Origin of the sequence: Paenibacillus typhae, from assembly GCF_900099765.1 — a bacterium.
Taxonomy (GTDB): domain Bacteria; phylum Bacillota; class Bacilli; order Paenibacillales; family Paenibacillaceae; genus Paenibacillus_AQ; species Paenibacillus_AQ typhae.
The window spans coordinates 1-115,343 of record NZ_FNDX01000008.1 but is presented as its reverse complement, the minus strand read 5'-3'; the positions used below and the strand labels follow the sequence as shown (position 1 = coordinate 115,343).

At 52.4% G+C, this 115,343-nt stretch carries 97 protein-coding genes, 2 pseudogenes and 1 riboswitch (1 of these 100 running past the window's edge); of the genes and pseudogenes, 9 read left to right on the top strand and 90 right to left on the bottom strand.

The genetic code is table 11. The features are described 5' to 3' along the window. The 72 genes and pseudogenes from fliS to BLR64_RS09355 form a co-directional block, all read right to left on the bottom strand. Positions 1 to 334, bottom strand: the 5' portion of a protein-coding gene (gene fliS, locus BLR64_RS09710) for a flagellar export chaperone FliS (RefSeq protein ID WP_341833377.1). The gene continues 59 nt to the left of window position 1, outside the view; 334 of the gene's 393 nt are visible here — the first part of the coding sequence; the start codon lies at positions 332 to 334; the stop codon falls past the left edge of the window. Between the two features lie 37 nt (positions 335 to 371). Beyond that, on the bottom strand, positions 372 to 1,850 hold the full coding sequence (gene fliD / locus BLR64_RS09705; RefSeq protein WP_090713920.1) for a flagellar filament capping protein FliD: 1,479 nt from the start codon (positions 1,848 to 1,850) through the stop codon (positions 372 to 374). A gap of 24 nt (positions 1,851 to 1,874) precedes the next feature. After that, a complete protein-coding gene (locus BLR64_RS09700; RefSeq protein WP_090713919.1) occupies positions 1,875 to 2,264 on the bottom strand; it encodes a flagellar protein FlaG in 390 nt (129 codons plus the stop codon). A gap of 153 nt (positions 2,265 to 2,417) precedes the next feature. Continuing rightward, positions 2,418 to 4,541 (bottom strand): flagellin N-terminal helical domain-containing protein, encoded by a 2,124-nt coding sequence (locus tag BLR64_RS30990; RefSeq protein WP_415841000.1) that lies wholly within the window; start codon positions 4,539 to 4,541, stop codon positions 2,418 to 2,420. 144 nt (positions 4,542 to 4,685) lie between these two features. Further along, a complete protein-coding gene (gene csrA, locus BLR64_RS09690) occupies positions 4,686 to 4,919 on the bottom strand; it encodes a carbon storage regulator CsrA (protein WP_090713917.1) in 234 nt (77 codons plus the stop codon). Positions 4,920 to 4,921: 2 nt separating this feature from the next. Beyond that, on the bottom strand, positions 4,922 to 5,368 hold the full coding sequence (fliW, locus tag BLR64_RS09685; protein ID WP_090713916.1) for a flagellar assembly protein FliW: 447 nt from the start codon (positions 5,366 to 5,368) through the stop codon (positions 4,922 to 4,924). Positions 5,369 to 5,452: 84 nt separating this feature from the next. Continuing rightward, positions 5,453 to 6,016 carry a DUF6470 family protein gene (locus BLR64_RS09680; protein ID WP_090713915.1) on the bottom strand — a complete coding sequence of 188 codons (564 nt, stop codon included), beginning with the start codon at positions 6,014 to 6,016 and terminating at the stop codon, positions 5,453 to 5,455. 14 nt (positions 6,017 to 6,030) lie between these two features. Then, on the bottom strand, positions 6,031 to 6,981 hold the full coding sequence (flgL, locus tag BLR64_RS09675; protein WP_090713914.1) for a flagellar hook-associated protein FlgL: 951 nt from the start codon (positions 6,979 to 6,981) through the stop codon (positions 6,031 to 6,033). Between the two features lie 19 nt (positions 6,982 to 7,000). Then, entirely contained in the window at positions 7,001 to 8,602 is a 1,602-nt protein-coding gene (gene flgK, locus BLR64_RS09670) for a flagellar hook-associated protein FlgK (protein ID WP_090713913.1), read from the bottom strand. 53 nt (positions 8,603 to 8,655) lie between these two features. Then, entirely contained in the window at positions 8,656 to 9,156 is a 501-nt protein-coding gene (locus tag BLR64_RS09665) for a flagellar protein FlgN (protein ID WP_090713912.1), read from the bottom strand. A gap of 12 nt (positions 9,157 to 9,168) precedes the next feature. Beyond that, on the bottom strand, positions 9,169 to 9,456 hold the full coding sequence (gene flgM, locus BLR64_RS09660) for a flagellar biosynthesis anti-sigma factor FlgM (protein WP_090713911.1): 288 nt from the start codon (positions 9,454 to 9,456) through the stop codon (positions 9,169 to 9,171). Between the two features lie 106 nt (positions 9,457 to 9,562). Continuing rightward, a complete protein-coding gene (locus tag BLR64_RS09655) occupies positions 9,563 to 9,979 on the bottom strand; it encodes a TIGR03826 family flagellar region protein (protein ID WP_090713910.1) in 417 nt (138 codons plus the stop codon). 204 nt (positions 9,980 to 10,183) lie between these two features. After that, entirely contained in the window at positions 10,184 to 11,053 is an 870-nt protein-coding gene (locus BLR64_RS09650; protein ID WP_090713909.1) for a ComF family protein, read from the bottom strand. Positions 11,054 to 11,055: 2 nt separating this feature from the next. Continuing rightward, on the bottom strand, positions 11,056 to 13,065 hold the full coding sequence (locus tag BLR64_RS09645; protein ID WP_090713908.1) for a helicase-related protein: 2,010 nt from the start codon (positions 13,063 to 13,065) through the stop codon (positions 11,056 to 11,058). Between the two features lie 191 nt (positions 13,066 to 13,256). Further along, positions 13,257 to 13,652: a glycosyltransferase family 2 protein gene (locus BLR64_RS09640; RefSeq protein WP_090713907.1), complete on the bottom strand. Its 396-nt coding sequence runs from the start codon at positions 13,650 to 13,652 to the stop codon at positions 13,257 to 13,259. 285 nt (positions 13,653 to 13,937) lie between these two features. Further along, positions 13,938 to 14,660 carry a response regulator transcription factor gene (locus tag BLR64_RS09635; protein ID WP_068728002.1) on the bottom strand — a complete coding sequence of 241 codons (723 nt, stop codon included), beginning with the start codon at positions 14,658 to 14,660 and terminating at the stop codon, positions 13,938 to 13,940. A 4-nt stretch (positions 14,661 to 14,664) separates the two neighbouring features. Further along, positions 14,665 to 15,822 carry a sensor histidine kinase gene (locus tag BLR64_RS09630; protein WP_068728003.1) on the bottom strand — a complete coding sequence of 386 codons (1,158 nt, stop codon included), beginning with the start codon at positions 15,820 to 15,822 and terminating at the stop codon, positions 14,665 to 14,667. A gap of 57 nt (positions 15,823 to 15,879) precedes the next feature. Next, positions 15,880 to 18,612, bottom strand: coding sequence for a stalk domain-containing protein (locus BLR64_RS09625; RefSeq protein ID WP_090713906.1), 2,733 nt, complete (start codon positions 18,610 to 18,612; stop codon positions 15,880 to 15,882). A 233-nt stretch (positions 18,613 to 18,845) separates the two neighbouring features. After that, positions 18,846 to 22,865 carry an Ig-like domain-containing protein gene (locus BLR64_RS09620; protein ID WP_090713905.1) on the bottom strand — a complete coding sequence of 1,340 codons (4,020 nt, stop codon included), beginning with the start codon at positions 22,863 to 22,865 and terminating at the stop codon, positions 18,846 to 18,848. 230 nt (positions 22,866 to 23,095) lie between these two features. Continuing rightward, on the bottom strand, positions 23,096 to 24,298 hold the full coding sequence (gene metK, locus BLR64_RS09615) for a methionine adenosyltransferase (protein WP_090713904.1): 1,203 nt from the start codon (positions 24,296 to 24,298) through the stop codon (positions 23,096 to 23,098). Between the two features lie 211 nt (positions 24,299 to 24,509). After that, positions 24,510 to 24,779, bottom strand: coding sequence for an alpha/beta-type small acid-soluble spore protein (locus BLR64_RS09610; RefSeq protein ID WP_068728006.1), 270 nt, complete (start codon positions 24,777 to 24,779; stop codon positions 24,510 to 24,512). Positions 24,780 to 24,940: 161 nt separating this feature from the next. Continuing rightward, positions 24,941 to 25,486: a hypothetical protein gene (locus BLR64_RS09605; RefSeq protein WP_090713903.1), complete on the bottom strand. Its 546-nt coding sequence runs from the start codon at positions 25,484 to 25,486 to the stop codon at positions 24,941 to 24,943. A 76-nt stretch (positions 25,487 to 25,562) separates the two neighbouring features. Next, entirely contained in the window at positions 25,563 to 28,382 is a 2,820-nt protein-coding gene (locus BLR64_RS09600; protein WP_090713902.1) for an Ig-like domain-containing domain, read from the bottom strand. A gap of 512 nt (positions 28,383 to 28,894) precedes the next feature. After that, positions 28,895 to 29,236, bottom strand: a complete 342-nt coding sequence (locus BLR64_RS09595; RefSeq protein WP_068728009.1) for a hypothetical protein — start codon at positions 29,234 to 29,236, stop codon at positions 28,895 to 28,897. Between the two features lie 194 nt (positions 29,237 to 29,430). Beyond that, a complete protein-coding gene (locus tag BLR64_RS09590) occupies positions 29,431 to 33,315 on the bottom strand; it encodes an S-layer homology domain-containing protein (protein WP_090713901.1) in 3,885 nt (1,294 codons plus the stop codon). A gap of 161 nt (positions 33,316 to 33,476) precedes the next feature. Beyond that, on the bottom strand, positions 33,477 to 34,604 hold the full coding sequence (locus tag BLR64_RS09585; RefSeq protein ID WP_090713900.1) for a glycosyltransferase family 4 protein: 1,128 nt from the start codon (positions 34,602 to 34,604) through the stop codon (positions 33,477 to 33,479). 116 nt (positions 34,605 to 34,720) lie between these two features. Continuing rightward, positions 34,721 to 35,482, bottom strand: a complete 762-nt coding sequence (locus BLR64_RS09580) for a WecB/TagA/CpsF family glycosyltransferase (protein WP_415840999.1) — start codon at positions 35,480 to 35,482, stop codon at positions 34,721 to 34,723. Beyond that, positions 35,483 to 36,622 carry a polysaccharide pyruvyl transferase CsaB gene (gene csaB, locus BLR64_RS09575; RefSeq protein WP_090713899.1) on the bottom strand — a complete coding sequence of 380 codons (1,140 nt, stop codon included), beginning with the start codon at positions 36,620 to 36,622 and terminating at the stop codon, positions 35,483 to 35,485. Beyond that, positions 36,595 to 38,634 carry a DUF5693 family protein gene (locus BLR64_RS09570; RefSeq protein ID WP_090713898.1) on the bottom strand — a complete coding sequence of 680 codons (2,040 nt, stop codon included), beginning with the start codon at positions 38,632 to 38,634 and terminating at the stop codon, positions 36,595 to 36,597. The genes csaB and BLR64_RS09570 overlap by 28 nt, the downstream gene beginning before the upstream one ends. Positions 38,635 to 38,739: 105 nt before the next feature. Then, complete coding sequence (locus BLR64_RS09565; protein WP_090713897.1) at positions 38,740 to 40,458, bottom strand: phospho-sugar mutase; 1,719 nt, start codon at positions 40,456 to 40,458, stop codon at positions 38,740 to 38,742. A 47-nt stretch (positions 40,459 to 40,505) separates the two neighbouring features. Beyond that, on the bottom strand, positions 40,506 to 40,928 hold the full coding sequence (gene fabZ / locus BLR64_RS09560) for a 3-hydroxyacyl-ACP dehydratase FabZ (protein WP_068728016.1): 423 nt from the start codon (positions 40,926 to 40,928) through the stop codon (positions 40,506 to 40,508). 357 nt (positions 40,929 to 41,285) lie between these two features. Next, positions 41,286 to 41,516 (bottom strand): DNA-directed RNA polymerase subunit beta, encoded by a 231-nt coding sequence (locus BLR64_RS09555; protein ID WP_090713896.1) that lies wholly within the window; start codon positions 41,514 to 41,516, stop codon positions 41,286 to 41,288. Positions 41,517 to 41,524: 8 nt separating this feature from the next. Next, a complete protein-coding gene (locus BLR64_RS09550) occupies positions 41,525 to 42,346 on the bottom strand; it encodes a flagellar hook-basal body protein (RefSeq protein ID WP_090713895.1) in 822 nt (273 codons plus the stop codon). Positions 42,347 to 42,469: 123 nt separating this feature from the next. Beyond that, positions 42,470 to 43,345 carry a flagellar hook-basal body protein gene (locus BLR64_RS09545; RefSeq protein ID WP_090713894.1) on the bottom strand — a complete coding sequence of 292 codons (876 nt, stop codon included), beginning with the start codon at positions 43,343 to 43,345 and terminating at the stop codon, positions 42,470 to 42,472. A gap of 48 nt (positions 43,346 to 43,393) precedes the next feature. Continuing rightward, positions 43,394 to 44,392 (bottom strand): rod shape-determining protein, encoded by a 999-nt coding sequence (gene mreB / locus BLR64_RS09540; RefSeq protein WP_167360634.1) that lies wholly within the window; start codon positions 44,390 to 44,392, stop codon positions 43,394 to 43,396. 184 nt (positions 44,393 to 44,576) lie between these two features. Further along, positions 44,577 to 44,864 (bottom strand): sporulation transcriptional regulator SpoIIID, encoded by a 288-nt coding sequence (gene spoIIID, locus BLR64_RS09535; RefSeq protein WP_038597396.1) that lies wholly within the window; start codon positions 44,862 to 44,864, stop codon positions 44,577 to 44,579. Between the two features lie 240 nt (positions 44,865 to 45,104). After that, positions 45,105 to 45,845: a stage II sporulation protein SpoIIQ gene (gene spoIIQ / locus BLR64_RS09530; protein WP_090713893.1), complete on the bottom strand. Its 741-nt coding sequence runs from the start codon at positions 45,843 to 45,845 to the stop codon at positions 45,105 to 45,107. Between the two features lie 60 nt (positions 45,846 to 45,905). Continuing rightward, positions 45,906 to 47,045, bottom strand: a complete 1,140-nt coding sequence (spoIID, locus tag BLR64_RS09525; RefSeq protein ID WP_090713892.1) for a stage II sporulation protein D — start codon at positions 47,043 to 47,045, stop codon at positions 45,906 to 45,908. 191 nt (positions 47,046 to 47,236) lie between these two features. Continuing rightward, positions 47,237 to 48,604 carry a UDP-N-acetylglucosamine 1-carboxyvinyltransferase gene (gene murA, locus BLR64_RS09520; RefSeq protein ID WP_090713891.1) on the bottom strand — a complete coding sequence of 456 codons (1,368 nt, stop codon included), beginning with the start codon at positions 48,602 to 48,604 and terminating at the stop codon, positions 47,237 to 47,239. Between the two features lie 198 nt (positions 48,605 to 48,802). Further along, the gene (locus BLR64_RS09515; RefSeq protein WP_198536636.1) at positions 48,803 to 49,060 is read right to left on the bottom strand and encodes a DUF1146 family protein; all 258 of its coding nucleotides are present in this window, start codon (positions 49,058 to 49,060) and stop codon (positions 48,803 to 48,805) included. 192 nt (positions 49,061 to 49,252) lie between these two features. Next, positions 49,253 to 49,669, bottom strand: coding sequence for a F0F1 ATP synthase subunit epsilon (locus BLR64_RS09510; RefSeq protein WP_068728024.1), 417 nt, complete (start codon positions 49,667 to 49,669; stop codon positions 49,253 to 49,255). A 102-nt stretch (positions 49,670 to 49,771) separates the two neighbouring features. Further along, positions 49,772 to 51,172, bottom strand: a complete 1,401-nt coding sequence (gene atpD / locus BLR64_RS09505) for a F0F1 ATP synthase subunit beta (RefSeq protein WP_068728025.1) — start codon at positions 51,170 to 51,172, stop codon at positions 49,772 to 49,774. Positions 51,173 to 51,259: 87 nt separating this feature from the next. Next, a complete protein-coding gene (atpG, locus tag BLR64_RS09500; RefSeq protein ID WP_090713890.1) occupies positions 51,260 to 52,126 on the bottom strand; it encodes an ATP synthase F1 subunit gamma in 867 nt (288 codons plus the stop codon). 237 nt (positions 52,127 to 52,363) lie between these two features. After that, entirely contained in the window at positions 52,364 to 53,875 is a 1,512-nt protein-coding gene (atpA, locus tag BLR64_RS09495; RefSeq protein ID WP_068728027.1) for a F0F1 ATP synthase subunit alpha, read from the bottom strand. A gap of 11 nt (positions 53,876 to 53,886) precedes the next feature. Beyond that, positions 53,887 to 54,438, bottom strand: coding sequence for a F0F1 ATP synthase subunit delta (locus tag BLR64_RS09490; protein WP_090713889.1), 552 nt, complete (start codon positions 54,436 to 54,438; stop codon positions 53,887 to 53,889). Continuing rightward, entirely contained in the window at positions 54,435 to 54,923 is a 489-nt protein-coding gene (gene atpF / locus BLR64_RS09485) for a F0F1 ATP synthase subunit B (RefSeq protein ID WP_068728029.1), read from the bottom strand. Before atpF ends, BLR64_RS09490 begins: the two co-directional genes overlap by 4 nt. Positions 54,924 to 55,020: 97 nt before the next feature. Further along, positions 55,021 to 55,233 carry a F0F1 ATP synthase subunit C gene (gene atpE / locus BLR64_RS09480; RefSeq protein WP_039877624.1) on the bottom strand — a complete coding sequence of 71 codons (213 nt, stop codon included), beginning with the start codon at positions 55,231 to 55,233 and terminating at the stop codon, positions 55,021 to 55,023. Positions 55,234 to 55,340: 107 nt separating this feature from the next. Next, positions 55,341 to 56,108, bottom strand: coding sequence for a F0F1 ATP synthase subunit A (gene atpB, locus BLR64_RS09475; protein WP_090713888.1), 768 nt, complete (start codon positions 56,106 to 56,108; stop codon positions 55,341 to 55,343). 26 nt (positions 56,109 to 56,134) lie between these two features. Further along, positions 56,135 to 56,512: an ATP synthase subunit I gene (locus BLR64_RS09470; protein ID WP_090713887.1), complete on the bottom strand. Its 378-nt coding sequence runs from the start codon at positions 56,510 to 56,512 to the stop codon at positions 56,135 to 56,137. Beyond that, a complete protein-coding gene (locus BLR64_RS09465; protein ID WP_090713886.1) occupies positions 56,505 to 56,738 on the bottom strand; it encodes an AtpZ/AtpI family protein in 234 nt (77 codons plus the stop codon). Before BLR64_RS09465 ends, BLR64_RS09470 begins: the two co-directional genes overlap by 8 nt. A 183-nt stretch (positions 56,739 to 56,921) precedes the next feature. Next, positions 56,922 to 58,058: a non-hydrolyzing UDP-N-acetylglucosamine 2-epimerase gene (wecB, locus tag BLR64_RS09460; RefSeq protein WP_068728040.1), complete on the bottom strand. Its 1,137-nt coding sequence runs from the start codon at positions 58,056 to 58,058 to the stop codon at positions 56,922 to 56,924. 88 nt (positions 58,059 to 58,146) lie between these two features. After that, the gene (gene upp, locus BLR64_RS09455; protein ID WP_039877631.1) at positions 58,147 to 58,776 is read right to left on the bottom strand and encodes a uracil phosphoribosyltransferase; all 630 of its coding nucleotides are present in this window, start codon (positions 58,774 to 58,776) and stop codon (positions 58,147 to 58,149) included. A gap of 440 nt (positions 58,777 to 59,216) precedes the next feature. Then, on the bottom strand, positions 59,217 to 60,467 hold the full coding sequence (locus tag BLR64_RS09450) for a serine hydroxymethyltransferase (RefSeq protein WP_090713885.1): 1,251 nt from the start codon (positions 60,465 to 60,467) through the stop codon (positions 59,217 to 59,219). Between the two features lie 97 nt (positions 60,468 to 60,564). After that, complete coding sequence (locus BLR64_RS09445; protein ID WP_090713884.1) at positions 60,565 to 61,218, bottom strand: TIGR01440 family protein; 654 nt, start codon at positions 61,216 to 61,218, stop codon at positions 60,565 to 60,567. Positions 61,219 to 61,291: 73 nt separating this feature from the next. Next, a riboswitch (ZMP/ZTP riboswitch) is annotated at positions 61,292 to 61,374 on the bottom strand. A 50-nt stretch (positions 61,375 to 61,424) separates the two neighbouring features. Beyond that, positions 61,425 to 62,012, bottom strand: a complete 588-nt coding sequence (locus BLR64_RS09440; protein WP_090713883.1) for a low molecular weight protein arginine phosphatase — start codon at positions 62,010 to 62,012, stop codon at positions 61,425 to 61,427. Between the two features lie 51 nt (positions 62,013 to 62,063). Then, positions 62,064 to 62,636, bottom strand: a complete 573-nt coding sequence (locus BLR64_RS09435; protein WP_090713882.1) for a manganese efflux pump MntP — start codon at positions 62,634 to 62,636, stop codon at positions 62,064 to 62,066. A gap of 149 nt (positions 62,637 to 62,785) precedes the next feature. Then, complete coding sequence (gene spoIIR, locus BLR64_RS09430) at positions 62,786 to 63,535, bottom strand: stage II sporulation protein R (RefSeq protein WP_090713881.1); 750 nt, start codon at positions 63,533 to 63,535, stop codon at positions 62,786 to 62,788. A gap of 85 nt (positions 63,536 to 63,620) precedes the next feature. Further along, positions 63,621 to 64,521: pseudogene (locus BLR64_RS09425) on the bottom strand (FtsW/RodA/SpoVE family cell cycle protein). A gap of 200 nt (positions 64,522 to 64,721) precedes the next feature. Then, positions 64,722 to 65,906 carry an FtsW/RodA/SpoVE family cell cycle protein gene (locus BLR64_RS09420; protein ID WP_090713880.1) on the bottom strand — a complete coding sequence of 395 codons (1,185 nt, stop codon included), beginning with the start codon at positions 65,904 to 65,906 and terminating at the stop codon, positions 64,722 to 64,724. 270 nt (positions 65,907 to 66,176) lie between these two features. Then, the gene (locus BLR64_RS09415) at positions 66,177 to 67,193 is read right to left on the bottom strand and encodes a N5-glutamine methyltransferase family protein (protein WP_090713879.1); all 1,017 of its coding nucleotides are present in this window, start codon (positions 67,191 to 67,193) and stop codon (positions 66,177 to 66,179) included. Between the two features lie 4 nt (positions 67,194 to 67,197). Continuing rightward, positions 67,198 to 68,265, bottom strand: coding sequence for a peptide chain release factor 1 (gene prfA / locus BLR64_RS09410; protein WP_090713984.1), 1,068 nt, complete (start codon positions 68,263 to 68,265; stop codon positions 67,198 to 67,200). 286 nt (positions 68,266 to 68,551) lie between these two features. Beyond that, complete coding sequence (ychF, locus tag BLR64_RS09405) at positions 68,552 to 69,652, bottom strand: redox-regulated ATPase YchF (protein ID WP_090713878.1); 1,101 nt, start codon at positions 69,650 to 69,652, stop codon at positions 68,552 to 68,554. A 914-nt stretch (positions 69,653 to 70,566) separates the two neighbouring features. After that, positions 70,567 to 71,037, bottom strand: a complete 471-nt coding sequence (locus tag BLR64_RS09400) for a GNAT family N-acetyltransferase (RefSeq protein WP_244157653.1) — start codon at positions 71,035 to 71,037, stop codon at positions 70,567 to 70,569. Between the two features lie 30 nt (positions 71,038 to 71,067). Beyond that, positions 71,068 to 72,195: a type 2 isopentenyl-diphosphate Delta-isomerase gene (gene fni, locus BLR64_RS09395; RefSeq protein WP_090713877.1), complete on the bottom strand. Its 1,128-nt coding sequence runs from the start codon at positions 72,193 to 72,195 to the stop codon at positions 71,068 to 71,070. Between the two features lie 132 nt (positions 72,196 to 72,327). Continuing rightward, on the bottom strand, positions 72,328 to 73,824 hold the full coding sequence (locus tag BLR64_RS09390; RefSeq protein WP_090713876.1) for a phytoene desaturase family protein: 1,497 nt from the start codon (positions 73,822 to 73,824) through the stop codon (positions 72,328 to 72,330). Then, positions 73,800 to 75,047, bottom strand: coding sequence for a glycosyltransferase family 2 protein (locus BLR64_RS09385; RefSeq protein ID WP_090713875.1), 1,248 nt, complete (start codon positions 75,045 to 75,047; stop codon positions 73,800 to 73,802). Before BLR64_RS09385 ends, BLR64_RS09390 begins: the two co-directional genes overlap by 25 nt. Next, positions 75,044 to 75,778 (bottom strand): lysophospholipid acyltransferase family protein, encoded by a 735-nt coding sequence (locus BLR64_RS09380; protein WP_090713874.1) that lies wholly within the window; start codon positions 75,776 to 75,778, stop codon positions 75,044 to 75,046. The genes BLR64_RS09385 and BLR64_RS09380 overlap by 4 nt, the downstream gene beginning before the upstream one ends. Beyond that, entirely contained in the window at positions 75,747 to 76,532 is a 786-nt protein-coding gene (locus BLR64_RS09375; protein ID WP_090713873.1) for a carotenoid biosynthesis protein, read from the bottom strand. The genes BLR64_RS09380 and BLR64_RS09375 overlap by 32 nt, the downstream gene beginning before the upstream one ends. After that, positions 76,533 to 77,411 carry a phytoene/squalene synthase family protein gene (locus tag BLR64_RS09370; protein WP_341833376.1) on the bottom strand — a complete coding sequence of 293 codons (879 nt, stop codon included), beginning with the start codon at positions 77,409 to 77,411 and terminating at the stop codon, positions 76,533 to 76,535. Beyond that, positions 77,411 to 78,907, bottom strand: a complete 1,497-nt coding sequence (locus BLR64_RS09365) for a phytoene desaturase family protein (protein ID WP_090713872.1) — start codon at positions 78,905 to 78,907, stop codon at positions 77,411 to 77,413. Before BLR64_RS09365 ends, BLR64_RS09370 begins: the two co-directional genes overlap by 1 nt. Continuing rightward, on the bottom strand, positions 78,904 to 80,451 hold the full coding sequence (locus BLR64_RS09360; protein ID WP_090713871.1) for a phytoene desaturase family protein: 1,548 nt from the start codon (positions 80,449 to 80,451) through the stop codon (positions 78,904 to 78,906). Before BLR64_RS09360 ends, BLR64_RS09365 begins: the two co-directional genes overlap by 4 nt. A gap of 270 nt (positions 80,452 to 80,721) precedes the next feature. Continuing rightward, the gene (locus BLR64_RS09355) at positions 80,722 to 81,639 is read right to left on the bottom strand and encodes a MerR family transcriptional regulator (protein WP_090713870.1); all 918 of its coding nucleotides are present in this window, start codon (positions 81,637 to 81,639) and stop codon (positions 80,722 to 80,724) included. 273 nt (positions 81,640 to 81,912) lie between these two features. Between BLR64_RS09355 and BLR64_RS09350 the strand changes: the two genes are divergently transcribed. Further along, complete coding sequence (locus BLR64_RS09350) at positions 81,913 to 83,439, top strand: phospholipase D family protein (RefSeq protein ID WP_090713869.1); 1,527 nt, start codon at positions 81,913 to 81,915, stop codon at positions 83,437 to 83,439. Between the two features lie 101 nt (positions 83,440 to 83,540). Here BLR64_RS09350 and cls read toward each other — a convergent pair whose 3' ends face one another. Further along, positions 83,541 to 85,049, bottom strand: a complete 1,509-nt coding sequence (cls, locus tag BLR64_RS09345) for a cardiolipin synthase (protein WP_090713868.1) — start codon at positions 85,047 to 85,049, stop codon at positions 83,541 to 83,543. A gap of 173 nt (positions 85,050 to 85,222) precedes the next feature. Here cls and BLR64_RS09340 point away from each other — a divergent pair, with 173 nt between their 5' ends. Then, entirely contained in the window at positions 85,223 to 86,155 is a 933-nt protein-coding gene (locus BLR64_RS09340) for a TetR/AcrR family transcriptional regulator (RefSeq protein WP_090713867.1), read from the top strand. A gap of 3 nt (positions 86,156 to 86,158) precedes the next feature. After that, positions 86,159 to 89,293, top strand: coding sequence for an efflux RND transporter permease subunit (locus tag BLR64_RS09335; protein ID WP_090713866.1), 3,135 nt, complete (start codon positions 86,159 to 86,161; stop codon positions 89,291 to 89,293). Between the two features lie 97 nt (positions 89,294 to 89,390). Here the strand turns inward: BLR64_RS09335 and BLR64_RS09330 are convergent, their stop codons facing one another. Continuing rightward, entirely contained in the window at positions 89,391 to 90,086 is a 696-nt protein-coding gene (locus BLR64_RS09330) for a TorD/DmsD family molecular chaperone (protein ID WP_090713865.1), read from the bottom strand. Positions 90,087 to 90,409: 323 nt separating this feature from the next. Here BLR64_RS09330 and moaA point away from each other — a divergent pair, with 323 nt between their 5' ends. Beyond that, positions 90,410 to 91,411, top strand: coding sequence for a GTP 3',8-cyclase MoaA (gene moaA / locus BLR64_RS09325; RefSeq protein WP_090713864.1), 1,002 nt, complete (start codon positions 90,410 to 90,412; stop codon positions 91,409 to 91,411). 125 nt (positions 91,412 to 91,536) lie between these two features. Here moaA and BLR64_RS09320 read toward each other — a convergent pair whose 3' ends face one another. Further along, entirely contained in the window at positions 91,537 to 92,154 is a 618-nt protein-coding gene (locus BLR64_RS09320) for a LysE/ArgO family amino acid transporter (RefSeq protein ID WP_090713863.1), read from the bottom strand. A gap of 360 nt (positions 92,155 to 92,514) precedes the next feature. Between BLR64_RS09320 and BLR64_RS09315 the strand changes: the two genes are divergently transcribed. Continuing rightward, a complete protein-coding gene (locus BLR64_RS09315; protein ID WP_244157658.1) occupies positions 92,515 to 93,921 on the top strand; it encodes an aminotransferase-like domain-containing protein in 1,407 nt (468 codons plus the stop codon). A gap of 124 nt (positions 93,922 to 94,045) precedes the next feature. Here BLR64_RS09315 and BLR64_RS09310 read toward each other — a convergent pair whose 3' ends face one another. The 4 genes from BLR64_RS09310 to mobA form a co-directional block, all read right to left on the bottom strand. Continuing rightward, the gene (locus BLR64_RS09310; RefSeq protein WP_090713861.1) at positions 94,046 to 95,110 is read right to left on the bottom strand and encodes a sensor histidine kinase; all 1,065 of its coding nucleotides are present in this window, start codon (positions 95,108 to 95,110) and stop codon (positions 94,046 to 94,048) included. After that, positions 95,111 to 95,788, bottom strand: a complete 678-nt coding sequence (locus BLR64_RS09305) for a response regulator transcription factor (protein ID WP_090713860.1) — start codon at positions 95,786 to 95,788, stop codon at positions 95,111 to 95,113. Continuing rightward, entirely contained in the window at positions 95,718 to 97,595 is a 1,878-nt protein-coding gene (locus tag BLR64_RS09300) for an ABC transporter ATP-binding protein (RefSeq protein WP_090713859.1), read from the bottom strand. The genes BLR64_RS09305 and BLR64_RS09300 overlap by 71 nt, the downstream gene beginning before the upstream one ends. Positions 97,596 to 97,691: 96 nt before the next feature. Further along, positions 97,692 to 98,330: a molybdenum cofactor guanylyltransferase gene (gene mobA / locus BLR64_RS09295; RefSeq protein ID WP_090713858.1), complete on the bottom strand. Its 639-nt coding sequence runs from the start codon at positions 98,328 to 98,330 to the stop codon at positions 97,692 to 97,694. 293 nt (positions 98,331 to 98,623) lie between these two features. On the opposite strand from mobA, the gene BLR64_RS09290 reads away from it, so the two are divergent. Together BLR64_RS09290 and BLR64_RS09285 are read left to right on the top strand one after the other, a co-directional pair. Further along, the gene (locus BLR64_RS09290) at positions 98,624 to 99,850 is read left to right on the top strand and encodes an MFS transporter (RefSeq protein ID WP_341833374.1); all 1,227 of its coding nucleotides are present in this window, start codon (positions 98,624 to 98,626) and stop codon (positions 99,848 to 99,850) included. Positions 99,851 to 100,032: 182 nt separating this feature from the next. Further along, on the top strand, positions 100,033 to 100,713 hold the full coding sequence (locus tag BLR64_RS09285; protein WP_090713856.1) for a hypothetical protein: 681 nt from the start codon (positions 100,033 to 100,035) through the stop codon (positions 100,711 to 100,713). 489 nt (positions 100,714 to 101,202) lie between these two features. On the opposite strand, the gene BLR64_RS09280 is transcribed toward BLR64_RS09285, so the two are convergent. Further along, positions 101,203 to 102,948: a glutamine--tRNA ligase/YqeY domain fusion protein gene (locus BLR64_RS09280; RefSeq protein ID WP_208607159.1), complete on the bottom strand. Its 1,746-nt coding sequence runs from the start codon at positions 102,946 to 102,948 to the stop codon at positions 101,203 to 101,205. 254 nt (positions 102,949 to 103,202) lie between these two features. Here BLR64_RS09280 and BLR64_RS09275 point away from each other — a divergent pair, with 254 nt between their 5' ends. Further along, a complete protein-coding gene (locus BLR64_RS09275) occupies positions 103,203 to 103,448 on the top strand; it encodes a DUF2164 domain-containing protein (RefSeq protein ID WP_090713854.1) in 246 nt (81 codons plus the stop codon). Positions 103,449 to 103,486: 38 nt separating this feature from the next. Continuing rightward, complete coding sequence (locus tag BLR64_RS09270; RefSeq protein ID WP_090713853.1) at positions 103,487 to 104,035, top strand: GNAT family N-acetyltransferase; 549 nt, start codon at positions 103,487 to 103,489, stop codon at positions 104,033 to 104,035. A 145-nt stretch (positions 104,036 to 104,180) separates the two neighbouring features. On the opposite strand, the gene BLR64_RS09265 is transcribed toward BLR64_RS09270, so the two are convergent. The 10 genes and pseudogenes from BLR64_RS09265 to BLR64_RS30540 form a co-directional block, all read right to left on the bottom strand. Next, on the bottom strand, positions 104,181 to 104,834 hold the full coding sequence (locus tag BLR64_RS09265) for an MOSC domain-containing protein (protein ID WP_415841002.1): 654 nt from the start codon (positions 104,832 to 104,834) through the stop codon (positions 104,181 to 104,183). Then, positions 104,800 to 105,330 (bottom strand): GNAT family N-acetyltransferase, encoded by a 531-nt coding sequence (locus BLR64_RS09260; protein WP_090713851.1) that lies wholly within the window; start codon positions 105,328 to 105,330, stop codon positions 104,800 to 104,802. Before BLR64_RS09260 ends, BLR64_RS09265 begins: the two co-directional genes overlap by 35 nt. A gap of 66 nt (positions 105,331 to 105,396) precedes the next feature. Next, positions 105,397 to 106,614 (bottom strand): MFS transporter, encoded by a 1,218-nt coding sequence (locus BLR64_RS09255; protein WP_090713850.1) that lies wholly within the window; start codon positions 106,612 to 106,614, stop codon positions 105,397 to 105,399. Between the two features lie 117 nt (positions 106,615 to 106,731). Continuing rightward, a complete protein-coding gene (locus BLR64_RS09250; RefSeq protein WP_090713849.1) occupies positions 106,732 to 108,828 on the bottom strand; it encodes a molybdopterin-containing oxidoreductase family protein in 2,097 nt (698 codons plus the stop codon). A 368-nt stretch (positions 108,829 to 109,196) separates the two neighbouring features. Next, positions 109,197 to 110,024, bottom strand: a complete 828-nt coding sequence (locus BLR64_RS09245; protein ID WP_090713848.1) for a formate/nitrite transporter family protein — start codon at positions 110,022 to 110,024, stop codon at positions 109,197 to 109,199. A gap of 270 nt (positions 110,025 to 110,294) precedes the next feature. Then, positions 110,295 to 111,659, bottom strand: a complete 1,365-nt coding sequence (locus BLR64_RS09240) for an FAD-dependent oxidoreductase (protein ID WP_090713847.1) — start codon at positions 111,657 to 111,659, stop codon at positions 110,295 to 110,297. A gap of 380 nt (positions 111,660 to 112,039) precedes the next feature. After that, entirely contained in the window at positions 112,040 to 113,674 is a 1,635-nt protein-coding gene (locus BLR64_RS09235) for a formate--tetrahydrofolate ligase (RefSeq protein WP_090713846.1), read from the bottom strand. Between the two features lie 212 nt (positions 113,675 to 113,886). Further along, a complete protein-coding gene (locus tag BLR64_RS09230) occupies positions 113,887 to 114,363 on the bottom strand; it encodes a glutathione peroxidase (RefSeq protein WP_090713845.1) in 477 nt (158 codons plus the stop codon). Positions 114,364 to 114,570: 207 nt separating this feature from the next. Continuing rightward, positions 114,571 to 114,909 carry a DUF3243 domain-containing protein gene (locus BLR64_RS09225; protein WP_090713844.1) on the bottom strand — a complete coding sequence of 113 codons (339 nt, stop codon included), beginning with the start codon at positions 114,907 to 114,909 and terminating at the stop codon, positions 114,571 to 114,573. A 214-nt stretch (positions 114,910 to 115,123) separates the two neighbouring features. Beyond that, a pseudogene (locus tag BLR64_RS30540) lies at positions 115,124 to 115,343 on the bottom strand (group II intron reverse transcriptase/maturase); the annotation flags it as partial.

Genomic DNA, 115,343 nt, shown 5'->3' with positions numbered 1-115,343 from the left:
GAAGCTCCATGAGATAGCCGATGGCTTCCTCTCCGGCTGTCTTGGATTTATTGATATTGGTTTCCGTAAATAAATGATCAATGTATTCATACATAGATTTTAATCCTGCAGAGACTTCATAAGAAGAGTCTAAGGTGTTGCTCAGCTCCTTGATGATAGCCCGGGCTTTACCTACATTTATACTTAACCCGCTGTAATCTGCGGTATCTATTCCTTCCAAAGCGGCTCGACCAAAACGAATGGCTCCATCGTACAGCATCAGCAGCAATTGTGAAGGGCTGGATGTAGATACAGCGGATTGACGGTACTTCTCGTAAGGAGATGTTATCATCATTGTTGGCTCACTCCTTTATCCTTTATCAGTTTTTTGGTTACGAGGTGAACAAACTGCCCAAGCTGGCAGACTGGCTGTTATATTGAGACATTGCAGTTTCCATCGCTGTAAACTTTTTATAATAATTATTTTCAATGTCAGTGAGTCTATCTGTCAGGTTAGCTATCCGTGTATTGAAGTCCTTTAATCGCTTTCCCATTGTACTCTCAGTTTTATAGGCGACTGTAAGGTCTGTTGAGTATTTAGAGGTCCCTGCTTTTAACACCAGTTTATCCAAGGTGCCATTGATTTCACTTGATATTTTATCAAACAATCCTCCTTGACTCGCAGTACCTTGGAAAATAGCAGCTGTTCCCTGAGGATTATTCTCAAAGGCCTGCTTTAATTTATCCTCATCCAGAATAAGCTTACCATTCTCATAATATAGTCCTGTTGTTACACCAACATTGCTTAGGGCTCCGAGCTGCTCCATAACTGCCGCACGCATGGATGAGATCGTTGACTTAAGTACATCATCATTCCTAAGCAACCCGCTTTTTGCTTTCTTTTCCCACAGTTCAATGTCATTTTCTTTCATCGCCTGTTTCTGCTCATCAGTAAGCGGAGTAAAGTCCTTATAGCGCTCCTCATTTACTTTAGTAGTTAAAGTATTGAGCAGATCATTATAATCCTGAATAAAGCTCTTAACCGTTTCAACAGCCTTAGAAGTATCTGTTTCTGTATTAATAGTGGCTGTGGTATTCTCGGCCAGAAGCGTTACATTGATACCGTTAATTTTGAAGGTATTGCTGGCGAAAGTCATTTTATCAGAACCATTTATCTTGACCTCGGCAGCCTGATAAGCTGGCTTACTTACTGTCCCGGAGCCAAATAACGACAAGAAGTTATCGCTTGTCCCCATTTCAACTTTACCTTTGTCACTGTAAGTCTTTGAGGCTATAGTTAACTTACCAGTTACTTCATCAAATTTTGCTGTAACATTCCCCTTCTCGGATTTATTGATTTTCGCCAATGCTTCATTTATGGTTAAGTTGGCATCAAGCTCAAGCGTGTCACCGTTCAGAGTGATCTTGTACTTACCATCCGCAGGAGCTGTAATGTTATTAGCTTTTTGAAAATCAGAGAGCTTTGAACCTGCAGTTAGCCTCGTGCTTGAGCCAGCTAAATTCATTCCTGCTGTTTCCACGGTAGCCGGTTTCGCAAGTTTAATAATTTCCATAGTCATTGGTATTCCGTTAGCATCAGATGTTGACTCAGCTTTTAGAGCAGACGTATTACCTGTAACAACAGCCTTCTGAGTAATCATAGAAGCAGAGTTGTCATATTTAGCCAATAGCTTATTATTACGAAAATCAACAAGTTTGCTGTTTATCTCCCTGTAGTTGTCTCTCTGCCATTCCAGAATCGTTTTATCCTGATTCAGCTTGGTTAGAGGCTGTCTTCTTGCATTCATCATTTCCTTCACAATACTCTCAACATCTAACCCTGAGGACATCCCGCTTACTCGAATCGCCATGCTTGTACTCCCTTCATTAAAAACTTATACTTTCTCGTCTACCAATATCCCGGCAATATGCATCATATTCGCTACAAGATCAAGCGTTTTTTCAGAGGGAATCTCTCTGATTAGCTCGCCAGTTTCCTTGTTTAGCACCTTCACCATAATTGCTTTGGTTTCTTTGTGAACACTAACTTCAAAGCTCTTCTCCGGGCCTTCCAAAGCCTTCAGCGCTTTATCCAAGGCTTTGATCACCTGCTCTTCTCCTGCTGAAAAGGCAACACCTTGACTTTCCAGCCGCTTCATCTGGCTACCGCTTCTAACCTGTTCAATTGAAGTGGTCTCCGACGACTTTTCCACTTGTGGAACTGAGTTTGAACTACGTCCACTGTTACCAAACTGACTATACGAATTTGAAGATTGAATCTCCATTAAGCAACCCCCCGGCGCGACTCATGTATAGTTTATATATCGGCACTTTTCATTTGCAAATTAATACAATAGTCAATATATATTTATTCCTTATGTATGGAATGAAATACAAAAAGGGCTCTGAATTGACCAGAGCCCTTTTTGCTATAAATCTTAACGAAGCAATTGCAGTACGCCTTGCGGCTGTTGGTTAGCTTGAGCAAGCATAGCTTGAGCAGCCTGAGCAAGGATGGAATTCTTAGTCTGGGACATCATTTCCTTAGCCATGTCTACATCGCGAACACGGGATTCAGCGGCAGTCAGGTTTTCGGAAGAAGTGCTCAGGTTGTTGATAGTGTGCTCCAGACGGTTCTGGTTAGCACCCAGTTTACTTCTTTCCTGGGAAACAATTTCAATTGCATTGTTGATTACGGTAATTGCACTGTTCGCAGCATCCTTATCAGCTACGTTGATGACATACTCTGAAGCAGAGCCGTTCTTAACAGTGCTAGTTCCGTAAGTTACGTCAGCTACTCCACCATTCTGCAGAGTAACAGTCTGACCTGCAGTTTGCGTAGAAGAAGTCAGTCCCAGAGCTTTAGAACGCATATCGCCGATTGCCAGCTTCAGGTTCTGGTCCTTGTTAGCACCGATGTGGAAGTTAACAGATGCATCTGCACCTGCAGCACCGACAGCAGCTGTAGTATTAAAGCCAAGATCAGCAGCCGCAGAACTTCCCGTTACCGTACCGAAGGCAATTTGGCTAGCTGCGCCTTCTTTACCACTGGTAACCTGGAAACGGACTCTGTCTGTATCTGCTACAGCCAACGCTTGAACATCTACTAATTCTCTCTTAACAGCTGTTGGGTTAGCAGTGTTCCATGCTTGAATCTGTGTATTAATACCAGTCTTCAATGCAGAAGCCAGCACGGTCTTGTCAGTATAGTCCCCAGCCGCAAGAGTTACATTATAAGTGTTACCATCAATATTTACTGACAAGGCATCGTTTTTATCAAGACCTGCCGTAAATGTTGCGTCAGTTAATCCAGCTAAACCAGCAGCAACACCTGTAAATGAAGTTACACCATTACCTTTACCAGCATTAGCAGCTGCGGTAGTGATTTGAATGCTGCTTGAAAGTGCAGAGTTGGCTGTAAAGTCAACATCTGTGGCTGCTCCACCAAAACCTGCAGCCGAAGCATTAAATTGTGTTTCAATTTGTGCAGCCAACAAATCAGGTGTATTGTAAGTACCGTTTGCCAATGTCAGATCAACCGCAATGTTAGTTGCTCCACCGTCTTTAGTGTAGTTAACTGTCATTTTATTGTTTGCAGCATTACCATTTTCAGTAACATCTGTGGCTGTACCAGTCAATAATTTACTTGCTGCGTTACCACCAGTGATCTCAATTTTACTGTCAGCACCTTTACCACCATCAGTAATAACAAGTTTTCCACCGGAAGCAGATACAGAGATAGCACCTGCTCCAGCATTACCTGCGAAATAAGTTCCTGAATCTGTACCAGTATTAACGTGTGCAGTGTTGAAGGCCGCTCTTAATTTAGTTTGCAGATCATTAGCCACATCCGCAGCAGTGGTCAAAGTATCATTAAGCGTTATGGTACGAACAGCATTACCAATCTTCACAGTTAACTCATTGCTGTCTCCATCCAAAGATGCAGCTAATGCATCATCGAATGTTACGCCACTTGTAAGTTTACCGGATGTTCCATCATGGATGGTAACAGCTGCTGTAACCGCAGCACCAGTAGCTGTTCCTGCAGTTGCCGCATTTCTTACTACGAACTTGTCATCACCAGTACCAATTTTGTCAAGAGATGCTGCATTCTTAACCGCTGCTACTGCTTCAGTCTTGTTCTTCGAACCGTTGATCAGGCTCTGTGTATTGAATTCAGTAGTGTTACCAATACGGTTGATTTCATCAGCCAATTGGTTCACTTCGTCCTGGATGCTCTTACGGTCGCTGTCAGTGTTCGTTCCGTTCGCAGATTGTACTGCAAGTTCACGTACACGTTGCAGGATGGAGTGGGTTTCGTTCAATGCGCCTTCAGCTGTCTGAATCATCGAGATCGCATCCGAGGAGTTACGGGAAGCTTGATCCAAACCGCGGATCTGACCGCGCATTTTTTCGGAAATTGCCAGACCTGCTGCATCGTCGCCTGCACGGTTAATACGAAGACCAGAAGACAGCTTTTCAATGTTCTTGCTTTGGTTAGCAGTGTTAGTGCTAAGTTGGCGGTGAGTATTCTGCGCCGTGATATTGTGATTGATAATCATTGTGTATTTCCTCCCTGAAATTGGTTTGTCCACATCCATGTGGTAAGCACTGCCGTTAAGGTCGGCCGCCCTGCCGATCAGTGCCTAATATATATATCGTCTTCCTGCTATTTTTGTTAATAGTTAATTTGCAAATTTTGAAATTTATTTTTGCGGACGCATGCGTTCAATTAACGCATTCAAATTCAGAGCATTTGTTGCCGTCGACTCTTTATTGGCTTCCTTGATAGACAGATACACTTCCTGCCTGAAAATATCCACATGTCTGGGGGCTGAAATTCCTACCTTTACGCTATCCCCTTCCACTGCCAATATTGTAATTTCAATATTGTCTTGTATGATTATCGATTCGCCTTTTTTGCGGGTTAATACGAGCATAATTATTCACCGCCTTTTTGAGCTTCGTCACGGACTTCTCTCCACAACCGCTGCCGGACCTGATATTGTGATTTCACTAGAACAATCTGTTTCCCGGTACGATTAAGAGGATTCAGAACAATAGGAGCCAGCAGATTAACCGTTGATTGCTCTAATTGCTCCCTGACCGTTACAATAGCGCGGACCAGAAAAGCATCCTTGATCTCCAGCTCTTCAGCATCCTTATCAGGGAATTCGAATTCATACTCCGGATAAAACAGAAAGGGATCGGTAAGCAGAAACGAAAGACTGTCTGTCTTAAGAGATTGCAGATATGAGAATTGCCCTCCCTCTACTTCAATAACCGCAAACTCTGTTTCTTCCTCAAAACCGGGAATTCCTTTTGAAAAAATATATATTTGTTCCTCGCTTATATCAAGTGTTCCCATAGTCGCTGTTTCTTTAATCATACTTCCCAGCACCTTTCCATTTATATTATCTAACAAAAAAAGCTATAGATGGTCACTATCAACCTATTCTATAGCCTTATTCTTTTACAATTGTACATCTAACTCCGGCGGGATAAAGCTTAGAGAAGGCTTCTGTCTAAGATACACCTCGACACTTGCAGGGCTGTAGCTGATTTCAGGCTTATTTTCCTTTGCCTCAATGTGCACCTCAGCCTTCCGGTATTCCATTTGCGGCGGAACTGGCTTGACCTCAATACGAACATTATCAACGGAGGCAGGCCCTCTTATCTCTGGAAAAGGAACCTTCTGCCAGTCTCCTCCATATACCTCTGCTATAGTGTTGCCTGGCTTATGAAAATTAGCCATACGTTCACCTTGCTCCATCCGCTTCGCAATCCCCTGCAGCCATAGCTGTTCAACGCCTGAATAAATGCGTTCACTCATCTCACGGTAGGTGCCGCCTGTATAGGCAGCACGAGCTGCAGACTGATCAATCGTCATTTCCGCTTCAAACTGCTGTATCTTTAATTCTCCCGGTGTAGTTGTAATTTGCAGGTCAGCCTTAGGTTGAGTAATCGAGAGTTTCCCTGCCGTAGTATCTAGACCAATCAGAGCAGGAGTCTGACGGATTTGTACTATAGACTGCATCAGCTAATTCCCCTTTATCTAATAAAGTCGACAAGGGTGGATTGAATGATTTTGGCACCTACTGACAACGAAGCGTTATAAACATTCTCTTGAATCTTGGATTGCATGAGCATTTCGGCGTAATCGCCGTCTTCCGTCTTGGATTGAAGATCGGTAAGGTTAACCTCCAGGTCACCCAGACGGTTCTCCATCAATTCTATACGGTTAACCTTTGCTCCGATATTAGCTTGTACAGCCAGCATTTTATTGATTCTATCGTCGAGATTGGAAAGCTCAGAAGAAATAGCTGCAGTGTCTCCGGAAGCAAGTGCAGCAGAAATCCGGTCAATGACGGCAAAAATATTGTCTTGATCCGGTTCTATTGTACCGTCCTCTTTAACTGTGGATGATCCAAAAACTTCATTCCCGGTAACATTAATAGGCAATTGCACACTGTCTCCAACCGAGTAATTTACAAGTCCATGATCTGTGGTGACAAGGGCTGCACCTGAAATATCAAGATTGCCATCCTCTCCGGTCGTAAAATCGAAGGGCTTAATATCATAATTTTGTCCATTAAAAATAAACTTTCCGTTGAATTGGCTGTTGCCTATATCAACCAGCTGTTCTTTAAGCTGCATTACTTCTTCATTAATACTGTTAAGTGCTTCCTGGGGATTAGAGCCGTTGGCCCCTTTAACGGATAATTCTCTCAAGCGCTGAACTACCTCTCCCGCCTGAGTCATTACAGTGTCATTAAACTCGAGCCAGGACAGGGCACTGGTCACATTCTCCTGATATTGCTCATTTGAAGACAGCTCTGCACGGTAACGAAGGGAATAGGTAATCCCTACCGGATCGTCAGACGGTTTATTGATCTTGCGGCCTGTTGCCAGCTGCAGCTGCGTATCATTCATCGTACGCGCATTACGGTTCAGGTTAAGGAGCAACTGTGAGTTCATCATATTGGAAGTAACTCTTAACATGCTTTAACTACTCCTTTCTTTATCTGCCTACAGTACCGGTAGAGTTAATTAATTTATCGAGCATTTCATCATAAGTGGTCATAAATCGTGCAGCGGCGCTATAAGCATGCTGGAACACCAGCATATTGGACATTTCTTCATCAAGAGACACCCCGCTGACGGATTGCCTGCGAGCATTCACTTGCTCTACAAGTGAATTGGAATTTTCAGTCTGGCGCGTAGCTTCCTGAGCCTGAACACCAAGCTGCCCGATCAATGTTTTGTAAAAAGCGCTTGGAGTCGTTGTAATTCCCGTTGTAGGTGAAGTGAATGATCCTAATTGCTGCGTGGACAGCAGTAGCGCTAGTGTATTATTTCCTTTAACGACCTTTTCAGAATCATCCTTACCACTGGTGCGCAGCGAAGTAGCGAGCAAATTAGTATCACTTGCAATCTCACTATTAAAGGTTATGTTACCCGCAGTAATTCCTGTATCGCTTCCGCTGGTTGTGAATAAAGGTTTACCGGGATTAAGTGTACCGTCCATTGTATACCCTAATTGATGCAGGCCGTTAAGACCGGCAACAGTTGTCTTAACATCGGAATTTAAGGTAGCCCCTCTAGGGAAAGAAGAACCGGCTGCTAGCATGGACACAGCCCCGTCAGCACCGGTTATGCTGACCTCATTAGTTAAAATGGTCCCTTCAGGAAGTACAGAACCCTTAGGCAGAGTAACCTGTACATCCCCTGTAGCAATCGTATTAGCAATATTATCGAGCTGGGATTTATAATCAGCCACATTGTTCTTACTGGATGAAATCATCCCGAATACTTCCCCGGATTTCAGATCTCCGGAGGCATAAGCGTTATTCAGCAACTCGCTGTTAACTGTTGCAGCAACGGTCCCGCCTTGAACCAGCAGTACGCCTCCAAGTGAAATATTATATCCGTTTTCGGCTTGTACAACGTTAATGTTGGCGATCTTGGATAATTTATCTGTCAGCAAATCACGCTGGTCTCGCAGATCATTGGCCTTATCTCCCATACTTTCGATCTTGAAAATAGATGAGTTAAGGTTAGCGATGGAAGAAATATAGCCCTGTATTTCGGTTCCTTTTACCGTGACACTTGAAGCCAGATCAGTATCCAGGTTATCCAGCTGCCTGCTCATATAATTAAGCGCATCTGTTAAGGATTGTGCTGTTTGTACGACTATTTTGCGTGCTGTACTGTCTTCCGGATTCTTGCTTAAATCAGACCATGATTTCCAAAAGTTATCTAATACTGTGCTTAAGCCGGTATCTGAAGGTTCGGCAAATATGGCTTCCAGCTTGTCCAACGTATCAGACTGAATCGACCAGCTGCCAAATGAAGAATTTTCACCACGAAACTGATCGTCAAGGAAGGTTTCACGGATCCGGTCAATAGATCCAAATTCTACACCTGTGCCAAGCTGCCCGGGAACTGTGGAATTGTTAAGCCCATAAGCTTCGATAGGGATGGAGGCCTTCATATTTACACGCTGACGTGTGTAGCCTTCTGTATTCGCATTTGCGATATTATGTCCGGTGGTGCTGAGTGCAGCGGTCTGGGTAAAAAGGCTCCGTCTTGCCGTCTCGATTGAATGAAATGTGGATGTCACTGCATATTCCTCCCTATGATTGCTCCGGCAAAACGGCCTGCAGCAGGATGAGCCTACCCGCGGGCGTCAAAAAGACCTGGCCGGGCATTGTTATAGCCCTTATCGGCCGGATGATGATATGTGAATTCCTGGTTCGGTCTTCCGACAAGCAAATCCAGGGAATAGTCTATAAAGGTAAGCGACTGCTCAATCAGCTTCTGATTCAGCTCGTTAGCCTGCTTCAAGCGCTGCAACGTGTCTGAAAGCTTCTGCTGGATCTGCTGCAGGCGCGATTTGTGATCGGGATCAAATACAAGACGGGACAGCTCGGTTATATTCAGGTTGAGATTAGAACGGATGCCTACTCCCTGCAAGAAGGCATGAGTAGCCTCTGAACGCTGCTCTTCAAGCTGCCCGATCAACTTCACTAGTTTAGACTCGCGGTTCATGATGTCAATGAGAACATCCACCTTGTTGTCCATAATCGTCTGCTTCTTGATAGCGGCCAAATCAAGCATCTGAAGATGCGTGTCATCCAGCCGCTCAAGGAGTTCAAGTAATTTCGTCAATGCCATGGATGAATTCACCTAATTCTCGGAGGATTGCTTAAAGTAGGGGGCGAGTGAGTCTGCGAGTTTGGCTGCGTCAACTTGGTAGGTACCTGCGGATACTTGCTGTTTCAGGCTCTCGATCTTGTTTGCACGTTCTGCATCAATCTTGCTGCTGTTCTGGGCTTTCAGAAGCTGGATGGCTTCATCAGATATTGAAACCTCGTCCTTACGTGAACTTTTCTTGATCTGCTCCTGGCGCTGTGCTTCCGCATTGCGCTGATACGGGTTAATGGGGTTAATTCGTCCGGTCTCGTTAATTTTCATAACTTCCACCTTCCTTTTAAAATAAAAAAACCGATAATCTTTACTAAGTTTATCGGCCTTAATTGAATCAATCTTTATAGCTGTAAACGTTTTTTCCAAGATTTTATTAATTACGGAACTTATCTACGGCTCGGTAAGTGGCTTTATTCGACTCTTTGTTATTCCTTGCACTCTCTGCTGCCGCGCTTTCTCTAGCTGCATTGTTAAGATCTTTGCTTAACCGTGCACGGCAGCTGTCACACATATGCCCCTCGCGGATAAGGGTGCCGCACACCTCACAGGGCAGCATCATATTTGGCGCATTTGCTATAGAAATCCGGCCTTCACGGATAAACCGGGTGATCTCTTTAATAGGAATTTCAGTAGCATCGGACAGCTCCTGAATATTGGTGCCACGATTCTTGCGCAAATATTCTGCGCAGATCACATATTGATTCTCAAGTTCTTTGATACAATGCTGGCAAAGCTCCATCACATTTTTGACATATAAGCGGCCGCATCTTGGACAATTATCTACATTCATTTTACCCGCGGCTCCTTCCCTTACATTTTGTGCAGTGCATAAATAACTTATGCTTAGATTACATGATTGAATAAACTTCGTCTAGCTTTAGTATCGGTTATAATGACGGAACTTGTAATGCCTGGCATCATAATAATCATTTCACAGGCAAAGCAATATTACCTTAGAGTCTTTTTTGGTAAGTACGCTCCAATCAAATTAAGATTAAGAACGGGCCCACGTCAGGCTATAAATCTCTGCATCTCTTCTATGACTTGCGCACATCAGCTGTACCGCTTCTGCACACGCACGAATGGTACTGCCTGTAGTGTAAATATCATCAATGATGAGAATCTGCAGCGGCCGGCCGGGAGCTTTTACTTGAGACAACCAGCTGTTGAATTGTGCTTTGACTGAATTATCAGAATTTGCGGCAAAAGCATACTTCATATCTGCGATGCGCTCTGCCCTGCTTTTAAAGCTCTGTTTGCCGGTATGGTGGGTACGGACAAGGAGCGGGAGCTGCGGAATCCTCCTGACTCTGGACAACACATCTGCCAGGCGCTCAGCCTGGTTAAAACCGCGCTCCATAAGGCGCGAATCCGAGACGGGTACAGGAACAAGCAGGTCGGCGTGCCACAGGCTGGCTGGATTGGCCCTCTTTTTTCGTAGGAAATGATGTTCAGGTAACTGCCGAGATTGGACCTGTGTGAAGTTTTGGGGATGGTCTATATAAGCTTTTAGCTGTATGTATGCACGATCCAGCATCAGACCCAGCAACGGTGCAAGCCGCTCATGCCCCCTATATTTATAGCGTCCCAGCAATTCACGCATGACCGGTGTATAGGCTACTGCACTCCGGTTGTAGAGAATAGGTGCGGATTGACCGCTCCGGTTGCAGTCCGGACAACCGGTGTGGCGGCCGCATTTCTGGCAGCGGGGCTGACGGATCCAGGGAATACCAGCCTCGCAGCCTGTGCAGATGCCTGGCAGTCCGGCTGACGGGCGGCCGTTTTTACTGCAGATCAGACAGCAGATCATTGCGGGAGCAAGCAAGGAGCGGATACCGTTTATCCAATCGTTTAAAGGATTCATCGTCATTTCCTCCCTTTCAGGTAACCCTGCCTGCGGGCAATGGCATTCATCGTACGGATCTGGGCAATCGCTTTGCGCTGGGAGCTCGTCCACCGCGGAGAGAGAAACAGCACCGTGCCTGCGGGGTCTTCCTGCGAACGTCCTGCCCTTCCCGCCATCTGCACGAGTGAAGCCTCATCGAACAGACTGCTGTCTGCATCCAATATATATACATCGCTGCGCGGAACCGTCACTCCCCGCTCCAGAATGGTTGTGGTAATCAGGATTCTAATCTCCCGTTCACGGAAGGCCGTTACTTTGCCGGCACGGAAAGGATCCTCGGAAGAGGTTCCCTCAATGCTGATTTCAGGATAAGTCCGGCGCAACACCCCCCGTATTGGCTCAATATGGGCAATGCGTGACACGAACAGAAACACCTGCGCTTCCCGTGCCAACGATCCGCGCAGTGCCTCTATAAATGCCCGGGGCAGCCGGCCCTTTTTGATACACAGATGTACCGGATTCATCGTCAAATGCTGCGGTACCGGCAACGGATGACCGTGAAAGCGCACCGGCACTTTTGCATGCGGCAGCCTGCCGAAGCTGGCCTGTCTTTGCAGCTGCCGCGGCGGCGTTGCTGACAAAAAGATAAAGGCTCCGTCCGGCTTGCAGGCTTGTCCGGCTGCAAAAGCCAGCATGGGATCGTTGTGATACGGAAACGCATCAAGCTCGTCGATAATGACCAGATCAAAGGCCTGATGGAACCGCATTAGCTGGTGCGTAGTTGCGATGGTAATCCGGCCCGGAATCCAGCGGTCCGGACTGCCGCCGTACAGCACGGCCAGCGTCTCAGCCGGGAAGGCCCGCGCCATCCGCGGGGCCAGCTCCAGCACGACGTCGCGCCGCGGCATCGCCACCAGTGCCCGCCCTCCGGCGGCGAGCACTGCATCCAGGAGCGGGAAGGTGATCTCCGTCTTCCCCGCTCCCGTCACCGCCCAGAGCAGGAACCGCTCTGGGCCCCGCCCGGCTGCGCGCCTCCCCCGCGCAGCCAGAAACCCCAGTGCAGCCCCGGCGGCCCCCGCCTGGGCTGCACTAAGCCCCCACCGGCGCGCTGCTGCGGTGGGGCTGGTCCCGGCCGCTGTGCACCGCACGGCCGGGGAGGCCGCGCTGCGGATCAGCAGCGCGCAGGACCGGCTGCGCCCGAGCGCGAGGCAGGCCTCGCAATAGGCGCAGCAGAGCAGGCCGCACGCCGCGCAGGGCGTGCGGCCCGTGGCCGCGCTGCCGCAGCGCAGGCAGCGCGCATCCGCGCGGCGGCGGACAGCGCCGCGCCAGAGCAGCGGCGGCAGGCGAAGCGCCGCCCGCACCGCCTTCCAGCGGATGCTGCCCGTTCCGCTGACATCCCCGCCTCCGCCGCTCGCGCTTTCATGGCCCACAGCGGCCTCCAGCTTGAGCCGCCCCTGCAGATGGGCAAGCTGGGCAGCAGCCCTCCAGCTGATTCCAGTTCCTTCAGCCTGCTCTTCCAGCAAAGCCTCCACTTCCGGCTGCAAAAGAGAGCGGCCGGACAGCAGTGCGGCAAGGCGGTCTGCGTTACGACTCAATTCCTGCATAAAACAAGGAGTATCAATCCGAAGCTCCTCTTCATCACTCGATCCGCCTGCATCACGCTCACTCCATCCGGCCCGGCCATCTCCCATATCCCGCACATCGAATAGCTCCCAAGCCCACTCCTCCATCCGCTGCCCCCGGGCTGTTTCCTCTGCCCGGATCTCCCTTTTAAGAATATCTATGATACAGGCCCGCCAATCTGCTGCTGTCCATTTCTGCATAGCATAGCTGTATTCCATCTTCTCCCTGAGCTTCACACCCCACCCGAGAGGCATTCCGGATGACAGCATCACAAGTCCATCCGACTTATTGCTATTCCAGCCGCACTCTTCCCTCCCGCTCCACCATAACCAGTCAACCGCAGGAAACACCGAGATCCATAGCTTCCACCGCCCTTCTGTTGCCGCTGCATAGACACTAACTCTCATAACATGCCGCCCCCTGCTTATAAAATAATCACCCTATCAGCGTAAATGCTGATCCTGATAAAGGTCCTGAATTACAGATCCCCATCTCCTGGCTTTTTTCTCGCTGCTATAGCTTTGGCAATCAGGTAAACACAAAAAAGCACACTCCCCCGAACTGGAGAGTGTGCTTCACCCGTTTCTTGCATATTGCATTAATATTCGCCGCGTATCGATTGCGATCCCCCGCTTCCCGGCATCCGCAGATCGATTACGGTCTGCCGTTCCTGCATACCCTGAAGCTGCATCAGCGGTACGAATTCAATTGCGGAGCCGCTCCGGGCCAGTCTGACTGCTACGGCTACCGTGCTGTCCCTGGATTCGTCATCCATCAGGGTTACCTGGTAGGCTTTGCCCGCCCGGAATGCCCGCCACGCAAGCATCCGGATATACCCTTCAATTACCGCCTCATGATTGCGGGTAATCAGAATATAATGAAGCCGCTTGCTGAACCGTCCGGCATGCCGGGTACGTTCCCGGTGTTTCAGGATATGAACGAGAGCTACTGCCAATCCATAAACAGCCGCAATCCATATTAACTGGGCTACCATGGAGATGCACCTCCTCTTATACCGACACTATATGCTGGTGCTTCGAGGTCGGTGACTGCCCATGGTCTCCGCGGCCTGAGAAACCCGTCTGCTCTAAATGCTATATATAGCGGACAGGGTCAGACTGCCTATTTCCGGATATTTATTTAAATCAGCATTTTGCAAAATTCGAATATAACTGCGACTGAACAATACGCTGACAGATGATAAAGCGCTCCCTGCCGTTATGTAATGTTGTTCCGGATCATTTGGATTCTCCAAAACGCTCAGTTAACGTTATGCCGGTTATAGGGTAACCCAGCCGTATTTAATCGAATTGATTACGGCTTGTGTACGGTCGTCAACTTCCATTTTCTGCAGGATGCTGCTGACATGGTTCTTGACGGTCTTTTCACTGATAAAGAGGTATTCTCCGATATTCTTGTTGCTCTTGCCTTCAGCCATCAGACGCAGCACCTCTGCCTCACGGCGGGTCAGCGGATTATTGTCGCCGGCAACGAACTTCACGCCCGCTTCCTTTACCGGAGTCTCAGCCATGGCACCTGTTTCGTTAAGGTATGTCATACGGCGCAGCTGGTTGATCAATTTGCCGGTAACTTTAGGATGAATGAACGCATGCCCTTCACATACGGAACGGATGGCATTGATCAGCGACTCCGCTTCCATGTCCTTCAGCAGATAGCCGTTGGCACCCTTGCGCAGTGTCTCGAATACATAACTCTCATCATCATGGATCGACAGAATGATAACCTTTACATCCGGGAACATTTCCCGGAGCTTCTGTGTAGCTTCTACACCATTTTCAACAGGCATGTTGATGTCCATCAGCACAATATCCGGTTTGTTGACGTTGCAGAACTCCAGTACCTGAATACCGTCACCGCATTCACCGATAACCTCGATGTCGTCCTCCATATTTAAAATCCGTTTAAGCCCTTCGCGAAACAACTGATGATCATCGGCCAAAAGTACTTTTATCGGCAATTTGCCAGAGCTTTGGTTCTCCATCACATTACTCCTTCCCCTTTTCCACATTTGTCGGAATATGAATTACGATTGTTGTTCCCTGATTCTCCGCTGACTCGATTTCCATCCTGCCTTCAAGCAGCTCTACACGCTCGCGCATGCCGACCAGTCCGAAGCTTTCCCGGCTGCCCTGCTCGCTCACCTTTTTTACATTGAAGCCCAGCCCGTTATCCTTTACAACAATCTTGATCAGCTGCGCCTGATAAGTGATTTCTACCAGAACGTAACTTGGATAAGCGTGCTTCGCAGCATTGGTTAGCCCTTCCTGCACAAGCCGGTAAACTGCAGCTTCCATAGCGGAAGAAAGCCGGTGCTCCTTGCCCCTTGTTTCGAAGGTGGTACGGATTTTGGTTTTTTCCTCAAAGTCATGCACATACTTGCGGAGGGTTGGGATCAACCCAAGGTCATCCAGCGCCATAGGACGCAGATTAAAAATAACCTTTCGCATTTCTTCCAGACTGTAGCGGACCTGTCCCTTTAAATCTATTATTTCGTCCTGCACCAGGCCAAATTCCTGCTTTACCAGCATTCTTTCTACAATTTCCGTCCTTAGGACTAGATTCGCCAGCATTTGAGCAGGGCCGTCATGAATTTCCCGGGCAATTCTTTTGCGTTCCTCTTCCTGGGCCAAAATAATTTTAAGCCCGATCAGCTGCCTGTTTTTTGCCGTTTCGACAATCCGCGTGACTTGTCCCATTTCTCCGGCCAGGTAATCGATAACCACGCTCATTTGCGAACCGATGGATTCTGCGCGTTCAACAGAATTTTCGACACTGCGGACCCGCAGCTGCAGCTCATCCCGCCTGCTCCGCAGATAGATCTCCCGTTCCCTTGTCATCATAAGCTCAAGCTGCAGCTCCGTCGCTTTTTCATAGGCAATCCGGATATCTTTCTCCGAATAACGGACAAAATCACGGCTGACCTCGGTCAGCCGGATCCGTGAACGGTGATACTGCAGCTCCAGCTTATCGACTTTTTGCAATGTTTCATCCGTTTCTTCCATAACCCTCTGCAGTTCTTTTGTGAGTGCAACAAGCTCGTCCCGGGCAACATGCATTATTTCAAATATCTGATACTTGCTGCTCTCCATCACGTCGATGGTATTCTTAATGACGCGATCTATCGCATCGGCCTGAAATTCCACGGATGCTTGCCCCATTTCTATCGGATCGTATTAAAGGCTTTCCTTTATACTAACATATCACGATTCGATAGTTACGGTCTTCGTTTTCTGTTCCCATTTTACGGTCAGTCCAAGCTGCTCCGAGACGAGTCTAAGCGGTACTAAAGTCCTGCCGTCTAGGATTAAAGGAGCTACTTCAGCACTTTGACGCTTCCCGTTCAGTATATATTCCTTTTTGCCGACAGTCAGGTCGAGTGCCTTCGCCCCCCGCAGCACCATGATTTTCTTGGTATTCTGATCCCAGGCTGCGCTGCCGCCGAAGACATCCACTACATATTTAATCGGAATATAAGTGGTGTTGTCCTTAACGATCGGTGCGACATCAATCGCTTTTTTGGTGCCGTTAACCGTCAGCGACTTTGAACCGATGACCATGGAGGCCGCTGCCTTTGGAAGCCCTGCTTCACTGGACAGGGACGGCATAACAAAGGAAATATTATCAAAAGCTACCGTACCGGTCTTGGCCCGTTCGTCCTGCCCTTCCTCTACATTGACTACATATACTCTTTTGAGCGTTGCCGGGAACTTGATGCCCGAGCCCGACAGGTCGATGTTCAGGCTCTTCCAGCCATTCCAGTCAATCACTTTAGCCAGATCAATGTATGCTGTTGTTCCCGCATTGTCAACAACCTCAGCCCGCAGCCAGTTAAGGCTCATATCGCCCATAACATCCAGTGACATCGAGGTTGCCGCGGCCGGAATGCTCTTGCCGCTGGTTCCGTTGAACTGGGCATAGGCATACATTTTTCCGCTGCCTGCCGTCATGTCATAGCTGAGTGACAGCACCTTGGAGCCCGCACGTTCAGCCGATTCGGCCACAACCGCTGCCGTTCCGGTGACACCCGCTGCATTTGTAGTGAAGGCAATCGGATAGCTTACATTTTCGAAATCTTCCCAGGCTGTGGCAGCTGCTGTAGACAGCACAACCGCTGTACTGAAGCCGTCATACCGGGCAATCGCATAGCCTGTAGTTACGCCCGCATTGACCGAATTAACCGTAAGCTTGCCGTTCTGAACACTCCCGTTAAAACCGACCATTTCCCATTTCAGTGCCGTTGCCGGCACAGTCAGGGACGCCCCGCTTTTGGAGACTGCTGTAACAGGGACCGATACGGTCGTGCCCGCTGTCAAAGGAGCCGTAGATGTCCCGATAGACAGGCTTGCCAGATCCTCCCCTCCCAGAACAGTTACCTTTGTTGAGGCACTGGCTGCTCCGCTGGTAGCGGTCAGTGTGGCCGTTCCGGCTTTGACCGCCGTTACTTCACCTGCACTGACAGTCGCGCTGCCGTTGCTCGATGTCCAGGCCGGGTTACCCGAGGCCACATCTATCGGATTATAGTAGGTATCATAGCCCTTTAATGTATAGCTGGCTTTTTGTCCTATCAGCAGCACCGGACTGCCGCTGATCTTGATTCCCTTTACCGCTCCCTGCGGAGCGGAGGTATATACTCCCAGTCCGTTGACAATGCTGCGCTGCTCTGTTCCGTACTCTGTGTTGAAGGTTAAAGTAGTCGCCGTTTCGGCCAGCGGGCGGTCCACCATAGTTGTAGAGCCCCCTCCATCGAGGTTCAATCCCTTCCAGACTCCAATATTGGTCATAAAGGATTGCAGCTCTGTCAGTGACATCCCGGTGCTGTTAGCGTTATCCTCTACCGCAATCAGATAGACGTAACGGCCGTCCTGGGAATATCCCAGCGCTGTCCTTGCCCGGTAGCCGCCGATACTGGAAGTCGAACGCGAGAAGGCCGCCGCCTTGCCGCCATTAACCAGAATGGTATGTCCGCCGATCATCATTTGCAGACTGGCCGGATCTACGGACTGCTGAGTCGTTTTGGATTTCAGCGAGTATACACTGCTAAGCTTTTGGCCTACCGCCAGGTGGGCCTTGACGAATTGTGCAGCCAGCCCGTGAGTCCGCAGGATATATGCACCCTCCGGAACGGCCATGGGCAGTGCCGCATCCAGAGAAATTTGCGTAATAACATCATTCTGCACCAGTACCTCAGTCGGTGTTGTCGAGCTGTTCTTTGGCCGGTCCAAAGCGGTCCAGGCATCAGTATATATATAAGCAGCATTGGCATGGCTGTACGTGGAACTGCCGCCTTCAGGGCTATAAGCCCCCTTGTTAATACCGGATAACGGGAACTGAGACCCGTCCTCGGCAGTAACAAGACCTTCAAACGTATATTCGTCTATGACCGGCTTGCGGTCCTTGGTTACTGCGAAGGCATACATTCCATCAAGCTGCGAAGGTGTCGATACCAGAACTCCGCCGGATACCTGCCCTCCGATCGGTGCCCCTTCACCGCCAGTATTGAAGTAATCCCCGTTAATAGCGGCTACTGCTCCCGTTTCCGCCGCCATACCGCCTGTACTCTGCCGGGTAGTCAGATTACCGCCCTTGCCGGTCATTACATCCAGGGATACATAAGGATTGTTCAAATCCACACGGATGACATCCGCCAGTCCGGTTGCGCTTTTGCCTGAACGCAGTGCGGTGTATTTATATTTCATCATCATCGCTCCAGAGGTAATGACCTCTTCACCCAGCTTCGTAACTGTAAAAGAACTGGCTGCCGCCTGGGCTACAGGTGCTGTGCTTGCTCCCAAACCCGGCAGACCCTCACTTCCAACCACCGGCATAATCCAAAGCACTCCGGCCAATGATGCTGCAATCCAGCGTTTTGCCGCCGGCTTTCCTGTTCCCCGTCCCGGCTTCTTGTCACTGTTCCCCATGAAAACTTCACTCATTTCAGTGTAACTCTCCCATCTCTTTTTATAATCGCAATCTTTCACTGTCAAGCGTCTATTATGAAGTCAAAAAACAGGCATCTACTTCCCCATTACTATTAAATAGACTGAAATTTTAACGAAAAGTTGCGAATATTGCTAGATTCCTCCCTTCTCACTGCTGTTACAGAAACTGTAGACCACATAAAAAAGCCCCGCTTACACGGGGCTTACATCTTATAAGCAAACTTATTTTAAAGATAACCGGCCATACCCAGCATCCGCTGCAGCATAACCGCAGCCTGAGCCCGGGTGGCATTGCCCTGAGGCTGAAATTCCGTTGTGGTCATCCCCAGGATAATCCCTTCCTGTACCGCTTTTGCCACAAATTCGGCAGCCGCGTTCTGTATTTTGTTTCTGTCCTTAAATGCGCTTAGTGCAGAGGCAGCCGTACCGCTCAGGGTAATCGGATGCTCTGTATACTCCATTGCACGGATGATCATGATGGCCAGCTGTTCACGGGTAATATTGTCATTCGGACGGAAGCTGCCGTCTGTATTCCCGGTAATAATTCCTGCCTTGGCTGCTGCGCCAATGTAATCACCGGTTTGGGTTGAAGACTGAATATCACTGAAGCGCTGTGCCGTTTCCCTGTCGCCCAGGAGCCCAAGCCCCCGGCTAAGCATAACAGCGAATTCAGCCCGTGTAACCTTTTGCTCGGGCTTGAACGTAGTGCCGTAACTGCTGTCGATAATATTTTTGGCGGCAAGCAATGCTACAGTCGACTTGGCCCAGTGCTTACTCATATCTGTAAAGCTGCGGATTGACAGGAAGGTTCCCACCACCTGATTTCCTGTTGTATTCGCCCGGATAACGGTATAGCTTCCTGCTGAACTGATCTTCGTCGGTAAATACGTGGCGTCATAATAGACTAGATCAAGTCTGGCTGCCGAGGTCTGGTCACTGTTTAGTGTAGCAGTCGTCCGTACCGTATATTCCCCTGGGGAACTTAGGACTGTACCATTAGAATAATTGCCGCTTACTACAGCGCTCATGCGGATATCCGTCAGACTGGTAATGGTTTGCAGCCCCTGGCTTCTTAGCTTTTGTTCAAATGGTGTATATGTGCCGGAAGGTACCTTTTCCAGCCGGATGACAAGTGATATTGTGCTGCTGTCTGCAATCAGAGCTGCAGCCAGACTGTTCATGTTCACATCATCCAGCGCCAGATTGTACAGAGTATCCCCGTACCGGATGCCGAAAGCTGATTTGCTGTTACGGTTGACTGCATCCAGCAGCGGCTTCAGCGGCACCGACACATAAGCGGCAAGCTCTGTCTGAGGTACTTCGAATACCAGGGATGGTGTACCCAGCTTGTACAGATACTCATAGCTTGCAGTCAGCCGGTCGGCTGCAAGCACATAACGTTTGACTACCTGGTTATACACAGAGCGGTCGTCTGCTGTTGTTGCGGAATCGCTTTTGAGCAGCGGATATTCCTTGCCGAATTCACTGGCAGCCAGAATGCCCAGATAGGACGGGCGGCTGGATGTGGATGCTGCCGTGCCGGTCATATTCTGTACAGCGAGAGCTGTAAACGACGCAAGCGCAGTTCCGCTGAGATCAAGAATGCTGCCTGCCCCGGTCATGTAAGACAGGTCAACAGTCTGGCCTGCTTTGACTACAGTAGATAAAACCAGCTTCAACGTCGATCCCGATACATTAAAGGATTGGACACCTACCATGCTGCCGTCGACTCTGACAGCGAACTGGCCGCTATACAGCGTCGAGCTGGCCTGCATGCTTTTACTGAAATTAACAGTCAGTTCATCCCCTGTTATTGTTGCTGAGCTAATATTCGGCACGTTGGTTGTTACACTGCTTCCGGAGACCGATACAGGCTGAAGATTAATGTAAGAGGCCCGGTTACCGTTCAGATCACTGATTCCGGCTGTTCCCGGAACATACGAAACGGTGGTATAGCTGCCTGTTGACAGGGCACTCGCTAAAGTAAGTGTTACCTGATTGCCGCTCACGGCTACGTTAGTCACATAGTTAGGGGTGCTCCCGACCAGTACCGAGTACTGGCTGACCAGCGGCAGACTGTTCGGGGAGAGACCCTCATTATAAGTCAGGATAATTTGCTTATCTGACCCCGAAGCACTCTGGTAGACAGGCGCCACCGTATCACTGGTATTCCGGACATAGAAATCACTGAAGCTGGCTATATTTTGCCCGTATTGATCCTGCAGCGGATAAGAGCCGGCATAATACGTTACCCGGACGCTCTGCACGCTGGATGCAACATTGTTTAAGCCGAGTGTTACGGATGAACCGCTGGAGCTCATTGCGTTAACGCCCAGTGAGGTGCCGTCCGCATACACATAGAACTGGTTGTAGCCCGCAGCTGAGGCTGTTCTAAGCTGATCATTAAAGTTCAGCACCAGTGTTTTGCCGGTGAGGATGCCATCCTTGGGTGTCGGAAGCACGGACTGGATGTTATTGGTCACCACACGTGCTGTAAAGGAGCCTGCTGCGTTTCCGCTTAAATCCTCTATCATTCTTATTCCCTGGATGTAAGATATTCTAATAACTTGACCTACGGCGACACCGGTGCTGAGTGTAACGTAGACACTGTCCCCCTGAATATACACACTATCAATGTTACGCTTCTCTTCATTAACAGTAACGGCAAAGCTGCCCAGCATCAAAGAGACGCCGGAGTTGAGTGCTTCATCATACTTCAGGCGGATGGTACGGTTGCTTTCAAGTGATGCAGAAGACAGTAGCGGGGCTGTCTTATCCAGAGCTACTGTTTTAAAGCTCCAGGCGTTTCGCCCATTAATGCCTTCGAACGGATTGTTGCTGCTATCAACAAATGCTCCTTGCGCAATATCAACATAATAGATGGTATCATTATCCAGTCCTGCAGAAGGCACAATAGTAAATTCCTTTAAGTCGGCACTTGGATTTACTGTCGTTGAAAGTTTAGTTCCATTACTCTTATATAGGGCTACTCCACTCGCCGAGGCTAAAGTGGTTGCCTGATTGAAAGCGATTTTAATCGGCTGATTGATCTGCACTGCTTCACTGCGGTCAGCCGGACTTAGCGAGGTTATTCCGAAACCTGTAAGCGAAGTAGTCGTGAATGTCCATGTGTAAGGCCCGGAAGCCGGGAACACATTGCCATCCTGATCATAAAATGCCCCCTGCGGAATAGTCACCGTATATTGGGTGTTGCTTAACAGCGGATTCGCCGCAGAGGCTGAGGCAACCTTAATAAACCGGGTTCCCCCTCCCGTTACCGAAGCAGAATTCACGTTAAAATATCTGGCATTCGCCGTATTACTTGGCGACACAGATATGACTCCCGCAGCCGGCATCATCGGCTGGTCAAACGTAAGCTGAATCTCCGTGGATACCGCTACAGCACCTGCCCCGTTTGATGGGGATACCGTTATCCCCGGCACAGCCGAGCCTTTTATCGAAAAGCTCCAAACGTTACCAGTAGTAATACCTGCAAACGACTTATTGTCATCGTCTTTTAGAGCGTACGGATCAATCAGTACATAGTAGCTGCTGCCGGCTGTAAGCCTACTTGTTAAGGTCAATGATACTGTTGTAGTTGAGGTTGCGCTATCATTATACAGATAGACATAAGGCTCACCCTCTTTGATTTTAAACTCCTGAACCACAGAATTGTCCGCTGAGGCAATCAGCCTGATTGATCCGCCGCCCCTCTGCAGCTTCTTGTTTAGCTTCAGGCTCAGCTGGGTGAGACTGCTGTCAACCCGCGAATAATTAGCCGGAGTGTATTCTGTTGCAGTTATAGCCGAATTAATAGATGGGGCAGTAGTAAACGTAGAAGTTGCCCCTAACGATTCTAGCCCCAAATTATCCTTGAACATGCCTTGTGGTACATTTACGGTATACGTCTTGTTATATTCAAGCGTCTTGCCTAGTTTGACCTGATACTCCGTAGAGCTGCTGATCAGACCTGAACTGCCCACCGGAATCGTTACATACGGCTCGCTCGTCCCTTGTGCTGTAACTGTGATGTTTCCGCTTTGCGGACTTACCAGCCTATCAAAGCTAAGCTTGATATTAGAGCTAACATTTACATTCATCTCTCCCTGCGCCGGAGAGATCCCCACGTTAAATTCATTTGCGGCATGTGCCGTCTGGCTGCCAATTCCTATAGCTGAATACCCGGTACTAAGCAGCAGGTTGCCAGCAAGGATGAGTGCTGTCCAGAGTGAAACTTTCCTTTTCATCCGCTAAAAGACTCCTTTCAAGCCATACTTTCTCGTCAGTATACATATCCTTATATTTCGGCTTCCAGGCTTCCAAAGTTTAGAAGGCATCTGCTTTTACCGCCGCTGCAGCCTCTTTCGGCTCATCAATAGCGCAAAAAAGCCCGCAGCCAGAAGTCTTCTGTAATAGAAGTTCTGTCTGTGGGCTTGTCTATTTTGAAAAAAGTAGTGCTTTCTTGTCTTATGATAATCTAGACTCCGGCTTTGGCTTTCAGCATCTCCGCTTTATCGACACGTTCCCATGGAAGATCCACATCAGTACGGCCGAAATGTCCGTAAGCTGCAGTCTGTCTGTAGATCGGCTTGCGCAGATCCAGCATGGAGATAATGCCGGCAGGACGAAGATCGAAGCTGCTGCTGATCAGCTCAGCCAGCTTCTCTTCACTGATTTTGCCTGTTCCGTATGTATCCACATTAATCGAGACAGGATTAGCTACACCGATTGCATAAGCCAGTTGAATCTCACACTTGTCCGCAAGTCCGGCAGCCACCAGATTCTTGGCTACATAACGTGCAGCGTAAGCGGCTGAGCGGTCAACTTTGGTAGGATCCTTGCCGGAGAATGCGCCTCCGCCATGACGGGCATAACCGCCATAAGTATCTACAATAATCTTGCGTCCGGTTAAACCGGCATCCCCTTGAGGACCGCCAATAACGAAACGTCCTGTAGGGTTGATAAAGTACTTTGTATTCTCATCCAGCAGTTCAGCAGGAACTACCGGCAGAATAACATGCTCTTTAATATCTGCCTGAATCTGCTCAAGCGTAATTTCCTCAGCATGCTGAGTTGACACTACAACGGTATCAACACGTACTGGCTTTTCATCCTGGTACTCGACGGTAACCTGTGTTTTGCCGTCCGGACGCAAATACTCCAAAGTGCCGTCTTTGCGGACTTCGGATAACCGGCGGGCAATCCGGTGTGACAATGCAATCGGCAGCGGCATAAGCTCAGGTGTTTCATTTGTTGCAAATCCAAACATCAGACCCTGGTCTCCGGCACCGATATTTGCAGTTTCCTCAGCAACCTGTGCAGGATCGCGATTTTCAAGTGCAGCATTAACACCTTGTGCTATATCGGCAGACTGCTCATTAAGGGAGCTCAGTACCGCGCAGGTATTATAGTCAAAACCGAATTTTGCCCGGGTATAGCCGATCTCTTTAATGGTATTACGGACGATGGACGGAATATCGACATATTCCGATTTGGTGCTGATCTCGCCGATGACCAGTACAAGGCCGGTGGCCACAGCCACTTCGCAGGCTACACGGGCATTTGGATCATTAGCCAAAAAAGCATCCAGAACCGCATCAGAGATCTGATCGCAGATTTTGTCCGGATGCCCTTCCGTTACAGACTCGGAAGTAAATAAATGACGCCCTTTAATAGACATGTACATCAACCTCCCATATTGTTAGTCTGACACTGTATAAGGGGGCTCCTTAACACATAACAGGTCAAATAAATGGTAATAATATCATAATAAATTGCTGCCCGTTCAAAAAATGAACCTTTTCCCATATGGAAAAGGTTTATGGCTTTCCTCAAAAGTCATATTATCTTATTTGCCGGAAGGTGTCAATTAAAGGCAAGTTTCGCTATGATCAGAAAAGAGACTGCTCAGCCTGCTTCACAAGCCTCTTTGTAATTTCTCCGCCTACAGATCCGTTATCTCTGGAAGTCAGATGACCCAGATATGGAGTCCGACCTACCCCGCCCGATCCTCCTAGCGCCCCCAGCTCAGAAGCAAATTCAGTATCTGCTCCTCCGCCATAGGAATGACCATATAACCCGAATTCTGCTGCAATTTCATATTGCATTTGTTTCAGCATCGCCCGGCTTTCCGGTACTACTGTGCGATTAGTACGTGCCATGATACAGCACCTCCTGAATGATTGTTTAGAATTACAGGAAGTATTGTGTACCTGAACCATAGCTTTAAATCGGGTTAATGTTTGTCAGGTGTGGGAAAGAGTTCCGTGGTATAAAATTCATTCTGCCGGGCATTCTTATATATAAGTAAGAACACAAATAGTTATTTCAAAGTATACAGTCCGCGAACCATAACGACCAGTCCCAGCGTCTGGCCCTCTTGAACAGATATCCCCCGGCCATCACGCGGGAAAGATAATAAATGGTTGGAAGGTGCGGCAGTTCCGTTAAGAAGATCTGCACCAGCTGTCAGATCAGCAACCCCATTGCTGTCCTGCGAATAGATAACGGCTTTACCGGCGCGTACAATAAATTCAGCACCAGCTCCGGCAATCAAAGTCTGGCCCGGTTTAACGTCAACGATTTTTACAGCCTCTCCACTCTGAACTGGAGCGGTTGTTGCAACCGGTGCGGCCGTAGCTGCAGGGGTCGCCGTAGACGCGGGTGGTTGAGTTGCTGTTGTGCCACCGCCTTGAAGAGCTTTTTGAATCTGCTGGTCAACATAGCTTTTGGTGACCACCGGATCATCAGCCGTTCCTGGCTGGGAACCAACACCTGCACCGTCAGCTGTAACATTGAGCAGCGAACCAGCCCACAGGCTGCCTGCCAGCACCCCGGTTGCTAAGGATATTTTCCATACCGTTTTCATTAGCGTCCTCCTTTTGTATATATAAAAAAAGAATAGCCTCCGAAGAGGCTATTCTGTGCTTCGTTGGAGAAGCGAATTACTTAGCTACAGTTACAGTAACGCTGTTGTCGATAGCGTTGGAAGATCCGTCAGTGATGCCGGATGCGTCAGCAATCTTCACAGTGATGTTACCAACGTATGCAGCACTCAGATCCAGGTCACCAGCGGCAGCGGAAGTGTAAGCAATGATTTCTCCTGCTTGAACACCTGCAGTACCGTTAGTTTCGAAGTACAGTACATCAGCACCGTTGTAAGTGCCTTTCAGAGCGGAAACGCTCAGGAAGTACTTGCTACCGGAACCGGAAGCTACTGTTACAGCACCCTTAGCTTCAACACCGTTGATTGTAACAACGAAGTTGGAACCTACAGGAGCACTTACGGATTCACTGAAGTTAACAATCAGCTTCTTGGAATCGTCAACAGATACAGTAGCGGATGCCAGCTTAGGAGCAATACCATCAACCAGAGCTACGCCTTGAGTAAGCTTAGGTGTAATAGTGTTACCTACGGAATCCTGGATACCAGTGATCAGGAAGTCATAACCCTTAGAAGCAGAGATACCGCTTGTTGGGATGTAAACCTTAACTACCAGGTCAGCACTAGCAGTACCGCTGTAGTTAGTTGTTACATAAGAACCAGCTGGCAGAGCTTTTGCATCCAGAGAGTAGTTATTGATGTTTGTTACAGTAGAGAGGTTCAGACCGTTAGCATCTTGAATTGTGTAAGTGATAACTTGGTCAGATCCTTCTTTTGTAGTTGGAGCCGGGTTGCTCTTGAACACAGGCTGGCTGGAATCAGTAGTTGTGCTGGCTGTAAGAGCTACACCCTGTACAACTGCTGCATTAGCGTTCTTTTGAGCCGACAAGTCTTGAACCAGACCAGCTGGCAGACGCAGTGTGTAGTTACCAGTAGCAAATCCAGTTACATTCTTGAATGTAACAGTACCATCAGTGTTCGAGTAAGTTGCGGAAGATACAGATACTGGAGTGGATACACCAGTTGCATCGTTAATCAGTTGGAACTGAGTTCCCACAACATTAACTTTTTCGGAGAACTTAACAACCAGACCAGTCGAACCATAAGTAACACTTGCTACAGTAGGAGCTACAGTGTCCTTAGTGAAAGTAACGGCTTGAGTCGAAGTTGCAGTTGTTACGTTGCCCAGAAGGTCTCTGATACCAGCAGCTACAGTAACAGTTCCGTTGAATACGCCGTTAGTCCAAACTGGAGGAGCAACAGTAGTCAGAGTAAATGTTTTGCTGTCGCTTCCAGCACTTGGAAGCAGAGTGCCTTGGCTAACACCACTGGAGTTCAACAGTGTGAACACACCATTCAGGGAGTTCAAGTCAACAGCTTTGCTGAACACAACGCTGATTGTGTTTTCACCAGATACAGAGAAGCTAGTGATAGTAGGCAGTTCAACATCAGCTACAACCGTTACAGTTGTCTTAGTTGGGTTTGGAGAAATGTAATTACCTGCGAAATCCTTAACGTTCAGGAATGAAACGTCATAAGTCTTTCCAGTAACTAGAGTTGTCGAAGTAGTCAGGATTACCTCATTCAGAGCAGATCCTTTTTCAGCCTTCGCAGAAACGCCATCTACATAAGCTGTAATAACGCCAGCAGGCTCGGAAACAACCGGCTCGCTGAATTTCACAACAACTTTATTAGTAGTTGCTTTAGCTGTAGAAGTTACAGAAGTAATTGCAGGTGCAGTAGTATCAGCAACAGTGATCAGCTGAGTATAAGGAGTCAATTCAACGCCAGCGTCAGTCTTCACAGACTTAGTTACAGTAACTGTATACTGGCCCTTGAAGTATTCGCTGCCTGCTGGAGTCAATGTCAATTCAGTTTTGTCGGAAGACAATACTGCATTGGCAGTGTTGATGCTTACTGGTTCAGCACCAGTCAGGGTAGTAACAGCGATATTGTTATCAACCAGGGACTTATCAGATGCGATTACAGTGTCAGCATCGATAGCGCGGTTGAATTTGATAACCAGCTGCTTAGCGTTAGGTGTAGTAACGGATACAACCTTAGGAGCTGCAAGTGTTACCTTAGCAGTGTAGTCATGACCATTGTTCTTGAAGTTGATTGTAGTTTCAACGCCTTGAACCAGAGCAGTAGTCAGAGTTACAGTTGTAGTAGTTTTGTCAGAGAAAGTAACGAATACGCTAGTTGGGCTCAGCGCTTCAGCGGATGCTACAGTTGGAACAGCAGTCAAGTTGTCAACTGCATAAGCTGCTTCTACTACCAAAGAGCGAGTAGCGTTAGCTTTGAAGTTGGTGCCTTGAGCAACCAGACCAGCGTTGATAACTGCTTGAGCATAGCCTTTAGCCCATGCGGATGCGGAGTTATCAGTTGTAGCTGGAGTTTCCAGTTTCAGAGCGCGGAACAATACAGCCGCAACTTCTTCTACTGTTACTTTACCGTTGTAGTCGAAGATACCTTTAACAGTATCTTTACCTTGCATCAGGTTAGCTGCAGTAACAGCTTCGATGTAAGGAACTGCCCAGTTAGTAGCTGTGTAGCCTTTGTCTTTGTAAGACAGCTTACCAGTTACTTCAGTAAGACCGAACAGTTTAGTAACGATCTTAGCGAATTCAGCGCGAGTCAGATCTTTTTCAAGATGAGCTTGACCGTCCGGGTAGCCGTTCAGGATACCTTTAGCTGCCAAAGCGTCGAATTTAGCTTGTGGAGTTGTTGCAGTTTCACCAAATGCTACAGAGGCAAACATCGAGAATGCCATTGCTGTAGATAATGCTACGGATAAAATTTTCTTCATAACCTTTTTTTCTCCTCCTTGGACATTCATGAACTGAGAATTTTCTTTAGTTGGGTAGCTCATGTCACTCATTAGCCGATGCACCCCCTTTCCCGAGTTGAGCATATTAAGTATAAATAATGTCTGTGACGGGTATCACAGAAACTTGTAAACAGGTTTAAGGCAGACTAATACTAGATTCCTAATTCTACCTAAGTATTATACAATGTGCCTCAAGTCGCGTAAAGTTAATTTTTCCATACGGCATTACCTGAACCCTTCAGGATGCTGGGCAAATGCGTGGTGTAATTGACTCTACATCTTAAACGCAGAAGTTTTAAAAAAGTTGCGCTTGGTTCAAAAGTTTTTTAAAAAAATTATGTGTGGTGCTCCCCGACCCGTTAAAAGATACTTTTGTATCTTCTACTAACTATTGTTAATCTTGGGGAGCTACGGGAATTAGTATAGCATAGCGCCTTTCACAACGTCATTAAGCAATATTTGTTAAGTAAATAAACATAATTACCCTTTTTTAAACCCATATACTGGCGGACTGGCCAACAAAAAAAGCGCCTCACGCGGCGCTTTCCTTCTATAAACATATCCTAACGGATCTTCATGGATAGCTGGATCAATTCCTGGCGCTTTTCGGGGCTGGAATTTACATTCTCGTACATTGCATCAATTGCAGAGCGGTTCTCACGATAGGCCTTCTCATGTTTGATTGTTGTATGGGACCATTCAATCAAAGCATTCTCCGCGATAACAAGATCATTGTATGCATCATGGAATCCGGTAGCCTGAACAAGCTCTTCCATTACTTCCTGTGTAATCTCCTGCAGTGCGCGCTTTGCGGCAATTTCCTTCTCCAAAACTTTAGCTCTATTCTCAAACAGATTCTTTGCTTTCGTGTAATCCAGTTGCGCTTTAGATAAAATCGGTTTCATCGATGGCTTTCACCTTTCAGAAAAAAATTATTTTCTAAGTTATTGTAACGTAAAACAGTGCAGATTACAAAGTTAATGTCGGCGGTATGTAAATTCCTTCAAACAGGTGGTCTTGCATTCATTAATTAAAGTATAACCTCTTCTGCATAAAATAACCGGGCCGCGAACAGTTGTCGCAGCCCGGCGGTACTGAATTAATTGAAGGTTTTAGGGAAGATGCTGGTGCTCTTCTGCAATAGAGCCACGGCAATTTTGCCGGCTTCTGCTCTGGTTAGCTTGCCCTTTGGATTAAAATTGTATACCGGCTTGGTCTGACCGGTGACAGTAACGGCACTACCCTCCATAATCTTCGCCTTCGATACGGCTTCGATCGCCGGGCGGGAGTAGAAATCCATGCTGGCTGAGTCGACAAACGATTTGTTAAGGCTGGCCAGCAGCTTGGCATCATTGGCTGACATCTTAAGTTTAAGCGCCCGGGCAATCATTACCGCCGCCTGCTCTCTGGTGAGCGCCTGGTCCGGACCAAAGAATCCGTCGCTCAGTCCCGTGATGATCCCCGCTCTTGCCGCAGTCTCTATACTCTTGAAATTCCAGGTTGTAGATACTGCTTCCGGCACGATATCGAAGAAGGTCTGCTTGTTGGTATCATAATCAAGCGGAATATTCAGACCGGTTACCAGCAGTGTAGCGAATTCACCGCGGGTTGTTGTATCATCGGCCCCGAAAGCATCGGCGCGCAGGTTGGTCATAATTCCTTTGGAATAAAGGCCGTTCAGAATATTTCTTGCCCACGGGTGATTAGTAATATCCGTAAACCCGCGGCGCAGCTTCATAACAGTGTAGTAGCCGAACTCATCAAAAGGAACGGTTACGGTATGATTCTTGGTGTCGACCTCCCCGCCGATGTTCTCCCATTTGCCCGCGTCCGTGTAACGGAACACTGTAACGGTTGAACCGACCTCATCCACAACGTTTGGACTGAAGCTGAGCGTCAGCTCCCCGCGCTGGGAAGGTATGATTTTGCGGGACTGGCTGATCTGTGTGAAATTACCCTCGATGGAATATGGGGCAACCCCGTTAGATGCAGGTACATAACTGCTGCTTCCCTTGGTGCCTACCTCACCCAGACCACCGCTCAGCCAGTAAATATCCGATACTCTGGAAAAGTTACTGTTGGTCGCTGATGAGGTGAACCGGAGAACCAGCTCCTGCAGAATGACGAGCTGCTTCTGAACACCTACAAATCTTTCATCAACCGGGCTGACATTAATAATGTTGCCGTAATCGTTGGTACGCTCTACAACCCCGTCATTAGGGTCGGCAATCCCGAACAGCAGCTTGGTGTCAGGATAATACTTCGCTGCTCCTGAGCTGGTAAAGCCCTTCATCAAGGTTCCTTTAGGGAAATTCAGCTCTAATTGCTTGTTGAAGACACTATACTTTGTTGCTACCTTCTCAGCCATGTACTGCGTATCAATCTGCACCGCACTGGCGTAATAAACGGTTACTGTATCATTAAGGGTTGAATCCTTACGTACAATCTGAATCTTAATCGTTGTCGCCTTATCCGGCTTGAGCCCGACATAGTCGTAGGTAAAACGGTTCGCCAGGTCAGGACGCGGTACAGCTTCATATTTATCAATCATAACCTTAGTTGCGCCCTCAGCTTCAATATCAAACCGTATGAAGTTTTTGTTTACAACAATCTGGTTTCCGACAGTGGCTACCGGAGCCAGGATACGGTAAGGCAGCACTTCACGGACAATTTCAATTCTTTGCGTCGTTCTTGCGCCGGTCTTATTGATCAGCTCCAGTGTGTAAACATGGCTTCCTGGAGCATCGAACTTCAGATCCCGAATCCGCAGCAGGAAGTCCTTGGTTGTTCCAACATAATCATAGATTACTGAACCGTAGGTTCCCGGTGATGTATGATCATCCTTGCTGTTTTCTTTGAGCATAGTGGTATTGCCGACAGAAGTGAAGACCAGATCAGAGCCCCTGTAAAGATTAAGAGTTGTAGCTCCTCCGCCTTGTAGAACGAGATCGTAATTATCCCTGGTAGTTACATACTTGCCGTCCGTATAGGTAATCTCAGCCGGTAGAGCCAGAATTGCATTGCGCTTGGCATCATTAGTACGGGAATCCGTATCGAATGTCGGACGGTTCGTTACCAGTACCGGATGAAACTGCGTCAGATTAGATACGTTTGTATCAATAATATAGATACGCAGTTCTTTGGTAATTACACGCTGGTTGCCGGAGGAGTCCATGGAAATCCCCGTAAACATCAGTGTATTTTCCCCATATACCAGCGGACCGGCCTGATCGATCTTCAGAGTGACTTTGAATTTCGGCGCCTGCATGGTGACATTGAACTGCGGAGTTGCTGGTAGCACATCCCACGAATTGCTGTCCCTGCCGTTAATCTGGAACTGGGCTCCGGAGATATTTTCAAACCCGATATATTCTCCCTCTACAGTAATGCTTGAGGTTGAATTGGAGTTATACTCGATTGTCTGGCCGTCCTGTAAATTGCTGACATAGATATAGTTCTTCGATACATAAGAGATATTTACATTGTACACCGAATTGGATGTGCCATACTTAAACTGAACCTTCTGCTGGCCGTTCGAGAATCCGGTAATTCTGTATACCTCCTGGGTCCCGTCAGTATTCAGCCCGGTTGCAGCAATTTTGGTAAGCTCTAGGCCTTTGGTACTCAACGGAAGATACATCGCGCTTAAAGCGCCGGTGGGCGTAACATTCGTCTCAACCAGGATGTAGAAATTATCTTTTTCCATCTGTTGTCCGTTCAGCGGAAGCTTGGACACATCGGCAATACTTTTGCCTGTTGCATAATCCGGAAGGTAGTAGATATTATTGATTACCGTCTCTCCGGGAACATAATAGTATGATTTTAAAAGGGATGCAGTATAACTTCCGAATGTTACGGTCAGCGTAAAGTCATTGCTGCCGGTAGCAATAGGAACATCCTCTGAGGTTGAAAACTTCACCAGCTTGTATGCCGGCGTAATACCGTCAGGTCCAGGAATGGTCTGCTCCTGAGTCGTTGTGATGGTTCGGATGGCAACTTCACTAGTTGTACCTGCGTTAATGACTAGCTTACCTGCACCTGAATTCCCACCAAAAGCGGAAGCATTGTAAGGAAGCAGCACTTCCCCTGACAAGCCGGCGGTAAATGTATTTGCTACCGAAAGTGTCGGTGTATTGTTTATCAGAGAGTACTTGCTGCCCGCATGAACCAGATCCAGAGCAGCGTACGGCTGATCTGTATCAAAAAAGTATACATTGCGGTCGATGGTAATTTTGTCGGAGGCATTCTGAACAATAATCTGCAGTGAGCTTAGCCCCGGCTGCAGCGTCAGGGCCGGAGTGAAAAAGGTTCCATCCTCCAGCAGGGAGGTCTGAAGCGCTGTTCCCCCGTTTAGTGACACAGTTACCTTCGTAGCGTTGGCTACTTTACCTTGCAGCGTAATTGAAGATACAGGAACCACCACCTGTGTGCCTTCATTCAGGTTAAGAGCAGCCGGTCCGCCCAGTACCTGGAGCGATGTCACATAAGGTACTCTGTCATACAGGACATAAAAGGACTCGGAACGCGTCAGATTCCCCTGAAGTCCGGAGAAGGTGATTTTGTTAAAGCCGGAATACAAGGTTACTCCGCTTGTTGTAAAGCGGTTGCCCGGACTGTTGGCATCGGTGGTCACAGTCCCTGTGGTCAGACGCGTGGAATCTGTTACCCATCTGCCTAAGCTGTCCTGCGACAGCTGCTCCACAACAACCTTCATTGTGGTAGAAGTGACCTGTGAGTAAACACCGGTTATGTTAAGTGTGGAATTGCTCGTCAGATAAACTTTGTCACGGGTAATGGCATTTGCCGATCCTGTAACAGCACTTGGATCCAGTACTACCGTGGAGCGCAATGTCTGATCATCGGGAGTAAAATAAGTTGTGACTGCAGTCGCCGCAGCCGCCTGAGGCATATATTTGCCCGGGAACATAGAAACGATCAGAGCCGCAAGCAGCACCCAGACAAAGGGTCTCTTAAAGCGTTGCATGTGTATATCTCTCCTTTGAGTTAAAGTTCTCTTCGTGACCTTCACTTTTTTCTTTATCGGTTATTTCCGGCTATCTTGTTAGGGAGAACAGCAAAAAACTCATCCTTAAAAAGGATGAGTTTTGTTAATTTAACAATAAAAGTCTGAATAAGAGCGGTAAACTAAGACTTCGAACTGCGCTCCGGTGCAAGCTTGAGGCGCATTCTCAGGAATAAATCAATCAGCGGACGTTTGGTTTTGCTGATAACGCCGGTAATTTCCGCACCGATCTGCAGGAAGAACAGCATCACACAGATTACTACAAAAGTAACCCAGTTGGCCTCATACAGGGAAGCAGAAGTTTGGATGACAGCCAGTACACCAAAGAAAGCGGCGATCCCGTAAATAATCAGCACCGTCTGGCGGTGGCTGAATCCGAGCTCGCGCAGGCAGTGATGCAGATGCCCTTTGTCCGGTGCAAAGATTGGCTTCTTCTGCAGCTTGCGGCGTACGATTGCAAAGAATGTATCCGATAAAGGAACCCCGATAATGAGGAGCGGTGTAATAAACGAAACGACAGCGATCTGCTTGAATCCGAGCAATGCCAGCAGTGCCAGACAGAACCCGAGGAACAGTGAGCCTGTATCACCCATAAAGATTTTGGCGGGATGAAAGTTGAAGAACAAAAACCCTAAAATACTGCCAAGCAGCAGCAGGCACAGAAGCGCAACCATTGTATTACCCATCAGGAAGGCCATAACCGCAATTGTGGCAATCGCTATACCTGATACTCCGGCAGCCAGCCCGTCCAGACCGTCAATCAGGTTAACCGCATTGGTTACGCCGACAATCCAGAAAATCGTCAGCGGTACGGCAATCCAGCTCTCCAGTGAGGAATACGTATTATTAAATGGAATGTTTACGAAATCAACAGTAATGCCAAAACCGAAAACGACGATGCATGCTGCAGCAATCTGGCCCAGCAGCTTCACTTTGGCTGAAAGCTCGAAACGGTCATCAAGTCCGCCGATCAGGACAATCAGTCCACCCCCGCACAGCAGCGCTTTGATGAAATGTGTCTCCCGCGAAGTGAAATCGTATGGAATAATCGGCAATACGGCAAGCAGGCCTAACACAAACGCCAGGAAAATACCAAGACCGCCGAGGCGGGGCATAATTCTCGTATGCACCTTTCGGGCATTCGGCACATCTGTGGCACCAATCTTAATAGCGAATCTCTTCACTAGCGGTGTCAGGAGAAGTGCAAGTCCCATGCACACAATAAATCCGGCGATGTATATGATTAACATTTGAAAAGTCGACCCCCATTTCTCTACCGCATTGAATTATACGCTGAACTAAAAGCAAATTCCAATTCCGTTTTTAGGCTGTTGTTCGGATATTCCCGGTAAATTGGCTCGTTTTTTCAGGCTTTTGTCACTTTATCTTTCTCACGCAGCACTTTTACTGCAAATTTCGGCAGCGCAAGCATTCTTTTGTATCGTGTCGGTTCTTTCAGAAGACGATATAGCCATTCGGCCCGCAGTTTCTGGAACGCAACAGGTGCCCGTTTGCTCTTACCGGAGATCACATCAAAGCTTCCGCCTACTCCCATCATTACAGGAATATTCAGCTGCGATTTGTACTTGGCGATCCACGGCTCCTGGCTGTCCGCCCCTCTGGCGACAAACAGCAGGTCAGGCTGGACCTTCACAATATCTGCCACAACAGCTTCGTCTGCTTCCGGACCAAAGTAACCGTCACGGTAGCCGGCAATTACGATACGCGGATATTGAGATTGTAACCTGGAGACGGTCGCCCGAATCACTTCAGGAGTAGAACCCAGGAGATATACTTTCCAGTTATAGCTTTCGCCTTGACGCAGTAATTCATGTAAAAGGTCGAATCCCGCTACACGCTCAGCCACCGGCTCCTTGCAATACTCTGCAGCCCACACTACGCCAGTCCCGTCAGGGACCACCAGTTCTGCCGATTTCATTATTTCCATGTAGGAAGGGTTTTCCAGTGCAGCCATAACCATAATGGGATTGGCAGTAATGACCTGGTGCGGCTCACGTTTACGCACTGCATCGGTCAAATAAGAGACTGTAGCCTGCATATCGACTTTGGAAACACGTATACCAAAAATCGGTACAGTAGGCAAAATACTATCTGCTTTCACGTTCACTCATCCTTTACGGCGTAAATATTCTACAATCCAGCGGGCCGGTGCTTCAGCTTCTAGGGCCAGTGAGGCGATCACCGGTTCCCGCTCCTGCTTCCAGGCTTCCCCCTGCTCAAGAAGCAGAAGAGTTTCCGCGGCAACCTTGTCTGCCTCCAATGTACCCGTCGATCCGACAGGTTTGGAGCGGATCCGCTCCAGAAAGTGGTCAATCTTCGGATCATACGAGACACCCATCAGCGGCACCCGTCTGCCGGCGGCATAAATCAGGCTGTGCAGGCGCATGCCGATCAGCACATCGCACTCTGCAACCTCGCGCAGCATCTGCTGCGGATGCAGCGCATCTTCACGTATACTGACCCTTCCTCCTAATGCAGCAGCCTCTTTCTCCAGCTTCTGCATGACATAACGCGAGGCTTCATTGTCAATAGGATGGTGAAAAGGCAGAAACCGCAGGTCAAAGGGCGTTTGAGCACAGGCCTTCAGCAGCCCTTCAGCGATTGCATTCAGCTCATGCCGTGACTCCTCCCAGAAACGGACGGAAATTCCCACAGTCTTCGGCCCGGAGGCTGTATCAGCAGAGGATACGCCCGTAGACTCCGCTATTTGCTCAAGCTCAAGCCCCATTACAGGATCGGGCACAACCTGGATGTTATTTGGGCTCAGCCCCATGCTCTCCAGCAGGCTGCGGGACTGTTCGTCCCTCACGGACACATAGGTACTTTTACGGAATACTGACTTAATCAGCGGGTGGAACAGCTTGCGGTTAACCGGACCGATCCCCTGGGCATAAATAAAGGTCGGCTTGCCCAACCATTGGGCAAGCTTCAGGATCCCCAGATAATACGGTATGGTCTTAGAACTGGTTACATCCTGCAGCAGGCTCCCGCCTCCGCTGATCAATCCGGCGCTTTCAGCGATGGCCTGCCGCACCTCGCCCAGCTTCATCCGGTGGACAGACTTAACACCGTAGGTCGAGGTTGTCCATTCCGGGTCTATAGATAATACAACAGGTTCAACCGTTATCCCGGCGGCTTGTGACTGTTTCCGCAACGCATTCAGAATCGATTGCAGAACAGCCTCGTCTCCGCTGTTGCGGAAGCCGTAGTAGCCGGAAATTACAATTTTTTGAGCAGAGGCGACCATCGTTTCCAACACCTTTCCGCGATCTGCCAGACTGCTACGGCAATCAGGCCAATAATAAGCCCAAGTCCTAATCCAAGGAGTCCGCGGATCAATGAGATCAGCACCGGAGTATGGATATGGGCAAAGGTATCCACCATTGACAGCTGGCCGATGACCGCAACAATCATAATAAAGGCGGCGTTGCGGTATTTATAGGCCATAAAGGCGCCCAATATAAACAGCGGATGGGCCAGCAGGAACTCCTTATTGCGCGGCCGCACGCCAACTGTATTCTCCAGGAAAGTACGGAAAGTCATTTCAATGGAGCTGACGCTGCCGCTGTTGCCCGTTCGGCTTAAATAGTACATGCCCAGCACACCGAGAACACCGGCGGCGATGACCATGGCCAGGGTAACCGGTGTACGCAGAAGCTTGCCGGTCTTGTTAAAGGCAAACTCTCCGCGGTATAAGAGTATATACAAGGCAGTCAGTCCAATAGGTGCCAGGTGCAGCAGACTGACGCCGCGGAACTGGTTAAGTACCAGACTGTAAGTAACATTGTTAAGCAGGGCAATAACAAACGGCACAGCACTCAGCGAGATAAGTGCAGTCTTGATATAGAGCACAAGGCTATGCGCCAGCCGGCGTCCGGGACTCATAACTGCATAAGTCAGTTTGTTAATCCGCAGCGGCGGCCCCTGCTCGTTGATCTTGCGGACAGCCAGCACAGTCGCAACTGTCGGTGCACTAATTGCAACTGCAAGCGCCAGTGCCTGCTCAAACAGCTGCGGCTTCAGCAGCAACAGACCTGCACTGCCGGCCAGTCCAAGAATCCAGGCGGCCAGGGTAAGCCACGGAATGAAGTAAGACACAAGCAGGGCTACCATGGATACTGCGCCGATAACAGCCCCCAGCTTGAAGTAGCGCTGGTAGGAGGAATCAACGACGTCAAAGGCTTCAGCCTGACCAAGTGTAAATCCGTTATCTTCAATCTTCTGCACGGCTCCGTCAGGGCCGCTTAGGCTGGTCACCAGGTTGTCCAGGGTATCTTTAATCTGAGCTGTAGTAGTATCCCGTGAAGGGATGGTATTGAGATACAGCATGCGGATGTTGCGGTCCTTGGTGGCCAGGGCAAACCTGTCGGCAATGACTTCCGGAGACAGCCCGGAATCGCCTTCGCTAAGCGAATACAGGCGCGCCACATTATAATCAAGCAGATAAGCCAGCTTGCCGAATCCCTTTTGCTGGGCCTTGATATTCTCGATGGCCGCTATCCCCATCCCGCGTTCCTTAAGGAGATCAGCAAAAGCGGTAAGGCTGCCGGTATCGGCATCATCCGTGAAGCCTTTAACCGATTCCCCTTCGAACAGTATGCGTTTGACACCAAGCTCCTGATAGCGGTCCAGCAGCTTTGTAACGGTTTCTTCATTATAGGCAAGAGAGTCCACCAGACGCGGAACAATGCTGAAGCCCTTCTCATGCAGCATCTCCAGATTGAACGGGTCAGGCTGGAGCGGCTTCAGGGTAGCATCTTCCAGCGGGGTTTTGATAATCAGCCCCTGCTGCCCGCGGAAGCTCCAATTTTCAGTGTCAATGCCAAGCACTTGAAAAGCATCCTGAATCAACGGTGCGAGCACCGAACTATTCTCCGTGCTCGTAAAGAGGACGTATGTATAGTTCTCATTCTCGGGAATTACAGTATCAGTAAGGTTGGCAATATCAGTTGCCCCCCACATCATCAGGCGGCGGGCCTTGCGGTAATCCTCCAGCGTGCTCTCGTAGATGGCCATGCTTTGAACGCCGGCTTCCTTGAGGCGGTCAAGCTGCTGGGCAATGTAATCCTTAGGGTTCACACGGTAGCTGGCTACCTCCACCAGATCACGGTAATCAAATACAAACTCAACTGTCTTGGAAGATTTCTCGGTCTGCATACGGTCATAGACAACCGGGAGAGCAGACAGAACACCGATTACTACGAGAATCCATAACCACTTACGTGAAGTAATATTCCATTGTTGCCATTTCTGGTGCACCAAAAGTACCTCCTCTTTCACTTCCTAACTCAAGCAGAAACGGATGTCTGTCCTGTCAGGAGCAGTATCCGTTTCTGTGAGAAAGCTTCATATCATGCAGGATTATTATTTCCCGTCGACGCGGGCCATAACCTGCTCTGTAAGGGCAGCCACCTTGTCTTTTGCATTCTGCAGCGATTCTCCGCGAACCGCAAAGTATACTTTAATCTTCGGCTCTGTGCCGGATGGGCGCAGACAGAACCACGAACCGTCGGACAACAGATACTTGAGCACATTTTCCTTAGGCAGCCCGTTAAGGCCAAGTGAATAGTCGAGCACCTCGGTAACGGAAGCTCCAGCGATTTCCTGCGGAGGATTACTGCGCCAGTCACTCATGATCCCCTGGATCTGGGCTACCCCGTCCTTGCCCTTGAGCGTGCGTGATTCCAGGCTTTCCAGGAAGTAGCCGAACTGTTCATACAGCTCCTGAAGTACATCATACAGCGTCTTGCCCTGCGCTTTATAATAAGCACCTGCTTCGGCAATCAGCATGGAGGCAAGCACGGCATCCTTGTCGCGGGCATAGTTGCCGGCCAGATATCCGTAGCTTTCCTCATATCCGAACAGATAGGTATATTCACCGGACTGCTCGAACTGGGTCATTTTCTCCCCGATATATTTGAAGCCGGTCAATGTATTGAAGACGGTGGCACCGTAATACGAGGCTACCGCCGCTCCCATCTCACTGGTAACGATAGTTTTGACTACAGCACCGTTGCTAGGCAGCTTGCCTTGTTCCTGCAGACGGCTCAGGTAATAATGGATCATCAGCGCTCCGGACTGGTTGCCGGACAGTACTACAAAATTGCCCTCATTATCACGGACGACGGCTCCCATGCGGTCCGCATCCGGGTCCGTTCCGATCAGCAGGTCTGCATTAAGCTCTTCGCCCAGCTTGATCGCCAGCGTGAAGGCTTCGCGCTCTTCGGGGTTCGGTGACTTCACAGTAGAGAATTCGGAATCCGGCTGTTCCTGCTGGGGTACGACATGTACCTCAGTGAAGCCGATTTTCTTCAAAACGCTGCGGACCGGCAGGTTGCCTGTCCCGTGCAGCGGGGTATATACGATCTTGAAATCACGGCCGAGTGTTGAAGTAATCTCCTCACGGGCAACGCTGACGGCTGCCACTGTATCTGTGAAGGCCTCATCCTCTTTCTCTCCCAGCCAGTGCAGCAGGCCTTGGCTCTCCGCTTCTTCACGGGAAAGACGTTTAACACCATTGAAGGAATCAACCTCCAATATGTAGGAAATTACCTTTTCCGCTTCATCCGGTACAAGCTGTCCGCCATCGGCATTGTACACCTTGTAGCCGTTATATTCCGGAGGGTTATGGCTCGCAGTAATAACTACGCCTCCTGAAGCCTTTAAATGACGTACAGTAAAGCTCAGCTGCGGCGTAGAGCGCAGGGAAGGGAACAAATGCGCCTCAATCCCGTTACCCGCCAGAACAAGTGCTGCCTCCAGCGTGAATTCCGGTGAGAACCGGCGTGAATCGTGAGCGATTACGACGGATGGCCGGCCTTCGCCCTTATGATTCTCAAGAATATAGTTGGCGAAGCCTTGAGTGGCCCGGCCCACGGTATAACGGTTCATGCGGTTGCTGCCGGCGCCGATTACTCCGCGGAGACCGCCTGTACCGAATTCCAGATCTCTGTAAAAGCGTTCTTCCAGCTCCTGCAGATCATCCGCCAGAAGGTTCAGCTCTTGTTTGGTGTTCTCGTCAACAGAAGGGTCCTGCAGCCAGCGGCTTAATGTTTCTGCGGCTTTCGGGCTTAATTGAGTCATATGAATCTCTCCTTCTCCATCTATAATTTAGGGTAGTATAACTGGGATTAGCTGAGCGCGAACATAATTTCGCCGGAAGCCACAACCTTGCCGTCCACCTTGGCGGTGGCCTGGCCTTTTCCGATGCTGCCTTTAAGTCTGGTGATTTCTACCTCGAGGGTAAGCGTGTCCCCCGGTACAACCTGGCCCCGGAAGCGGAAGCCGTCCAGCCCTGCCAGAAAACCGATTTTCCCGCGGTTGGCTTCAACCCCGAGAATAGCTACAGCACCAACCTGAGCCAGCGCTTCAGTAATCAGCACACCCGGCATAACCGGATAACCCGGGAAATGGCCTGCAAAAAACGGCTCATTTACCGTTACGTTCTTGATGCCTACAGCCCGTTTGCCCATTTCAATTTCGATAATTTTGTCCACCAGCAGAAATGGGGGCCGGTGGGGGATTATTTCCTGGATTTCATTGATATTCAGCATTTAAGCAATGCTCCTTTCGGATTTAACCGCGTCATTGGGCAGTCCTCCGGCAGGCTGCAGCTGTAATCTTGCCGAACCCTGCATAAAGTTGGACCGCTCCGGTAAAAACTATAATTATCCTTCACCACCTGCAGCAGTGGAGGTTAAGATAAGGGGCTTTCTCCGCCGCACGCGGCAGCATGACGGAGAGGGCCCTTTTTGGATTGCGGAAGGTTTAGATCCGCAGTCTCCGCAAAGCTTCTGACAGCTTCCCTGTTAAGAGTCCGCTTGTCCCTTAGTCCCCACTCATTATACATTTTCCAGTATAAAAAAGAAAACTCCCCTGTACAACAAGGGAGTTTCAAAACAACGTATAAATTAAGGTGCAAAGACCAGATCATAGACATGCTTCCAAGTGCTCCACTGGAGTACATCGCTGAGTTCCCGTTTACCGATAATGACATATCCTGCAACCAGCCCGCCGGCAAGCGCAGCGATCAGCAGGAGAGGAATCAGAAACCACTGGATAAGGGTCCATTTGGATACGCCGGGCCGTTTGACCGGCTGCTGCTTGTCCTCTTCAGGCTTTGGTTTGTTCTGAGCACTCATTCCTTCACCTACCCGCGCATATTATTGGCCAGGCCAAGCATCTGGTCACTGGAGGAAAGCGCACGGGCAGCCAGCTGGTAAGTGCGCTGAAGCTGCATAAGCTCCGTCATTTCCTTGCTTAAATCCACATTGGACTGCTCCAGATAACCGGATCGCACGCCGAATGACGTCTCTTCACCAGGCTGCCGCTGGAGAAAGGCCTGTCCTTCCGTTACACCATCAGGAAGCACATAAAAATTACCGTCTACAGCCTGCAAAGCCGTCTTGCTGAGCGGCTCAACAATCATTATTGTGCCCGCTAACTGCACAGGTTCATTCTCGCCGGTTTTGGTGAGTACCCGGCCCTTCTCATCTATTGCCGCACTGACATTTGCCGGGACCCTGAGCGGGTTGCCCTCTGTGTTCAGCACCGGATTGCCTGTACTGTCCACCAGCATCATCTGCTGGGCATCCGCCGGATCAGGAGTGAAATGGAAATTCCCTTGACGCGTATACGCCGTGTCCCCGTTAACCTGTACGCCGAACAGCCCGTTTCCCTGCAGTGCGAGATCTGTAGGGTTGCCTGTCTCCTGAAGCGGCCCTTCCTCCCAATTGCTGGTTACCGTGGATACACGTACCCCGAACCCGATATTGAAGCCGAGCGGCATACTGCGGCCAGGCTGTTCATATTCCTTGGACTGCTGCTGGACACGGGTCAGGACATCTTCAAATGACCCTTCCTTGCTCTTGTATCCATTCGTATTCATGTTCGCGATATTGTCCGCAATAATATCCAGGCGCTGCTGAAGACTGGACATAGAGACGCCCGCACCGATCGTCGAATTGTTCACAGGTTATTCCCTCCCACAATAACCCCGCAAAGTGAAGCTTTACATAGAAGCTGAATCAGGTACTTTGCGGGGACCCCGAATATATACTGATATGTTCAAAAAGCCAGTACGCTTGCCTACGGCCTATACTCTGCCCACTTCATTAACAGCCTTCTGCAGGCTGGTGTCATAGAACTGGATTACCTTCTGATTGGCCTCATAGGCCCGGTAAGCGGCATTCATATCAACAGTTACCTGGGTAGCATCAACATTGGAGCCTTCAATATAGCCCTGGCGCAGCAGGAGATTGTCCCCGTCTTCCGCAAAACGGATCTCTGCCGCATCTGCATTATCAGCGTGAAAAACACCATTGCCGTCACGAACAAGCTCCTGCGGTCTTGTAACGATGCTGATGCCGACTTTTGCTCCGGAAGGAAGGCCGGTAGCCGGGTCCAGCAGGTTGCCCTGCCCGTCCACTGCAAGATTATCCATAGGCTCTGTCAGCACAAGCGGATTGCCTGCCGCATCCAGCACCCGGAACCCTCCGGAGCTGAGCACTTCCCCTGATGCATTAACAGTAAAGCTGCCGTTTCTTGTATATAAGTTATTCCCTTCATTATCCTGTACGGTAAAAAAAGCCTGCGGCTTGTAAGTAACCTCGCCGTCCTCGCTCACGTGCTTGCCTGATCCGTCGAACAGCATGTCCGCTCCGGTTGCCGGATCCGGAAGCCGCAAATCATCAGACAGCGCAAAATCAAACGGCTTGCCGCTTTCAATCAAATCGCCCTGCAAGTATTGGGAAACGGCCTGCTCAGCGAATACCCCCGTGTTGAGGCGGCCGACCTGCTTCGCTGTACCGCCGCTCATCGCCGAGATTAATACATCGGGAAAGGCATGGGTTACCGTATTAACCTGCTTGTACCCCGTAGTATTTAAGTTGGCAATGTTCTGCGTCGCCGTATCATGTCTGCGCTGCTGTGTCACCATACCGGCAGCGGCCGTATACAATCCTCTGATCATGCGGGCAATTCCCCTTCCTCAATCTCTGTTATCCCTTATATCGGCAAGCTAGAATTTTTTCTTAACGGCTTTGTCCAAATTATCCAGCAGGATTCCGGTCCCCTTTACCACACAGTGCATCGGATCCTCGGCTACCCAAACCGGAACATGCAGCTCTTCAGAGAGCAGCTCGTCCAGCCCGTTTAGCAGCGCGCCGCCGCCGGTAAGAACCACACCACGGTCAATAACATCTGCCGAAAGCTCCGGCGGTGTACGCTCCAGCACCGATTTGGCTGCCGCCACAATCATGGAGACCGGATCCCACAGCGCTTCTTTTACCTCTCCTGAGGTAATAGTAAGCGTCTGGGGAAGTCCGCTGACCATATCCCGGCCTCTGATATCCATCTCGGCCTTCATGCCGCCTGGCCGGACCGAACCGATAGAAACCTTAATATCTTCAGCAGTACGTTCGCCGATGAGCAGCTTATACTTCTGTTTGATATATTTTAAAATGGCCTCGTCGAATTTATCCCCTGCCACTTTAATGGAGGAGGCGGTAACGATGTCGTTCATAGACAGGACTGCTACATCCGTCGTTCCGCCGCCAATATCGACGACCATATTTCCGCTTGGCTGATAAATATCCATGCCTGCACCGATTGCTGCGGCTTTGGGCTCTTCCTCCAGATACACATCCCTCGCTCCGCTCCGCTCGGCAGCTTCCCGGATTGATTTCTGTTCAACTGAGGTAATATTTGTGGGGGCACAGATCAATATGCGGGGCTTGGAGTACCAGGTACGTCCGCCCACACGGTCGATGAAATATTTCAGCATCATTTCCGTAATGGCAAAGTCAGCAATAACACCATCCCTGAGCGGACGGATCGTTGTAATATTGCCCGGTGTGCGCCCGACCATCCGGCGTGCCTGTTCACCTACCGCAAGGACCCGCTTCGTATCACTTTCAAGTGTGACCACGGAGGGTTCATCCAGAACGACTCCCCTCCCTTTAACATGAATGAGCACATTGGCAGTGCCGAGATCGATTCCGATATCCTTGCTAAGCATAATGAAAGAGCCCCCAAAGTGTTATTTTAGATGAGAATAGTTAGTTGTAGAACGTGAACTTAATAATGTTAAAAGCGCTTCATTATTAAGTTCATCTTATACAGTACCAAATTTAAAAATACCATACTTTAGGGGAAGTATACAATGCACTAAACCTGAATTATTCCTTAAAAAGCTGAAAAAATCATGGCTTTGCGGCTACGGCAACCTCGCGTTTCTTGCCTGTCGTTTTTTTGTACTTGATCTTAGTGGCTTCTCCCCCCCGCAGATGCCGGATCGACTTATGATATTCGAGAATGTGCTTTACCTGATCGGCCAGATCCGGATTGATCTCCGGCAGCCGTTCGGTTAAATCTTTATGCACCGTGCTCTTTGAAACGCCAAATTCCTTGGCTATGGTCCGGACCGTATGCCTGGTTTCCACGATGCAGCGTCCGATTTTAATCGTCCGTTCCTTGATGTAATCGTGCACGCTCCCGCCTCCCAACTGTGGATAGTTTGGTACATTATATGAGGGGCGGGCCTATATATTCGCGCTTTCAGGACGTGACAAGCCTATGAAAGCCCATTTTCTTTCCGGGACAACCGTTTGACCTGATGATTTTTAAAAATAGGACTAAAGTTGTACTTCTAATAATAAGCTTTAAAGTTACTTCCCCTGACGCAAACGCAAAAAAACAGGGAGCTTACGCCCCCTGTCTCCTGAAGATCTTTAGCGCTGAGCCAGCAGATCGGACGGGTTAACAACTTTGCCGTCCTCGTACACTTCGAAATGTACATGATTGCCGAGATCCTTCTCGATCTCACTGCGTCCCGCCGTTGCCACCGTATCCCCTTGCTTCACTTCATCGCCCTGCTTCACTTTTACATCGCCAAGGCTCTGATACACGGTCTTCAGATTGCCCGGATGGGTAATCTCAACGACTTTACCGAATACAGCAACCTCTTCAACCCGGGTTACTTCACCGCTGAGTGCAGCTTTGACATCAAAGGTTTTGTTGTCTTCACGGGCGAGATCAATGCCGATATTCGGCACGAAGGTATCATTGTACTGCACCATAGCCGCCACATGATTTTCTTCTGTACCGTTCTCATCGTAGAACGGCTTAACGACCTGCACTTCACTTGGACTGGCTACCGGCCAGGCCAGGCTTTCTGCCGACGCGACAACCTCGAGCGCTTCCGGATCTGCCGGTGTGCCGGCTTCATTGCCGGAACCGCTGACGTCCTGGGACACTACAGCGGCGGTGTCAGGATTAAGCGGCTTTTGGCCGGCATCCTGATAGAACCACACCAAAGTTAGGATAAGAGCCGCTGCCGCCGTGTAGACTGCCGGGAATACCCAGCGTTTGGATAATGCTTTGTTCCATGAAGAAGGCTTGGCACCTGAATCTCCCTGCTTGTTTTTGAGAGATTCATCATGGGTTTGCTTGTTTTTGTCTTGTTCATTCATAGTTTATCACCTCAGTAACCAGTGTTACCGGGCGGTTCGCTTTTATACGTATCTTTTAAGTTATTTTTTCAGAAGAGTTGAGACTTGGGTAAACTGGACTCCGCTATAGTAGTGTTTGAGAATCTGGGTAGCTGTGCTCCCTTCCTTCGCCATCCCGTTTGCCCCCCACTGGCTCATGCCGACTCCATGCCCGTTGCCGTAGGTGGTAATCAGCACTTCACTGCCCTGCCGCTTCCAGGTGAACTGGCTGGAGCGCAGTCCCAGCTTCTCGCGGACCTCGCGGCCGGTGAAAACCGTTCCGCCAATGGATATTTCCTTAACCCTATGACCGGCTGTCAGCGACAGCACAACTGCCGGCAGTGCTGAGGAGGACGAGGATACGGGCTTCATTTTGCCTGAAGCAGCAAGAGCCTGTGAAGCAGGCAGTGCAGCAGCGTCCAGTCCAAGCTTGCTCAGCAGCTCGGAGGTGCTGAAGCTGACCGACACGGCCAGGTTCGGTGTAATCTCAAGCTCCCAGGGACTTGAGACGCTGCGCAGATAAGGAACGGCCACATTCCAGTAGTCTTCCGAATTTTCGGTATAGCCTCCGCTGGAGGCAAAGAAGGACGCCGTGATCGGCTGCCCTTTATAGGTCATGATCACCCCGCGCGTCTCAAGGACCGCGCGGCGCAGTTTGGCCAGCTCGGCGCTCTTGCCGCCGTGCTCCCAATCCCGTTCCAGCACCGCCTGCGAGATGTAAGCCTGGTGGCTTACTGTATCGCTGACATCGGCCTCCGGAACGGGAACCCCGCTGTGGTCGCCGGCCAGCAGGCGGCGAACAATAAAGGTGCGGGCGGCCACGGCCTGCGCTTTGAGCGCTTCGAGCTCAAAGTCTGCCGGCATCTCGGCCGCCAGCACGCCGCTGACGTAGTCCTCCAGCGGCAGGGTCTCTATTTGTCCGCTCTGCGACAAATAGACGGTCACTTCCGGCTGCGGCGCCTCCGCAGCAGCCGCTGCCGGCGAGGCCGTGGCCTGCGGCACGGCCTCCGGGGCTGGCTCATGTCCTCCGCGCAGCGGGACAAGAGCCAGCGGCAGCAGCAGCCCCGCGAGCAGCGGGGCTGCCAGCCAGGCGGCGGGGGCGAGCCGCCTGATCTTGGGAGCGCGCGGCTGCGCAGCGCGCCGGAACTTCATTCTGCGTTTCAGGTAGCGGAACTCTCTCATCTCTTCTATGGCTCCTTCCGTAGGCACTGGTGATTCTTATAGATATGAATTTACGGAGGCTGCTAGAACGCTAGAGCATTAATTTTGAGAGTAAGAGAATCTGAAGGTTCCCTGGCACATACCACACCCAAAAAACGCAAAAAAGACTGCCCGCCTAAGCGGAGCAGTCTTCAACATTCAAAGTAGGATAATTATACCCAGGTCGGCTGAACCTGGAAGCGCGGCTTCAGCTCTTCACCTTTGGAAGCTTCAGGCTTAACGGCTTCTTCTTTTGCGGCAGGCGCCGGAGCAGCTGATTCCTGCATGGAAATCCGCCAGATGTCCGCACCAAGCCCAGACAGCTTCTCAGCCAGATTTACATACCCGCGGTCAATGTGATGGGTTCCGCTGACCTCTGTAGTGCCTTCGGCAACAAGACCTGCCAAAATAAGCGCAGCTCCTGCACGCAGATCCGTAGCGCATACCTTGGCGCCCACAAGCTGGGCATTGCCGGTTACGATAGCGGAACGGCCTTCAATCTTAATTTCGGCATTCATGTTATGGAATTCATCCACATGCATGAAGCGGTTCTCAAATACCGTCTCGGTAACGACAGAGGTGCCTTCCGAGCGGAGCAGCAATGCCATCATCTGCGACTGCATATCGGTCGGGAAGCCCGGATACGGCAGAGTCTTCAGATCTACCGCCTTCAGAGGCTTGTCGCTGATGACACGGATGCCGTTCTCGTCAGGAAGAATGGTTACGCCCATTTCCTCCATCTTGGCGATTACAGGCCCGAGATGATCGGCAATAGCGCCTTCGACATAGACATCACCGCCGGTAATCGCTGCAGCCGCCATATAGGTGCCTGCTTCAATCCGGTCAGGAATGACATGATGTCTAACGCCATGCAGGCGCTCAACGCCTTCAATACGGATTACTCCTGTTCCAGCACCGCGGACAATCCCGCCCATGCCGTTAATATAGTTGGCCAGATCGACAATCTCCGGCTCCTTCGCGGCATTCTCAATTACAGTTACACCTTCGGCGAGTGCCGCGGCCATGATTATATTCTCAGTTGCCCCTACGCTGGCCACATCCAGATAGACCTTGGCTCCGCGCAGACGGCCGTTAGATTTGGCTTCAATGTATCCCTGGCCCAGACTGATCTCTGCACCCAGTGCTTCAAAGCCCTTGAGATGCTGGTCAATCGGCCTTGTTCCAATGGCGCAGCCCCCCGGCAGTGAAATACGGGTATGCCCCATACGGGACAACAGCGGGCCCATGACTAGGAAGGATGCACGCATTTTGCGCACCCATTCATAAGGCGCTTCACAGGAGGATATGCTTCTGGCATCTACCTCGATGATATCGTTCTGGTATGTAACGCCCGCACCCAGAGATTCCAGCACTTTGCTGATCGTCATTACATCGTCAAGCGGAGGAGCGTCCACAATAACGCTGACTCCTTCTTCTGCCAATAGAGAGGCGGCTATGATCGGTAGTACGGAATTTTTTGCGCCGCTAACTTTCACGCTCCCGGTCAATCTGTTGCCACCGCGGACGATAAATTTGCTCATTTCGGTTTCCCTCCGCGTCCATTATTTCTGAAATTAATTTTGAAGGTAAGATGCATCTGTTAAAATATCGGATATTCCGTCAGTGCGCCCGATGTGCGGGCACGTTCCTTAAACATCAGTGTTGACATAATAAAACCTTATTATTCGACACCATTCTTGCCACCAGGCCTATGACAGATATAACCAAACCACCTGCCATTAAAACATGTTGCGGATCTGCCCGCTCCAGCCCAGGTAATCCAGCAGAAAGCCGGCCACGAAGTGGCCAAGGACGATTGCCAGCAGCAAATGCAGCAGTCGGCCCTGCGGGCTCTTGGGATATCTTATGACCAGATCGAGCTTAAGGTTCTGAAGTGCCCACCAAGATAAGACTACACAGAGCAAAGAAACGATCATGGATACCAGACCGCTGGTACCGACCGCACTGGACAAATCTTCAACCAATATTTGATCCATGGAAAACCTCCGTGTAAGTTACTTGGAAATCGACTCTTATATCATACTTGCGCAGGTCAAAAGAATCCAGTACTTTTACAAACTTTTAAACATTACATGCCCAGATAGCTTGGATTGTTACGAGATTTTCATAATATTTGCCACTTATCCTCATAAAAAAACGGCCAAGCCATAGGCTTGACCGCGGTTTGATTACTGTTGTCCTTTTCCGGTGGACACCTTGATCCGTGTAACGGCGCGCTGAAGCGCCAGCTCCGCACGACGGTGATCAATTTCATCCTGTTTGCTGCGTGACTGAAGACGGCGCTGAGCCCGTTCCTTAGCCGCTTCGGCGCGTTCAACATCAATATCGGTAGGCAGCTCGGCACTTTCGGCCAGAACCGTTACTTTGTCTTTATGCACTTCCACGAACCCGCCATGAACAGCGATAGTGGTCGTAAGACCCTCCGATTTCACAGTGAGCGGAGCAACCTGAAGTGGTGTCACCAGCGGAATATGTCCCGGCAAAATGCCCAGCTCCCCGTCGACTCCGCGTACAGTCAGGCTGGTAACCTGCTTGGAGTAAACAAGGCGCTCCGGTGTGACAATTTCAAGCAGAAAGGTATTCACTTTCATTCCTCCTAAAAGCTTAACTTCGTTAAGCTCGCATCGAAAGCATAGGCTTTAGCTTTACGAAGTGAAGTTCGCTATCGAAAGCCAGATCTTGACTGATTACAGGGATTTCGCTTTTTCGACCGCTTCTTCAATCGTACCTACAAAGAGGAAAGCTGCTTCCGGAAGATCATCGTGCTTGCCATCCAGAATTTCCTTGAAGCTGCGTACAGTTTCCTTGATTGGAACGTATTTGCCCTTGAATCCGGTGAATTGCTCTGCTACGTGGAAAGGCTGGGACAGGAAGCGTTCAACTTTACGGGCACGTGCCACAATAACCTTGTCTTCCTCACTCAGCTCATCCATACCCAGGATCGCAATGATATCCTGAAGCTCTGTATAACGCTGCAGCAGCTGCTTAACGCCCTGTGCCACGTTGTAGTGCTCTTCCCCGACAATCTCCGGAGCAAGGATACGCGAGCTGGATGCCAGCGGATCTACCGCAGGGAAAATCCCTTTCTCGGAAATCTTGCGCTCAAGGTTGGTCGTTGCATCCAGATGGGCAAACGCCGTCGCCGGAGCAGGGTCAGTATAGTCATCCGCCGGTACGTAGATCGCCTGGATCGAGGTAACGGAGCCTTTTTTGGTGGAAGTGATGCGCTCCTGCAGCTGACCCATTTCTGTAGCCAGTGTAGGCTGGTAACCTACCGCGGAAGGCATACGGCCGAGCAGGGCCGATACTTCGGAACCCGCCTGGGTGAAGCGGAATATATTATCGATAAAGAGCAGCGTGTCGCGGCCTTCCACATCACGGAAATACTCCGCCATGGTCAGACCGGTCAGAGCTACACGAAGACGTGCGCCCGGCGGCTCATTCATTTGTCCGAACACCATTGCGGTTTTCTTGATAACGCCCGAATCCGTCATTTCATGATACAGGTCATTACCTTCACGGGTACGTTCACCAACACCTGCAAATACGGAGATACCGCCGTGCTCCTGTGCAATGTTGTTGATCAGTTCCTGAATCGTTACGGTTTTACCAACGCCGGCACCGCCGAACAGGCCGATTTTACCGCCCTTGGCGTAAGGAGCCAGCAGGTCGATAACCTTGATTCCTGTTTCCAGGATTTCTGCCTGTGTGGACAGTTCATCAAAGGTCGGAGCCAGACGGTGAATCGGGTTACGCTCTGCTGCTACAATTTCAGCACCGTTATCAATAGGGTTACCCAGTACGTTGAACACGCGGCCCAGTGTAGCTGCACCAACCGGAACGGAGATTGGACCGCCCTGGTCAAGGGCTTCAATTCCGCGGACAAGTCCGTCAGTGGATGACATAGCAATACAACGAACCAGATTATCACCCAGGTGATTGGATACCTCAAGGGTCAAATCAATGGCACGGCCGTTTTCCAAGCTGGTTACAATCTTGATAGCGTTGAAAATCTCGGGCAGCTGGCCGCGTTCAAATTCAATATCGACAACCGGACCCATAATGCTTACAACGCGTCCTTTGTTCATCTTATTATTTCCCTCCTCGAAAGCTGTTGCATTGAGAAGAAACGGAGAATACCTTCACCTGCGGCGTAGGCCCCCGTTTCCTGATCTTTAAGACTGCGCGTTCGCTCCGGCCACAATCTCGGTAATTTCCTGAGTGATTGCCGCCTGACGGGCACGGTTATAAGTAAGTCTAAGTTCGCCGATCATCTTCGACGCGTTCTTCGTTGCACTGCCCATCGCTGTCATTTTCGCCCCCAGCTCACTGGCCTTGCCGTCCAGAACGGCGCTGTAAATCAGCGTTTCTGCGTATTTCGGAAGCAATACTCCGAGCACGCCTTCAGGAGAAGGCTCATATTCGTAGTTTGCGCTTGCTTCATGGTGTCCTCCGCTTACCGCATCCATCGGCAGCAGCCGGTCAACAGTAGGAACCTGGCTAATCGCATTGACGAACCGGTTATAACAGATGTACAGCTCGTCGTAGACACCCGTTTCAAACTGCTGCACTGCAGAATAAGCAATCGACTTGATGTCAGAGAACTTAGGCGAATCTGACATTTCGGTTACTTCCTCCACAATCGGATATTCGCGGCGGCGCAAGAAGTCACGGCCTTTGCGGCCGATTACGAACAGGGCGTACTCATCCTTGGATTTATGCTTTTCTGCCAGCAGCATGGTCAGCTTACGCAGAATATTGGCATTGTACCCGCCGGCGAGTCCTCTGTCGGAGGTAACGATGAGATAGGCGGTCTTTTTCACCGGACGGCTTACCAGCATCGGATGGGTCACATCCTGGGTGGCAGCGGCAATGTTCGTTACAACCTCTTTCAGCTTCTCCGAGTACGGACGGGCAGCCTCTGCCTTCTCCTGCGCCTTGCGCAGCTTCGAAGCGGCTACCATCTCCATCGCCTTGGTGATCTGTCTGGTGTTTTGAACGCTTTTGATTTGACGTTTAATATCACGCATGCTTCTTGCCATGATTTTCACCACCTTAAAGCTTTGACGGAGTCAAAGCTATCTTCGTAAGCATCTACTAAGCTTTGACGAAGTCAAAGCTATCTTCGTAAGCATCTACTAAGCTTTGACGAAGTCAAAGCTATCTTCGTAAGCATTATCCAAGCTTTGATGAAGCCAAAGCCATCTTCATAAGAGCCTGCCTGAGCCCGGCTCACACCGGGCCTCCGGTTCAGACTGTCATTCTATGTGTATTAACGATTAACTGGTCGCAAAGCCTCTTTTGAATTTGTCGATAGCTTCTTTGAGGGCAGCCTCGTTATCTGCAGTCAGGTCCTTGGTATCCGTGATGGATTGAACGATTGCAGCACCGTTGGTATCCACAAAGGCCAGGAATTCCTTCTCGAAGCGTCTAACGTCTTTGACCGGAATGTCATCAAGGTGGCCTTTGACTGCTGTATACAAGCTGATAACCTGATGTTCTACAGACAGCGGCTGGTTAACGCCCTGTTTGAGAATTTCCATCATCCGGGCACCGCGGTTCAGACGGGCCTGCGTAGATTTATCGAGATCGGAGCCGAACTGGGAGAACGCCTGAAGCTCACGGTATTGGGCCAGATCCAGACGGAGCGAGCCGGCAACCTTCTTCATCGCTTTGATCTGCGCCGAGCCGCCTACACGGGATACGGAGATACCGACGTTGATCGCCGGACGCTGACCGGAGTAGAACAGGTCGGATTCAAGGAAGATTTGGCCGTCTGTAATCGAGATTACGTTCGTAGGAATGTAAGCTGATACGTCGGAAGCCTGTGTTTCGATGAACGGAAGGGCGGTTAATGAACCTCCTCCAAGCTCATCGCTCAGCTTCGCTGCACGCTCAAGCAGACGGGAGTGCAGGTAGAATACGTCACCAGGGAACGCCTCGCGGCCCGGTGGACGGCGGAGCAGCAGGGACAATTCGCGGTAAGCGGAAGCCTGCTTCGAAAGGTCATCATAGATAACCAGAACGTGCTCGCCTTTGTACATGAAGTATTCACCCATCGCACAGCCTGCGTACGGAGCAATATACAGGAGCGGGGAAGGCTCGGAAGCCGATGCCGTTACTACGATTGTATATTCCAGTGCACCGTGGCGGCGGAGGGTTTCCACAACCTGAGCAACTGTAGATTGCTTCTGGCCAATGGCAACGTAAATACATTTCATGCCATTGCCCTTTTGGTTGATGATAGCATCAATGGCAATTGCCGTTTTACCAGTCTGACGGTCACCGATAATCAGCTCGCGCTGTCCGCGGCCGATCGGCACCATCGCGTCGATGGCTTTAAGACCTGTCTGCATAGGCTCATGAACCGATTTACGGTCGATAACGCCAGGTGCATTGCTTTCAACCGGGCGGAATTCTGTAGTTGCAATCGGGCCTTTGCCGTCAAGCGGCTGACCCAGCGGATTCACTACGCGGCCCAGAAGGGCTTCGCCTACAGGTACCTGCATAATTTGTCCGGTACGTTTAACTTGGTCGCCTTCGCGAATTTCCTTGTACTCACCCAGGATAACAACACCGACGTTGCTTTCTTCCAGGTTGAGCGCCATGCCCACTACTCCGTTGGAGAACTCCAGCAGTTCTCCTGCCATCGCGTTTTCCAGACCGTAGACACGGGCGATACCGTCGCCGACTTGAATGACGGTGCCGATTTCGGCCACTTCAATATCGGCTTTATATTGCTCAATTTGACTTTTGATCAAACTGCTGATCTCTTCAGGTCTAATGCTCAATATCCTCACCCCTATCTTCTATGCTTATCATTAAAAGATTTTTCAAGACGTGCAAGCTTGCCAGACAGGCTGCCATCATACAGCGTATCGCCGATAACGACCTTCAATCCGCCCAGAAGGCTCTTGTCAACGAGATTCGTAACCCGGATCTTGCGGTTCGTAAGCTGACTGAACTCCTGAGCCACATGCTCCTGTTCTTCCTGGCTCAGCGCATATGTGGAGTATACCGTTGCATCACCGATACCCAGGGCTTCACCTTCTATTTTCACGTACGCTTCCAGCAGATCAGCAAAAATATCGGTTCTGCCCCGCTCCACCAATAGTTCAACCGTGTTCAGTACCGCTTCGGAGAGCTTGCCTTCAAGTGCGGTGCGCAGCACCTTCAGCTTATCGGACTGGGAGATGCGCGGCGCAAGAATGAACCGTTTCACATCTTCATCGGAATGAAGCACTGTTACCAGTGTCTTAAGCTGCTCTTCCACTTCAAGCGTATTACCCTTCTCCACCGCGGCACTGTACAGGGCTTTGGCGTAACGTTTGGCAACTACCGCACTGCCGCTCATGATCGGCCTCCTACCTCTTTGAGGTACTGGTCAACGAGCTGCTCCTGTTCGCCGTCAGCCTTAACTTCTTTCTCAAGCAGCTTGGATGCGATACGGACGGAAGCAGATCCGAGCTCGCTGCGCAGCGCTTCCACTGCCTTGTTCTTTTCGTTTGCAATATCGCGGACAGCCTCGTCTTTGAGACGGGCAGCTTCAACTTTAGCCTGGTCGATCAGCTTGTCAGCCTGGTTGAGGCTGGTAGCCTGCGATTGCTGAATAATCTGTTTGGCCTCTTCGCGCGCCTTTTGCAAAGCCTGCTTCTGCTCTTCCACGTAAGCGACCGCCTGCTCCCTGGTCTTAGCTGCTTCATCCATCTGCTGCAGCACTAGCTCACGGCGTTTTTCCATAATTCCGAACAGTTTGCTGAAAGCATATTTACTGAGCAGGATATACAGGATTACAAATGCGACAATTGAAAATACTATGTTGGTCCATACTATAGTCACTGTGGTCACTCCTTTCCGTTACCGCGGTGTGCGGATATATACAAAAGTAAGGCGCGGATGGCACCAGCCCTCCCCGCCAAACCGTAGGAACGGTTTATTAAGAAAACATGATCAAGAATGCAATAACCGTTGCCGCCAAAGGAATAACTTCGACGATACCTACACCGATAAACATAGTAGTCTGCAGTGCGTTACGTGCTTCCGGCTGACGGGCGATAGATTCTACCGTTCTGCTGACGATCATACCGTTACCAAGACCTGCGCCGAGTGCGCCCAAACCAACCGCGATTGCTGCTGCCAAAAATTCCATTGAAAATATCCTCCTTTAATTTCGGTTCATTTTTTGTGTGTTTTAATGATATTGAAATCTCCCGCGAAACCCGCATGACAATTGCCGCGCTGCCTCACGGCAGTTCATTAATGCGCTTCTTCTTCGTGAATCGTCATCTGTGCGATGTACACCATCGTCAGTATCGTGAAAATGAATGCCTGGAGCGCCCCGACGAAAATACTGAAGCCCTGCCAGACTGCAAGGAACGGTATACTTAAGATTCCCAGCTTCAGAATTACAGTGATCAGAACCTCACCTGCAAAGATATTCGCGAACAAACGAATAGCCAGTGCAACCGGCTTAGCCAGGTTTTCGATGATGTTGAGCGGCAGGAAAATCGGAAACGGCTCAATATAGTGCTTGAAATAATGCTTGCCGTTCTGCTTGATGCCCAGGAAGTTCATCAGTACGAAAACGATAATCGCAAGACCGGCTGTAATGTTGATATCCGCTGTCGGTGACTTATACCAGAGCAGCTCCACATGCTCGCCGTGTGTCAGGTTTTTGGTCGCATCAATGACGTGTCCAAAAATGTACACCGGCTCATGGGCCTCAGTGATAAAGGAAAAAGGCAGACCAAGGAGATTGGAGACAAAGATAAACAGTATCAGCGTCAATCCCAATGATATGTAAGGCTTGCCCTTCTTCAGGTCCATTGCACTGCTGATAACCCCTTGTACGAATTCAACTACCCACTCCATAAAATTCTGAAGTCTGGACGGGTTATCGACAGACAAATTGCGGACAGACAGCATCACCAGAACGAAAACAATAACGGAACTGATTAGCAGTGTCAGTACGGCAGATAAATCAATTGGTATGCTGCCAAGATAGATTATTGGCATTTCATGCATGGTATCATCCCCCTTTCCCTTTAATCTTAAAGCTTGTTCTTAACACTCAGATAAATCCCTACCGGAATAGAGAGAAGCTGGGGAATAAAGATTCCAGCAATGGTAGCCTCCAGCGAGAAATGCTCAATCTTGACCGAGAACATGGTCACCAGAATGGCAAAGCTGATCCGCGTGACAAACCCGAGACTGAAAGCCTTCCCCTCATTATTCGCAACCGATTCGGCTACCCGCCGCACTTTTACGGCAAGATAACGGAAGTTCACAATACCCGCAACCAAACCGAGTGTCATCCCTAGTGTGACTGCACGGGTTTCATGATGAAGAGCATATCCCATCAGCAATCCTGCCATGAGTACAAATGTGACCCTTGTTACGGCATTGATCATGGGAGTCATATTATCCATTTTGCTCCCCCAGAAATTTTTTGATTAACAGGGCGACATTGATAATTCCCAGAGCCATACCGGAAATCGCACCGACCGCAACCCAGATTTCCGAGCCGCCGATCAGGCGTTGGAGCCACCTTGCTGCAAAAATACCTATAATAATGTAAGCGGCAAGCAAAGTACCTGCACTTGCAATCACCAGAGCGGTTTTTCCCAGCCCTGCTTCACGCTTCGGCTCTTTCATAGGCTACAATCCCAACTAATTTTACTGAATATCCAGACTCTTTGTCAATTCAATGAAAATTGTCCAAAAGTGCATGAAAACATGAAAATAATCACAGCATTTTTATTCAAAACCATACAAACCGTACAGTTTCACTGTATGCTGTATTTTCAATGCCGCATATCAGGTTTTGTAGCGTAAAATTTAATTTGTGAACGTTTTATGAAATTCTTCAGGACGATCGGCATTTACACCAAAATGGTGCTTAATCGCATTGACAATTCTTTCAGAAGCTTTGCCGTCTCCGTACGGGTTGGCGGCCCGGCTCATCGACTGGTACAGTGCCTGATCAGTCAGCAGAGCATGTGTCCGTTGATACACCTTCTCCTCGTCCGTTCCCACAAGCTCCAAAGTTCCGGCCTCGATCCCTTCCGGGCGCTCGGTCGTATCACGCAGCACAAGCACAGGAACCCCAAAGGAGGGAGCTTCCTCCTGCAGGCCGCCGGAATCGGTCAAAATCAGGTGGGTATGCGGATAAAAATTGTGCAGGTCAACGACATCCAGCGGATCGATCAGCTTGATTCTCGGATGTCCGCCCAGGATCTCATGCGCCGGCTCCTTGACTGCAGGGCTCGGATGCACAGGATAAACTATAGCTACATCTTCAAACTCATCAGCGATTCTTTTAACAGCACGGAAAATATGACGGTGCGGTTCGCCTTGAGACTCCCTGCGGTGCGCCGTCATCAGAATTAATCTTTTTCCCGCCGCAAAATCCAGCACCGGATGCCGGTAGTCCGGCTGTACGGTATATTGAAACACATCGGTCACGGTATTGCCTGTGATATAGATACTTGACTCCTTTTTGTTCTCGTGTCTCAAATTCCCTGCCGACCAGTCGGTCGGGGCAAAGTGCAGATCTGCCAAAACCCCTGTCAGCTGGCGGTTCATTTCCTCCGGGTATGGAGACAGCTTATTCCAGGTCCGGAGTCCCGCCTCTACATGTCCAACCTGAATCTGCTGGAGGAAGGAAGCATAACTCGCCAGGAAGGTTGTCAGTGTATCACCATGGACAAGCACCAGATCAGGCTTCGCTTCACGCAGGACAGGCTCAAGCCCTTCCAGTACACGGATGGAGATTTCATTCAGTGTCTGCCGGTCCTTCATAACGTCCAGGTCATAATCAGGAACGATTTTAAACACTTCCAGTACCTGATCCAGCAGCTCACGGTGCTGCGCGGTTACGCATACAACTGATTCGATATGTTCAGGATGCTTGTTCAGCTCAAGCACGAGCGGCGCCATTTTGATTGCTTCCGGACGTACTCCGAAGATTGTCATTACCTTTATTTTCTTGGACACTTTCCCACCCCTTTCTTCTATATAGATAGCTGTTTGCAGAGCTACCCTTTTAATACTCTGTTACTTCCTATTTGGTTCCGTATAAACGGTCTCCGGCATCCCCGAGCCCAGGTACAATGTATCCGTGATCATTAAGGTGATCATCAAGTGCTGCTACATAGATATCCACATCCGGATGGGCAGCCTGTACCGCCGCAACACCTTCAGGAGCTGCGATCAGGTTCATCATCTTGATCTGGGTGCAGCCGCGGTTCTTCAGCGAGGTGATCGCCGCAATGGCAGAGCCGCCTGTAGCCAGCATCGGATCGATTACAATGAGTTCACGTTCCTGCACATCTGTAGGAAGCTTGATATAATATTCAACCGGCTGGAGCGTTTCCGGGTCACGGAAGAGGCCTACATGGCCCACCTTAGCTGCAGGCAGCAGTTTGAGGACTCCCTCGGTCATCCCGAGACCGGCGCGGAGAATCGGAATCAGCCCGAGCATTCTGCCCGAAATAACCTTGCTCTCTGTCTCTGCTACCGGTGTCTGTACGGTGATTGTCTCCAGCGGGATATCCCGTGTAATTTCATAGGCCATAAGCGTAGCCACTTCATCTACATGCTCTCTGAATTCTTTTGTGTTGGTCCGCACATCACGGATAAATGTCAGTTTGTGCTGAATCAAAGGATGATCGCATATCACCAATTTTCCCATTTCTGTCCCTCCGGTAAATGTAAGTCTTGTCAGCCGCAGAAAGCGCTTTTGCCGCTTCGGTGGCTAAATCCTGTCTATTATATCATCACCGGAGGTGTATTTCACCTCCGAAGGGAAAGTAGCTGCATAAAACTGCCGCCCTTCAAACAAGGGTCTGCAGGCAGTTTTGAGCCCAACCCGTAATCTCTCAGGTTATAAATCGAGCCTTAGTGTATGCTAATTCACATTTTTAATACCTTTCACATTTCTTTCACTGTTTTTAATGAAAATTCCATGAACTTTCATGGATATTTCATGAAATCTATCGACAATTTCCGATTTTTAATTGTGAACATTATGCAACGTTAAGATCCGGCATAGAAAAAGCCCCCGCTAAGACCTTCGGAAAACAGTCCTTGCAGGGGCATGGCTCCACTCTATACAAATGAAACGGGCAGATATTAGTACTGCAAACCAGGATAGATCGGGAATTTTTCAGTAAGCTCGGCGACCTCGCGGGCCGCTTCACTCAGCACCGTTTCGTCCTTAGGATTCTTCAGCACATTCGCGATCACACGGCCGATAACGGTCATCGCCTGCTCGTCCATTCCACGGGAAGTAACTGCAGGCGTACCGATCCGGATACCGCTTGTAACAAACGGGCTGGTCGGGTCAAACGGAATCGCATTTTTATTTACAGTGATGCCGATAGAATCAAGCACCTTCTCAGCATCCTTACCTGTGATGTTCAGATTACGGGTATCCAGCAGCATCAGGTGATTGTCCGTACCGCCGGAAACGATATTAACCCCTTCACCGATCAGCGTTTCTGCAAGCACCTTGGCATTTTTCACTACATTCTCGGCATAGGTCTTAAATGACGGCTGCAGCGCTTCACCGAAGGATACGGCTTTGGAAGCAATAACGTGCATCAGCGGTCCGCCCTGGGAGCCAGGGAATACGGCTTTATCAATTGCAGCAGCCCAAGGCTGTCTGCACAGAATCATCCCTCCGCGCGGTCCGCGCAGCGTTTTGTGGGTTGTCGTTGTAACAAAATGGGCATGCGGTACCGGGCTCGGGTGCAATCCGGCAGCGACGAGGCCGGCAATATGAGCCATATCGACCATAAACAGTGCGCCGACATCATTTGCAATGGAGCCGAGTGCTTCAAAATCAATGGTCCGCGGATAGGCGCTTGCCCCGGCAACGATCAGCTTTGGACGGTGCTTGAAGGCGGCCTTGCGCACTTCATCATAATCAATCAGGAAGGTATCTTCCTGTACACCATAAGCTACGAAGTTATAAAGCAAACCGGAGGCATTCACCGGACTTCCGTGCGTCAGGTGGCCGCCATGGGCAAGATTCATTCCGAGTACAGTATCCCCGGGATTAAGTGCAGCCAGATAGACCGCCATATTCGCCTGGGCACCGGAATGCGGCTGAACATTGGCATGATCGGCGCCGAACAGCTGCTTGGCACGGTCACGGGCAAGGTTCTCAACAATGTCTACATCCTCACAGCCGCCATAATAGCGTTTGCCCGGATAACCTTCGGCATATTTGTTCGTAAGCACAGAACCCATTGCTTCCATTACAGCTTCACTGACGATATTCTCCGATGCGATAAGCTCAATGTTGGCACGCTGACGGCTCAGCTCCAGTCCCATTGCTTCCAGTACTGCCGGGTCACTCTTGCGCAATTGTTCCATGATAATTTACTTCCTCCCTGAGTGGAATATATACTTGCTTATCCTTTAAAACTCATGCCCGCTGATGTACGACACTGCAAATCTTCAATCCCGCTAATCCTTAATCACACTGCGGGGAACCGCTGGTCTCCTGCGTGCGGTAGACCGCACGTTCACCGCCGATCAGCGGCGGTCTGCTGAAGGCGGCATTCACTCTGGCTGAACCGATATAGCGCAGGCTTGGCCGGAAGGGCACGGCCACCCGGCGCAGATGCATGCCGATCAGCGTCTCGCCGATGTCAATCCCGGCATGGGCCTCGACCGTCTCTGCCAAAACCGGATCAGCCATCGAGCCATAGGCTGCTGCGGCCATAGAGCCGCCGGCCCCCGGAATCGGCACAGCCGAAACCTCCCTGAGCCCTAAGGCTTCCAGCAGGGAACGTTCCATGACCAGAGAGCGGTTGAGATGTTCACAGCACTGATAAACCGTGTGAAAGCCCCGCTCATCTGCTATCCGGCGTATTCCCTGAAGCAGCTGCTGTGCCACTTCCAGGGCACCGCCTGTGCCGATCCGCACACCGGCAACCTCACTGGTGCTGGCTCCGACAACAAGGATTTTTCCGGGTCCCAGCTTACCGGCTTCCGCCAGCTCGCCCACTATAGCAGCTGTAGCTGCTGCAAGCGAAAGTTCCGCACCCGCCGAAACCTCCGTCTGCCCCGATATAATGCGGGCTGCGCGTTCTTCAGGCGAGCCCTGCTTCATGACCTCATCCATTGCTTAAGCCTCCCTCAAGCATTACTTACTGATTTAAACAAAAAAGAGCAGTCCGCAGGTGGCTGCGGATGTGCTCTTTTGCCCAGGCGACCGGCCGTTTATTCCAGTGCTCCATCGTGGTTTCATCCACACTTGTCGCCAGTCACACCGGAACCGGGTAATATTTATTACATCTTAAAGGATAGCCTCCGAAAAATCAACCATCTTTACAAACGGCGTAAGGACTCTAATTTGTCGAGCAGACTGTAGAGCGCAGTGCGGATCTCGGCAGCTGTAAGCTCGTAATCCTCCCGCGAGCCCCCAAACGGGTCAGAGATATCGAAGCTCGGTATCCGCTGCCGGATTTCAATAATCCGCTGCAGGTCCGCCTGCTTGGGCTCCCGGCCCAGTGCGATGTCGAGCTCTGCCCCGGCATACAGGCTGTCCAGCTCACTGATATCGCCGTTTACAGACTCCTCGTTATATACATATTCCTTGAGTGTATGGGTTTTGGATACTGCCTCCGGAAAATACTGCAGCAGATGGCGTTTGTGCCCGCCGGTCAGCGTCAGCACCAGATCCGCCCAGTTCACGGCCTCCCTGCTAAGCTGGGTAGAGCTCATAGGCTCATTAATGCCTTCTTCACGCAGAATCGCTGCGGCATGTCTGGATACGGAAGTGCCGGAAATGGCGGAAACGCCTGCAGACCGCACTGCAAGCTCGATGCCCCGCTCCTTTGCAAGCTTCCGCAAAAGCCCCTCAGCCATAGGACTGCGGCAGGTATTGCCGGTGCAGACGAATAAAATGTGCAGCATGCTTTCCACCTCCATGAAAGAATCATTTAATAATCTGATGCCGTTATTGTATCAGAAGATGAACAGCAAGCCAAACCCCAAAAGGATCGCCCCGCCAAGCGCCTCCCCGTAATCGCCCAGTCCCCGGCTCACCCGCCTGCCCAGCAGCAGGCCGGTAATGGCCATGAAGCCGCCGCAGGCTCCGAAGGCCAGCACGGTTAGTATGATGCTGTCCACGAACATGCCCAGGGATACACCTACGGAAAAGGAATCAATGCTCACACTCAGCGAGATAATCAGCATCCCCCAGAACGTACGGTGATCCATCGGGCGGCTGGTGCTTTCCTCTTTGCGGAAAGTGTTCCAGACCATATGCCCGCCCAGCAGAATCAGCAGCCCGCCGGCTGCATAAGTCGTTACTTGTCCCAGTAAATGGCCTACGTAACTGCCGGTGAATAAGCCCAGCAACGGCATCAGCACATGAAAAAACGCGATCAGCAGGCTGAGCTGCAGCACATGCAGCAGGCGGATGCCCTTCATCCCGATTCCTACACCAAGCGAAAAGGCATCCATACCCAGTGCAATTGCCATAATGGCAATCGTTACAATCTGGCCCCAGCCAGGATAAACCCCTGCCATGCCCATACCCCCAAAAGTCTGAATGTCTTGTACAACAACGATATGCGTGCATTAGGACAATCATGACTTCCAAAGAAAGCTTATTGCAGCAAAAAGCGGCTCCGTCAGGACAGAGCCGCCCCGGTATGTCTATAACCCGGCATATATTGCGGAGATCAAGCCCATAACCCGCTGATCCAGCTCCAAAGATTCTTCAGCATATCCCATAGGAAGAAGCGCACCTCGGGAGCTTCCGCTTCTCCGCCGTCTGAAGATCCCGCCGCAGTATTGTTAACTGCATTATTATCATTGTTATCCGCACTTTTATTATTAACACTTGTCTTCGCACCGGCAGCCGAAGCAACTTCCGTTCCTTTGGCTGCAGCGTCGCCGCTCCCCGCATCGATGAAGCAAAGCGGCGGAAACAGCACACACCACCAGTTTTGTCCTTTACCTGCTCCAAGCGTAATGCGCACTGCTTCATATTCACCGGCCGGATATACCGTTCCGCCATACAGTTTGGTCGGGAATGGCACAACGCCAAGCTCGACCTTGAAATCATAATCAATCTCCCGCTGCAGCAGTTCCCGGGCGACCAGCTTATTCAGCTCCGGCAGATGGCTTTTGATCAAGGAGCGGGCCTGTTCCAGGCTCTGCGGGTCCTCCAGTCCGGATACCCACTGGTTCATCTGCTCTACCACAGCATCGCGGATCTGGCGTTTGACCAGCTGGTCTCCGGCTCCGTCAGAATTAGCGAGAATGCGCAGACGGATCGATTCCTGCGGAATCACAGACTCCGCTACTGCCGCATCGCTTTTTTGCCCTTCCCAGACCATCATCAGCACCATCAGAAAAGAAAATAAAATGGCAGTATGCTTAAAAGTAACCCGTAAGGCTTCCTGTCTCTCCGGCGAAAATAATTTCATCTTCAGCAGCCCCTCTCCCTGAACCTCTTATACCCCCAGTATGTCCGGAAATGAGAGACTGCAAACCTATTAATCTATCAAAAGTTTATCGGCTGCTCAAAAATACATTTGCAGGCGCAGGCAGATCCTCCTCCACATCCTGCCCGTATAAGTGTACGCTCATGGCAATGCCCATACTCGCCATATTGATCAGAATGGAGGTACCGCCAAAGCTGATGAACGGCAGAGTAATGCCTGTCAGCGGCATCAGCCCGATATAGGCACCGATGTTCTCGAGAATCTGGTACAGCAGCATCGCAATTATGCCGATAATCAGAAAAGGCCCTGCCTTATCCTTGCATTCCAGCGCAAACAGAATCATCCGGTGAATCAGGACAAAAAACAGCAGAAGCAGTATTGCTGCACCAATAAATCCGAATTCCTCGGCGATCTGCGCAAAGATGGCATCAGAGTACAGCACCGGTATTTTGCCTGACTGGACAGAGCTCCCTTTCAGGTACCCTTCTCCGCTAAGCCCGCCGGACCCTATGGCTATCCGCGCATTGCGCGTCTGATAGCTGTCATCACTGCAGGGGGACAACATCCCGCCGGAACCGGAGCTGGCTTCTAGCGAGGCGGACCAGCAGGGAAGATAGTGCTAAAATCAGAATCAGCTTAAAAAGCTCAGCCGGCTGGAAGCTGAAGCTGCCCACCTGCAGCCAGGCTCTGGCACCAAACTTCACGGTTCCGAACAGGCTGACCAGCACCAGAATGATAATCCCCAGGATGTAAATATACAGCGCATATTTGACCAGCAGGCGGTAATCAAATAAGGACAGTCCAATAAATACAACAAAGCCCGCCCCATAATACTGGAGCATCTGGATATGCATCCCCTTATCATCTCCGCCGTGGGTAACGCTGTATATCGACAAAATACTGATCCCCATCAGCATAAGCAGCACAATCACGGTAATCCCGTCTATTCTTTTAAATCTCTGCAGCATCAGTCAGACTCCTATCCGTACAGGAAGTCGGCGCATTCCACAATTTCCAGCATAGGAATTTACAGGGAATCACCTATACTCCCATATTAATGCAAGCCGCTGCACGAATACAAATCTCCGTTTTCCGAAATAAAATATAAAAAAGGACTGCCGGGGCCTCATTTCCTGAGCTCCGGCAGTCCTTCATATCCGATATGCAGTTAACCCTGTTTCGCAGCAGCAGGGTAAGCGGCAGGAGCGGGCAGATCCTCCTCCACTTCACGGCCGTGCAGGCGTACACTCATGATCAGGCCAATGCTGGCCATATTGATCATCAGTGAGGTCCCGCCGAAGCTGACGAAAGGCAGCGTAATCCCGGTTAGCGGCATTAGCCCGATGAATGCACCGATATTTTCAAATATCTGATACAAAATCATGGCTACAACCCCGACGATCAGAAAAGGTCCGGCGCGGTCCTTGGACTCCAGGGCGATCAATATCATCCGGTGAATTAGTATAAAATACAGCAGCAGCAGCACCGCAGAGCCGACAAAGCCGAACTCCTCGGCAATCTGCACGAAGATAGAGTCGGAATACGTATAAGGCACGCGGTCGGTCTGCACCGAGCTGCCGTTCATATAGCCCTCTCCGCTCATGCCGCCTGAAGCGATGGCCAGCTTTGCATTTTTGGTGTGGTAGCTGGCTTTGGCCGTTGCCTTTTCAGGGACGAGCCAAGGGTCGAACCGTTCAACCCAGTGCGAGCGGCCGATATCGGTCATGAACGCTTTGAACTGGTCATGATAATGGATATAGCTCATTATTCCGGCAACCGCAGCACCCGCTACAATCAGAACCCCGATCAGCGCATGCGAGAATTTGATATTTCCGATCCACAGCAGTCCGGCAAGAATCACAATATAGGACAAGGCATTACCAAGGTCATTCTGGCTGATGACAATCAGGAACGGCAGCAGCGTAAGCAGCCCGAGCGGAACGACATCCTTCCAGAACAGCAGCTTGTTCTTATTTTTGCGGAACAGCACCGCTGCTAGGAACAGGATTAGGATCAGCTTAAACAGCTCTGCCGGCTGGAGGCTGAGGCCTCCGATCTTCAGCCAGCCCTGGGCCCCGTTCTGGGTCTTCCCGATAAAGCTGACCAATACCAGAATCCCGATTCCTGTTATATAAATATAAAGCGCATATTTCACGATCAGCCGGTAATCGATAAAAGTCAGACCCAGAAAAGCAATCAGGCCCAGTATATAGAACTTGATCATCTTCAGATGGCTTCCGTCCAGGCCATCCCTTCCATGGGTTACACTATATATAGAGAAAATGCTGATAACCATCAGCAGAACCAGAATAAATACAATGACACCATCAATCTTCTTAATCTTCTGAAGCATATTCTGTCTCCTTACTCGTTACTTCAGCTTCCACTTCAACAGCTGCTGTAGAAGTCCGTTCATTCTATTGTAAAGGAAGGGGCAGCAAAAATACAATTTCACCGCCGGCTGTTCGTCTAACAGCGGTGCGGTGAAAGATCGGGAGTTACATGACGTAAAGCGCGGCCCACAGCGGGGCGCTTAGGGCGCGATGCCGGCTCGAAGCGGGAATGCCAGCACGCGGCGGGGCCGCACACGTCCAGCCTTGTGGGCGGCGCGACGGAGAGACACTTAGCGCGCGATGCCCAGCACGTGGCGGGGAATGCCGGCGAGATCGTCGATGGTGACGATCTCGTTCCAGTGGCCCGCCGCGCGCAGCAGCGCGGCCACCTCGCCGGCCTGTCCCTGGCCGAGCTCAAAGCCGACCAGGCGCGGGGCTGCCGGCAGCAGCGGCAGCTGCTCCATCATGCGGCGGTACGGGTCGAGCCCGTCATCGCCGCCGTCCAGTGCAGTGCGCGGCTCATGGTCGCGCACCTCGCGCTGCAGCCCGGCGATGTCACCGCCGGGGATGTAAGGCGGGTTGGAGACGAGAATATCCGTCTCCATCCCCGCAAACGGCTCGAGCAGATCGCCGAGCCGCAGGTCAACGGCCGCGCCATGCCGGGAGGCATTGCGCGCGGCCACGGCCAATGCGCCGGGCGAGATGTCGCCGGCGCAGACCCGCCACGCCGGCGCTTCCGCCGCCAGCGTGACGGAGATGGCTCCGCTGCCGGCGCCGATATCGACGGCGGCCAGCGGCCGCGGCTGGTACGCACCAGCCGCATCGCCCTCCCGGCGGGCGGAGGCTATGCCGCCAGCCATTTCAGCCGCCGCAGGTTCGCCCGCAGCGTGCATACCGGTCCGCGCCTCTCCGCCCGGCGCATACACCAGCCCGTCCGGCCACAGCTCCGCGCCGTACTTCAGGATGGCCTCGACGAGCAGCTCCGTCTCCGGCCGCGGAATCAGCACGTCCGGCGTTACCTCGAACACCCGGCCGTAGAACTCCTGCTCGCCGGTAATATACTGCACCGGCTCTCCTGCCGCCCGGCGGCTGACCGCCGTTTCCCAGGCTTCTCTCAGCTCCGCCGGGAAAGGGTCAGCCAGGGCCATATAATAAGCGGCTCCGCTTACGCCGAGCACATGCTCCAGCAGCAGCTGGCTGCTGCGCTGCGGCTCGTTGCACCCGCTTTTGTCCAAAAAAGAAGAAGCCTCCGCAAAGGCTTCCCGGATGCTTTGCACATGAGGCATGACATATAAGCCGTGTTTCAAAGCATTATTCTCCTTTTTCCATCAGTTCCGCCTGCTCGGCAATCGACAGCGCGGAAATAATCTCGGTAATATCCCCGTTCATAACCTGGTCAAGACGGTGCAGGGTAAGGCCGATGCGGTGATCGGTCACCCGGCTCTGCGGGAAGTTGTACGTGCGGATACGCTCACTGCGGTCACCGGTACCGACCTTGCTCTTGCGCTCGCCGGCATACTTCGCTTCCTCTTCCTGCCGCTTGATATCAGAGATACGGGCACGCAGCACCTGCAGCGCCTTCTCCTTATTGGAGTTCTGCGATTTGCCGTCCTGACAGGTAGCTACGATACCGGTAGGAATGTGGGTTACGCGAACTGCCGATTTGGTCGTATTAACGGACTGTCCGCCCGCTCCGCTGGAGCAGAACGTATCGACGCGGATATCTTTATCGTGAATTTCAATTTCGAATTCTTCCGCTTCCGGCATCACCGCTACCGTTGAAGTAGAGGTATGAATCCGTCCGCCGGATTCTGTGGTCGGAATGCGCTGCACACGGTGTGCGCCGCTCTCGTATTTCATCTTGCTGTACGCACCACGGCCGTTAATCAGGAAAATAACTTCCTTAAAGCCGCCGAGGTCATTCGTATTTACATCCATCAGCTCAACGCGCCAGCCTTGGGCATCGGCATAACGGGTGTACATCCGGTACAGGTCGGAGGCGAACAATGCCGCTTCGTCCCCGCCGGCTGCACCGCGGATTTCGACGATGACGTTCTTGTCATCATTCGGGTCCTTGGGCAGCAGCAGGATGCGGATCTTCTCCTCCAGCTCGGTCTGGCGCGAGGACAGGTCCTCGATCTCCATTTTGACCATTTCCTTCATTTCATCATCAAGCTTCTCGGCCTGCATCATCTTGGCTGCCTCAAGCTCTTCCATTACATTTTTATATTCAGCATAGGCCTCGAAGGCAGGCTGCAGATCGGATTGTTCTTTGGAATAGTCCCTCAGTTTCTTACTGTCGCTTGCAACATCCGGGTCACAAAGCAGTTCACTGAGTTTCTCATAGCGGTCCGCCAATGATTGCAATCGGTCCAACAACAAGGGAATTCACCTCTCCTGATTCAATATATTTCACTTAAAATGCTTAAAATTGTGAGTTACATTATAAATAGATATACGACTTTATATTATAGCATCGTTCCTGCCAGTTGGCTACAGTCGAGCGTACATAGCGGCCTATCTTTGCAAATAAATTCCGGCCAATCTCTAGTATGCAGAACCTTTTGTAATATTATTCCGCCCGTCCTGCAAAAAGAAGCCATCCGGCAGCGGGTACCCGCCACAGAATGGCCTCTCTATCCTGACGCACTATTGCGCCTTTGGTTTATACGTTGAAACGGAAATGCATGACATCGCCGTCCTGAACCAGATATTCCTTACCTTCCAGACGGAGCTGTCCGCGTTCCTTGGCACCGTTCATTGATCCGGCAGCCAGGAGGTCAGCGTAGGCTACAACCTCGGCACGGATAAAGCCGCGTTCGAAGTCGGAGTGGATAACACCGGCAGCGCCCGGTGCCTTGGTTCCCTTGCGGATGGTCCAGGCACGCACTTCCTGCACGCCTGCAGTGAAGTAAGTGTACAGGCCAAGCAGCTTGTAAGCCGCTTTGATCAGGCGGTTCAGACCGGATTCCTGCAGTCCCAGCTCTTCCAGGAACATCTCTTTATCTTCGCCTTCGAGCTCAGCGATCTCTGCCTCAACCTTGGCGCTGATCGGCACCACTTCCGCATTCTCGGCAGCTGCGAACTCGCGTACCTGCTTAACATACGGATTCTCTTCGGCCGTTGCTACTTCATCCTCGCCCACGTTAGCCGCATACAATACCGGCTTCAGGGTCAGCAGGTGCAGGTCACGCACGATCAGGCGCTCGTCATCAGACAGCTCTATGCTGCGCGCAGGCTTGTCTTCGTACAGGGCCTCTTTTACACGCTCGAGCACTTCAACCTCCTGGGCATATTTCTTGTCGCCGCCCTTGATGTTTTTGCGGGAACGCTCAATGCGCTTCTCCACGCTTTCAAGGTCAGCCAGAATCAGCTCAAGGTTAATCGTCTGGATGTCGCTGATCGGATTTACTTTACCGTCCACATGCGTTACATTCTCGTCCACAAAGCAGCGCACCACATGAACGATCGCATCCACTTCACGGATGTGGGCGAGGAACTTGTTGCCCAGCCCTTCGCCCTTGCTCGCACCGCGCACGAGTCCGGCAATATCAACAAATTCAAAGGCAGTCGGAACCGTCTTGTTCGGCTGCACCAGCTCAGTCAGCTTATCCAGACGCTCGTCCGGCACTTCCACAACACCCACGTTCGGGTCAATGGTGCAAAAAGGATAGTTGGCGGATTCCGCACCCGCTTGTGTAATTGCGTTAAACAATGTGGATTTACCAACGTTTGGCAATCCGACAATACCAGCTTTCAAAGCCATTTATATGACAACTCCTATTTTCGGTTGTATTGATCCACCGCATAATTACCGACTTGTGATCTAAACCATTATATATTAGAACAAAACCGCCAGCAACAGCGGATGTCCGGGGGGTGTGTCAGAAAAAAGGCGGAGACCCCCGCGGTCTGCCAGGCCGCTTCTTTGGCATGTGTACGCAGTAAGGTGCGATTTTTCCAGCCTCAGCTGCTCTTTAATGTGGAAACCAGGCATAAGTACATGATTCCACCTGCTTGTAGCCTGCACATAGCCTGTCCATAACCCTGCTTGTAATTCTAACGGACTCAGCTGCGCTTATCCCTGCCAAAATCCGTCCTGAAGCACGCTAACGGACTCCAGCGCTTTTATTTACAGCATTTTGACTTGTTATAGGCGGTTTGTGAGTAATTAAGTGCAATACGGTCCGTTAAGCGGACCAGACAGTGCTTCAACTTAAAAATAAGAGCGGTACAGTCCGTCAGCGCATCCGGCCCCTCTGCACCATCCAATGCACCATGCAGTGCAGCCACAGCCACGCAGGACAGTAACTCAATAGGGAAATCCAATCATACAGCTTATCTAGTAACCCAACCGATTAATCCAATCGTCAGCTCATCTATGAACCTTATTCGGGTGATTTTCCGATCCTCCGGTACGCGGCGTTTGGTCCATTAGAGCTGTTACTTTTTTCTACCGCAACCTTTCGAAAGCTTATCCATTTGCCGGGATAACAAAAAAGACCCCTATGGAGTCTTTCCGCCGGAAGAATATTCGCCATCTTTCTGGGCTGTCGGCCCGGCTTGCTACCGGCTTTGTTGCCGATCCTTATTACAGGTTTATGCCTTATTCTATGCCGCAGTTTAATCAAGCTTACTTCTTCTACATGGCTGCATGGTGCAAGCCCAATTCCCGCTCCGCTACAGCTTTTTGGACATCGTAATATCCGTAATCCCGTAGCCCAGCTTCTGATACAGCTTAAAAGCACGGTCATTGTCACCGAAAACATGCAGGCCGATCCGTGTTACACCCATGGAGCGCGCCTCCTCATCCAGCAGCGTCAGCGCCATGCTCCCATATCCCTTTTGCTGATAAGGCTCGAAGATATAGAAATCATAAATAAAGGCTTCCTTGTCCTGCCGGCCCTGAGCCACATTGAACCAGATATAGCCGGCCTGGGTATTGCCGGTGTCTTCCACAATAGAATATAAAAAGGCTCCTTCAGTATGAAGTCCCTTCGGCAGATAACGGTTCATCTCGTCCCGGGACAGCTGCATTGCCGTGTCCTGCTCCCAGGCACCGATTCTTACTTTGTCCTCCGCATAATCGCGGGTCGACTGCTTCAGAAAAAATTGAAAGGTCGGTTCGTCCATCCGTACCAGCTTGATCATTTGTTAAGCACTTCCTTTGTACTTCATTCATTATTGCCGCTTGAGCAGGCGCGGCGTTCCCCGCAGCGCAGACAGGTCGGCAGCGCCGATGCCGAACATGGCAATCCGCAGCTCCAGCTCCACCTGGGCCAGAGCCCGGTCGAGCGCCTCCTCGGATTCCACCGCAGGCCCGAGCAGGCTGCGGCCGAAGCCGGCCAGGTCGGCCCCCAGTGCGAGCGCCTTGGCGGCATCGACGCCATGCTTCAGGCCCCCGCTGCCGATCAGCGCACCGTGCGGAGCCGCCGCCCGTACTCCGCGGATGCATTCGGCCGTCGGAATGCCCCAGTCGGCGAAGGCTTCCGCCGCCGCCCGCCGCACAGGGTCGGTGCTGCGGAATTTCTCCACCTGGCTCCAGGAGGTGCCGCCTGCACCCGCCACGTCGATGAAGGCCGCTCCGGCATTATACAGCCTGAGCGCCGTTTCGCCGTCTATGCCCCAGCCGACCTCCTTGATGCCGACCGGTACCGGCAGCGCCCGGCAGACCTTCTCGATCGCGCCAAGCAGGGAGCCGAAGCCGGTGTTGCCTTCCGGCTGAAATACCTCCTGCAGCCCGTTCAGATGCAGTACAAGCCAGTCCGCCCCGGCGATTTCTACAGCCCGCCGGCACTCCTCCACGCCGAAGCCGTAGGACAGCTGCACGGCACCTATATTGGCGATGACCGGAATGCCAGGCGCCCGCTCACGCACCCGGAAGGTCTCGGCCAGCTCCGCACGCTCCACCGCCGCCCGCACCGAGCCCACACCAAGCGCCCAGCCCCGGCGCCCGGCCACTTCAGCCAGTCTGCTATTAATTGCGCCGGTCGCCTTGCTGCCGCCGGTCATGGAGCTGATCAGCAGCGGGGTCTGCAGCTCACGCCCCAGAAAAACCGTACGCAGTGAAATGTCGTCGAAATTCAGCTCAGGCAGCGCATTGTGCAGGAACCTGTATTCCTCCAGACCGGTCGTAACTCCGCTGCCGCCCACATCCTCATTCAGACAGAGGCGTACATGCTCAAGCTTGCGCTCCCCTGTTGTGGAGGAAGGCAGCAGGGACTTATCCCCGGAACTGCCAGGCAGCAGCGTGTCCCCGTCCGCCGTGGCTGTGAAGGTTGGTGTAGTCTTTTGCGGCAATTGTTCCATGCTGTCCCCTCCCTTTCTTCTGATCTGCAAATCTAAAACCGTAAAATGCCGGACCGGCCGGCATCTCTTTAGCCAAGAGCACGCTTCATTATAGCATCGCTGCCCTGCAAATGACAGGAAGACAGGCTGCGCCTAGCCTTCTCCTGCGATATGCTCGCCTACAAGCCGCCCTGACAGGGATACAACCGGTGTCCCTCCGCCGGGATGGGTTGTTCCGCCCACATACCACAGTCCCTGAACCTCCCGGGAGCGGTTCCCCGGGCGGAAGAAGGTCTGGCGGACGGAATTCGAGGAAATGCCGTAAATGGCTCCCCGGTGGGCAAGGGTATCCGTTGCGAGATTTTGCGGAGTATACCGCTGAAGCACCTCCGCCTGTTCGAGTCCCCCGATTCCGAAGCTTTTGAGCATATCCGTGATCCGCCGCCCGTATATCTCCGTCTCTCTGGCCCAGTCGCAGCCGCTGTTCAGATATGGGGCGTTAGCCAGAATAAACAGATTGCTGCCGTCAACCGGGGCCATGCCGGGCTCAGAGTAACCGGAGTAGCAAACGTACAATGTAGGATTTTGCGGAGGGCGTCTTTTGTCAAAAATGTCTCTGAACTCAGGCTCATACTGCTCCGGAAAAAATACCGTGTGATGCAGCAGCTGCTCATATTTCCGCCTCACACCGGCAAGGGTCACCAGACCTGACAGCGAGGGTTCATAGCGCTCGATCGTTCGGTCACTCATCGTCCGGCGGGAGGCTTCCGGCAGCAGCATGCGGTTGACGCTGAGCACGTCGCCCCCGGCAATGACAGTCTGTGCAGGGTAAAAGCCCCGTGAAGTCTCCACGCCTTCGGCCTTTCCTCCCGCTACGGCGATACCTGTAACCTCGGTTCCGGTAACGATCTCCACTCCCAGCCTCCGGGCCAGCGCCACCAGCCCTTCCACGAGCTTGTATGTACCGCCTTTTACACCGTATACGCCAAGTTTGGCCTCCACATGACCGAGCATCGCGAAGATTGCCGGAGACTGGTAGGGAGAGGATCCGACATAAGTGGCGTAACGTCCCAGCATAGCAAGAGTATTCGGATGCCTGAAATATCGCTCCAGCATTGACTGCAGGGTGAGAAACGGCCGGACACGCAGCAGATCCCGCACCAATGCCGGAGACAGCTTATCTTTCCAGGAGAGCAGGAGCCGGTTCAGGAACTGCTTCTCGCTCAGCCGGTACAATAGTTCAGCTTCATCCATAAACTCATCGTAGCGCCCGGCGTCATGAGGAGAGTAGGCGGCAATCTGTTCACGCATATACGCTTTATCCCTGGATAAATCAACCATATGTCCATCTGCAAAAATATTACGTGTCCTCGGCTCCAGCTCATACAGCTCAACATAGTCCTCCATCTGCGCGCCGGCAAGCTCATAGAGCGAGCGGAAGACATGCGGCATCGTGATAGTGCTGGGTCCCCTGTCAAAGGTGTACCCTTGCTCCGTTATCCGCTGCAGCTTGCCGCCGGGCTGATCCTGCCGCTCCAGCACTGTCACTTTCCAGCCTTTTGCCGCCAGCGTGACTGCACAGGACAGACTGCCGAAGCCGGCGCCGATTATAACCGCCTGCTTGTTCAACGGTACCGCCTCCCTTTCCATTCATAGCCCTGGCCGGACACACTGCCGCGCCAGGATGCGGCTCCAATGGCAATCAGGCTTACAATACTGGCCGGCAGCAGCAGGCAGAACCAGAAGGGCTGCCTGCCTGCCCTGTCTGCTGTTCTTTTTACTGCAGCTCCTCCGGCTATGGCGGCTGCCGCCCAGAGCAGGGCGACCTTGTCTCCGGTAATTACAGCCCAAAGCGCAGCGATAACCGGAAATACGTACAGAAGCGCATAGAACAGAAGTACACCCAAGAGCAGCACCGGCTTGCGCCCGAGGCCAGCGTAAATATTTTTGCGGTAGCCCTTCCAGACCTCCCGGGCATTGTGATACATCCTCATTTCTGTATACCCTGTAATGTCTGCCAGGGTTACCGGCTCGCCGGAAAGCTTGACCGCTCTGGCCAGCGCCATATCATCCACCAGCTGGTCCCGGATGCCGCTATGCCCGCCGCAGCGCTGATAGCTGTCCCGGTGAATCAGCATGAACCCGCCGTGGGCGGCCACAAACCGCGGGTCTCTTGAACGGCGGACAAGCGGAACCGGCAGATGGCAGATGATGGTGAACACCATCAGCGGAACAACCAGGCGCTCCAGCCAGGAGCCGGTCAGCTGACGCGGGAAGCCGGTAATCAGGCCGCTCCCCTGCTTCTCCGCTGACGCCAGCGCCGCAGCCAGCGCCTGCGGCTGCAGCCGGATGTCTGCATCGAGGAACAGCAGCCACTCTCCGCCCGATGCCTCTGCCAGCTGGGCGCAGGCATGGCATTTGCCTGCCCAGCCCTCCGGCAGCCCGGCTCCTGCAAGCACCCGCGTCCGTGCGCCCCCCGCAGCTGCGGCAAGCTCTGCTGTGCCGTCCGTTGAACGGTCATCCAGCACGATGATTTCAATTTGGCTTCCAGCGGTACTGCAGGCAAGCACGGAGGTCAGGCAGGCGGTGATATTCGCCGCCTCATCACGCGCCGGGATCAGCACAGACAGAGAAGGCGCCTGTGTGCCCGCTACCTCTGCCGGTTTATTCCTGTACTGTACATCAGCCGAACCTGCCGCTCCCTTACTGCGCTGTGCACCCGTTATACTTGCCTTATCCCTTATATTCAGTGTCCCTGCTGGTTCCTTAATGTGCTGCTGTCCACCGAGCACCGGAAGCCGTGAAGCATTCCACAAAGCAAATGCCAGCTGCAGCAGAATTATAACAGCTATTCCTTGCAATACGGCAATCATCGGCTTCCCCTCCGCCAGGCATCATATCGTTCATGAACCGAACCTCCGGTCTTGATCAGCGGTGTGAAGCAGGCCGGCATATGCCCCTTATGATCAAAAATCAGCTGCCGGTGACTATCCAGCTGTTCCTCCAGACAGGAGGCCAGCAGGGCTGAAATGCTGCTCCTGTCCATCTCCTTCCACGGCTGCATCAGGGGTTCACCTGCCAGGAGCGTTGCCTCCGGCTTAGGATGGAAGAACAGTCCATGATACAGCGTCACGGGTACAACAGCCGTATCCGGACACAGGCGGAGCACGACAGCTGCCCCTTCCTTGAGCTGCAGCGGACGGCGCTCAAGCGGCAGAAGCTCCCCCTCGGGATACATCCACACGCTGCCGCCTTCGCCAAGCATCCTGGCTGTATAACGCAGCGAGGCACGGACATCCGCCGGCTCATCCCGGTTGATAGAATAAGCACCCAAACGGCGGAAAAACTGAAATTTGCGCAGCTGCCCTTCCTCCATCATGAAATACTGCCTGCGGCGGGTCAGCCTTCTTGCGGCGTGATAGGCCAACAGACCGTCCCACCAGGAGCTGTGGTTCATAATGTACAGTACGGGCCTGCTCTCCGCTGAAGCCGGCTGCAGGTCACCTGATATTCCGACAAAGCGGAAATGCCTGCGCAGCAGATAGAAGGTATTATAGCGGCTGAACAGCGCATCAAAGCTTGGGGATTTGGCCGCTTCCAGCATAGCGCAGGCTCCCTTCTGCCAGAACTGCCCCGATACCGGCGATAATCACGCACAGGGGAAGCCCCTCACGCAGGCCGACAAGACCGAACATAATGATTACAGCCTGATAGAGCCGGGTTCCGCGCCGGACTGCCCTGCCGGATAAGCGGACAGCCGGAATGAAGAGTGACAGCAGCGACCCGGCAATCAGCCAGCCGATGAAGTTGCTCACGGGCACTCCATAGAAGCCGCCTCCGTCCCCCCAGGTCCAGAAGCCCCGCGCATGGGCCACAGGATCAAGGACCAGATCCAGCAAAACAGTCCAGAAGCCGACCTGCACCGCCCGCAGCAGCATAAGCCGCCAGCCGGACTGGCCGAAGTCCCGGCATAGCAGGACAGCATTACAGACAACAGCAATCCAGGCAAAGCCCAGGGTCGCAGGCACACCGTAGAGCAGCGGACCAAGGATATCAGAATATCCGTAGCTGCCGAACAGATGCCCGGTATGAACGCCGAACCATTCCACAGCCATCCCGCCCGTCCAGATAAGCGCAGCTGAGATGAGGAGACGGAGCGGACGGAGCTGCTGTGAATAAATGACTGACTGGTCGGCCACAAAAGGGCGCTCAAATCCCTTAACAATCACTTCAGCTGCATAAACAGCATAAAAGACCAGGAACAGGCCATTTGAAAACTGCAGCCCTTGCGGAACACTGAAAAAAATCAGCAGCAGTGCCCCAATAGCGTACCAGACCCAGAAAACAGTCCTGACCATCTATAATACCGCCGCTTTACCGGGTCTGCCGCCCAGTCTTGAAGCATAGCGCGCAGCTGTGCGGCCCAGCATCCGCAGCTTGACCTCATCGCTGACATACGCCCTGTTGCGGAAAACATCATATCCCGCTTCAGCTACCGAATCGAGGATTGCCGCGTAAAATGCCGCCGCCAGCTCCACAGCCAGACCGCTCTCGGGCGGATAAGTCTCCACATGGGCGAGCCCCTTCTCGAACCAGCCCAGTGCCTCACGGCGGAGCTCTTCAATGACATTGATAAAGCGCTGATTGACTACCCCCGACTCCAGCTCCTCCTGGCTGTACCCGTGCTTCCGCATAAGCTCAAGCGGCACATAGCGCCGTCCCCTCCGCAGGTCCTCGCCTACATCGCGGATGATATTGACAATCTGCATGCCGATTCCCAGGGAAATGCCGGCATTCTGCACATCCTCATCCGAATCCTCTCGCAGAACCGGGAGCAGCATCTCGCCGACGGTGCCGGCTACCAGGTAGCAGTAGCTTTCCAGCTCTTCCATGGTCTCATAATGGGTGAACGTCAGATCTCCGAGCTGACCCTGCATCTGCAGCAGGAACGGTTCATGCGTAAGCTTCGGGAAGCTGGCGAACAGCCAGCGCAGCGCCGGCCAGATGAAATGGCCCTCCGCTTCCTCAAGCCGCGTAAAATGCCAGCGCAGCTCATGGATCGTGTACGGTGACTTGTCCGGCTCATCCACACTGTCGTCAATAATCCTGCAAAAGGCGTAGATGACATGCACAGCTTCCCGGCGCGGGCTTGGCAGCCCGGCAAACGCTTTATGAAAGGAGGTCGAGCCCTTCTTCATCAGTTCCTCACACTCACGCATAATGCTCTCATTTATCATTATTTCATCTCCTTCATGAGTTCATGGACAGCCATCCTGGCTCCCTGCATGACAATCGGCACGCCCCCGCCCGGATGAACGGAAGCGCCTGCGGCATAGAGGCCTTTTATCGGATAAGGCCGGGGCTGCGGGCGGAATACCCCGAGCTGGCTGAGCACCGGAGCAATGCCGAAGCTGCCGCCGCCATACAGGCCATCCTTATGCGCATCCCCAGGGGTACGAATCTTTTTCCACCGGAGACTGGCCTTCAGTCCCGGAAAGCCTCTCTGCTCGGCATCATCCAGGACACGTTCCGCCAGTGGACCTGCAATGGATTCCCAGTCCAGCTCCGGATCAGCCGGAACGGGGATCAGGAAATAGAGCACGCTTTGTCCCGGCGGCGCCGCAGTGTCGTCAAGCGCCGCGGGGTTAAATACATAATAGGAAGGCAGCTGTGAAATTCTGCCCTGGTCAAACAATTCCCGGAGATTGTCGTTCAGGCTGTCCGGCAGAAAAAACTGATGGGTCTCCGACTCCGGCCAGCGCCGGTCCGTCCCGGCATAAATCAGCACACAGCCCGAGGAGGGCTGGTACCGGCCGCGCTTGATCCGGCCTGCTGTACCTGAACTGCGCTGCCCGGCTGTATTTCCGGTGAACAGCCCGGCCGGCAGAAGCTCCTCCAGCTGCGGAAATTCGCCGTTGTAGAGCACAGCGTCATACGAATGCCTGACGCCGCCGGCTGTAATGCCGGTGCACCGTCCGTCTTCAACGGTCAAGCCTTCAACCTCTGTACCGGTATGAATCTCGACTCCCCGGCTGAGCAGCTCACGGGATAGAATCCTCGGGAGTTCTCCATAGCCGCCCTTCAGCATCCAGATGCCAAAGGCGCTCTCTGCATAAGGCAGCATCGTGTATATGCCCGGGGTACGGAACGGGGCGCCTCCGATGTACAGGCTCTGCAAGGAAAAGGCATCGCGCAGCTCCTCGCTGCGAAAATAGCTGCCTACCGCCGACCGGAGGCTGCGGTAAGCCCGCAGACGGCTCATCAGCCGAAGATTCGCCGGGCTGAAGAACTGCCGCCGCCGGCTGAATGTCTGCTCCAGAAAGGAAGCCTTGCCCCGGGGAAATAGTCCGGCCATATCGCCCATAAACCTGAGGAACCCGTTGCCCTCACCGGGGAACTCACGGTCAATCTCCGCTGCCTGCTCCTCCAGGCCCGCTACCTTGGTCAGCACACGCCCGCTTCTGAAGTGAATCCGGCAGAGCGGATCACAGCGCAGCAGCTCAAGGCTGCCGGGCGGAAGTCCGCCTTCCTCCAGAATGCCGTTCAGCATCTCCGGCAGCAGCACAATGGTCGGCCCCTGGTCTATCCGGTACGGCCCTTCCTCTTCAAAGGCGACGCGCCCGCCTACCCGGTCGGCGCGCTCATAGATGACCACCTGCTGTCCTTGGCGGCTCAGCAGCAGCGCCGCGGTCAGCCCGCCGATGCCGCCGCCGACGATAGCCACGCGGCTCACAGCGGCACCCCGCTTCCCGCTGTGCCTGCTACGGCAACGGACCGGCTGCGGGCAGCACGGTCATGTTCCTCTAGCAGGCGCGCGCTGATCTTCGCCGACTCAAATATCGTCGGCAGCCCGCTGCCCGGATGCGTTCCGCCGCCGACCAGCCAGACGCCGGACACCTCCTGGAAGGTATTATGCGGACGAAGATACATCATCTGGCCGAGGTTATGGGCCAGATTAAAGGTCGCGCCGTTATATACATCCAGACTGTCCCGCCAGTCCAGCGGCGAGAAGAATTTGCTCTCCTCCACCCGGGAAGACAGGCCGGCAAGCTGCGGGATCTGCTCCAGCCGTTCCATCATCTGCTCCCTGACGGCCGGCCCCTCCTGCTGCCAGTCAATGCCGGCCTGCAGATTGGGAACGGGCATCAGCACATATAGAGAAGATTTGCCGGCCGGAGCCAGTGTAGCGTCAATAACCGAAGGATTGTGTATATAAATGGACGGGTCGGCCGACAGGATACCCTGCCGTGTAATCTCGTCAACATTGCGGCGGTAATCGCCCGAGAAATGAACAGAATGATGGCCAAGGTCAACAGCGCCGTCCACACCGAGGTACAGCATTGCGGTAGAGCAGGAGTAGCGCTTGCGCGCCATCTTGACCGGCGTATATTTTTTGAGCAGCCCCGGCTCGAACAGCCTTGTCACTGCGGTCCCGAAGTCAGCTCCGAGCACCACGTAATCGGCATGCACCTTTTCCCCGTCCTCCAGCAGCAGGCCGGAGGCATGATGGTTATTAACCAATATCTGGTTCACTACACTTGATGTACGGATACGACCGCCGTGCTCCCTGATCACATCCGCCATAGCCTCCAGCACCTTGTTAATACCGCCTTCAGGATGATACAGACCGTAACGGTGCTCCAGGTAAGACAGAATCGTGAACGTGCCGGGACATTCCCAGGGAGACATCCCGAGGTATTTGGCCTGAAAGGTGAAGGCGTAGCGCAGCCGTTCATCGTCAAAATACTTCGACAGCCGGTTATACACCGTATCGGTGGCATGAAGCCTCGGCAGCGCGTGCAGAACATCTCTTTTTAAGTAGTCTGCAGGTGACTGAAAAGGGCGCTGCAGCAGCGGCATAACCCTTATAAACTTATCATCCTCGTCAGCCATAAACCGGCGGTAACCCGCCCCGTTCCCCGGAAACAGCCGTTCAATCTCTGCTTCGGTCTGCTCCTGGTCGGTAGACGGCCGGAACACGGTGTCCCCGAAATGCAGGGAATAGAGCGGGTTCAGCTCCTTCATGGAAACATAGCTGTGCAGGGAGCGTCCCGCCAGAGTAAACAGCTCCTCCAGCAGATGCGGCATCATCAGAAAGGTAGCCCCGCGGTCAAAACGGTATTCCCCCAGCCGCAGCTCGCCCGATCTTCCGCCGACCGTATCCTGCTTCTCAAAGACCTCTACCTCGTAGCCCTTTGCGGCCAGAAGCATGGCAGCAGCCAGCCCTCCCGGTCCGGCTCCAACCACCGCAACCTTTGCGGCGCTTTTTCCAGTCATCCATCCCACTCCCTATTCCACTTGGATTCTATTTTCATCAATCGCATGAATACGTGCAGATAAACATTATACAAAAACTATACATTAGTGATACAAATATCATACATACTTTATTTACCCCTGTAAACAGCTACCCCTAACCGGGTTGCCGGAAAAAGCAGGATAATTTTATCTGCAGCCCTTGAATTCCTCTGTTTGACTCACAAAACTGCACAAAAAAACCCTTCCGCCCACCCGCAGGTGATTCAGAAAGGCTTATGCAAAGTCGTCTCAGCGCTGATTTCTTGCTCCCGTAAATGAATAATCAAACCATTCCTGCCAGCGTTCCGCAGGCACTCCTATAACCTCAGCAGCTTCCGGGACAGGCTCCTCTGCCGCTTCATAGGCTTTGCCCCCCAGAATAAACCGTATTCCCGGCCGTATGGCCTGCAGGCGTGTGATCAGTTCTTTACAGTAAGGCAGCAGCTCCTTGTCTGTAACCGACAGGCAGACTGCTCCGATCCGGTTCTGCGTTTCCAGCATGGCTACAACTCCCCCCTCCGGGGTATTGGCACCCAGATATACGACCTCAACCCCGTTTTTACGCAGAAATAGCGAGAACAGCAGCAGACCGACCTGATGATGCTCTCCTTCCGGACAAAAGGCCAGCACTTTCGGCAAGTGGGCATACACAGGGAACAGGTGGAAAAACTGATAAAAGCGGTTAGAGACCATATGGGTCATGTAATGCTCCTGCGCCACCGTCGCCGAGCCTTCCTCCCAGGCATCGCCCACTCTGATCAAAATCGGGACGAGCACCTGATGGAACATTGACTCATAGCCGTACATGGAAAAGCCGAAATCAATCAGCGCATTCGCCCGCTCGCCCTGGAATTCATACAGCGCTGAATAAATCTGCTGCTTCATCTTCTCAAAGGCTTCCCGCGGTGTCCCGACGGCCCCTGCCGGCCCTTCGGCAGCCGGATTTTCTTTACGGGCCTTCAGCAGCCGCACGGCGTGTGAAATGCTGATTCCCTGCTTCTCAGTCTGCTCCTTCAGCCAGCGCAGGTCTTCAATATTCTCCTGGGTATACAGCCTGTAGCCGGATTCCGTCCGCTCAGGAGTAACCGCCTGATACCTGTTTTCCCAGGCTCTTAATGTGACAGACGGTATGTCCAGCATTTCGACGACCTGTTTAATCGAGTACACGTTGCACCCCACTCTCTTTCCGTAACCCGTTCATAGTATTTAGATATTCAAACCTTATACAAATCATTTACACTCATTATACATTTGTACTTGTGTTATGTCATCAGATGCAGTTAGCCTGTTATCTGTAACGCTTTAGGAATAACCTTCCATGCTTCAGCAAAAAATGCAAGTTGAGGCGTTCAGGCTTTTTGGATACAGCTGCTTCACTTATGCTTCCGGGGAGGTAATAGATTGTTACAATATCCGGAGCAGACCCAGGAGGATCCCTCAATGAATTCAAGCAGACAACCCGGCACAGAAGAACACCTTTATCGATCCAGCAATTCCATAAGCGGCCCGTCCTCTGCCCCCTCCAGGCCCGGGCGGCAGCACCGCCATATTTTTTTGTCTGCTGCCCTGCTGCTCCTGGTCTGGCTGGCCGGTGTCATGATCTACCAGACGCATAAGCCGCTACCGCCTGGAATTTCCTATGAAAGCCCTCTTTATAAGGTAGATGACGTCCATTTTTGGCATGATCTTACTTATCCGGACGGCAGCGCGGACGGAGGGCGGGAAGAACAGATTCTGCCAAGGATTCTGCAGATTATCGAGGAGTCCAGACAGTTTCTCGTTATCGACCTGTTCCTGTTCAATGACTATACCCATAAGGACCAGCAGTTCCCGGCGGTCAGCGGGGCGCTAACCGATAAGCTTATTGCCCATAAAGCCGCTTATCCGGCTATGGACATTGTTTTTATCACCGATGAGGTTAATACCAACTACGGCTCTGCCCCCAATCATCTGCTGGAGGAGCTGAAGGCCGCCGGTATCAGGGTGGTCATCACAGATACAGACAAGCTCCGCGATTCCACGCCTGCATACTCCGCAGTATGGCGTACCTTCATTCAATGGTTCGGGCAGTCGGGCAACGGCTGGATTCCCAATCTGATGGCCAGCGGCGGGCCCGATATAACCGCACGCTCCTATTTGAAGCTGCTGAATGTAAAAGCCAATCACCGTAAAGTGGTAGTCAGTGAGCAGTCAGCCCTGATTTCTTCAGGCAATGTGCATGACCCGAGCGCCTACCATTCCAACATTGCGCTGGAGGTGCAAGGCCCGGTTATCGCCGACATTCTGCGCACCGAACAGGCGGCGGCTGACCTCTCCGGTGCAGGCCCGCTTCTGACCGGGACACCGGAGTATTCGCAGACCGCAGACGGGCCGCTGGATATCCGCTATCTGACCGAAGGCAAAGTCTATAAATATACACTGGAGGGCATCCGGAGTGCCGGAGAAGGCGATACCATCTGGATGGGTATGTTCTACCTGGCCGATGATGCCGTTATCCGCGAGCTGCTGGAGGCAGCAGAGCGCGGTGCAGAGGTGCGGCTGCTGCTGGACCCGAACCAGAATGCCTTCGGCCGCGACAAAATCGGCATCCCCAACCGCCCTGTAGCCCTGAATCTAAACGAGCGTTCTGGCGGAAAGATTGCCATTCGCTGGTATAACACCGGAAAGGAGCAGTATCATACCAAGCTGATGTTCATCGCCAAGGCCTCCGGCAAATCTATTGTGCTGGGCGGCTCAACGAACTTCACAACCCGCAATCTGGATGATTATAATCTAGAAAATAACCTGTGGGTGTCCGTACCGCAGGATCAGCCGCTGTATGCAGAGATGACCGGCTACTTCAGCCGGCTGTGGAATAACCAGGGAGCCGAATACAGCCTGCCGCTTGAGGAGTACCAGAGCGGAGTTACCTGGCTGAAATACCTCCTTTACCGGGTGCAGACCAGGCTGGGCCTCACCACCTTTTAAGCATAGGCAGACGAATAACCGCCGGGAAGCCTGAGTCGCTTCTTTCCGGCGGTTATTGTATTTGCCTGTGCTTGTCTATGTTGCGTAAGCCTGGTCTCTGCTTACAGCAGCGGCGACATGAGCCGGGCTGCCGATTCCAGCAGCCGCTCCAGCAGCCGTTTGTTCATAAAAGCCTCATGCACAATCTGGCGTGTGGACAGCAGATCACGCTCGAAGTCAGCCACAATGCGGGCTACACTCTCCGTCTGCAGCAGCAGCGCATTCACCTCAAAATTCAGGTGGAAGCTGCGCATATCCATATTGGCTGTACCGATTGTGGCCACCTCCCCGTCGATGATGAGCAGCTTGGAGTGAATAAAGCCCTTCTCATATTCATAAATCTTCACACCGGACTCCAGAAGAACCGGAAAATAGGAATGCGAAGCCAGGAACGGCAGCCATTTGTCCGGCTTGGCGGGGAACAGCAGACGCACATCAAGCCCGGACATGGCCGCTACCCGCAGCGCGGTCAGAATGTCCTCATCCGGGATGAAGTAGGGGCTGGCGATCCACACCGATTTTTCCGCAGAGGTAATCATGGAGAAAAAGATATTCTTCAGCGCCCGCCGCTCGTTATCCGGCCCGCTGGCAATAATCTGCACGGCGCCGTCCCCATTGGTAAATCGCAGTTGGGGCGAGAGATAATCCTGCTCCAGGATCGACTCGCCGGTAGTGTGCATCCAGTCCTGCAGGAAGATAATCTGCATTGTCCGCACCGCCTCGCCCCGCAGCAGCATATGGGTATCCCGCCAGAAGCCGTACGTTTTGCTCCGGCTCAGGTATTCGTCCCCGACGTTCAGCCCGCCCATGAAACCCACATCCCCGTCGATCACGACGATTTTGCGGTGATTGCGGTAGTTAACCCGGCTGGAGAAAAAAGAGGTGGAATTGCCGTAAGCCGCCACCCTCACCCCCGCATCAGTCATTTCCTTCAGAAAAGCCTTGGAGAGCTGCATGCTGCCTACGGCATCGTACATAAATCTGACGGCAACACCTGCACGGGCCTTCTCGATCAGAATCTGCTGAATCCGCGTACCGATGTGGTCTGCCCGAAAGATGTAGTACTCCATATGGATATGATGCTGCGCCTGCCGCAGCTCCAGCAGCAGCGTGCCGAACGTTTCCTCCCCGTTGGTCAGAATCCGGGTCTCCGAGCTGAACGAGACCGGCGTCCGGGCCAGCCGCTGAGACAGCCCCAGCAGCTTCTGGCGGGTGGAATCAAATATCGACCAGTCCTGATATGTATGCAGGGCATCGTTCTCGATCCGCTCGTAGGCCATAAGGTCACGCTGCGCTTTTTTGTCATATTTGCGCCGTTTAAATACGTTCTGTCCGAACAGAAAATAAAACACCAGTCCAAGCACCGGAATAAGCGCCAGCAGCAGAATCCAGGCCATCGTAGTGGAGGGGTTACGATTCTCCATAAAAATACCCAGGCCGATGGAGATTACCGTCAGCGTGGAGAAAATACTGATGATCGTCCCCGCCGTACTGCCAAAAATGCCGAATCCGAAATAATAAAATGCCAGCAAAGCTGCAATGATGACCAGAGCCTGCAATCCTCTTCTCATAGACAACCTACTCTCTTCTTCAACCTTTCAACACTTGAATTTCCCATCTATATATTACCTGAAGAATCGGTTTCTTCCTACTGGTTTGAATTGGCCCGGAATCTATACTATAATCTTTTTGACCCTTCAGTCAATTGTAGAACCACCAAGTCAGAAAGGGGCTATAACAGCTTGTGGCTGATAAAAATGCAAACAGACAGGAACTGATTATCAAGACCGCCATGCAGCTGTTCGCGGTAAAGGGCTCCACCTCCACCTCCATGCAGGAAATTGCCGAGCTGTGCGGGATCTCCAAGGGCAGCCTCTATCTGGTATTCAAATCCAAGGAGGAGCTGGAGCGCAGCATTTACATGCACTGCTTGCGGATGATCCATGATCCGCTTCAGCGGGAAGAGCTGCAGAGCCGCAGCAGCCCGCGGGAAAAGCTGCGTAACCAGGTGGAGATTCTGCTGACCCATGTATACGAGCTGCGCGAGTTTTTGCAGCGGCAGTTTCAGGAGCTGGCCGGGAAAGGCGGCAATGAAGTGCCGGAATGGATCCGCAAGGCAAGTGCACCGCTTGTACTGTGGTTCCAGAACAAGCTGAACACACTCTACGGCCCTCAGATTCTCCCTTACACAGGGGACCTGTTCCTGTTCGCGGACGGCATGCTCCATGCCTTCATCCGGTTGATCTTTGGCCAGGAATCGCAGGTTGCGATCTCGCGCATGGCGGATCATCTGGTCGATCTGCTCGACATTGTTGCGCAAGGCCTGCTGACCGGCCGTCAGGAGCCGCTGATTACCGCCGGCGTGCTGGAGAGCTGGCTGAACGGCCATGAAGGCAGCCGGCGCCGCAGTCCGCTGCAGCTCATCAAAGAGATGCGGAATACGCTCAGCAGCGCTCCGTCTGACGGGCAACCGGACGCAGACGATGGTCTGGAGTCCCTGTCCATTCTGGAGAGCGAATTCCTGATGCCGGAGCCCCGCAAAGCGATTATCCGGGGAATGATTGCCAACCTCCAGGCCTATCCGGCTGTGCAGGGGGAGCTTGAAGCACTGCAAAAGCTAGTTTCGCCTTACATTCCAAATTCATGCGCTTTTTTAGAGAGAGGAGCAGAAACGTAACTTATGAAAAGCCTGATTCAATTTTCACTCAAAAACAAATTTGCGATTTGGCTTCTGACGATCATTATCGTATTCGCCGGACTGTACAGCGGTCTGACGATGAAGCAGGAGACACTGCCTAATATCAGCATCCCTTATCTCAGCGTTACAACGATATATCCGGGTGCAGCGCCTGAGGGCGTCGTTAATGATGTCAGCAAGCCGCTGGAGCAGAAGCTCCGCAATGTGGACGGTGTCAAGACCATTACATCGTCATCGCTGGAGAATGCCTCCAGCATCCAGATTGAGTTCGATTACGGAACAAATCTGGATAATGCCACAGCCGCTGTACGCGAGGCGCTGAATGAAGTGACTCTGCCGGAGGATGCCCGGAAGCCGCAGATTTCCCGGTTCAGCCTAAGCTCGCTGCCGGTGATCTCGCTCAGCCTGGCGGGCAACGGCCCGGCGGATCTTGAGGAGCTTACCCGTATTGCTGAGAACGACATCCGGCCTGCCTTGGAAGATATCGAGGGTGTCGCCTCCGTGTCGATCGCCGGCCAGTATGTGAAGGAAGTCTCCCTCAAGTTTGACCAGGCGAAACTCAAGCAATACGGCCTGACCGAGGATACGGTAAAAGGCATTGTCCAGGCCTCGTCCCTGCGTGTACCGCTTGGCCTGTTTGAATTGGACGAATCACAAAAGGCGGTTGTCGTAGACGGCAATATCAGCACGGTGGAGGATCTTGAAAATCTGACTGTGCCGCTTGTGCCTTCCGCTGCCTCGGGTTCAGCCGATGCCGGTGCAGGTGCCGCTGGTGCTGCTGGTGCTGGCGCGGCTAATGCAGCTGCCGCCGGACTTCCGACCGTGAAGCTTGGAGAGCTTGCCGCAATTGAGGTTACCGGCAAATCGGAGTCGATCTCTCGTACGAACGGCAAGGAATCCATCGGCATCCAGATTGTGAAGGCTAATGATGCCAATACGGTTGAGGTTGTAAACAGCGTCAAGGACAAGACCGAGGAGCTTAAACAGCAGTACGGGTCGCTTGACCTGACTGTACTGCTTGATCAGGGTAAGCCGATTGAGGATTCTGTGCATACGATGCTGTCCAAAGCTGTTTTTGGCGCCCTTTTCGCAGTCCTGATCATCCTGCTGTTCCTGCGGAATATCCGCTCCACCATCATTTCCATTATCTCCATTCCGCTGTCGCTGCTCATTGCTGTGCTGTGTCTGCGCCAGATGGACATTACCCTGAATATGATGACGCTGGGCGCGATGACCGTGGCCATAGGCCGGGTAGTCGATGACTCGATTGTCGTTATCGAGAATATTTACCGCCGCATGTCGCTTTCCGGCGAGAAGCTGCGCGGCAGAGAGCTGATCAGCGCGGCTACACGCGAGATGTTCGTACCCATCATGTCTTCGACGATTGTTACGATCGCCGTATTCCTGCCGCTTGCTTTTGTCAGCGGAATGGTGGGCGAGCTGTTCCTGCCGTTTGCCCTGACCATGGTCTTCTCGCTGATTGCTTCCCTGATTGTGGCTATCACGCTTGTGCCTGCACTGGCTCATTCCCTGTTCCGGGGCGGCCTCAAAAAAGGCAAAAAAGTGCACGAGGAAAAACCGGGCAGAATGGCTGCCGGCTATCAGAGAATCCTGGACTGGTGTCTCTCTCATAAACTGATTACATTTGGAGCCGCAGTTCTGCTGCTTGCAGGCAGCTTGTTCCTGATCAAACCGATCGGGGTCAGCTTCATGCCTTCCCAGGAGGACAAGAGTGTAATTATGACCTTCACGCCAAAAGCCGGACAGACGGCTGAGGATGTACAGGAGCATGGTCTGGAGGCTGAGAAATTCATTCTCGCCCAGAAGCATGTGACCAACCTGCAGTACTCCATCGGGGGCAGCGGGTTTATGGGAATGGGTTCTAATAACTCCGGCCTTTTCTATATTACCTATGACAGCGATACTCCAGACTTTGAGACGGTAAAAGAAGAGCTAATTGAAAATCTGACGGCTGAAGTGCCGGATGGCGTGTGGGGTGACATGTCCGGTATGACCGGCGGCGGTCTCGGCGGCAATACGCTGACTGTAAATATCTTTGGCGACACGCTGGAGCAATTGAAGCCGGTGGCCGACGAGATAGCCGGCATTGTGAATGCCGACACCAAAAACTTCAAGGATGGGGATACCAGCCTCTCTGAATCCTATGAGCAATACACGATCGTTGCCGATCAGGCCAAGCTCAGCTCGCTCGGTCTGACTGCCGGACAGCTCGCGATGAAGCTGAGCCCGGTGAATACCCGTCCGGTGCTGACTGAAGTGGCTGTGGACGGTAAGAACTACAACGTCTACATTGAAGCTGATACAACCACTTACAGCAGCATTCAGGAGATGGAAGACGCCATGCTCGCCTCGCCGCTTGGATTTACAGTGCCGGTCAGCCAGGTCGCAACCATCGAAAAAGGCACTTCACCGGACTCGATCACCCGGATCGACGGTAAAATGAGCGTAGAAGTCACTGCAGACATTATCGCTACTGACGTAAACAGTGCTTCCAACACTGTGAAGGAAAAAATAGAAGCGCTCGATCTCCCTGATGGAGTCACCGTCTCCTTTGGCGGTGTAACCGAGCAGATCAATGAAACCTTCGGCCAGCTTGGAATCGCCATGGCAGCGGCCGTTGCCATTGTATACTTTGTGCTCGTCGTCACCTTCGGCGGCGGTCTGGCACCGTTCGCGATCCTGTTCTCCCTGCCGTTCACCGTCATTGGCGCCCTCGTTGCCCTGCTGCTGGCCGGGGAGACGCTGAATGTCTCCGCGCTCATGGGCGCGCTGATGCTGATCGGGATCGTCGTAACCAACGCGATCGTACTGATTGACCGTGTCATCCACAAAGAAAATGAAGGAATGACCACGCGGCAGGCTCTGCTTGAGGCCGGCGGCACCCGTCTCCGCCCGATTCTGATGACGGCGCTGGCCACCATCGGTGCACTGCTTCCGCTGGTCACCGGCCTTGAGAACAGCGCCGGCATTATTTCCAAGGGACTCGGCGTGACCGTTATCGGCGGGCTGGTCAGCTCTACCCTGCTGACACTCGTTGTCGTGCCGGTAGTCTATGAGTTCCTGATGAAATTCCGCAAGAAGCAGGCCCAGGAGTAAATTATAGAAAGCCGAAAAAGGCGCCTTCCCTAAACGGAAAGGCGCCTTTTCAGCATTAAGTATATTCAGATATAGCTAGGATAGCGTTCCCGCCATCCTATGCCATTGTTGAGGCGCTGCTCTCCAGCGAGGCCCTCCAGGCACGCAGCATCTGCAGATCCTGCGGCAGAAATTCCTCCAGCATATGGCTAAGGCCCAAATACAGCGGGCTGGACGTTGCGGCATTCAGCCGGCTGCAGAACTGCGGCGTCCACTTCAGCAGATGCTCCTCCAGGAAGCGTACCTGGATATCCAGAAGCTCCATTGCGCTGCGCACAGAGAAGCTGTTGAACAGCATCCGTTCATGCATAACGGCCATGAATTCCAGTTCAATTGAGATATGGTCATCCGCTTCGCCGCTGCACTTCTTAAATACAACACCTGCAGAAGCATACAGCTCGGACAGCTCATTGCAGAATTCCTGCTCCCGGCCGAGCTGAATAGCCTCGCGTGCAGAGAACAGGCTGGCAGAGCGCTCGTTCATCAGTCTCACATACTCGGCCTTCTCCTTCTCGCAGATCTGTGGAAGCTCCGACGGGTCCTGGCCGCACAGGTAGCGCTTCAGCTCCCTGCCGCCCTCCGTCAGCTCTGCAGCAATACTCATCTGCCGGTTCGCTCTCCACTGGGCGACAAGCGAAAGGGACGGCTTTCGGCCGTAAAAATCAACCAAGATCTGATATATTAAACCGCGGCTCTCGAGCCAGCGGCTAAACACCTCCGGTACAACAAGCGCTGGAACAGTGGGTATCGTCATTTTGCAAAACCTCCCTATTGGTTTGACCGGGCGCATCTTCTGAGGCAGCTGATCAGCTGCTGCGCTTCCGGTATCATAGCTGTGTCTTTCGCAAAAGATCAAATGTAAAGACTTCTGTCTAGGCACCTTTATTATATCGAACATGTAAAGCGCTTTCGGTGAGCATTCTATGTCCATTGGGATAAATTGTCGCACTTCTGTCAAATTTAGACTGCGCCTCGGTACTATTGTCCCCCTATCATTTAGGTTGTCCTTTTATTGACGGGAACTATTGTAGTCTTTAAAATTTAATATAAAATGCATCATGAAGAAGGGAGGAGCTTATGGAACCGTTGACCGACCCTTTTGGACGATTACATGATTATCTCCGCATTTCGGTTACAGACCGCTGCAACCTGCGCTGCATTTATTGTATGCCGGCGGAAGGAATGCAATTCCAGCCGCAGGACGAGATTATGAGCTATGAAGAAATTACCGCTGTCATGAAGGCGCTCGCGCCGCTCGGGCTGCGCAAAGTACGGCTCACCGGCGGAGAACCGCTGGTGCGCAAGGATCTGGAGCAGCTTGTCTCCATGATTGCTGCCATACCAGGGATTGACGATATCTCACTCACAACCAACGGCATGATGCTCCCCTCCAAAGCCGCCCTGCTGAAGCAGGCCGGGCTATCGCGGGTGAATATCAGCCTTGATTCACTGAAGCAGGACCGCTTCTCGATGATCACGCGCGGCGGTGATGTCTCAAGGGTCCTGAAGGGAATTGAAGCCGCCCATGCGGCCGGTCTCTCCCCGATCAAGCTGAACGTCGTGCTGATGAAGGGCATCAACGATGATGAAATCAAGGATTTCATCTCGCTCACTTTGAACAGCCCGCTTAATGTGCGATTCATTGAATATATGCCGATCGGCAGTGCCAGTGATTCCTGGCGGCAGACCTATCTGCCGCTGGAGACGGTCATCGACGCCTGCACTGCGGCCGGCTGGACAACCGAGGAAGCCGGGATGCCCTCCGGCAACGGACCTTCACAGAACCGGCGCGTTACCGGTGCGCAGGGCACCTTCGGGCTGATCCATCCGGTCAGCGAGCATTTCTGCGACAACTGCAACCGGCTGAGGCTGACGGCCGACGGCCACATCAAGGCCTGCCTGTACTGGGCGGACGAATACAATGTACGCCCGCTCGTGCAGGACCCTGCGGCTGTGCAGGACTTGTTCCGCCGGGCGCTGGGCAACAAGCCGCATAATCATGAAATGGCTCTGGCCCTGGAGAAGAAGGCCCAGAGCCATACGCCGACCAAGCGGCGCATGTCGCAGATCGGCGGCTGACATAAGACGGGGGTGTTCCACCAGCCTGTAAAGGCTGTTTGGAACACCCCCGTATATTTTTTTACAAAATCCTGCAAATCGTCAGAGCCAGTTTCCATGTCACCGCTCTGTTATGCGGGATTATTTTAGGCCTGGAAGCTTCTCCACAGCTGAAGCCCCATATAAACAGCCATCGCCCAGATCAGCAGTGCCGATCCCCGGTTCAGCAGCCGGATGGCCTTGCCTGAGGTATCCGCCCGTCCGAGTATTCTCCCTGCCCCTGCCAGACCCAGAAACCACAGCCAGGATACAGCAGCCGTTGCCGCAGCGAATCCCCAGCGTTCAGCCCCTTCGTAGCCAAGCGAGCCCGTACCGATAACACCGACCGTATCCAGCAGGGCATGCGGATTCAGGAGTGACACCGACAGCGCGTAGCCGACCTGCCCCCTGGTTGAGAGCTGCTTCACCTCTCCGGATGCCGGAGCCGCCGACCATATCTGCCAGCCCATGTACCCAAGAAACAGCACGCCCGCCCCGTAGACTACCGGAGTCAGCCAGTCCAGCGTAAGCAGCAGCAGCGACACCCCACCGACTGCAGCCGCAATCAGCAGGGTGTCACACAGCGCAGCCGTTACAACGACGGGCAGCACACTGCGAAACCTTGAATGCAATGCCCCCTGGTTAAAGACAAATATATTTTGCACCCCTAACGGTAAAATCAGTCCAAAAGCCAGAATCATTCCATGTACAATTGCCTCTGTCATTATAAGCTCCCCTTTTCCGCCATTCCGTTGCCCGTTTATCGTACACGCTTCCGTCCCGCCAGTAACCATCCAAATCTTATTCAGCCTGCCAACCAAGTTAAGAACAAACTGCAGAATATGATATACTCCGGGAAAAGAGTCCACAAGAGACTAGCTGTATACGATCAATATACTCAGCATAGAAAAGGAGCCTGCCCTTTGAATTTGAACTCCAGCCGGTCGGGCGTCCCGCAAGCCCACACTCCACCGCAGAATATTGTTAACTCTGCCCCATCAGGCGTACCGCTCGGCAACGCTCCGCCTGCCGCTTATTTTCAGGAGGACTGGCGGCCCGACCCCGCTTCTCCGCTGCCGCTGCACGTGCAAATATCGTCCTGCTTCAGCGCGAGAATCAGCAGCGGCGCCTGGCCCGCGGGCATGAAGCTGGCCCCGCAGCGTGAGCTCTGCCGCCTGCTAGGCGTGAACCGCAGCACGTTAATGACGGCGCTGGGGACGCTTGCCGGGCAGGGGCTGATTGAGGGCAGACGCGGCGGGGGAACCCGGGTTACCGCTGCCGACAACCACAGTAACAACAGTACTGCTCACGGCAGCTGGAGTGATTATCTGGAGGAGGGAACACATTACCCCAATCTGCCTGCTGTGCAGGCGATCAACCGGCTTGAATTCGAGCCGGGACTGATCCGTCTCGGTACCGGCGAGCCTGCGCCTGAGCTGCTGCCCGGCGAAGCCATGACCCGGGTGCTGGCAGAGCTCGCCTCCCGGCCGTTGCCGCCGCTGGCCTACGAGGAGCCTCTCGGCAATGCCGGGCTCCGCAGCGCCGTCAGCCGCCAGCTGCTGAAGCAGGGGATTCAGGCTGAGCCCGGCTCCATTCTGATCACCTCCGGCGCGCTCCAAGGGCTGCAGCTGATTGCGCTGGGCCTCTTGCCGCGCAGCTCGACAATCCTGCTGGAGAGGCCGTCCTACCTCTACTCCATTCATGCCTTTCAATCTGCAGGCATAAAGTTCAGCGGCTTGCAGGTGGATGAGAGCGGCATGGTGGTCAGCCGGCTGGCAGCGGAAACCCTGCGGACCAGGGCGGCCATGCTCTATACCATCCCGAGCTTCCACAATCCAACCGGAATTGTCATGGATGAGACGCGGAGGCAGGAGCTGATGGCTGTGTCCGGCGGGATCGGACTGCCGATTCTGGAGGACGGGGCTTACCAGGAGCTGTGGCTGGATGCACCGCCCCCGCTGCCGCTGAAGGCATTGGACCGCGAGGGAAGAGTGCTGCATCTGGGCACACTCTCCAAGGCGGCCAGCCCGGGCCTGCGTATCGGCTGGATCGTCGGCCCGGAGCCGGTTATCCGCCGGCTCGCCGACATCAAAATGCAGACCGATTACGGTGCAAGCTCCCTGTCCCAGATGGCCGCCGCCCGGTGGCTGGACGGCGGCTACCACGAGGAGCACCTTGCCCTGCTGCGCAGCAGGCTGCGTGAACGGCGCGCGCTGATGCTGCAGCTGCTGGACGCCCACTTCAGCGGGCTGGCCACCTGGAGCGCACCCGCCGGCGGCTTCTACATCTGGCTGTCCCTGCACCGCCCGCTGCCGCTGCGCCGGCTGTTCGAGTCCGCCCGGCGGGCCGGGCTGCTGCTCAACACCGGCGATCTGTACGACCGCGGCGACAGCCGGCATCTCCGTCTTTCCTACGCCTATGCCTCTCCCGATGAGCTGCAAAGAGGCCTGCCGGCATTGGCCGCAATAATAAGAGAACCCGTCAATGTGTAACCTTAATATGTAGACAGACTCAGGACTCCCGCCGGGACGCCGGAACAAAAAGAGCAGCAGCTGACAAATTGACATTTGTCAGCTGCTGTCTCCCACAAGCTTTGCTGCGCCATATCAGGCAGCTTTATTGAAGCCGCTGCGGCAGCCGGACCACAAAATCCGTCCCCTCGCCGGGGCGGCTTGTTACCGTTATGCTGCCTTCATGGAGCTCAACAATCTTTTTTACCAGCGATAGACCCAGTCCGCTTCCGCCCCCGCTGGCGCTCCGTGCCTTATCCGCCTTGTAGAACCGTTCAAAAATCCGCGGCAGCTCCTCCTCCGCTATCCCGATTCCGCTATCCCGCAGCTCCACTTCGACGCCATGCTCCACCGGCCGCAGCCGGACATAGATCTGCCCGCCCTGCGGCGTGAATTTGATGCTGTTATGCAGCAGGTTCGTCCATACCTGGCTCATCAGATCCTGAACGGCAACGACCACGGTGTCCCCCAGGTCTGCCTCCACTTCAATATCCTTTTCCAGCCACTGCGGCTCGGCAGCCAGAATCATATCGCGCAGCTGCCTGTCCAGCCGGTACGGCTTAGCCTCAAACGGAAAGCTTCCCGCCTCCAGCGCCGACAGCTTCAGCAGATTGTCGCTGAGCCCGGACAGCCGGCTGCTCTCCGCCTCGATAATATCCAGGTAATGCTGTCTGGCCTCGGCACTGAGACCTTCATCCCGCAGGGCGCGGGCAAAGCCGCGGATAGAGGTGAGCGGCGACTGGATTTCATGCGACACATTGGAGATAAAATCCTGGCGCATAATCTCCATCCGGCCCAGCTCACTGGCCATTTCATTAATGCCCTCTACAATACTGCCGAACTGGCCGTAGCGCCGGCTGTTTTCGATCTCTACTTTGAAATTCCCCTGGGCAATCTGCCTCATGGCGGTAATGATCGGAATATAAAAAGCCCGCTCATCGCCCCGCAGACGGCCGATCAGCGCCGTTGTGCCGGCCAGCAGAAACAGAATGAGGAACTGCAGCACCATCGTCAGCAGCTGGGATTTATATGGCGTCAGGGACCAGCCAAAATGCTTCTCCAGCAGCTTTAACCCGAAATACCCGCCGTTCCACGATAGATAGAAGCCTGTAATGACCACAAGGATACCCAGAACCGCTTTGAAAATATCCGCTGCCCTGCCTCTGTCCATCTATTTATCCACCTCCAGACGGTAGCCCAGCCCGCGGATTGTACGGATGTTAAACCCGTACTGTTCCCGGGGAAACCGCTCGCGCAGCCGGCCGACATGCACATCCAGCGTCCGCTCATTCCCTTCAAAATCATAGCCCCAGATCTCCTCAATCAGCCGGTCACGCGTCAGTGTCTGGCCGGGATAGCTGGCCAGCTTGAACAGCAGCTCAAATTCCTTGAGCGGCAGGGTAAGGCTGCCGAGCTCCGAGGAGACCTCATAGGTTTTGCGGTTCATGCGTAAACGGCCAATGGTTACACTCTGCGCGGCGGAAATCTGGTAACGTTTCAGCAGCGCTTTTACCCTGGCAATCAGCACCGGCGGCTCAAACGGCTTCACCAGATAATCGTCTGTACCGAGCTCAAACCCTTTTACAATCTGTGCGGTTTCCCCCTTGGCGGTCAGCATCAGAATCGGGATATCATAGCTCCTGCGCAGCTCGCGGCACAGCTCCCAGCCGTCCATCCTGGGCATCATCACATCAATAATTGCCAGATCCGCACCGTTCTCCTCCATCAGCTTCAGCGCCTCCACACCATCGGAAGCACTATATACCTCATCCATGCCTTCAGCCTTCAAAAAGACTTCCACCAATTCGCGGATGTGCGGATCGTCGTCCGCCACCAGTATTTTGGCCATATTCCAAAGGTGCCTCCTCTCCCTCTGCCGGGGCGCTCTCCAGCTCAGGTACATTCATTTGCAGCTGCTGCTCCGCGAATTCCCGGTACAGCTCATGATCCAGCAGCAGCTCCTTGTGTGTGCCTTTGCCGGTAATCCGGCCTTTTTCCATAAAAATAATCTGGTCCGCGTTCACGACCGTCGCGAGCCGGTGGGCAATAACGATCGTCGTCCGCCCCTTCATGAGGTTCGACAAAGCCTTTTGCACAACCGCCTCAGACTGGCTGTCAAGACTTGAGGTTGCCTCATCCAGCATCAGGATCTGCGGATCACGCAGCAGCGCCCGGGCAATCGCAATCCGCTGGCGCTGTCCGCCGGACAGCTTCACACCGCGTTCACCGACATCGGTCTGATACCCGTCCGGCAGCTCCTCAATGAACTTTTCGGCATACGCCATCTCCGCAGCACGCCGCATTTCGGCTTCAGTGACCTGCCGGTCCAGCCCATAGGCGAGATTGTCGGCAATCGTTCCGGCGAGCAGGGGACTCTCCTGTGATACATAGCCGATCAGCTTACGCCAGGAGCGCAGCGAGAACGTGGAAACAGGCTTGCCGCCAAGCTTAATGAGGCCGTGATCCGGCCGATAGAAGCGTTCCAGCAATGAGAAAAGAGTTGTTTTCCCGCCGCCGCTCGGACCCACAATCGCTGTAACCTGACCCGGCTGCATGGTGAAGCTGACCTTGTTCAGCACCTGCTCGCCAGTCTTATATCCAAAGCTCAGATCTTCAATTACAATTGGCGCTTTCACCTGAACGGCTTCCTCAGCTCCTTCATACACCTCCTCTTCCGCCGCCAACGTTTCAATGATCCGTTCCGAAGCGCCTTTGGCCTTCTGGATCTGGGTGAAGAATTGGGTCAGCTGGGTCAGCGGCATCACAATCTGGATCAGATAGAGGATAAAAGCGACCAGCTCGCCAGCGGTTAACGCACCCGACGACACCTGCATACCACCGTAGCCGATAATCACCACCAGCAGCATCATGAACACGAAGGAGACCAGCGGGCTGATCATCGCACTGATTTTACCTTCCCGTATGCCAAAAGAGAGCAGATTCATAATGCCGGTCCGCCCGGCCTCATATTCTCTGGCTTCCGCCCCGGAGGACTTCACCAGCCGGATTTCTGACAGCACCCCGCTTAACGTAGCGGTAAAAGAAGCCGTTTCGTCCTGCGTCCCTTTCGATATTTTATACATCTGACGGCCCAGCGGCACAAGTATGAGCGCAGACAACGGCAGCACGGTGAACAGCACCAGCGTCATTTTCCAGTTCAGATACAGCAGGACCGAAATCGAGCCGACAATTGAAATCACGCCGGTGAAGAGGCTGGCTAGATGCTCGGAGATTAATGTTTTGAGAATCCCGGTATCATTGGTCATCCGGCTGACGCTTTCGCCTGTGCGGTTATCGTTAAAATAGGACACGGGCAGCACCAGGAATTTGCGCCACAGCCGGTCACGCAGTGCCGCTACTGTCTTTTGTCCCACATAATTCAGCAGGTAAATGGACACACCGCCGGCAATCGTCTGGGCGATGAACGCTCCGGCAATGCCCGCAATCTGCAGCCTGCTGATGGAGGCCAAGGAGAAGCCGTCGACCAGATTTTTGGTGAACATAGGGATGACAAGGCCGACCAGGGTTGAAACCATGCTCAGCAGAACGGCAACTGCAAGAAGCCCGTAGGAGGGCTTGGTCTGATGCAGCAGCTTCAGGAACGGCTTCATGGCCGCACCCTGCCGCTCCTTCCGGTCCGGTTTATTTGTATTCATGGGATTCCTCTTTTCTTGGTGGAATGATCCTCTGTAGTTTAAGGCGGATATTTAAACTGAAATTAAACAGGATCGGAAAAGTTAATGCCTTAAAGCTCAATGCACAAGCGCTGCAGCTGCTGCATAGTCCGCTGGTGTGTTCATGTTGAATACAGGAGATGGCGTATCGGCTGCAGCTGATGTAAACCCGGACTCCGGCACATACAGCACATCCAGCTTGTTAAGACAGTCCATGAACCTGTAATTCCCGGCATCAAGCGCCGCTTCCAGCACCGGAAGCACCCGCTTGTGATACAGGCCGAGGAGCGGCTGCACCCGGCCTTCCCGGGATACTGCTACTGCGGCATCTGCACCGCCGGACTGCCCGGGGCTGCCGGTATTCATTTGGCTTTCTGTATGAGCGGTGAGCATGTAACGCAGAAACTCCGCCGAGGCAAACGGCAGGTCACAGGCTGCTACCAGATTCCAATCCTGCCGCGTATGCCTGAGTGCGGCATGAAGTCCAGCCAGGGGGCCGCAGCCCGGATAGACATCCGTCACCTGCAGCAGGCCTAGGCTGCCGTACTCCAGGCGCTGCCGGGGTCCGCAGGCGATGATTGTGCTATCTGCCAGCTGCCCCAGCTCTTCAGCCAGCCGGGCCAAGACAGGCCTGCCGCCAAGCTCAAGCAGCGCTTTATCTGTACCCATCCGGCGCGAGGCTCCGCCGGTAAGTATAATTCCTGAATAACGCGTCATGTTGTCCTCCTGTTGCGGGATATAATATGATAATCGTATCAGACTTTACCATCTGAAAACAGCGGAACGGCGGGACAACAAGCGTCGGCATATGACGGGTCATAGGATGCAGAAGAACAGGCGGCTGCTGAGGCGTTATATGCATGCGGCGCTGTATTAGGCCTGACTACACTCTTTTTAAGGCTGCGTTTTATAAAACATGGTTTGTATCCCTTTTCAACTAATGTTACAGTGATATATGGGGCCTATTTCATAGTGCTTCCATGGAAGGCATGGCATCTGGCGGGAAAGGAGTGCCCAATTTGCGGGACAATGACAATAAGCAGCCAACTTTTGCCTCTCTGAAATGGTTTAACTTTTTTGTATACGGGACAGTCGTTCTGTTCACCAGCTTTTTTCCGCTTTATCTGCAGGATGTCGGCATGAACAAGCTTGAAATCGGCAGCCTGATGTCGGTAGGCGCACTGGTTTCCATCGTAGCCAATCCGTTCTGGGGAATCTGGACCGACAAGTATCAGAATATCCGGAGGATCGTCCTTGTTATGCTTACCGGGACACTGGTGCTGTCGCAGCTTGTTTTTCAGGCCTATACATATGAAATGATTTATATCTCCATCCTTTTTTTCTATTTCTTTCAGGGTCCGCTGTTTGCCCAGAGCAATACCATGATTCTCAGCTATATCGAGAATACGGGACACCGCTTCAGCTCCTACCGGCTGTGGGGGTCACTGGGCTGGGCCTTTACGGCTATTTTGGCAGGTCCGGTGATTGAGTGGGCTGGCGTTTCCGTATTATCCTATCTGTTCGCGGTGCTGCTCGGCCTGGCGATGCTCGCCCTGGTTGCACTGCCGCGGCTGAGTCACTCCATCGGGATTGCGCCGCTGCCGTTCAAGGGCTTCCGGCAGATTTTTTATAATCCGTTCTTTCTGTGCTTTATCTTCTTCGGCATCCTGGTGTCCATCCCCAATACGATGAATAACACCTTTGTGTCGCTGTATATAACCGAACTCGGCGGCAGCAAAACCATGATCGGACTCGCCGTCTTCCTCTCCTCCATTCTGGAGATGGGCGTGCTGGTGCTGTGCGACCGCTTCCTGAAGCGCAAAATTTCCGTACTGCTGGGCTTGCTGGCTGCAGTAAGCGCGCTGTTTCTGTTCCGCTGGGGCCTGATGGCCGGGGCAACTTCGCCGGTTCAGGTGGCACTCATCCAGATTCTGCACTGCATTACCTTCGGGGGCTTCTTCTATGTCGGCACCCAGCTGACGATGCTGCTTGTTCCAAAGCCTTACCGCTCCTCCGGACAGGCTCTGTATACGCTGACCTGGAGCGGCATCGCCGGCATTCTGGGCGGCGTGCTCGGCGGCTGGCTGTACCAGAACCTGGGCGCACAGAGCATGTACCAGTCCGGTGCTTTTCTCACCTTCATCGGAACCTGCGGCTTCGGCCTGATGGCACTGTTCGTCATCCGCGGCGGCTACCGCCCGAATGCCCAGGAGGAGCTGGAGGAGTTTGAGAATTAAGGGGCGAGGGTTATCAATTAGTTTCATTCAACTCCTAGTGGCCCGGAATACCGGTGATGTCATTGACGCTGCTAACCGGCAAATTTTATAATCAAAAAAACGGACGAAGAACGTCCCGTACTCCATGCTGATTGGGGTGCGGGACTTTTTTTATATTTTTGTATGCAGGGGGAGATTTATAAATGGGATTTGTTGAAGAGCATGAGAAATGGCTGAGCCGGCATAAGCGGAGGAGAACCGGCGAACGTCTGGATCGTCTGGAGCGGGGGCACGGGCATGGGGAGAAGTTATTTGCCGAGCGGGTATGGTGGCCGCTATTTGGGCATTTTAATCATCTCCATCCGGAGTATGAGGTCTCCGATTGGCGCGGCCGTCCTTACTTTGTTGACTATGTCTGGAAGCCGGGGCAGGTCAAGTTTGCAATTGAGATCAAGGGCTATGGCCCCCATGTGCAGAACACCGACCGGACCAGATACCGCCAGGAGTTAAACAGGGAAACTTATCTGCAGATTGCAGGGTATCGTGTGGTCGCGGTACCGTACGATGACTTGGGGTCCGCGCCGGAGCTGACTATTTCATTGCTAAAAGCTTTATTACTTTCGAGTATGCTGACAAATGCTGATAATGAGGGCGGCAAGCATTCAAAGATGGAGCTGGAAATTCTGCGGCTAGCTGCGCGATCGGACGGAATCATCCGGCCTGTTGACCTGGTAAATGGCCTCGCTGCTGATCCCAAAACGATCAAAAGGCATATCACTAAATTGTGTGAAAAAGGCAGGCTAACGCCCGTCCTGAGCGCAAATGGCAGCCGAATCCGTAAATATGAGTATATCCATAATATGTTGGACAATTACTTATTTTAGTAATAGCAGGGTAGGCCGATCGGGCTCGTTAGTGGGATTTTTCCCTCTATTCGTGCTCTCAGCAGGGTAGATTGGGCTCGTTAGTAGGATTTTTCCCTCTATTCGTGCTCCCAGCAGGGTAGATTGGGCTCGTTAGTGGGATTTTTCCCTCTATTCGTGCTCTCAGTCGGGTAGATTGGGCTCGTTAGTGGGATTTTTCCCTCTATTCGTGCCCTCAGCAGGGTGGATCAGGCTCGTTAGTGGGATTTTTCCCTCTATTCGTGCCCTCAGCAGGGTGGATCGGGCTCGTTAGTGGGATTTCTCCCTTTGATTCGCACCAGTAGCATACTATACTGGCTATTCAAAGGGACCTTTCCCTTTGGTTAGAGCCAGCGACAGCCTACCAGCCCGCTAGATGCTGTCACCATCTCGTAGCAGAAAACAAACAGACCGCAAAAAGGCTGTCCCCGTCATCGCTAGACAACGGGGACAGCTTTTTATTATGCAGCCTTACTTCCCAGGCTGGAACGAGCTTTTCAGGGAAACGACCAGGTTGAACACAAGGTGTTCAGGGGTCGAGTATTTGCTATCCACGTTAAAGTAACCGTGGCGGAAGAACTGGAACTTGTCCTGCGGCACGCTGTCCTTCAGGCCCGGCTCCACGAAGCCCTGCAGGATCTGCAGCGAATTCGGGTTAAGCTGATCGAGGAAGCTTGGCTCAGGCTTGTCGGCCGACACCTCAAGGCCTTCAACCTCAGCCTCGGCATCAGCTTCTTCGGCCGAGATCAGCGGCTCATACAGGCGGAATTCTGCCGGGACTGCCTGGCCGGCATCGACCCAATGCAAGGTGCCTTTGACTTTACGGCCGGTGAAGCCGCTGCCGCTTCTTGTCTCCGGATCATAGGTACAGTGCAGCTCTACAACCTCGCCGTTCTCATCCTTGATGAAGTCCGTACACTTGATGAAGTAGGCATTCTTCAGGCGCACCTCATTGCCAGGGAAGAGACGGAAGTACTTGTTCGGCGGTACTTCCATGAAGTCATCGCGCTCAATGTAGATTTCGCGGGAGAACGGAATCTGGCGTGTGCCCATTTCCGGGTTCTCCACGTTGTTCTCAATCTCAAAATACTCCGTCTGACCTTCCGGATAATTCGTAATAATCACCTTCAGCGGCCGCAGTACGGACATGGTCCGCGGTACGGTCAGCTTCAGGTCCTCTCGGATGAAATGCTCCAGCATCTGCAGGTCAACAAGGCCCTGACTCTTGGAAATACCAGTCTCATGCACGAAGCTGCGGATCGCTTCCGGCGTGTAGCCGCGGCGGCGCAGTCCGGAGATTGTAGGCATCCGCGGATCATCCCAGCCGTCAACATGGCCTTCATCCACCAGCAGCTTCAGCTTGCGCTTGCTGGTTACCGTCTGGGCCAGATTAAGCCGGCCGAATTCATACTGGTGCGGCGCTGCCTCCATCTCGCACTCAGCGATAACCCAGTCATAGAATGGGCGCTGGTCTTCGAACTCCAGAGAGCAAAGCGAGTGGGTGACATGCTCGATGGCATCCTCCAGCGGATGCGCAAAGGTATACATCGGGTAGATACACCATGCATCGCCGGTATTATGGTGATGGGAATGCGAAATCCGGTAGATGACCGGGTCGCGCAGGTTGATGTTAGGCGAAGCCATATCAATCTTGGCGCGCAGCACCTTCTCGCCGTCCTTGAATTCCCCTGCACGCATACGCCGGAACAGGTCTAGGCTCTCTTCAGCGCTGCGCTCACGGAACGGGCTGTTCTTGCCGGGTTCGGTCAACGTGCCGCGCAGCTCGCGGATCTGATCGGCGGACAGGTCGTCCACATAGGCCTTGCCTTTTTGGATCAGCAGCTCAGCCCGTTCGTACATTTCCCCGAAATAGTCGGATGCAAACCGCAGCTCTTCCCACTCGTAACCAAGCCACTTTACATCCTCCTTGATGGAGTTAACATATTCCGTGTCCTCTTTTAGCGGATTGGTGTCGTCGAAGCGCAGGTTTGTTTTACCCCCGAATTCATCAGCCAGTGTAAAGTTAATCCAGATCGCCTTGGCATGTCCGATATGTAAATAACCGTTCGGCTCCGGCGGAAAGCGGGTGACCACTTCTTGTACTTTACCTGAGCTCAAATCTTCGGTAATGATATTCTTAATGAAATTGGAGGGTGTTCCACGGTTCTCCACAGCTATCAACCTCTCGTTCTGTAATTTACGTCCTTGTATGAACATGTTTCCTATTAATATACCCGTTAACCGGAGAATGATCAATGAAATGGGTAATCGATTCCTCTCAACCGGGGGGGCTTTGACTTCGCTCCGGACGATAGAGTAGCATGGAAAGCATGAGGCATTTACATTTTTTCAGCTAAAATGAATGGCTACGCCGTCCTGAACAGACCGGTATCCGTTTGTGCAGGAAAGATACGGATACAGCATTGCGTGAAACATGTACTTTCTTATATTAAAAAAAGGGGGACTCATCTATGAAGCCAATTAAGCTGCCAAAAGAGCAGCGCGATCTCATTACGGAGAACATCCGCAGCTATTTTGAAGCGGAACGCGGGGAAACGATCGGCCATCTCGCTGCGGATAACCTGCTGGAGTTTTTCCTTAAGGAGCTCGGTCCTGCTGTTTATAACGCTGCGCTGAGCGACTGCCGCACCCTGGCCGTACAGCGGATGCAATCGCTCGAAGAGGACATTTACGCCCTTGAGTGGAAAAAGCGTTAAATACCCTATCGGTCCGGACCGTGAGAGGAGACAGCCGCATGTTTAATTATGTCGTAGATGATGAGCTTGTGCTAAAGCTGCTGATGCCGGAGCATGCCCGCCAAATGTTCGCGCTGGTTGAGCGCTCGCGGCTGCGGCTCAGACAATGGCTGCCATGGGTAGACGGAGTTTCCGAACAGGCCCATATCACCACATTCATCAAAAATGCCGTCAAGCAGGGCAGCGACAACGGGGGCTTCACCGCCGGACTGTGGGTCCGTGGGGAGCTGGCCGGCATCATCGGTTATCATGAGATTGACTGGCTGAGCCGCTCGGTCGGCATCGGCTACTGGCTGGGCGAAGGCTATGAAGGCTACGGCTATATGACCAGCGCCTGCCGGGTGTTTGTCGATTACGCCCTGCTGGAAATGGAGCTAAACCGGATTGAAATCCGCTGTGCCACCGGCAACAAAGCAAGCAGGGCCATCCCTGAACGGCTCGGCTTCGTATTTGAAGGTGTGCTCCGCCAGTCCGAGAAGCTGCCGCACGGCTATGTGAACCACGCCGTCTATGGCCTGCTGCGCAGCGAGTGGAAGCTGCTGGGCTGAAGCCACAAGTGCGCAGCCCGGCGTTCCTCGCCGCGCACACAAGCAAACAGCCTGGGGGCTTGGCCACCCAGGCTGTTTGCTGCTGCTTTCGCGCAGATACCCGCAAAGCTTCCGCCGCCTCGCCACGCTATGTACCCGATCCCGCCTACTCCCGCTCCAGCCATTTCTTGAAGTCATCGCGGATCTCATCGGTCAGCGTGCCTAGCTCAGCCAGCTCCCTGAGATCAGTCTTATCCTTCCGTCCGACCTCCATCGCCTTGAGCACCCGGCGGACCGAGTAGGTTCCCTCACCGGACTCGACCTTCACAACAGTATCACCGGCACCGACGGCACCTTCACGCAGTACACGGAAATAGAAGCCGCTGTAGCCTGTGGACAGCACCTTGGCCGGCATATCATTCGCGCCATGCTTCTGTGAGAGCTTAAAGCACGGGAACCGCGGCTGGCTGACCTGCAGCAGTGCCGTTCCAATCTCGTACACATCGCCGATACAGACCTCCGTCTCCAGCAGCCCGCTTACCGTAAGATTCTCTCCAAAGGCAGAATACGCCAGCTTTCTGCCGAGGTGCTCCTCCCAAAATGTATAATGCTCTATCGGGTAGACGCAGACGGCCCTGTTTACTCCCCCGTGATTCACCAGATCGGCCTGGCCGTCGCCATCGAAGCCCAAAGCGTGGAGCCGTACCGGCCCTTCTGCAGGCAGCTTGTAAATCCCTGTCTCCAGCGGCTTCCCGCGGTAATCCACCGTTACGGGCTTGCCTACATTAAGCGAAATGACTTCCATTCTGATCCCCTCCAGTCAGCATACAGCTCATAAACACTTCATCGACATAATGACCGCCCAGGTAAAACTCTTCCTTCAGCCGGCCCTCTTCCTCAAATCCGCATTTGCGGTAAAAAGCGAGTGCCGGCTCATTGCTTGACAGCACCCGCAGCCGCAGCTTCCGGATGCCATGATCTGCGGCATGCTGTTTGATCGCTTCAATCAGCCTGCTGCCGATTCCCTGGCGCTGAAACTGCGGATCGACTGCGATGTTCACCTCGCAGACATGCCGGTTGCTCTCCATGCCGCTGGGGCAGCCGAAGCCGACATAGCCGCACAGCATGCCATTCTGAAGCGCAACGAGCTGTGAGCCCGGCGGTGCATGCAGCAGATAATCCTCACGGGAACGCCACATTAGCGGTCCGGGTGTCGTGTCCTCTGTCCAGATCATATTATCAAGCAGGATCAGCTCACGCACATCCCTGATTTCCGAGGGCCGGATCGTGAGCGAGCCTTCGTTGATTTGTTGCATAACGCCTCCACTCCTTGCCTTGCCTTTTATCTCTAGGTTCTCAGATACGCTTTCCAGCCAGCTTTATTATACCGCATTTTGCTCCAGATGACGGGCTGGGCGGTTAACATAGGCATGGATAACAAAAAATCCGACTGCCAGCACTGCCATTGCACAGGCAAGCCATCCCGTTGGCGCGAGCCCCCCCCGGTCGAACAGGCCGCCCATCAGAGCCGGGCCGATGACTCGGCCTGCTGCCCCGATTCCGCCGCTGAGTCCCATATAGAACGGGGCGTTGCGTCCGGCGGTATCCGCGATAAAGGCCGGCGTCGCCGGTGAGATCAGCATTTCGCCAAGTGTCGCCAGGATCATCGCCAGCACAAGGCCGGGATAGCTCGGCATCAGCAGAATGACCGCATATCCGCTTAAGTAAAATACGGCACTTGCCGTCATCTGGGCATTTGACGTACCGGCGAACCAGCGTTTGATCAGACTCACTACCGGCTGGGCGGCAAAGATCAGAATACCGTTAAGCGTCCAGAGGAAGCTGTAGAGGCTCTTGGACCAGCCTTCCGAAATAATAAACGGGGAAACGCCCGTGTTCCAGACGGAATTGCCGATCAGCAGGAACATTGTGCCCAGCGACATGTACAGATAGAGCCGGGTGTTCCCCGCCAGCTTCCACCCCGACTGCTCCCGGTGCTGTGATCTGCGCGGCAGATTCTCCTGCACCGGAGTACTGCTGATTTTCCGCAGATAGACCAGGAAGAATGCAGCGAAGATGGCCGAAGTCAGCCCGTTCATCACAAAGCTCAGCATGTAGGAAATCTCGGCCAGAAAACCGCTGAGGATCGTGCCGAGGGCCACCCCGATATTATTCGCAACATAAATGATATTGAACAGCTCACCCCGCCGCTCCGCAAAACGGAAGCCCACAAAAGCCTGGATCGCCGGCTGGGCCATGGAATTGAACAGCCCGACCAGCCCCATAGCTACCATGAATAAATACCAGTTCGTGCTTGCCGCAGGGAGGGCGAACAAGGCGAGCGCATTCATAGCCAGCGCCCCGACAATCAGGCGTTTGACGCCCAGCTTATGGTACAGTGAGCCACCCAGCAGCTGTCCGGCAATCCCCCCCAGAGACTGGATAGCAATAACGAGTCCGGCCTCCTGCATGCTTCGGCCAAGCTCCTCAAATACATACATCGTCACAAGCGGCCACATGAGTGCGCTGCCGGTTGCATTGACGAGACTTGCGATCAGAAATACTTTGACTTCTCTAGGATAGTCCTGCAAAAACTTCATGGCTTGTCTTTCATCCCCTGTTACTTATATGTCATCAATTCCATCCAGTATCATCCCAAAACAGGGTGAAGAGCAAGATTTTGCATTACCGCTTTATCGCGTTATTCAAATATAGAATTACAGTGTGCCTGGCACTTCCAAAACCTGCTCCCGTTTCTTCACCTCCACCGTAGCCGAGAAAAAGGTTGCTCCCCCGTCCATGTCGCTAAGCCGGTCAGGTGTCAGCACATTGACCCTCTGCTTTTTGCCCTTTCCGCCCCACCACAGTCCCTGGCTAATTACCGTTCCCGGCAGCATTTTATCCGTCACCACGGCTGAAATCTCCACTGCACCTCTGGCATTGTATACAGTGATTTCGTCACCGTCCGCAATCCCCCGGGCTGCTGCATCCAAAGGATGAATCTGCAGGGCAGGAGCCTTCTCCATCCTCTGATGCTTCTCTACATTGCCAAAGGTCGAATTCAGGAAATGATGGTTCGGCGGCGAGATGAACATCAGCGGATAGTCCGCTCCCTGCTCCGGCCGCCGCACTCCGTCATACCCCTCCTTCAGCGGGGTATAGACAGGCAGCGGCGGGAGGCCGGCCAGCTCCATCGCTTCGGAATAGAGCTCGATCCGGCCGGAAGGAGTCTGCAGCGTCTCCAGAAATTGCGCCTTCGGCGACATATCCAGCTTCACGAACCGCTCAGCCTTCAGCCTCTCCAGCGTTACCCCGTTCAGATACGGGTTATCCGGATAATTAAGCGCTTCACCGATCATATCCTCCTCCGGCTGGCCGAAAACTTCCGGTTCAAAGCCCATAGCCTGTCCCAGCAGCGAGAATAGCTCCACATTACTCTTGCACTCGCCCTGCCGCTCCAGCACCGGCTCCTGCAGCTGTATATAATGATGCCAGTAGGAGCTGTACAAATCCGTATTTTCAAAGGTGGAGGTGGCCGGAAGCACAATGTCTGCATACATCGCAGTGTCAGTCATGAACAGATCATGCACCACCGTAAACAGATCCTCGCGTGCAAACCCCGCCTTTACCTTGTCGGCACTCGGCGCTACAACCAGCGGATTGGTGCCGTACACAAATAAGCTCATGATCGGCTGCTCCTGCTGCATTAGCACTTCTCCGATCCGGTTCATGTTAATGCTGCGTGCCTGCGCGTTGCTGCGCAGCTCCGGACGGGCCAGCGCCTGTGAGTTAACGGAGCTGTAGCCGCCGTTGGACTTGATCGCCCCGCCTCCCGGCTTCTGCCAGGCGCCGACCAGCGCAGGCAGACAGGCAATGCTGCGGACATTCATCCCGCCGTTGTCGTGATGCTGCAGCCCGTTGCCGATATGGATATACGGCACCGTGGCTTCGCCGTACAGCCTGGCCAGCTGCTCAATATCTGCCACAGGAACGCCGGTAATTTCCGACACCAGCCCGGGCGGATACTTCAGCGCCTGCTCGCGCAGCGCTTCATGTCCTACCGTATACTTTTGCAGAAAAGCTTCATCGGTTAGTCCGTCGCGGAACAGAATATGCATCAGGCCAAGCGCCAGAGCGGCATCTGTTCCCGGGTATAGCGGCAGGAACCAGTCCCCCCACTGCGCGGTGCGGTTGCGGTGCACATCAATGACCACAATCTTTGCCCCGCGCTTGCGCGCCTGCTCGGCAAAGACCACCTGATGCATATTGGTGCTGACAATGTTTCCGCCCCAGACGATGATCAGATCGGCGTTCACCGTATCTTCCGGGCTGGCTCCCCCGTCCATGCCCATCGTATATACCCAGCCTGTGGTACCGGCGGCACTGCAGATTTTGGCATCCAGCCGGCTTGCGCCCAGCCGGTTAAAGAACCGGCGGTCCATTCCGCCCACGCTGAGCATCCCCATATTTCCATAGAAGTAGTAGGGCAGAATGCTCTCCGGCCCATAATCCGCGGACAGCTGCTTGTACCGCCCGGCAATCTCCGCAACCGCTTCATCCCAGCTGATCTGTTCAAAGGCTCCGCTGCCCTTGGGGCCTGTGCGGCGCAGCGGGTGCATCAGCCGCTCCGGATGGTGCACCCGTGCGGCCATGTTCCGCACTTTATTGCAAATCGCCCCTTTCGTGACCGGATGTGCCGGGTTTCCTTCCACTTTTACAATTTTACCGTCCTGCTTATGCACCAGCAGCCCGCAGGTGTCAGGACAGTCCAGCGGACATACCGCCGGAAAAATGCCGTCACTGCTATGCTTCAAAGCGGATGTCCTCCTTTAATGACTTGGTTGAATGAAGCCTTATATCGTATAAAACAGCTCATCTGTCCATTGTATAGCGGGCGTTCCCGGGCGTAAAGAAAATCACCGGGATCCGGCTGTTTCGATGCTGGTATGTCCGGGTAATAGAGCATATGAAACACTCCCTATTTATTCGCCGTGAATCCGATTTCGTTCCCCCGAGTCGGATATACACGGCGAATTTTGTGTTGCAGACATTTTCATATAAAAAAGACACCCCCTGATCGCCAGCCGCCTGCTCCGTTAATAATGGATGTCTGGCCGGTCATGCAAGGAGTGTCTATGTTATATATTCTATGAAGCCCGTTCACAGCAGCTTCGGATTACTGTTAAGCGTGTTTCTTCACAGCAGCTGGCGATACACCTTCAACTGTCTGGACGGCCGCAGGCGCTTTGCGCAGGTATGTCATGTAATAAGCTGCTGCTACAAAGATTGCTCCCCCGGTAAGATTACCGAGCCACACCGGAACAAAGTTGCCGACATATTGCCCCCAGGTGAAGTGTCCTTCAAATATGGCAGCAGGGATCAGGAACATGTTAGCCACAACGTGCTGGAAGCCGATGGCAACGAACGCCATAGTCGGGAACCAGATACCGAGAATTTTGCCGCTGAAATTATCCGCCCCGTAGGAGAGCCACACCGCCAGCGCTACCAGCCAGTTACAGCCGATCCCGGAAACAAACGCCTGCACAAATGTAACATCAATCTTATGCTCAGCCATGCTGACCAATTTCTCAAGATACACGCCTTCAGCCGTCAGACCGACTACATGACCAAAGAAATAAGCAACGAACAGGGCGCCTGCCAGGTTGCTGAGCGTAATCAGCACCAGGTTCTTAATGACTTCCCAGAACGAAATCTTCTTCGCCAGAAAAGCCAGCGGCACCGCCATCATATTACCGGTAAGCAGTTCCCCGCCAGCCAGCAGCACCATAATCAGCCCGACCGGGAAAACAGCCGCTCCGATAAAGTTAGCGATTGAGCCCCATTCTGCCGGAGCACCCGCTATGACCCGAATATCCAGTAAAAATCCGAGCGAAATAAATGCCCCTCCCAGAAAACCGAGAATAAGTACGGCTGCAAGCGGGTTATGGACCTTCTTGATTCCGTTCTCTACCGTTACCTCGGCAATCTGTTGCGGTTTGTTGTATGCCATGATTCCTATCCCCTTCGAAAATTACTTAAAATTTGTTCCTTTATCTCATTGTAGCGTGATCCCAATCACATTTACGTGATAAATATCACCACAAGAAACGCTTCGTGAAAGTTTTCACTGACATGTCAAATTTAGCACAGCCCAAAAAAGATGAATGTTAAAAAAAACACAGTAACAGTTCATGCTCCGGTATGTATACAGCAGAAGTAACCTGCCTGATTCGCAAAAAAGACCGGAGCCATATAGCTCCGGTCTGATCCTTAAATATTGTTAAACGTTCACTGTCTCTTTGCGTTCTACTGTCTTGGGAAGGGCCTGCAGACCGGCCGTGTTCAGGAAGTTCCACGGCTTGTTGTAATGCGGCTGGAAGAAGAAGTCGATAAAGGCCAGCTGGTCAACCGTCATCCGGTTCTGGATGCAGACCGACACTGTATTGATCGACTGGGTCAGGTCCATCTTGGACATAATCTGTGCGCCGAGAATCCGGCGTGTGCCGCGGGCATAAACGACCTTCAGCTGCACTTCTTCCACAGTCGGCATGAATTCAGGACGATAGTTGTCGGTGATCATTACGCTCTCTACCTCGATGCCTTCTGCCTTGGCTGCTTCTTCTGTAAGCCCGGTGCCGGCAATATTATCTTCATAAATTTTGATACCCGAGGTACCCTGTGTCCCCATATAAGGAATGGTACTCTCAACCAGATTGCGGGCTACAAGTGTACCCATGCGGACCGCATTGGTCGCAAGCGGAATATAAGCGTGCTGTCCGGTCGGATTGTAATGGATCGCGCAGCTGTCTCCGGCAGCAAATACATCCGGCAGGCTGGTCTGCATGTAATCATTGACCATAATCGCCCCGTTAGGCAGCATATCCACCTGGCCCTTGAGCAGCTCTGTGTTCGGACGGAAGCCGATGCAGAGAATAACCAGATCGGTTTCGTGCTCGCCTTTGCTCGTAATAACCTTGGTTACTTTACCGTTCTCTCCGGCAAACGAGCTTACCTTTTCACCGAGAGCCAGCTTGATGCCGTGGTCCTCGAGCGATTTTTGAATCGGAGCCGTAAATTCTTCGTCCAGGTATTTGCTGAGGATACGCTCCTCACCGTCAATCAGGGTTACCTGCTTGCCGTTCATCTGGAAGGCTTCAACCAGCTCGACCCCGATGTAGCCTGCGCCGACTACGGTGATTCTTTTTACCTGCTCCGCCCGCTCAATAATGGTGTTCGAATGGTTGTAGTTCTTGGAGAGCAGGATGCCGTCCAGGTCCATCCCTTCCAGCTTAGGAATGATCGGCCATGAGCCGGTAGTCATAATCAGCTTGTCATACGTATCATTAAATTCCTCACCGGTTGCCAGATTGCGGGCACGCAGTGTTTTGGCGGCGGTATCTACATTAATCACTTCATGGCGCATCTTGGTGATAACACCGAGTTCAGCCAGCTTTTCGGGTGACGAATAGAACAGGCCTTGCGGGTCCTTAACCACTCCGCCTACATACAGGGCAATGCCGCACGACAGGAATGAGATATTATCATTGCGTTCGTACACCGTAATCTCGGCGTCCGGGTAAAGCTGTGCGGTATTAACAATTGCGGCGGTTCCGGCATGGGTACATCCAATGACTGCTACTTTCATGATTTCTTCCTCCTCCAAATTGGCAAGCATATTTATTTAATATTTGTTTGCGTATGTGATTAATTTCACTTTATACGTTGATTATATTGTGATTTTTCTCACATTACAAGTATAATTGTGATTTTTCTCACATTGTTCACAATTTGGAATGCCTTCTGGTTTGTTACCTGCAGCCGGTATGCTGCTCCGGTTATATTATTTTCCCCAAACAAGCGGAGTTTATGTCTCCGGGCGACAGGAAGCAGCGATGTAAGGAATCCCAGGTGAATCCTGTAGGCGCCTATTTATTTTTACCCAAAAAAAATCCCTGATACCACAGCGGCAAGCCGCCGGGCACAGGGAGAAGCATTAAATTTTTTTCATTTGGACAGCCGGTCAGCCTATTCCAGGCCGTGCAGCACGCCATCCTCATCGACCAGCAGCCCTTCAGCAGCCGGTTTGGCCGGAAGGCCGGGCATTGTAACCATATTGCCTGTGATCACTACGGCAAAGCCTGCGCCAAGGGACAGTGTAATATCACGCACCCCCATCGTAAAGCCTTCCGGCGCACCCAGCAGCCTCGGCTGGTCGGAGAAGGAATACGGCGTTTTGGCCATGCATACCTGGAGCTGCTGCAGACCCAGCTTCTCGATAACAGCCAGGCTGCGTTTGGCCGCCGGTGAGAAGGCTACTCCGGTACCCCGGTAGATTTCGGTGACGATTTTATTGATTTTGGACGGAATGTCGAGCTGGTCTTCGTAGAGCGGAGCAAAGCTCCCGCCTGGTGCATGATCCAGCAGCTTTTTCAGCTCTCTCGCCAGCTCCAGTCCTCCCGCTCCGCCCTCGGCCCACACCTTGGATACGGCAGCAGGGACACCCAGACGGCGGCATGCCTCCAGCACTGCATCGACCTCATCCGGCGCATCGCCCTCAAAGTGGTTCAGGGCTACCAGTACCGGAACACCGAATTTGCCCAGGTTCTCAATATGGCGTTCCATATTCGCCAGTCCCAACAGCAGCGCCGCGCGGTTGCCCTCATACAGCTCTTCCTTGCGGACACCGCCGTTATACTTCAGTGACTTCACTGTAACGACAAGCACAGCAGCAGCAGGGGAAAGACCCGCCTGGCGGCATTTAATATCCATGAACTTCTCTGCACCGAGGTCAGCCCCGAAGCCGGCCTCCGTAACCACTACTTCGCCCAGCTTGAGCGCATAGCGGGTTCCGATTACGCTGCTGCAGCCGTGGGCAATATTAGCAAAGGGCCCCCCGTGGATAATGACCGGAGTTCCTTCCAGCGTCTGCACCAGATTGGGCTTTACTGCCTCTTTGAGCAGGGCCGTCATGGCTTCTACAGCACCGATCTCCTTGGCTGTAACCGGCTGGCCCAGCATATCGTAGCCTACCAGCATGCGGCTCAGCCGCTTCTTCAGGTCGGCAAGATCCTCGCACAAGCACAGCACGGCCATAATTTCGGAAGCGGTCGTAATCTGGAAGCCGCTCTCCCGCACGGTTCCGTTACCGTCTCCAAGCCCCGTCACAATATTCCGCAGGCTCCGGTCATTCATATCCATAACGCGTTTCCAGACAATCCGCTGCGGATCAAGCCCGAGGGCATTCCCCTGGAATATATGATTATCAATCATGGCTGACAGCAGGTTATGTGCAGAAGTTACAGCATGAATATCACCTGTAAAGTGCAGATTGATATCGTCCGCCGGAACAATCTGAGCCTTGCCGCTGCCTGTTGCCCCGCCCTTCATGCCCAGACAGGGACCGAGCGACGGCTCGCGGAGTGCTGCCACTGTCTTGATTCCCGCTGCATTCAGCGCCTGGGACAGCCCGATCGTGGTCAGTGTTTTGCCTTCGCCGGCGGGAGTCGGATTAACTGCGGTAACAAGCACCAGCTTGCCGTCCGGCTTGTTCTTTACCTCTTCCCAAAGGGAAGGAGCCAGCTTGCTTTTATATTTGCCGTACAGCTCCAGATGCTCCCCGCTGATTCCTGCTGCCGCTGCTACCTCTGTAATTAACCTCATAACCTTATAAAACCCTCCTGCCGTTATTATCCTGCTCAGCTTATGTTTCCTTCTTCAAAGAATACAGTGTCCCTGAAAAGCGTCAAGGAATATTTTCATAGTATACCCGCAGGCAGTCGCTGCACTACGCAGAAATAAGCCCTCCCGCAGCCGGTTGTGTCCGGTCTAGGAAGGCTTGATGGATTCTCTTATAAATATCGCTGTTCTATGCGTTACAGCAGGGACTCAATAAGCCCCTTCATCGTTTCCGGCGATTCCTTCGGCTCCACCCGTGCTGTTACATTACCGCTGCGGTCCACAAGGAACTTGGTAAAATTCCACTGGATGTCGCTGCTGTCCGCCGTTCCGGGCTGCTGGCCCTTGAGATACTGGAACAAAGGGCTCGCGTCCGGGCCGTTGACATCGGTTTTGGCAAAAACGGGAAACTTTACGCCGTAATTAATCTGGCAAAATGCCTCTGCTTCCTCGCTCGTCCCCGGCTCCTGGCCGGCGAACTGGTTGCAGGGAAAACCAAGCACAACAAGCCCCTGGCTGCCGTATTGCTCATACAGCTTCTGAAGATCCCCGTACTGCGGAGTAAGCCCGCACTTGCTGGCTGTATTCGCAATCAGCAGTACTTTGCCTTCATAATCCTTAAGCGGCACTTCTTTACCCGAAGGTGTAACAGCGGCAAAACTGTAGATCGACATTGGCTCCTCATCCTCTCGGCTGCTTAATTAGTCAATGTCATCATACCTTATACAGCCGTGCGAATACAAAATTGGGGTGTGCTTACGGTCCAAAAAGCTTGACCGGCAATCGTTAATTAGGATGTGCTGACAAAGGCTGCGCCTGCATTCTCCTGTGGCCGCCGGTTAAAGACCGGTCAGCTGCACGGAATCTCAGACTGACGAGGCTTAACGCCGCGCCAGTTTAACCAGCATATGGGCCAGCCGGTGCCGCTCCTCTTTATTGCCGACCTTCCACAGCTCCTGCAGCAGCTTCTCCTCGCTGTTTCGCGGCTCCTCGTGATCGGCCAGATAGTCGGCGACTTTTTCCGCTGCCACGGCAAGCTGCTCTTCACCGAGTCCGATTTTTTGGGCCAATTGAATGCGCTTACTCAAATAATGCTGAAAGTTCCCGAAATCATCGAGAATCTGCTCACGCTGCGCCGGATCGATCCGCTCCAGGGCATCGCCCACCCGGTTAATGCTGACATCTCCGTCCTTGCTGACTACATGATTGTGTTCGGACATATAATCCGCCTCCCGCTCTTGATTAGTATGGTTTCCCACTACTTAACCAGCCGTTTCCGGGGTGAACCATCTCTAAGAAGCAGGGTATGCGGGCGGGACGGGATGGGATGGTCCTGACGGTCCTGCCGAATCGAGTAGGAGGCTACCCATTGACTGAGTAGCCGACCTCTCACACCACCGTACGTACCGTTCGGTATACGGCGGTTCAATCGCATTAGTGCAATTTACGTAATTGCTCGTACTGTGCTGGGAAGTCATAATATCCCGCCAGTGCGAGCTTTTCGTTTGTTATGGAACGAGACAGTACAGGGCTTCCGGCGATACGCCAATAGCCAAGTCGGGAATTCCCCCACTGGTAGGCCTGCCACTCCGGTATCCCTAGCTTGTGTAGGTTTTGCACCTTTGTTTTGGGCTTCTTCCATTGCTTCCAGATG

Excerpts from the sequence above, each read along its gene's own strand:
- spoIIQ (WP_090713893.1), bottom strand. The coding sequence starts at position 45,845 with ATGAATGAACAAGACAAAAACAAGCAAACCCATGATGAATCTCTCAAA.
- BLR64_RS09270 (WP_090713853.1), top strand. The coding sequence starts at position 103,487 with ATGTTTAATTATGTCGTAGATGATGAGCTTGTGCTAAAGCTGCTGATG.
- fni (WP_090713877.1), bottom strand. The coding sequence starts at position 72,195 with ATGGAACAATTGCCGCAAAAGACTACACCAACCTTCACAGCCACGGCG.
- BLR64_RS09635 (WP_068728002.1), bottom strand. The coding sequence starts at position 14,660 with ATGGAGAACCAAAGCTCTGGCAAATTGCCGATAAAAGTACTTTTGGCC.
- BLR64_RS09230 (WP_090713845.1), bottom strand. The coding sequence starts at position 114,363 with ATGTCGATCTACAGTTTTGCCGCTGTTACACCTTCGGGTAAAGAAGTG.
- BLR64_RS09385 (WP_090713875.1), bottom strand. The coding sequence starts at position 75,047 with ATGATTGCCGTATTGCAAGGAATAGCTGTTATAATTCTGCTGCAGCTG.
- BLR64_RS09260 (WP_090713851.1), bottom strand. The coding sequence starts at position 105,330 with ATGCAACAAATCAACGAAGGCTCGCTCACGATCCGGCCCTCGGAAATC.
- BLR64_RS09240 (WP_090713847.1), bottom strand. The coding sequence starts at position 111,659 with ATGAAAGTAGCAGTCATTGGATGTACCCATGCCGGAACCGCCGCAATT.
- BLR64_RS09515 (WP_198536636.1), bottom strand. The coding sequence starts at position 49,060 with ATGGATCAAATATTGGTTGAAGATTTGTCCAGTGCGGTCGGTACCAGC.
- mobA (WP_090713858.1), bottom strand. The coding sequence starts at position 98,330 with ATGACGCGTTATTCAGGAATTATACTTACCGGCGGAGCCTCGCGCCGG.
- BLR64_RS09370 (WP_341833376.1), bottom strand. The coding sequence starts at position 77,411 with ATGATAAATGAGAGCATTATGCGTGAGTGTGAGGAACTGATGAAGAAG.
- BLR64_RS09255 (WP_090713850.1), bottom strand. The coding sequence starts at position 106,614 with ATGAAGTTTTTGCAGGACTATCCTAGAGAAGTCAAAGTATTTCTGATC.
- BLR64_RS09625 (WP_090713906.1), bottom strand. The coding sequence starts at position 18,612 with ATGAGTGAAGTTTTCATGGGGAACAGTGACAAGAAGCCGGGACGGGGA.
- BLR64_RS09650 (WP_090713909.1), bottom strand. The coding sequence starts at position 11,053 with ATGAATCCTTTAAACGATTGGATAAACGGTATCCGCTCCTTGCTTGCT.
- atpB (WP_090713888.1), bottom strand. The coding sequence starts at position 56,108 with ATGCATGAAATGCCAATAATCTATCTTGGCAGCATACCAATTGATTTA.
- BLR64_RS09235 (WP_090713846.1), bottom strand. The coding sequence starts at position 113,674 with ATGAGGTTAATTACAGAGGTAGCAGCGGCAGCAGGAATCAGCGGGGAG.
- BLR64_RS30990 (WP_415841000.1), bottom strand. The coding sequence starts at position 4,541 with ATGATTATCAATCACAATATCACGGCGCAGAATACTCACCGCCAACTT.
- upp (WP_039877631.1), bottom strand. The coding sequence starts at position 58,776 with ATGGGAAAATTGGTGATATGCGATCATCCTTTGATTCAGCACAAACTG.
- BLR64_RS09600 (WP_090713902.1), bottom strand. The coding sequence starts at position 28,382 with ATGAGTGACATGAGCTACCCAACTAAAGAAAATTCTCAGTTCATGAAT.
- BLR64_RS09555 (WP_090713896.1), bottom strand. The coding sequence starts at position 41,516 with ATGAGTGCTCAGAACAAACCAAAGCCTGAAGAGGACAAGCAGCAGCCG.
- BLR64_RS09565 (WP_090713897.1), bottom strand. The coding sequence starts at position 40,458 with ATGACTCAATTAAGCCCGAAAGCCGCAGAAACATTAAGCCGCTGGCTG.
- BLR64_RS09225 (WP_090713844.1), bottom strand. The coding sequence starts at position 114,909 with ATGTCCGAACACAATCATGTAGTCAGCAAGGACGGAGATGTCAGCATT.
- cls (WP_090713868.1), bottom strand. The coding sequence starts at position 85,049 with ATGAGAAGAGGATTGCAGGCTCTGGTCATCATTGCAGCTTTGCTGGCA.
- BLR64_RS09440 (WP_090713883.1), bottom strand. The coding sequence starts at position 62,012 with ATGCTGCACATTTTATTCGTCTGCACCGGCAATACCTGCCGCAGTCCT.
- BLR64_RS09390 (WP_090713876.1), bottom strand. The coding sequence starts at position 73,824 with ATGGAAAGGGAGGCGGTACCGTTGAACAAGCAGGCGGTTATAATCGGC.
- BLR64_RS09350 (WP_090713869.1), top strand. The coding sequence starts at position 81,913 with ATGAATTCAAGCAGACAACCCGGCACAGAAGAACACCTTTATCGATCC.
- spoIID (WP_090713892.1), bottom strand. The coding sequence starts at position 47,045 with ATGAGAGAGTTCCGCTACCTGAAACGCAGAATGAAGTTCCGGCGCGCT.
- BLR64_RS09465 (WP_090713886.1), bottom strand. The coding sequence starts at position 56,738 with ATGAAAGAGCCGAAGCGTGAAGCAGGGCTGGGAAAAACCGCTCTGGTG.
- atpG (WP_090713890.1), bottom strand. The coding sequence starts at position 52,126 with ATGGCAAGAAGCATGCGTGATATTAAACGTCAAATCAAAAGCGTTCAA.
- atpD (WP_068728025.1), bottom strand. The coding sequence starts at position 51,172 with ATGAACAAAGGACGCGTTGTAAGCATTATGGGTCCGGTTGTCGATATT.
- BLR64_RS09545 (WP_090713894.1), bottom strand. The coding sequence starts at position 43,345 with ATGATCAGAGGATTGTATACGGCCGCTGCCGGTATGGTGACACAGCAG.
- metK (WP_090713904.1), bottom strand. The coding sequence starts at position 24,298 with ATGTCTATTAAAGGGCGTCATTTATTTACTTCCGAGTCTGTAACGGAA.
- BLR64_RS09680 (WP_090713915.1), bottom strand. The coding sequence starts at position 6,016 with ATGCAGTCTATAGTACAAATCCGTCAGACTCCTGCTCTGATTGGTCTA.
- BLR64_RS09280 (WP_208607159.1), bottom strand. The coding sequence starts at position 102,948 with ATGTTCATACAAGGACGTAAATTACAGAACGAGAGGTTGATAGCTGTG.
- fliD (WP_090713920.1), bottom strand. The coding sequence starts at position 1,850 with ATGGCGATTCGAGTAAGCGGGATGTCCTCAGGGTTAGATGTTGAGAGT.
- atpE (WP_039877624.1), bottom strand. The coding sequence starts at position 55,233 with ATGGAATTTTTGGCAGCAGCAATCGCGGTTGGTTTGGGCGCACTCGGC.
- BLR64_RS09585 (WP_090713900.1), bottom strand. The coding sequence starts at position 34,604 with ATGTTAATCATATACATCGCCGGATTTATTGTGTGCATGGGACTTGCA.
- wecB (WP_068728040.1), bottom strand. The coding sequence starts at position 58,058 with ATGACAATCTTCGGAGTACGTCCGGAAGCAATCAAAATGGCGCCGCTC.
- ychF (WP_090713878.1), bottom strand. The coding sequence starts at position 69,652 with ATGGCTTTGAAAGCTGGTATTGTCGGATTGCCAAACGTTGGTAAATCC.
- BLR64_RS09320 (WP_090713863.1), bottom strand. The coding sequence starts at position 92,154 with ATGACAGAGGCAATTGTACATGGAATGATTCTGGCTTTTGGACTGATT.
- BLR64_RS09445 (WP_090713884.1), bottom strand. The coding sequence starts at position 61,218 with ATGGATGAGGTCATGAAGCAGGGCTCGCCTGAAGAACGCGCAGCCCGC.
- BLR64_RS09305 (WP_090713860.1), bottom strand. The coding sequence starts at position 95,788 with ATGGCCAAAATACTGGTGGCGGACGACGATCCGCACATCCGCGAATTG.
- BLR64_RS09380 (WP_090713874.1), bottom strand. The coding sequence starts at position 75,778 with ATGCTGGAAGCGGCCAAATCCCCAAGCTTTGATGCGCTGTTCAGCCGC.
- BLR64_RS09595 (WP_068728009.1), bottom strand. The coding sequence starts at position 29,236 with ATGAAACCGATTTTATCTAAAGCGCAACTGGATTACACGAAAGCAAAG.
- csaB (WP_090713899.1), bottom strand. The coding sequence starts at position 36,622 with ATGGTCGCCTCTGCTCAAAAAATTGTAATTTCCGGCTACTACGGCTTC.
- BLR64_RS09400 (WP_244157653.1), bottom strand. The coding sequence starts at position 71,037 with ATGATCAAGCTGGTACGGATGGACGAACCGACCTTTCAATTTTTTCTG.
- BLR64_RS09610 (WP_068728006.1), bottom strand. The coding sequence starts at position 24,779 with ATGGCACGTACTAATCGCACAGTAGTACCGGAAAGCCGGGCGATGCTG.
- BLR64_RS09645 (WP_090713908.1), bottom strand. The coding sequence starts at position 13,065 with ATGAGAGTTAGTGTCTATGCAGCGGCAACAGAAGGGCGGTGGAAGCTA.
- BLR64_RS09360 (WP_090713871.1), bottom strand. The coding sequence starts at position 80,451 with ATGACTGGAAAAAGCGCCGCAAAGGTTGCGGTGGTTGGAGCCGGACCG.
- BLR64_RS09665 (WP_090713912.1), bottom strand. The coding sequence starts at position 9,156 with ATGGCATTGACGAAATTACTTGAACTCCTTGAGCGGCTGGATGACACG.
- BLR64_RS09330 (WP_090713865.1), bottom strand. The coding sequence starts at position 90,086 with ATGACGATACCCACTGTTCCAGCGCTTGTTGTACCGGAGGTGTTTAGC.
- BLR64_RS09285 (WP_090713856.1), top strand. The coding sequence starts at position 100,033 with ATGGGATTTGTTGAAGAGCATGAGAAATGGCTGAGCCGGCATAAGCGG.
- BLR64_RS09620 (WP_090713905.1), bottom strand. The coding sequence starts at position 22,865 with ATGAAAAGGAAAGTTTCACTCTGGACAGCACTCATCCTTGCTGGCAAC.
- BLR64_RS09245 (WP_090713848.1), bottom strand. The coding sequence starts at position 110,024 with ATGGCATACAACAAACCGCAACAGATTGCCGAGGTAACGGTAGAGAAC.
- BLR64_RS09640 (WP_090713907.1), bottom strand. The coding sequence starts at position 13,652 with ATGGTAGCCCAGTTAATATGGATTGCGGCTGTTTATGGATTGGCAGTA.
- BLR64_RS09655 (WP_090713910.1), bottom strand. The coding sequence starts at position 9,979 with ATGAATGTAGATAATTGTCCAAGATGCGGCCGCTTATATGTCAAAAAT.
- BLR64_RS09335 (WP_090713866.1), top strand. The coding sequence starts at position 86,159 with ATGAAAAGCCTGATTCAATTTTCACTCAAAAACAAATTTGCGATTTGG.
- BLR64_RS09435 (WP_090713882.1), bottom strand. The coding sequence starts at position 62,636 with ATGGGCATGGCAGGGGTTTATCCTGGCTGGGGCCAGATTGTAACGATT.
- BLR64_RS09420 (WP_090713880.1), bottom strand. The coding sequence starts at position 65,906 with ATGCTTCAGAAGATTAAGAAGATTGATGGTGTCATTGTATTTATTCTG.
- mreB (WP_167360634.1), bottom strand. The coding sequence starts at position 44,392 with ATGCTTAGCAAGGATATCGGAATCGATCTCGGCACTGCCAATGTGCTC.
- spoIIR (WP_090713881.1), bottom strand. The coding sequence starts at position 63,535 with ATGAAATTATTTTCGCCGGAGAGACAGGAAGCCTTACGGGTTACTTTT.
- csrA (WP_090713917.1), bottom strand. The coding sequence starts at position 4,919 with ATGCTCGTATTAACCCGCAAAAAAGGCGAATCGATAATCATACAAGAC.
- fabZ (WP_068728016.1), bottom strand. The coding sequence starts at position 40,928 with ATGCTGAATATCAATGAAATCCAGGAAATAATCCCCCACCGGCCCCCA.
- BLR64_RS09470 (WP_090713887.1), bottom strand. The coding sequence starts at position 56,512 with ATGGATAATATGACTCCCATGATCAATGCCGTAACAAGGGTCACATTT.
- BLR64_RS09490 (WP_090713889.1), bottom strand. The coding sequence starts at position 54,438 with ATGAGCGGCAGTGCGGTAGTTGCCAAACGTTACGCCAAAGCCCTGTAC.
- flgM (WP_090713911.1), bottom strand. The coding sequence starts at position 9,456 with ATGAAAATTAACGAGACCGGACGAATTAACCCCATTAACCCGTATCAG.
- BLR64_RS09275 (WP_090713854.1), top strand. The coding sequence starts at position 103,203 with ATGAAGCCAATTAAGCTGCCAAAAGAGCAGCGCGATCTCATTACGGAG.
- murA (WP_090713891.1), bottom strand. The coding sequence starts at position 48,604 with ATGAGCAAATTTATCGTCCGCGGTGGCAACAGATTGACCGGGAGCGTG.
- BLR64_RS09300 (WP_090713859.1), bottom strand. The coding sequence starts at position 97,595 with ATGAATACAAATAAACCGGACCGGAAGGAGCGGCAGGGTGCGGCCATG.
- flgL (WP_090713914.1), bottom strand. The coding sequence starts at position 6,981 with ATGTTAAGAGTTACTTCCAATATGATGAACTCACAGTTGCTCCTTAAC.
- BLR64_RS09375 (WP_090713873.1), bottom strand. The coding sequence starts at position 76,532 with ATGGTCAGGACTGTTTTCTGGGTCTGGTACGCTATTGGGGCACTGCTG.
- moaA (WP_090713864.1), top strand. The coding sequence starts at position 90,410 with ATGGAACCGTTGACCGACCCTTTTGGACGATTACATGATTATCTCCGC.
- fliW (WP_090713916.1), bottom strand. The coding sequence starts at position 5,368 with ATGATTAAAGAAACAGCGACTATGGGAACACTTGATATAAGCGAGGAA.
- BLR64_RS09590 (WP_090713901.1), bottom strand. The coding sequence starts at position 33,315 with ATGCAACGCTTTAAGAGACCCTTTGTCTGGGTGCTGCTTGCGGCTCTG.
- BLR64_RS09605 (WP_090713903.1), bottom strand. The coding sequence starts at position 25,486 with ATGAAAACGGTATGGAAAATATCCTTAGCAACCGGGGTGCTGGCAGGC.
- BLR64_RS09310 (WP_090713861.1), bottom strand. The coding sequence starts at position 95,110 with ATGGACAGAGGCAGGGCAGCGGATATTTTCAAAGCGGTTCTGGGTATC.
- BLR64_RS09700 (WP_090713919.1), bottom strand. The coding sequence starts at position 2,264 with ATGGAGATTCAATCTTCAAATTCGTATAGTCAGTTTGGTAACAGTGGA.